General features: G+C 59.5%; 102 protein-coding genes and 1 tRNA gene (1 of these 103 cut by a window edge). 51 read left to right on the top strand and 52 right to left on the bottom strand.

Annotated features, from left to right (window positions below; all coding sequences use genetic code 11):
* Positions 1 to 220: 220 nt before the first annotated feature.
* The 6 genes from MPN23_RS09920 to MPN23_RS17215 all read right to left on the bottom strand — a co-directional run bounded on the left by MPN23_RS09920 (position 221) and on the right by MPN23_RS17215 (position 8,023).
* A complete protein-coding gene (locus tag MPN23_RS09920; protein ID WP_243544048.1) occupies positions 221 to 1,144 on the bottom strand; it encodes a flagellin N-terminal helical domain-containing protein in 924 nt (307 codons plus the stop codon).
* A gap of 411 nt (positions 1,145 to 1,555) precedes the next feature.
* Positions 1,556 to 3,244: a flagellar hook protein FlgE gene (locus tag MPN23_RS09915; RefSeq protein ID WP_243544047.1), complete on the bottom strand. Its 1,689-nt coding sequence runs from the start codon at positions 3,242 to 3,244 to the stop codon at positions 1,556 to 1,558.
* A gap of 78 nt (positions 3,245 to 3,322) precedes the next feature.
* On the bottom strand, positions 3,323 to 4,072 hold the full coding sequence (locus tag MPN23_RS09910) for a flagellar hook assembly protein FlgD (protein ID WP_243544046.1): 750 nt from the start codon (positions 4,070 to 4,072) through the stop codon (positions 3,323 to 3,325).
* An 11-nt stretch (positions 4,073 to 4,083) separates the two neighbouring features.
* Complete coding sequence (locus MPN23_RS09905; protein WP_243544045.1) at positions 4,084 to 5,781, bottom strand: flagellar hook-length control protein FliK; 1,698 nt, start codon at positions 5,779 to 5,781, stop codon at positions 4,084 to 4,086.
* Between the two features lie 114 nt (positions 5,782 to 5,895).
* Positions 5,896 to 7,314, bottom strand: coding sequence for a glycosyltransferase family 9 protein (locus MPN23_RS09900; RefSeq protein ID WP_341540069.1), 1,419 nt, complete (start codon positions 7,312 to 7,314; stop codon positions 5,896 to 5,898).
* Positions 7,315 to 7,333: 19 nt separating this feature from the next.
* On the bottom strand, positions 7,334 to 8,023 hold the full coding sequence (locus MPN23_RS17215; protein WP_481374253.1) for a glycosyltransferase family protein: 690 nt from the start codon (positions 8,021 to 8,023) through the stop codon (positions 7,334 to 7,336).
* 135 nt (positions 8,024 to 8,158) lie between these two features.
* Here MPN23_RS17215 and MPN23_RS09885 point away from each other — a divergent pair, with 135 nt between their 5' ends.
* Positions 8,159 to 8,563, top strand: coding sequence for a hypothetical protein (locus MPN23_RS09885; protein WP_243547425.1), 405 nt, complete (start codon positions 8,159 to 8,161; stop codon positions 8,561 to 8,563).
* A 441-nt stretch (positions 8,564 to 9,004) separates the two neighbouring features.
* Here MPN23_RS09885 and MPN23_RS09880 read toward each other — a convergent pair whose 3' ends face one another.
* From MPN23_RS09880 to MPN23_RS09865, 4 genes are all read right to left on the bottom strand, one after another.
* Positions 9,005 to 9,853 carry a glycine betaine ABC transporter substrate-binding protein gene (locus MPN23_RS09880; protein WP_243544044.1) on the bottom strand — a complete coding sequence of 283 codons (849 nt, stop codon included), beginning with the start codon at positions 9,851 to 9,853 and terminating at the stop codon, positions 9,005 to 9,007.
* A gap of 25 nt (positions 9,854 to 9,878) precedes the next feature.
* Complete coding sequence (locus MPN23_RS09875) at positions 9,879 to 10,715, bottom strand: ABC transporter permease (protein ID WP_243544043.1); 837 nt, start codon at positions 10,713 to 10,715, stop codon at positions 9,879 to 9,881.
* 1 nt (position 10,716) lies between these two features.
* Positions 10,717 to 11,907 carry a quaternary amine ABC transporter ATP-binding protein gene (locus MPN23_RS09870; RefSeq protein ID WP_243544042.1) on the bottom strand — a complete coding sequence of 397 codons (1,191 nt, stop codon included), beginning with the start codon at positions 11,905 to 11,907 and terminating at the stop codon, positions 10,717 to 10,719.
* Positions 11,908 to 12,243: 336 nt separating this feature from the next.
* A complete protein-coding gene (locus MPN23_RS09865; protein WP_243544041.1) occupies positions 12,244 to 12,762 on the bottom strand; it encodes a hypothetical protein in 519 nt (172 codons plus the stop codon).
* 29 nt (positions 12,763 to 12,791) lie between these two features.
* Here MPN23_RS09865 and MPN23_RS09860 point away from each other — a divergent pair, with 29 nt between their 5' ends.
* Complete coding sequence (locus MPN23_RS09860; protein ID WP_243544040.1) at positions 12,792 to 13,748, top strand: AEC family transporter; 957 nt, start codon at positions 12,792 to 12,794, stop codon at positions 13,746 to 13,748.
* A gap of 215 nt (positions 13,749 to 13,963) precedes the next feature.
* Here MPN23_RS09860 and dtd read toward each other — a convergent pair whose 3' ends face one another.
* The 10 genes from dtd to MPN23_RS09810 all read right to left on the bottom strand — a co-directional run bounded on the left by dtd (position 13,964) and on the right by MPN23_RS09810 (position 22,709).
* On the bottom strand, positions 13,964 to 14,428 hold the full coding sequence (gene dtd, locus MPN23_RS09855; protein WP_243544039.1) for a D-aminoacyl-tRNA deacylase: 465 nt from the start codon (positions 14,426 to 14,428) through the stop codon (positions 13,964 to 13,966).
* Positions 14,429 to 14,430: 2 nt separating this feature from the next.
* On the bottom strand, positions 14,431 to 14,814 hold the full coding sequence (queD, locus tag MPN23_RS09850) for a 6-carboxytetrahydropterin synthase QueD (RefSeq protein WP_243544038.1): 384 nt from the start codon (positions 14,812 to 14,814) through the stop codon (positions 14,431 to 14,433).
* Between the two features lie 10 nt (positions 14,815 to 14,824).
* Positions 14,825 to 15,172 (bottom strand): nucleotide pyrophosphohydrolase, encoded by a 348-nt coding sequence (locus MPN23_RS09845; RefSeq protein ID WP_243544037.1) that lies wholly within the window; start codon positions 15,170 to 15,172, stop codon positions 14,825 to 14,827.
* 124 nt (positions 15,173 to 15,296) lie between these two features.
* The gene (locus tag MPN23_RS09840) at positions 15,297 to 16,217 is read right to left on the bottom strand and encodes a formate dehydrogenase accessory protein FdhE (protein ID WP_243544036.1); all 921 of its coding nucleotides are present in this window, start codon (positions 16,215 to 16,217) and stop codon (positions 15,297 to 15,299) included.
* A gap of 104 nt (positions 16,218 to 16,321) precedes the next feature.
* The gene (locus MPN23_RS09835) at positions 16,322 to 17,014 is read right to left on the bottom strand and encodes a 4Fe-4S dicluster domain-containing protein (RefSeq protein ID WP_243544035.1); all 693 of its coding nucleotides are present in this window, start codon (positions 17,012 to 17,014) and stop codon (positions 16,322 to 16,324) included.
* A gap of 18 nt (positions 17,015 to 17,032) precedes the next feature.
* A complete protein-coding gene (fdnG, locus tag MPN23_RS09830; protein ID WP_243544034.1) occupies positions 17,033 to 20,071 on the bottom strand; it encodes a formate dehydrogenase-N subunit alpha in 3,039 nt (1,012 codons plus the stop codon).
* Between the two features lie 123 nt (positions 20,072 to 20,194).
* Complete coding sequence (locus MPN23_RS09825) at positions 20,195 to 20,623, bottom strand: winged helix-turn-helix domain-containing protein (RefSeq protein WP_243544033.1); 429 nt, start codon at positions 20,621 to 20,623, stop codon at positions 20,195 to 20,197.
* A 600-nt stretch (positions 20,624 to 21,223) separates the two neighbouring features.
* Positions 21,224 to 21,300, bottom strand: a tRNA-Pro gene (locus tag MPN23_RS09820).
* Positions 21,301 to 21,346: 46 nt separating this feature from the next.
* A complete protein-coding gene (amrS, locus tag MPN23_RS09815) occupies positions 21,347 to 22,363 on the bottom strand; it encodes an AmmeMemoRadiSam system radical SAM enzyme (RefSeq protein WP_243544032.1) in 1,017 nt (338 codons plus the stop codon).
* 19 nt (positions 22,364 to 22,382) lie between these two features.
* Positions 22,383 to 22,709: a hypothetical protein gene (locus MPN23_RS09810; RefSeq protein WP_243544031.1), complete on the bottom strand. Its 327-nt coding sequence runs from the start codon at positions 22,707 to 22,709 to the stop codon at positions 22,383 to 22,385.
* A 168-nt stretch (positions 22,710 to 22,877) separates the two neighbouring features.
* Between MPN23_RS09810 and purM the strand changes: the two genes are divergently transcribed.
* Both purM and MPN23_RS09800 read left to right on the top strand, forming a co-directional pair.
* Positions 22,878 to 23,936, top strand: a complete 1,059-nt coding sequence (gene purM, locus MPN23_RS09805; protein ID WP_243544030.1) for a phosphoribosylformylglycinamidine cyclo-ligase — start codon at positions 22,878 to 22,880, stop codon at positions 23,934 to 23,936.
* A 250-nt stretch (positions 23,937 to 24,186) separates the two neighbouring features.
* On the top strand, positions 24,187 to 24,405 hold the full coding sequence (locus MPN23_RS09800; RefSeq protein ID WP_243544029.1) for a hypothetical protein: 219 nt from the start codon (positions 24,187 to 24,189) through the stop codon (positions 24,403 to 24,405).
* Between the two features lie 121 nt (positions 24,406 to 24,526).
* Here MPN23_RS09800 and MPN23_RS09795 read toward each other — a convergent pair whose 3' ends face one another.
* The 5 genes from MPN23_RS09795 to recA form a co-directional block, all read right to left on the bottom strand.
* Complete coding sequence (locus MPN23_RS09795; protein ID WP_243544028.1) at positions 24,527 to 25,789, bottom strand: radical SAM family protein; 1,263 nt, start codon at positions 25,787 to 25,789, stop codon at positions 24,527 to 24,529.
* A 140-nt stretch (positions 25,790 to 25,929) separates the two neighbouring features.
* On the bottom strand, positions 25,930 to 26,319 hold the full coding sequence (rpsI, locus tag MPN23_RS09790) for a 30S ribosomal protein S9 (RefSeq protein ID WP_243544027.1): 390 nt from the start codon (positions 26,317 to 26,319) through the stop codon (positions 25,930 to 25,932).
* Positions 26,320 to 26,331: 12 nt separating this feature from the next.
* Positions 26,332 to 26,760: a 50S ribosomal protein L13 gene (gene rplM, locus MPN23_RS09785; RefSeq protein WP_243544026.1), complete on the bottom strand. Its 429-nt coding sequence runs from the start codon at positions 26,758 to 26,760 to the stop codon at positions 26,332 to 26,334.
* A gap of 182 nt (positions 26,761 to 26,942) precedes the next feature.
* Complete coding sequence (gene alaS, locus MPN23_RS09780; RefSeq protein ID WP_243544025.1) at positions 26,943 to 29,585, bottom strand: alanine--tRNA ligase; 2,643 nt, start codon at positions 29,583 to 29,585, stop codon at positions 26,943 to 26,945.
* 81 nt (positions 29,586 to 29,666) lie between these two features.
* The gene (gene recA, locus MPN23_RS09775) at positions 29,667 to 30,707 is read right to left on the bottom strand and encodes a recombinase RecA (RefSeq protein WP_243544024.1); all 1,041 of its coding nucleotides are present in this window, start codon (positions 30,705 to 30,707) and stop codon (positions 29,667 to 29,669) included.
* 217 nt (positions 30,708 to 30,924) lie between these two features.
* Here recA and MPN23_RS09770 point away from each other — a divergent pair, with 217 nt between their 5' ends.
* From MPN23_RS09770 to MPN23_RS09750, 5 genes are all read left to right on the top strand, one after another.
* Positions 30,925 to 32,982: an AsmA family protein gene (locus tag MPN23_RS09770; RefSeq protein ID WP_243544023.1), complete on the top strand. Its 2,058-nt coding sequence runs from the start codon at positions 30,925 to 30,927 to the stop codon at positions 32,980 to 32,982.
* A gap of 184 nt (positions 32,983 to 33,166) precedes the next feature.
* Positions 33,167 to 33,973: a glycosyltransferase family 2 protein gene (locus MPN23_RS09765; protein WP_243544022.1), complete on the top strand. Its 807-nt coding sequence runs from the start codon at positions 33,167 to 33,169 to the stop codon at positions 33,971 to 33,973.
* Positions 33,974 to 34,149: 176 nt separating this feature from the next.
* Positions 34,150 to 35,205, top strand: coding sequence for an adenine nucleotide alpha hydrolase family protein (locus MPN23_RS09760; protein WP_243544021.1), 1,056 nt, complete (start codon positions 34,150 to 34,152; stop codon positions 35,203 to 35,205).
* 243 nt (positions 35,206 to 35,448) lie between these two features.
* Positions 35,449 to 36,000 (top strand): DUF2179 domain-containing protein, encoded by a 552-nt coding sequence (locus MPN23_RS09755; protein ID WP_243544020.1) that lies wholly within the window; start codon positions 35,449 to 35,451, stop codon positions 35,998 to 36,000.
* Between the two features lie 61 nt (positions 36,001 to 36,061).
* On the top strand, positions 36,062 to 36,988 hold the full coding sequence (locus tag MPN23_RS09750; protein ID WP_243544019.1) for a calcium/sodium antiporter: 927 nt from the start codon (positions 36,062 to 36,064) through the stop codon (positions 36,986 to 36,988).
* Positions 36,989 to 37,069: 81 nt separating this feature from the next.
* Here MPN23_RS09750 and MPN23_RS09745 read toward each other — a convergent pair whose 3' ends face one another.
* On the bottom strand, positions 37,070 to 38,458 hold the full coding sequence (locus tag MPN23_RS09745) for a response regulator (protein ID WP_243544018.1): 1,389 nt from the start codon (positions 38,456 to 38,458) through the stop codon (positions 37,070 to 37,072).
* 251 nt (positions 38,459 to 38,709) lie between these two features.
* On the opposite strand from MPN23_RS09745, the gene MPN23_RS09740 reads away from it, so the two are divergent.
* The 8 genes from MPN23_RS09740 (at position 38,710) to MPN23_RS09705 (ending at position 51,367) form a co-directional block, all read left to right on the top strand.
* Positions 38,710 to 39,444: a Bax inhibitor-1/YccA family protein gene (locus tag MPN23_RS09740; protein WP_243544017.1), complete on the top strand. Its 735-nt coding sequence runs from the start codon at positions 38,710 to 38,712 to the stop codon at positions 39,442 to 39,444.
* Between the two features lie 42 nt (positions 39,445 to 39,486).
* On the top strand, positions 39,487 to 40,632 hold the full coding sequence (lpxK, locus tag MPN23_RS09735; RefSeq protein WP_243544016.1) for a tetraacyldisaccharide 4'-kinase: 1,146 nt from the start codon (positions 39,487 to 39,489) through the stop codon (positions 40,630 to 40,632).
* Positions 40,625 to 42,805, top strand: coding sequence for a ribonuclease R (gene rnr / locus MPN23_RS09730; RefSeq protein WP_243544015.1), 2,181 nt, complete (start codon positions 40,625 to 40,627; stop codon positions 42,803 to 42,805). Before lpxK ends, rnr begins: the two co-directional genes overlap by 8 nt.
* Positions 42,806 to 44,117: 1,312 nt before the next feature.
* Entirely contained in the window at positions 44,118 to 44,783 is a 666-nt protein-coding gene (locus MPN23_RS09725; RefSeq protein ID WP_243544014.1) for a LexA family transcriptional regulator, read from the top strand.
* Positions 44,784 to 45,009: 226 nt separating this feature from the next.
* Positions 45,010 to 45,171, top strand: a complete 162-nt coding sequence (locus tag MPN23_RS09720) for a hypothetical protein (protein ID WP_243544013.1) — start codon at positions 45,010 to 45,012, stop codon at positions 45,169 to 45,171.
* 283 nt (positions 45,172 to 45,454) lie between these two features.
* Positions 45,455 to 46,846, top strand: a complete 1,392-nt coding sequence (locus tag MPN23_RS09715; RefSeq protein WP_279388665.1) for a DUF4139 domain-containing protein — start codon at positions 45,455 to 45,457, stop codon at positions 46,844 to 46,846.
* Positions 46,847 to 46,890: 44 nt separating this feature from the next.
* Positions 46,891 to 48,090, top strand: coding sequence for a trehalose 6-phosphate synthase (locus MPN23_RS09710; RefSeq protein ID WP_243544011.1), 1,200 nt, complete (start codon positions 46,891 to 46,893; stop codon positions 48,088 to 48,090).
* A 46-nt stretch (positions 48,091 to 48,136) separates the two neighbouring features.
* Positions 48,137 to 51,367 carry a beta-phosphoglucomutase family hydrolase gene (locus tag MPN23_RS09705; protein WP_243544010.1) on the top strand — a complete coding sequence of 1,077 codons (3,231 nt, stop codon included), beginning with the start codon at positions 48,137 to 48,139 and terminating at the stop codon, positions 51,365 to 51,367.
* Here MPN23_RS09705 and infA read toward each other — a convergent pair.
* The 14 genes from infA to MPN23_RS09635 all read right to left on the bottom strand — a co-directional run bounded on the left by infA (position 51,364) and on the right by MPN23_RS09635 (position 66,071).
* Positions 51,364 to 51,582, bottom strand: a complete 219-nt coding sequence (infA, locus tag MPN23_RS09700) for a translation initiation factor IF-1 (RefSeq protein ID WP_243544009.1) — start codon at positions 51,580 to 51,582, stop codon at positions 51,364 to 51,366. The two genes, MPN23_RS09705 and infA, sit on opposite strands and share 4 nt — an antisense overlap.
* A gap of 624 nt (positions 51,583 to 52,206) precedes the next feature.
* Positions 52,207 to 53,472, bottom strand: a complete 1,266-nt coding sequence (locus MPN23_RS09695; RefSeq protein WP_243544008.1) for a class II fructose-bisphosphate aldolase — start codon at positions 53,470 to 53,472, stop codon at positions 52,207 to 52,209.
* Positions 53,473 to 53,631: 159 nt separating this feature from the next.
* Positions 53,632 to 53,946, bottom strand: a complete 315-nt coding sequence (locus tag MPN23_RS09690) for a phage regulatory CII family protein (protein ID WP_243544007.1) — start codon at positions 53,944 to 53,946, stop codon at positions 53,632 to 53,634.
* A gap of 157 nt (positions 53,947 to 54,103) precedes the next feature.
* Positions 54,104 to 54,550, bottom strand: a complete 447-nt coding sequence (locus tag MPN23_RS09685; RefSeq protein ID WP_243544006.1) for an ATP-binding protein — start codon at positions 54,548 to 54,550, stop codon at positions 54,104 to 54,106.
* Complete coding sequence (locus MPN23_RS09680; protein ID WP_243544005.1) at positions 54,540 to 54,866, bottom strand: STAS domain-containing protein; 327 nt, start codon at positions 54,864 to 54,866, stop codon at positions 54,540 to 54,542. The genes MPN23_RS09685 and MPN23_RS09680 overlap by 11 nt, the downstream gene beginning before the upstream one ends.
* A 5-nt stretch (positions 54,867 to 54,871) precedes the next feature.
* A complete protein-coding gene (locus MPN23_RS09675; protein ID WP_243544004.1) occupies positions 54,872 to 56,815 on the bottom strand; it encodes a SpoIIE family protein phosphatase in 1,944 nt (647 codons plus the stop codon).
* Entirely contained in the window at positions 56,808 to 57,797 is a 990-nt protein-coding gene (locus MPN23_RS09670) for an ABC transporter substrate-binding protein (protein ID WP_243544003.1), read from the bottom strand. Before MPN23_RS09670 ends, MPN23_RS09675 begins: the two co-directional genes overlap by 8 nt.
* A 2-nt stretch (positions 57,798 to 57,799) precedes the next feature.
* Positions 57,800 to 58,966 carry a rhodanese-like domain-containing protein gene (locus tag MPN23_RS09665; protein WP_243544002.1) on the bottom strand — a complete coding sequence of 389 codons (1,167 nt, stop codon included), beginning with the start codon at positions 58,964 to 58,966 and terminating at the stop codon, positions 57,800 to 57,802.
* A gap of 82 nt (positions 58,967 to 59,048) precedes the next feature.
* The gene (locus tag MPN23_RS09660) at positions 59,049 to 60,128 is read right to left on the bottom strand and encodes an ATP-binding protein (protein ID WP_243544001.1); all 1,080 of its coding nucleotides are present in this window, start codon (positions 60,126 to 60,128) and stop codon (positions 59,049 to 59,051) included.
* A gap of 26 nt (positions 60,129 to 60,154) precedes the next feature.
* The gene (locus MPN23_RS09655) at positions 60,155 to 61,339 is read right to left on the bottom strand and encodes a histidine kinase dimerization/phospho-acceptor domain-containing protein (RefSeq protein WP_243544000.1); all 1,185 of its coding nucleotides are present in this window, start codon (positions 61,337 to 61,339) and stop codon (positions 60,155 to 60,157) included.
* Between the two features lie 53 nt (positions 61,340 to 61,392).
* The gene (locus MPN23_RS09650) at positions 61,393 to 63,822 is read right to left on the bottom strand and encodes an acetate--CoA ligase family protein (RefSeq protein ID WP_243543999.1); all 2,430 of its coding nucleotides are present in this window, start codon (positions 63,820 to 63,822) and stop codon (positions 61,393 to 61,395) included.
* A gap of 141 nt (positions 63,823 to 63,963) precedes the next feature.
* Positions 63,964 to 64,443 carry a hypothetical protein gene (locus MPN23_RS09645; RefSeq protein ID WP_243543998.1) on the bottom strand — a complete coding sequence of 160 codons (480 nt, stop codon included), beginning with the start codon at positions 64,441 to 64,443 and terminating at the stop codon, positions 63,964 to 63,966.
* 232 nt (positions 64,444 to 64,675) lie between these two features.
* Complete coding sequence (locus MPN23_RS09640) at positions 64,676 to 64,936, bottom strand: phage regulatory CII family protein (RefSeq protein WP_243543997.1); 261 nt, start codon at positions 64,934 to 64,936, stop codon at positions 64,676 to 64,678.
* A 523-nt stretch (positions 64,937 to 65,459) separates the two neighbouring features.
* Positions 65,460 to 66,071 (bottom strand): TetR/AcrR family transcriptional regulator, encoded by a 612-nt coding sequence (locus tag MPN23_RS09635; RefSeq protein ID WP_243543996.1) that lies wholly within the window; start codon positions 66,069 to 66,071, stop codon positions 65,460 to 65,462.
* A gap of 229 nt (positions 66,072 to 66,300) precedes the next feature.
* On the opposite strand from MPN23_RS09635, the gene MPN23_RS09630 reads away from it, so the two are divergent.
* Positions 66,301 to 66,819 (top strand): amphi-Trp domain-containing protein, encoded by a 519-nt coding sequence (locus MPN23_RS09630; protein ID WP_243543995.1) that lies wholly within the window; start codon positions 66,301 to 66,303, stop codon positions 66,817 to 66,819.
* A gap of 79 nt (positions 66,820 to 66,898) precedes the next feature.
* On the opposite strand, the gene MPN23_RS09625 is transcribed toward MPN23_RS09630, so the two are convergent.
* Positions 66,899 to 67,528, bottom strand: a complete 630-nt coding sequence (locus MPN23_RS09625; protein WP_243543994.1) for a queuosine precursor transporter — start codon at positions 67,526 to 67,528, stop codon at positions 66,899 to 66,901.
* Positions 67,529 to 67,747: 219 nt separating this feature from the next.
* Here MPN23_RS09625 and queF point away from each other — a divergent pair, with 219 nt between their 5' ends.
* Entirely contained in the window at positions 67,748 to 68,248 is a 501-nt protein-coding gene (gene queF, locus MPN23_RS09620; protein ID WP_243543993.1) for a preQ(1) synthase, read from the top strand.
* Between the two features lie 55 nt (positions 68,249 to 68,303).
* Here queF and MPN23_RS09615 read toward each other — a convergent pair whose 3' ends face one another.
* The gene (locus tag MPN23_RS09615; protein ID WP_243543992.1) at positions 68,304 to 69,665 is read right to left on the bottom strand and encodes a sensor histidine kinase; all 1,362 of its coding nucleotides are present in this window, start codon (positions 69,663 to 69,665) and stop codon (positions 68,304 to 68,306) included.
* 92 nt (positions 69,666 to 69,757) lie between these two features.
* On the bottom strand, positions 69,758 to 71,524 hold the full coding sequence (locus MPN23_RS09610) for a glutamine--tRNA ligase/YqeY domain fusion protein (protein WP_243543991.1): 1,767 nt from the start codon (positions 71,522 to 71,524) through the stop codon (positions 69,758 to 69,760).
* Between the two features lie 180 nt (positions 71,525 to 71,704).
* Between MPN23_RS09610 and MPN23_RS09605 the strand changes: the two genes are divergently transcribed.
* Together MPN23_RS09605 and MPN23_RS09600 are read left to right on the top strand one after the other, a co-directional pair.
* Entirely contained in the window at positions 71,705 to 72,526 is an 822-nt protein-coding gene (locus MPN23_RS09605) for a nitroreductase family protein (protein WP_243543990.1), read from the top strand.
* Complete coding sequence (locus tag MPN23_RS09600) at positions 72,526 to 73,332, top strand: substrate-binding periplasmic protein (protein WP_243543989.1); 807 nt, start codon at positions 72,526 to 72,528, stop codon at positions 73,330 to 73,332. Before MPN23_RS09605 ends, MPN23_RS09600 begins: the two co-directional genes overlap by 1 nt.
* Positions 73,333 to 73,706: 374 nt before the next feature.
* On the opposite strand, the gene MPN23_RS09595 is transcribed toward MPN23_RS09600, so the two are convergent.
* The 4 genes from MPN23_RS09595 to MPN23_RS09580 all read right to left on the bottom strand — a co-directional run bounded on the left by MPN23_RS09595 (position 73,707) and on the right by MPN23_RS09580 (position 77,219).
* The gene (locus MPN23_RS09595; RefSeq protein ID WP_243543988.1) at positions 73,707 to 75,020 is read right to left on the bottom strand and encodes a TRAP transporter large permease; all 1,314 of its coding nucleotides are present in this window, start codon (positions 75,018 to 75,020) and stop codon (positions 73,707 to 73,709) included.
* Positions 75,020 to 75,505 carry a TRAP transporter small permease gene (locus tag MPN23_RS09590; protein WP_243543987.1) on the bottom strand — a complete coding sequence of 162 codons (486 nt, stop codon included), beginning with the start codon at positions 75,503 to 75,505 and terminating at the stop codon, positions 75,020 to 75,022. Before MPN23_RS09590 ends, MPN23_RS09595 begins: the two co-directional genes overlap by 1 nt.
* A gap of 63 nt (positions 75,506 to 75,568) precedes the next feature.
* Positions 75,569 to 76,570 carry a TRAP transporter substrate-binding protein gene (locus MPN23_RS09585; protein WP_243543986.1) on the bottom strand — a complete coding sequence of 334 codons (1,002 nt, stop codon included), beginning with the start codon at positions 76,568 to 76,570 and terminating at the stop codon, positions 75,569 to 75,571.
* Between the two features lie 52 nt (positions 76,571 to 76,622).
* Positions 76,623 to 77,219 (bottom strand): TetR/AcrR family transcriptional regulator, encoded by a 597-nt coding sequence (locus MPN23_RS09580; RefSeq protein ID WP_243543985.1) that lies wholly within the window; start codon positions 77,217 to 77,219, stop codon positions 76,623 to 76,625.
* Between the two features lie 191 nt (positions 77,220 to 77,410).
* On the opposite strand from MPN23_RS09580, the gene MPN23_RS09575 reads away from it, so the two are divergent.
* Positions 77,411 to 78,589, top strand: a complete 1,179-nt coding sequence (locus MPN23_RS09575) for an acyltransferase family protein (protein ID WP_243543984.1) — start codon at positions 77,411 to 77,413, stop codon at positions 78,587 to 78,589.
* Here MPN23_RS09575 and MPN23_RS09570 read toward each other — a convergent pair.
* From MPN23_RS09570 to MPN23_RS09560, 3 genes are all read right to left on the bottom strand, one after another.
* Positions 78,558 to 80,387, bottom strand: a complete 1,830-nt coding sequence (locus MPN23_RS09570; protein WP_243543983.1) for an FG-GAP-like repeat-containing protein — start codon at positions 80,385 to 80,387, stop codon at positions 78,558 to 78,560. The two genes, MPN23_RS09575 and MPN23_RS09570, sit on opposite strands and share 32 nt — an antisense overlap.
* A gap of 174 nt (positions 80,388 to 80,561) precedes the next feature.
* Entirely contained in the window at positions 80,562 to 82,235 is a 1,674-nt protein-coding gene (locus MPN23_RS09565) for an FAD-dependent oxidoreductase (RefSeq protein ID WP_243543982.1), read from the bottom strand.
* 61 nt (positions 82,236 to 82,296) lie between these two features.
* On the bottom strand, positions 82,297 to 83,070 hold the full coding sequence (locus MPN23_RS09560) for a substrate-binding periplasmic protein (protein ID WP_243543981.1): 774 nt from the start codon (positions 83,068 to 83,070) through the stop codon (positions 82,297 to 82,299).
* Between the two features lie 153 nt (positions 83,071 to 83,223).
* On the opposite strand from MPN23_RS09560, the gene MPN23_RS09555 reads away from it, so the two are divergent.
* From MPN23_RS09555 to MPN23_RS09415, 29 genes are all read left to right on the top strand, one after another.
* Positions 83,224 to 83,868, top strand: coding sequence for an RluA family pseudouridine synthase (locus MPN23_RS09555; RefSeq protein WP_243543980.1), 645 nt, complete (start codon positions 83,224 to 83,226; stop codon positions 83,866 to 83,868).
* A 290-nt stretch (positions 83,869 to 84,158) separates the two neighbouring features.
* Positions 84,159 to 84,881, top strand: a complete 723-nt coding sequence (locus MPN23_RS09550) for an A24 family peptidase (RefSeq protein WP_243543979.1) — start codon at positions 84,159 to 84,161, stop codon at positions 84,879 to 84,881.
* Between the two features lie 4 nt (positions 84,882 to 84,885).
* Positions 84,886 to 85,791: an alpha/beta fold hydrolase gene (locus MPN23_RS09545; protein ID WP_243543978.1), complete on the top strand. Its 906-nt coding sequence runs from the start codon at positions 84,886 to 84,888 to the stop codon at positions 85,789 to 85,791.
* Positions 85,781 to 86,134 carry a type IV pilus modification PilV family protein gene (locus tag MPN23_RS09540; protein ID WP_243543977.1) on the top strand — a complete coding sequence of 118 codons (354 nt, stop codon included), beginning with the start codon at positions 85,781 to 85,783 and terminating at the stop codon, positions 86,132 to 86,134. The genes MPN23_RS09545 and MPN23_RS09540 overlap by 11 nt, the downstream gene beginning before the upstream one ends.
* Positions 86,135 to 86,141: 7 nt before the next feature.
* Positions 86,142 to 86,780, top strand: coding sequence for a type II secretion system protein GspJ (locus MPN23_RS09535; RefSeq protein WP_243543976.1), 639 nt, complete (start codon positions 86,142 to 86,144; stop codon positions 86,778 to 86,780).
* A 3-nt stretch (positions 86,781 to 86,783) separates the two neighbouring features.
* Entirely contained in the window at positions 86,784 to 87,779 is a 996-nt protein-coding gene (locus MPN23_RS09530) for a type II secretion system minor pseudopilin (protein WP_243543975.1), read from the top strand.
* Between the two features lie 21 nt (positions 87,780 to 87,800).
* Positions 87,801 to 89,321 carry a type II secretion system protein GspL gene (gene gspL, locus MPN23_RS09525; RefSeq protein WP_243543974.1) on the top strand — a complete coding sequence of 507 codons (1,521 nt, stop codon included), beginning with the start codon at positions 87,801 to 87,803 and terminating at the stop codon, positions 89,319 to 89,321.
* Positions 89,318 to 89,824 (top strand): hypothetical protein, encoded by a 507-nt coding sequence (locus MPN23_RS09520; protein WP_243543973.1) that lies wholly within the window; start codon positions 89,318 to 89,320, stop codon positions 89,822 to 89,824. Before gspL ends, MPN23_RS09520 begins: the two co-directional genes overlap by 4 nt.
* Positions 89,825 to 89,836: 12 nt before the next feature.
* Entirely contained in the window at positions 89,837 to 91,762 is a 1,926-nt protein-coding gene (locus MPN23_RS09515) for an AAA family ATPase (protein WP_243543972.1), read from the top strand.
* A gap of 16 nt (positions 91,763 to 91,778) precedes the next feature.
* Positions 91,779 to 92,243: a type II secretion system major pseudopilin GspG gene (gene gspG / locus MPN23_RS09510; RefSeq protein WP_243543971.1), complete on the top strand. Its 465-nt coding sequence runs from the start codon at positions 91,779 to 91,781 to the stop codon at positions 92,241 to 92,243.
* The gene (locus tag MPN23_RS09505; RefSeq protein WP_243543970.1) at positions 92,209 to 92,703 is read left to right on the top strand and encodes a pilus assembly FimT family protein; all 495 of its coding nucleotides are present in this window, start codon (positions 92,209 to 92,211) and stop codon (positions 92,701 to 92,703) included. The genes gspG and MPN23_RS09505 overlap by 35 nt, the downstream gene beginning before the upstream one ends.
* A gap of 8 nt (positions 92,704 to 92,711) precedes the next feature.
* On the top strand, positions 92,712 to 93,677 hold the full coding sequence (locus MPN23_RS09500; protein WP_243543969.1) for a tetratricopeptide repeat protein: 966 nt from the start codon (positions 92,712 to 92,714) through the stop codon (positions 93,675 to 93,677).
* On the top strand, positions 93,665 to 94,510 hold the full coding sequence (locus MPN23_RS09495; RefSeq protein WP_243543968.1) for a type II secretion system protein N: 846 nt from the start codon (positions 93,665 to 93,667) through the stop codon (positions 94,508 to 94,510). Before MPN23_RS09500 ends, MPN23_RS09495 begins: the two co-directional genes overlap by 13 nt.
* 1 nt (position 94,511) lies before the next feature.
* The gene (gene gspD, locus MPN23_RS09490; RefSeq protein WP_243543967.1) at positions 94,512 to 96,506 is read left to right on the top strand and encodes a type II secretion system secretin GspD; all 1,995 of its coding nucleotides are present in this window, start codon (positions 94,512 to 94,514) and stop codon (positions 96,504 to 96,506) included.
* Complete coding sequence (gene gspE / locus MPN23_RS09485) at positions 96,506 to 98,209, top strand: type II secretion system ATPase GspE (RefSeq protein WP_243543966.1); 1,704 nt, start codon at positions 96,506 to 96,508, stop codon at positions 98,207 to 98,209. Before gspD ends, gspE begins: the two co-directional genes overlap by 1 nt.
* 3 nt (positions 98,210 to 98,212) lie before the next feature.
* Positions 98,213 to 99,163: a hypothetical protein gene (locus MPN23_RS09480; protein ID WP_243543965.1), complete on the top strand. Its 951-nt coding sequence runs from the start codon at positions 98,213 to 98,215 to the stop codon at positions 99,161 to 99,163.
* Positions 99,164 to 99,252: 89 nt separating this feature from the next.
* Positions 99,253 to 99,945: a glycosyltransferase family 2 protein gene (locus MPN23_RS09475; protein WP_243543964.1), complete on the top strand. Its 693-nt coding sequence runs from the start codon at positions 99,253 to 99,255 to the stop codon at positions 99,943 to 99,945.
* A complete protein-coding gene (locus MPN23_RS09470) occupies positions 99,942 to 100,307 on the top strand; it encodes a DUF2304 domain-containing protein (RefSeq protein ID WP_243543963.1) in 366 nt (121 codons plus the stop codon). Before MPN23_RS09475 ends, MPN23_RS09470 begins: the two co-directional genes overlap by 4 nt.
* Before the next feature lie 4 nt (positions 100,308 to 100,311).
* Positions 100,312 to 101,544, top strand: coding sequence for a type II secretion system F family protein (locus MPN23_RS09465; RefSeq protein WP_243543962.1), 1,233 nt, complete (start codon positions 100,312 to 100,314; stop codon positions 101,542 to 101,544).
* Positions 101,545 to 101,552: 8 nt separating this feature from the next.
* Positions 101,553 to 102,707 carry a glycosyltransferase gene (locus MPN23_RS09460; RefSeq protein ID WP_243543961.1) on the top strand — a complete coding sequence of 385 codons (1,155 nt, stop codon included), beginning with the start codon at positions 101,553 to 101,555 and terminating at the stop codon, positions 102,705 to 102,707.
* Entirely contained in the window at positions 102,704 to 103,456 is a 753-nt protein-coding gene (locus MPN23_RS09455; protein ID WP_243543960.1) for a glycosyltransferase, read from the top strand. The genes MPN23_RS09460 and MPN23_RS09455 overlap by 4 nt, the downstream gene beginning before the upstream one ends.
* Before the next feature lie 19 nt (positions 103,457 to 103,475).
* Entirely contained in the window at positions 103,476 to 103,877 is a 402-nt protein-coding gene (locus MPN23_RS09450) for a glycosyltransferase (RefSeq protein ID WP_243543959.1), read from the top strand.
* 495 nt (positions 103,878 to 104,372) lie between these two features.
* Positions 104,373 to 106,433 (top strand): sulfotransferase family 2 domain-containing protein, encoded by a 2,061-nt coding sequence (locus MPN23_RS09445; RefSeq protein ID WP_243543958.1) that lies wholly within the window; start codon positions 104,373 to 104,375, stop codon positions 106,431 to 106,433.
* Between the two features lie 21 nt (positions 106,434 to 106,454).
* Positions 106,455 to 107,747 (top strand): sulfotransferase family 2 domain-containing protein, encoded by a 1,293-nt coding sequence (locus tag MPN23_RS09440; protein WP_243543957.1) that lies wholly within the window; start codon positions 106,455 to 106,457, stop codon positions 107,745 to 107,747.
* Positions 107,748 to 107,757: 10 nt separating this feature from the next.
* Positions 107,758 to 108,528: an ABC transporter permease gene (locus MPN23_RS09435; RefSeq protein WP_243543956.1), complete on the top strand. Its 771-nt coding sequence runs from the start codon at positions 107,758 to 107,760 to the stop codon at positions 108,526 to 108,528.
* A gap of 47 nt (positions 108,529 to 108,575) precedes the next feature.
* Positions 108,576 to 109,226, top strand: coding sequence for an ABC transporter ATP-binding protein (locus tag MPN23_RS09430; protein WP_243543955.1), 651 nt, complete (start codon positions 108,576 to 108,578; stop codon positions 109,224 to 109,226).
* Positions 109,227 to 109,607: 381 nt separating this feature from the next.
* A complete protein-coding gene (locus tag MPN23_RS09425) occupies positions 109,608 to 110,495 on the top strand; it encodes a glycosyltransferase (RefSeq protein ID WP_243543954.1) in 888 nt (295 codons plus the stop codon).
* Positions 110,496 to 110,629: 134 nt separating this feature from the next.
* A complete protein-coding gene (gene cysC / locus MPN23_RS09420) occupies positions 110,630 to 112,333 on the top strand; it encodes an adenylyl-sulfate kinase (RefSeq protein WP_279388664.1) in 1,704 nt (567 codons plus the stop codon).
* Positions 112,330 to 113,772 (top strand): mannose-1-phosphate guanylyltransferase/mannose-6-phosphate isomerase, encoded by a 1,443-nt coding sequence (locus MPN23_RS09415; RefSeq protein WP_243543952.1) that lies wholly within the window; start codon positions 112,330 to 112,332, stop codon positions 113,770 to 113,772. The genes cysC and MPN23_RS09415 overlap by 4 nt, the downstream gene beginning before the upstream one ends.
* A gap of 90 nt (positions 113,773 to 113,862) precedes the next feature.
* Here MPN23_RS09415 and MPN23_RS09410 read toward each other — a convergent pair whose 3' ends face one another.
* Positions 113,863 to 114,726 (bottom strand): hypothetical protein, encoded by an 864-nt coding sequence (locus MPN23_RS09410; protein WP_243543951.1) that lies wholly within the window; start codon positions 114,724 to 114,726, stop codon positions 113,863 to 113,865.
* A 141-nt stretch (positions 114,727 to 114,867) separates the two neighbouring features.
* Positions 114,868 to 115,343, bottom strand: partial view of a glycosyltransferase gene (locus MPN23_RS09405; RefSeq protein WP_243543950.1) — the final stretch only. 766 nt of this gene lie beyond the right edge of the window; the window shows 476 of its 1,242 coding nt (coding positions 767-1,242); the start codon falls outside the window, past its right edge — the gene reads right to left on this strand; the stop codon is at positions 114,868 to 114,870.

Genomic DNA, 115,343 nt, shown 5'->3' with positions numbered 1-115,343 from the left:
TGTTTTCCATCAAGGCAAAAGCCCCCGGGAGCATTCGGCTCTCGGGGGCTTTTGCCTTGGGTCCCGGGGGTGGCAAGACGGAAGAATTCCGGGCGGCACAAGGGCAGGGGACATGTCCTGCCAAAAAGGGGAAGGAAAGGAAAAACAGCCGGAAACCGGAATCCGGCGAGTGGTTCGCCGGTCCGGTTCCTGGCTGTCTTCAGTCCTATCGGATTCGGGCTTAGCCGCCGATGAGCTGCATGGCCATTCTGGGCAGGGAATTGGCCTGCGCAAGCATTGCCACAGCGGACTGGGTAAGAATCTGGTTGCGGACGAACTCGGTCATTTCCGTGGCAACGTCCACATCCGAGATGCGGGATTCCGCGGCCTGCAGGTTCTCGGCCTGGATTTCCAGGTTGGTGATGGTGTTTTCCAGCCGGTTCTGCATGGCGCCGAGGTTTGCGCGAATCTTGTCCTTGGAAATGATCGCATCGTTGATCGCGTCCATGGCGGTCTGGGCCATGGCCTGAGTGGAGATGGACTTGCCCGCGTTCTGGAGCTCGGAGCTTCCGCCCGTCTTGATCGCAGCCGCCATGCCCAGTCCCAGAGAGGAAGCCGTGGCACCCTGCACCGCGATGTAGTAGTAGTCCTCGGACGAATCGTTGCTGGTGCCGAAGTGGACCTTGAGCGGGCCTGTGGAGTAGATGCCGCGTCCGTTGTGCGCAGCCGCCTGTCCGGACAGGTTGCCGTTCAGCAGATAGATGCCGTTGAAGTCCGTGGCATTGGCAATTCGGCTGATTTCCGAGGCCATGGCCTGATACTCGGAGTCGATGATCAGCCGCTGGTCCGAGTTGTAGGTGCCGGTGGACGCCTGCATGGCCAGCTCCTTCATGCGAATGAGCTTTTCATCGATGACCTGCAGCGCGCCGTCCGCGGTCTGGATCAGGGAAATCGCATCGGATGCGTTGCGAATGCCCTGATGCAGCGAGGAAATTTCCGAACGCATCAATTCGCGAATGGCCAAGCCTGCGGCATCGTCCGCAGCCACGCCCACGCGCAGTCCCGATGACAGTCGCCGGGTGGATTTGCTCAGCTGACCGTAGTGATCGGTCAGGTTTCGCGATGCGTTCATCGCCATGAGGTTGTGGTTAATGACTAAAGACATCAGAACCCTCCTTGTTCGATCTTCAAATCCATTTGTCGTTGTCTCAGCATCTTGCGTGCCAAAGTGTTTTTATCCAACCAAAACAAATTGTTAAGTGTTTAAATAAAGTCTAGACAGGACTTTTTTGCCAGTGGTTACCCCATGGGAAAACCATCTGACGTCAATGGTTTGGCCCATGGGGAGAGAAAAAAATTCCCACTTGCCCGACGAGGGAAGGCGCTGGAAAACGGGCGGCCCGGCAAGACTCGCTGCCGCAGCCGGACCGCATGTCGCCCGGGAAGGGAAAAATGGTGTTTCGTACAGAAAAAAGCGGCCCTTTGCCGGGTCTTGCAAAGGGCCGCTTCGGGATCGTGCCCCGCACGGCGGGGCGGCTTGGAGAAGGGGTCTATCTACAGGTCTTTGGGTCCGTTGTTAGCGCTTCATGGAGATGACTTCGCCGAGCATGGAATCCGTGGTCGTGATGACCTTGGTGTTTGCCTGGAATCCGCGTTGGGTCGTGATCATGCGCACGAATTCGTTGGCCATGTCCACGTTGGACATTTCCAGTGCGTTGCCGTCCACCGTGCCCTTGCCCGCCGTGCCAGCCTGACCTGTCAGGGCCGGGCCGGACTGCCGGGTTTCCGAGAACAGGTTGCCGCCTTCGCGCCGCAATCCGTGCTCGTTGGTGAAGGTGGCCAGTGTCACGGCATAGAGTTCCAGCACCTGTCCGTTGGAGTAGTGGCCGGTGAGCACGCCCTCCCGGGAGACGGAGATGTTCTGCAGGATGCCTGCGGAATAGCCGTCCTGGCTCTGGAACAGGGTCGAGGAACCGCCCGTGTCGAAGCTCTGGGTGGCCAGCGCGCTCAGGGATGGGTCCTTGAAGCCCGGGAGCCAGCCCGTGTTGTCGATGTAGGTCAACTGGGTGGCGTTGGCCCGCGTGGGCAGTGTGCCCAGCGACGAGGACCAGCCTCGGGTCAGGGGACCGGAACCGTTGCTGGACAGGTCCCTGTTGCGGATGCCGAAGTTCATTTCAATGGGCATGGCGTTTTCCGCATCGGCAAGGCTGGCATTGGATTTTGCCAGAAAGTTGGGAGCGAGCAGGGGGTATCCCTGGGTCGAGAAGTCGGCCAGAGACCAGCTTCCCAGATCCTTTGCTCCGCCGCCGGGATTGCCGCCGCCATTGGATTTCAGGGTGAAGGAACTCATGCTCACGAGCTGGCCGGTGCGGAAGGTCAGGGTGCCGGCCATGAGCAATCCGGCCGCGGACGTGGTGTCCATGCGGGTGAGGTTGCCCGAGCCGTCGGACAGGATGCGTCCGTCCTCGGACGGGTCCACGGTGACGATGTATTCCCATACCGTGTCGCCCCCCGCATTGCTCAGGGTGACCGGATCGAAGTACACGGTCATGTTGTGGGCCGTGCCGATCTCGTCGAACACCTTCATGGTGCTGCTGTAGGCATAGTTGGCCGAGGCCAGCGGGGTTTCCGCGGTGCCGTCCCAGTTGTTGAGCAGCGCGAAATAGGGGCTGCCCGTGCTCCAGGTCGAGTTGTCCGAGGAGCTGGGGTCCAGATTGGAAATGATGGAAATCTGGCTGGTCGCCTTGGGCGGGGACTGGAAGTTTTCCAGCCGGATGTCCGTGGGCACGCCCACTATTCGGGTGTTGGAGGATGCGGACAGGGTCGCCTGGGACGAAGTCGCGGTCGACGCGGAACTCTGCTCGATTTCCCAGCCCTGCACCACGTAGCCGTGCGGGTCCACCAGATACCCGTCCTTGTCGAACCGGAAGTTGCCAGCCCGGCTGTAGTACTTGTTTTCCGTACCCTTGGGCGAGACCGTGAAGAACCCTTCTCCGGAAATGGCCATGTCGGTCGCCTCGGTGGACGATTCCGACGCGCCTGCGCCGAAGTCCGAGTAGATGGCTGCCACGCGTACGCCTCGGCCGACCTGGCCGATGCCGTTGACCGTGGAGAAGTCCTGGCTCATCAGGTCTTCGAAATACATTCTCGCGCCTTTGAACCCGGTGGTGTTCACATTGGCGAGGTTGTTGCCGATGACGGTCATTCTTTCGGAATGCACCGAAAGGCCGGTTATCCCGGAATAGAGTGACGCTCCTAAACTCATGACAGACCTCCTGTGTATCTTCTCCAAGCCGAATGCGGTTCTCCGGCCGCATTCCGCTCGACCCTCTTGCAAAAAATGCTATGAAGTTTCCGTGTCGGAACCATCTTCCCCGGCATCCTCTCCCGAGTCTTCGCCCGTGTGTTCGGAGCCGGCATTCACCACTTCCTTGACGTTCAGGAAGTTCACGAAGCGGCCATCCTCCAGACGGAGGTAGTTGACGCCGTTTTCCGTGACCACGCCATCCACCTTGCCTTCGACCTCGGACTTGACCATGACGGGCTTGCCGTCCTTGTCCTCGCCCAGAATGCCCACGGAGTAGATGCCGTCCGGCAGGGGCTGACCCTTTTCGTTCTTGCCGTCCCACGTGAAGTTGTAGGTGCCGGGCTGCTTGCTGCCGATGTCGATGGTCCGGACGATGGCGCCTTCCTTGTCGTAGATGTTCATCTTGATCTTGGCCACGGCTTCGCCGAACCCGTAGTAGATCTTGCTCACGTCCTCGCCGGACTTGGTGACCTTGTAGCCTTCGGCGCGTACGGACTTGCCGATGAAGCTCACGGCCGAGAGCATGTCCGAGCGATCAAGGGAATTGCCCAGACTCTTGACCGAGGAGTTGATGCTGGTGAGCTGTTCCAGACTGGAAAATTCAGCCAGCTGGGACGTCATCTCCGTGTCCTCCATGGGATTCAACGGGTCCTGATGCGTAAGCTGCGCCACCAGAATGGTCAGGAAGGCTTCCTGATCCATGCTCTTTTTCTGATCCGGGGTGTTGGAAGCCGCGAGGCGCGCTTCCTGTCCCGAAAGAATGTGACCGGTATCGACGTAACCCATGACCTTTCTCCTTACGCTACAACGTGCAGTCCGTGTGCGGCATGAATTGCCTGCTCACGTATGGATTGCATATCCTGGGCCACGTCGCCCTGTTCTCCGCGCATGGTGCGGAGGTGGTTGCGCATGAAGGCCAGAGATTCCCGTTCGCGGGCCAGATTGTGCTGCATCTCGCCTTGCCACTGGCTGTTGTCCTGATTGTTGGCCAGCCCGGCCTGCACTTCGAGCTTGTCCACCTTGAGACCCTGTGATTCCAACGTATTGCGGATGGAATCAAGCTGATCGTTGATGAGCTTGGCCGCCTCGTGGTTCTCGGTCCGGATCACCGCGTTCACTTCCTTGTTCTGCACGGAGAGGACGATGCTGAGCTTGCCCAGATTTTCCGGGGTGAGCTGGAGATTGAGCTGCTTGGTGCCGTTGGAAAGATTCTTCAGGAATGCGGATTCCACCTGACGCGCCAGCTTGGGAGCGGTAATTTTTTCCCGTGTCTGAAGCTTGGCATCGGTCTGGGCTCTGGCTTCGGCCAGTTCGCCCTTGAGCACCTGTTCCAGGGATTCGCGGCTTCGGGGCTGTGCGGACTGCTTCGTTGTGTCGTCGGTCCGCAGCCTGTCGAAGAATTCCTTCCATGCCTGCTTCTGTTCGTCGGCCTCGGAATCCTGCTTCCCGGCTGCCGGATTGGGATCGACCTCTGCGGATCTGCGGGCCATCATGCCCGGAGCCTGCTGCTCGCGCTTGTCCGCGGCCTGATTGAAGTCCCGATGGGCGTCGGCCTTGGCTTCGCTGCCTTCGGTCCTCGGCCTGAGGTCCACGGCCTCGCCCAGATCCCTGGCTACCGAGGAACCCTGCGTGGTCTCGTCAACGGCCTTGGCCAGTTCCCTGCCCACGGAGCGGATCAGCTTCATGTCCTTCCGGTCGGCGCGGGCCATGTCCTTGCGCAGGGCCGTGAAGGCTTCCTTGATGTCCTTGGGCAGGGTCTGCTGTCCCAGAAGTTCCTTCATGCGCGCGGCCAGTTCCTTGGACGCGTTCAGGGAGGCCACGAATGCCTCGACTTCGCCCTTTGCCAGAAACAGGGGCTGATCCTGAGGCATGGCATCGAGTTTGGCCTGCATCGCGGCCATGACCTTGCCGGTTTCGCCGTTTTGCAGCTGGTTGATCAGCTTGGCGCTTTCCTGCTTGTTGAAGCCGAATCTGGAAAAAAAGGAATCGAGTTCCCTGACTTGATCGTCGGTCAGGGAAACCTTGCGCATGTCGGCCATCTTTTGAGCAAGCGTCTGGACGAATTCGCCCCACGTCATGCCCTTTTCGCCCGACACCCTGTTTTCCAGTTCCTTTATCTCCTCGTCGCTCAGGCCGTATTCCTTGAGATCGTCCTTGAGTTCGTCGAACTCCTCTTCGGTCATCTTCCGCTCGCGGCCGGGCATTTCCCTGTCCTCCTGCTCAACGGCTTCATGCGCCGGGCGCAGGACTGTGGAGTCCTCTTCATCTTCGCGTGTTGCGGCGGCGGAAGCCGAGGCCGAGGCCGGGGCCTTTTCCGCCATGCGTTCGGTATGGGACAGGGGGGCAAGGGACAATTCCTCATCCACGAGTTCGGAATGCCGTTCGAACAGGGCCGCAAACATGTCCCCGCTGTTTCCTTCGGAAATCCGGGAATTCGATTTGGCTGCCTTGAACTGTTCGACGACGTCTTCGGCTATGGCGGGAATATTCTGCATGCTTCACTCCTTCGGTCCCTTTTCAATCAAGGAACGTGCCAAAGTGAAACTGCTTTGAAATCAGTGAGTTGTTTTTTCGGAGGTGGGATTTTCTTGCCGGGACAGGGAAGAGGATCAGGATTGGCGAGCCAGTTCCGAGAGCACTTCCAGCAGGCTTGCGGCATGCGCCCATGCCTTTGGAGCATAGTCCTGATTGGGCAGAAACATCTGAATGAAGCCGGTGAAGGGAGCGAGCTCCCGGGGCGCGTTGGTTCGGAAATTCGCGCTCAGAGGGCTGCGCGACGCAAGGTGTCGGCTGAAAATCGATCCCAGTTCAGGCAGGTGTTCGGTCATGGTTTCCACGGCATCGGGAAAGGCCGTTCCCAGATCATGCCAGGCGCGGGCAACACTTTCCCTGTTCTCAAGGGAAAAGGCATGCCGAAAAAATGCGGCCCAGAAGTTTCCGGTCATGTCGCCGCGAGTGGGGGACTGGTCCCCGCACGGGTGCAGGCGGTAGAGCCCCTGATCCGTGCGGGCGGACTGGAACAGCCGCAGTCCCGGAATTCGCATTCTGCCGAGTTTGTCGGCCTCCGCGCCCAAGGCCGCGCGTGCGGCCAGAGCCGCTATCCGCCCGGGAACGAACGGGTCGTGGCAGTGCAGGCGATCTCTGGTGCAGCTCCAGCATCCCTCGGCGCATTCCATGTCCGGCCGGAGCACGAAGTGGCCGGGCTGGTACGGGCCGGTTTCCCACGGGCTGACATTGCCCATGCTCAGGTTCAGGCATTTGAGTCCGGTCCAGGCGGCAAGGTGCATGGGGCCGGTGTCCGGGGTGATGAACAGGCACAGTGTCTGGCCCACGATGGCGAATTCGTCCAGACCGAGTTTGCCGCAGAGATCGAGCACGGGCACGTTGGCCATGAGCGCCACTTCCCGGCCCAGTTCGATTTCGGCCGGGCCGCCGAAAAGCACGGGACGCAATCCCCGGTTCAGGAGCTCGCGTACCAGTTCGGCCCAGAATTGCGGGGTCGGACGTTTGGCCTGTTCGCTGGCTCCGAGAAAAAGTCCGATGCGGTTCTGGCCCGGAGGCAGGGTGCGCGGCGGATCGAATGCGGTTTTCGCCATGATTTCGGGCGGTACCGAATCCAGAGCATTGAGGTCGGCCCAGTGAAAGCGGTTGTAGCGGTTGTTGTCCACCAGTCCGGTGCGGTAGAGCTGCCAGTTGCCGAGCACGCGGCGCACGTTGTTCGGGCTCATGACAGGGCCGATTGCGGTTTCCGCGTCCACGTCGTGGGCCAGTCGTGCGGCCTGATCCCGGATGCTGAGATTGATGACGGTATGGAAATGCTTTCCCTTGAGAACGTGGACCCCGTCCCATGGTATGTAGGTGGCTTTCGGGGACAGGCGCATGAGCGGTTCGTAGAACATGCGCTCGGCCACCACCATGATCTCCCGGTCCGGATGGGTGCGGGCGAGCCAGAGGAGCAGCGGATAGGTGAGAATGAGATCGCCCATTCGCTGCATCTGGAGAACAAGGATGGGGCGGCTGTTCAGCACGGCGTTTCCCCCGGGCCGGTCAGGCAAAGGTTTCCCGCATGGCTTCCATGAGCGTCACCATGCGGTGGTCGTAGGTATGTTCGGCCAGAATGCGTTTGCGTGCGGCCCGGGTCACGCTTTCGCGGCGGTCGGGCGCATTCAGGTACATGTCCACCAGCGCCGGAATTTCGTCCTCGGTCCTGTAGAACACGATTTCCCTTTCCGGTTCGAACAGGTTTTCGACCTGAGCGCGGTGGTCCGTGATCAGGAATGCGCCGCAGCACGGCACGTCGAACACGCGCTGGTTCACGGCTCCCTTCATCTGTCGGCTGGTGCAGTTGAAGTTCACGGCGCTGGCCGGATAGAAGTCCGGCAGGTCGTCGTAATAGGAGAGTTCCGGGTGATAGCGCCAGCCCTCGCGTCCGGCGAGCAGGTCGTTCCAGCCCGGATCGCCCACTATCAGGGGATTGAAATCCAGAATGTGCAGCACGCAGTTCAGCCGGTACATGAGCGTGGACTGCCATGTGACGAATGTTTCGTAGGCGAGCTTGCGTTCCCGGGTGTCCAGTTCCTCGAAGTCCGCAAGCAGCTCGGGAAATTCCCTGCGGATGTAGCGGCTGACCGAACGCTCCCCGGATTCTCCGAATCCCCGGGCAAGGAGCGGTCCTGCCTGCGCCAGTCTGGGACCCGGGTCCGCGGCGCGCAGTCGGGCCACAGTCTTGGCCAGCATGGAGTTGCCGACAAAGGAGATGTCCGCATGCCACTCCCGGGGCGCGGTCCGTTTGCCGGGCGCGAGCCGGGTGGGATCCGAGGCAAGGGGAGGAGGTAGCGCACGTGGCGGAACCCGGCTTCCCGGAGCGGGGCAATGGCGTCCGAGTCCCACGTGAAGAGCATGGTCCGGCCATGGTCGTGTCCGGTGTACATGCCGAGGATCAGGTCGGGATTGTCCACGAACCAGGAGGCCAGAGGCACGTCGAACTGGTCCAGAAGCGTGGTGAGCACGCCTTCCCGGTCCACGCCCAGATGGTTGACGGTCAGCACGAAGTCGGGCCGGAAGGATGTGAGCACATCCAGCATTCTGGCCACGAACACATCCAGATTCATTTCCCTGGTGCCGAGGTCCAGAAGCATGTGCTCCACTTCCAGCCGTTCGCATGCGGCCTTGAGTTCGCCCATGAGAAAGTACTGGCTGGTCAGCAGCAGTATGCGCGGTCGTGATGCCCGGAATTTCGGCCAGTTGGCAGGAGAGTCAATCATGTCCATGATGTAGCGGCACCCTGCGACTTTGTCCATAGCAGGCTGCGCAAAACGGTGATCTCTCGGCATTGGGAATTTTCAATGGCCGGATGGACAGCCGGGCAATCCGGATGCGGCGCAAGGCCGAAAACGAGAAAGGCTCCCGAGGGTGTCCCCGGAAGCCTGATTTCTCGTTGCATCGCAAAAGAAGGTAAGGATGCTTTTTACTAAGCAGGGAGCGTGCCAATTCCTGAAAGTTCTGTTTAAATATTTTTATATCCTTGTGTTCCAGTGTGTTGACTACTCGACGGCGAGCCCGGGGAGGGTGGGGGAAATGGAGTGCACGGTTCAGGAATTTTGACGAGCCGGTTGCGGGCCGGAAGGACGGTACAAACTTTTCAACCGCGAAAAACAGGCGGCCCCCGGAAAACGATTTTCCGAGGGCCGTCACTTGAAGGGATGATAAGGGAAAGGGTTATTTCAGCCAGGAATCAACCTGTTCCTTGTTTTCCCGGATGAATTTTTTGGCGTTTTCATACGGATCGGCGCCTTCTTCCTGATTCCAGGCCATGACCATCTGAAGCTGGTTCACGTCCTTCCAATGGAATTTGTCGAGGAAGGAATAGACATCGGGGTGATCTTCCTTGAGGCCGAGACGCACCACGGTATTGATGGTTTCGGCCTTGCCCAGAGTGCCCTTGGGGTCATCAAGGTATTTCACGTTCCAGCGGCCGAACAGCCAATGCGGTGACCAGGCCGTGACAACAACCCATTCGTTGCGCTTGATGGCCATGCCGAGGCTGGCGGTCATGGTCGCGCCGGAGCCTTCCATGAGTTCCATGTCGTCAAGCTTGTAGTCCTCGAGGGCCTTTTCGGACAGGCGCATGATGCCTGCACCCGGATCGATGCCGATGACGCGGCCCTTGAATTTGTCGGCGTACCTGTTCAGGTCGGCAATGGAATCCACGGTCACGTAATCGGGGACAGCCCAGCCAAGACGAGCACCGGTCACGTTCGGGCCGAGGTCGATGACCTTGTCCTTCATGCGTTCCAGATAGTCGGCCTGCGTGTTGGGCAGCCATGCGGATGCCATGCCGTCGACATCGCCGGTGGCAGTGGCCTGCCACATCACGGCGGCGGCAACGGGCAGGATTTCCACGTCATAGCCCATGCGTTCCTGAAGCACGGCCTTGACCACGTTCGTGGTGGCCGTGGAGCAGGACCATTCCACGTAGGCGATCTTGATCTTGTCCTTGGCAAACGCGGGGACGGCAAGGGTGGCGATGAGTGCTGCCACCATGAGTCCGGTCAGAATCCGTTTCATGCTCTTCTCCTTGTGTCGTCTTTGGTTACTGCTTTCGGGGTGTGCCCATTTTCTGGAGCACGCGATCCATGATCATGGCCACGATGACAATGCCGATGCCCGCCTCGAAGCCATGGCCCATCTGGAGGCGCTGAATGGCTTTCCAGACTTCGCCGCCAAGGCCCTTTGCGCCGATCATGGCCGCGATCACGACCATGGACAGGGCAAGCATGATGGTCTGGTTCACGCCGGCCATGATGGTCGGGGTGGCCAGGGGCAGTTCCAGCTTGAAAAGTCGCTGCCAGCGAGTGGAGCCGAATGCGTCGGCGCATTCCACCAGTTCCTTGGGCACCTGCTTGATGCCCAGACAGGTCAGTCGGATGGCCGGGGGCATGGCGAAAATGACTGTGGAAAAGATGGCCGCCACCTTGCCCAGACCGAAGAACGGGATGGCCGGAATCAGATAGACGAAGGCGGGCATGGTCTGCATCACGTCCAGCACGGGCATCACGGTCCGGTTCGCGTAGCGGTTCATGGCCGCGAGTATGCCGGTGGGCACGCCGATGAGCAGGGCGACCAGAGTGGCGACGATGACCAATGCAATGGTGCTGACCGTGGCCTTCCACAGTCCCATGTTCCAGATGAGCAGAAGTCCGGCCACGGAAAAGATGCCGACCCTGCGGCTGCGGGCCAGTCTCCATGCCATGACACCCACGATGATCGTGAACAGCCACGGGGGCATGGCGAGCATGGTGGCTTCGACCATGTCCAGTCCGGCTTCAAGCACTGCGGCAAACGCCTTGGTGGCGAAGGAGCAGTGATCCACCAGAAAATTTATCAGACCCTCAATGGCGTCACCGACGGGTATGCGAGGTATGTCCATGCTAGTTGCCTCCCCTTTCGGCCAGGGCACCGATCAGTGATCCCCTGACAATGACGCCCTTGAATCGGTTGTCGTCGTCCACCACCCCGAGCGGATAGGTGATGTCCTGCATGATGACGAACAGGTCCTGAGCCGGAGTGTCCATGTGCACGGTCTTGCAGCCCGTGCATACGGCCTCCCTGAGGTCGCGTTTGCCCTGCTCGACGAGCCGGGCGCAATCCTGGGCGCTGACAACGCCCATGAGCCTGCGGTGTTCGTCCAGTACGAACAGGCTGGAAATGCTGTTCTTGCGCATCTTGCGCAGTGCGGCTCTGGGACCGTCCGTCTTGAGGTAGCCTACGGCCTCGGATTTTTTCATCACGGATTCCGCGGTCAGGACCTTGGTGATGTCCACGTCCTCCACGAAGCGGCTGACATAGTCGTCGGCAGGGGAGGTGAGAATGTCCTCCGGCGTGCCGACCTGCACGATTTCCCCGTCCTTCATCAGGATGATGCGGTCGCCGAGTTTCAGCGCCTCGTCCAGATCATGGCTGATGAACAGGATGGTCTTGTGCATGCGTTCCTGAAGATTGATGAGCTCGTCCTGCATGTCGCGGCGGATGAGCGGGTCAAGGGCGCTGAAGGCCTCGTCCATGAGCAGGATGTCCGGATCGAGCGCCAGGGCCCGGGCAAGGCCCACGCGCTGCTGCATGCCGCCGGAGAGCTGTCCGGGCATGGACTCCTCCCAGCCTGCAAGTCCGACGAGATCAAGGGCTTCGTAGGCCTTTTCGCGGCGAACGGACGGATCGACGCCCTGGATTTCCAGGCCGTATTCCGTGTTCTGACAAACCGTGCGATGCGGGAACAGGGCGAAATTCTGAAACACCATGCCCAGCTTTTCCTGCCTGAGCTTGCGCAGCCCTTCCCGGTCGAGTTTGGTGACGTCGGTTCCGTCGATGAACACGCTGCCGCGGGTGGGGTTGATGAGCCTGTTGATGCAGCGGACCAGCGTGGACTTTCCGCTGCCGGACAAGCCCATGACCACCACGATTTCCCCTTCCTCCACGGTAAAGGAGACGTTGTTCACGCCCACGCCGTGCCTTGTCTTTTCCTTGACCTCATCCTTTGCCATGCCCTTTTCGAGCATGGGGATGACTTTGGCCGGTTGAGGACCAAAGATTTTGTAAAGATTCTCTACTTTGATTTTATCCATGCGTACTCCGGTAAATGTGACGGGACTCCGCTCTCGCCCGGAGGGACGGGAGCGGTCGAAAAAACAGCTATCGCGCTGATGGGGTGTCAGAACAGGGGCACCCGTTCGCGCAACCCCCAGGGGATGCTCGGTCCGGATTGCCCCGAGGTGGGCGCATTTTCGGTATGTATAGTGAAAATACTAATAACAGCCGTTTTTCGATGCATTGACGAAAAGCAACAATAGTCAACAGATGTTGTTACAGTTGTCTTGTCTGTAGTAAGGCAAATCAACATGATGTAACGCCGTTTTTATGCGGCCAGAATATTATATACTGACGAAATCAGAAATTCGCATTCAGAATGAGCGAAAATGACGACCGCAGATTGATGAAATCGTTGCTGAGAGGAAAATATAATAGATGCAGAAAACAAATTTGTCAAATGCGTACTGTTTTGGCGTGAATACCATGTGAAAAACAGGTTGTTTGAAAATGAAGCATTGCCTAGAGCTCAAAGGGTTTGCCGGGATTTTTGCGGCGATAAAAAAGCGTGTTCGCGATAACGTTGAGTCGAGGGGCGCGGAAATTTTTTTTCGGGCAGCGAAACCGCCTTTTCGAAGCGCTGATTTTCGGCCCGATCCTGCACGAAGGATCGTATCTTTTTCGTTCTTCGCACGACTGTGTGAGGAAGAAATGTTGCATTGTGACGATGCAAAGGCTGGACATTCACAAGGGAGAGGCATATTCCGGTTTTCGCAGTGGTTGTTTGATTGATCAATCAATTCTTGAAAATTAATGAAAACAGCCTGATAAGAATCTGCTCCGGCTGAGACGGTTTGATGCCGGATATGTTTTTCCTTTTCAGATGGCGGCATGCTCGCCGCAGTATTCGAGGTTTGTTGCAATGTTGATGACGGTTGTTTCCACGCTTCTGCCGTTGTTTCTCATGGTGTTGGGTGGATGGTATGCACAGCGCAGGGGGATTCTTGCGGACGGCAGTGCGGCCGCCCTGAATGATTTCGTGTATTATTTCGCCTTGCCCGCGCTGATTTTCGTTTCCCTGGCCACTACGCCCATCAGCGAGATTTTCCAGTTCCGTTTCATCGCCGGATTCACGCTGGCCATGTTCGCTTCCTATATCCTCATGTTTCTGGTTTCCGCCATTTTCTTCAAGGCGCATCATACGGAAAGCTGCCTGCGCTCCACGTCGGCCAGCTATCCGAACTGCGCGTATCTCGGGTTCCCGATCATCCTGTCCCTGTTTCACGGCAGCCGGGAGGCGTATGTCGCGTCCACGCTGGCCGTGCTGGTGCCCACGCTCATCGTCATGCTGGTCGTGGCCGAGTTCGAGATGCATCGCAGCGAGAACAAGTCCCTGTTGCGCATCATGGGCAACGTGACCCTGACCATGCTGAAGACTCCGGTCATTTCGTGCGCCTTTCTGGGCATCGCGTTTTCCCTGTGCGGTCTGACCATGCCGGAATTTCTGGCCAACGGTCTGCGCAGTTTCGGCATGGCCTCGATCCCCTGTGCCCTGTTCGCGGTGGGCATGCTCATGTGCGGGCTGGAATCGGACCTGAAGATTCGCAACATCCTGTCCGTGAATCTGGTCAAGATCGTGATTCATCCGATTCTGGCCGCCGTGTTTCTGCTGCTGTTCGACGTGTCCGGCAAGATGCTGCTCATGGGCATCCTGCTGGCCGGAATGCCTACGGCCGCGCTGGCCTGCGTGTTTTCGCAGGTCTACAACACCTGCGAGTCCGAGACCTCGGCCACGGTGTTTCTGTCCATGCTTCTCTATGTTCCCACATTCTCGATCACGTTGATGGTGGCTGACGGGTTCGGGCTTGTGGTCGGATAGCGGACTGCCCCACGTGGCAATCTGCTGGCTGCCTTGAAAGTGCAAACCGGCGCGCACTGCATGTGCGCGCCGGTTTGCACTTTTTCATGGCTGGAACGGGCAGGCTGCGACTGTTCTTTCGCTGTGTCCGTGATGGCCGTTGAATCGCAAGGAAAAAGGCCGCGCGCAGTTCGACTGCGCGCGGCCTTGCTGTTGCATGCTGCGGGGGGAAACCGCTACATCTCGTCGGAATCCAGAAGAATGGTCACCGGGCCCCAGTTGGTGAAGTCCAGAAACATTTCCGCGCCGAATTCGCCGGTGGCGACACTGGCCGGAGCCTTGGCCCGGGCGTCCTCCACGAACCTGTCGAACAGGCCGCGCGCAAGGTCGGGGTGACAGGAATCGGTGAAGGAAGGGCGGCGGCCCTTTTTGCAGTCCGCATGCAGGGTGAACTGGGACACGAGCATGAGGTCGCCCTGCACGTCGTTCAGGCTCAGATTGAACTTGCCGTCCGGGTCCGTGAAGATGCGCAGATTCATGATCTTGTCCAGCATCTTTTCCCAGACCGGGGAGCCGGGCAGGTCTGCCGAGTCGCTTCCCCCGAAGCCCACCAGTGCGAGCAGGCCCGTGCCGATTTCGCCCACGCATTCGTCATTCACCGTGACCGTGGCGCGGGTCACGCGTTGCAGCACGATGCGCATGGCTAGTCCTCTTCCCAGTAGGTGGCCTTGGAGGATTCCTTTTCCGAGACCGACACCCACACCAGCCGGATGTTTTCCGGCATGGCGGGCTTGAGCTCGCGGTACACGAACATGGCGAGGTTTTCGGACGAGGGATTGATCTCGGTGAAGCACTCGACCTCGTTGAGGTGCTTGTGGTCCAGCCGTTCCAATACGCCCTTGGTCAGCCGCTTGAGTTCCTTGAAGTCCATGAGATAGTGCACGCGATCGTCCAGGCGGTCGCCTTCCACGCACACTTCGACTCCGAAGTTGTGGCCGTGCAGATGCTCGCATTTGCCCCCGTAGTTGCGGAGCTGGTGCGAGGCGGAAAAATCCTGGGTAATGGTGAGTCGCCATTTTCCGGGCATGTGTGTTCTCCTAGTATTCGTCTCGGCGTCTGAGCACGCCTTTCACTGTTTCCAGATCGTACTTGCGGGCATTGGCCTCGCATTTCTTCGTGGCCGCGGCAATCAGGTCGATGTCCAGCTCGTCCGCGATGCGGACCAGATAGAGCAGCACGTCGGACATTTCCTCGGCAATGCGCTGCCTGCGTTCAGCACCGGGATTCCGGCTTTCCTCCTGCGTCAGCCACTGGAACAGTTCCGACAGTTCCCCGACCTCTCCGGTCAGGGCCATGGTCAGGTTCTTGGGCGACTGAAAGGGCTGCCAGTCGCGCGCTTCCACAAAGTCGCGCATGGTTCTGGTGAGTTGTTCGAGCGAATCCATGTGTGGTGCCTCCGGCCCCGGAGTATGCCTGTTCCCTGATGCACGTCAACCTCGGGAAAGGCAAGTCCGGCGCGACCTGCGTGCAGGCCGTGCCGGACTCGGGAGAGGATGGAAAATTCGGAAATCAGCTCTTGAACGAGTTCCACGGAGTCCAGAGCAGTGGTTCATAATCCTCTTCCTGCGCCCGGACATCCAGATGCATCAGGGCTATGGGCGCGGCATCCGGGTGGAACGGCTCGATGAATTCCCGTTCGTCCAGACAGACCGAATAGTGCTTGCATTTGTCGCAGACGTAGAAGCGTTCGGTCTCGTCGCCCTCGGCTTCGTAATAGCGCAGGTCGTCCTTTTCCTCGTTGCCGCAGAATACGCACATGTTGCGCTTGTAGCGCCATTCGTGGCCGCAGGTGGAACAGTGCAGCCAGCATTGGCCGCCCTGCGACTTGAGGTACGCGGCCTCGTCCTCGGCAACGGGCGTGGGCCGGAGCATGGAAGCGTCCGGATAGGCGCCGCAGACCGGGCAATGGCCGAAATCCCAGCGGTGTTCCTCGATGGCCCGGGCATAGGGAGCCTGCATCTTTTCCAGAAGAATGCGGGTCACCTGCCCGAGCACGAAATCCAGATGCGGAGCCGGAGTGGAGACCGATTCCAGAATGGCGGAGCGGGCTTCCGCATCATGCAGGGCAAGATGCAGCCACTTGGCGTTTCCCGGCTGTCTGGCCATGTCCAGAGCTGCGAGCACGGAGTCTTCCAGCACCGGGAACGCCGTGGTCAGCGTTGGTCCGAGCTCGGCCAGCGTGGGCACGAAATGCGCTTCCATGTACGCTTTGGGCAGTTCCGTGAGCAGGGGAGCTCCTCCGGCAATCAGGTCCGGGTCGACCCGGATGTCCTGTTTCTCGAATTCGGGCAGGGCGGATCGGATTTCCGCCCGCTTCTGCGCCAGTGATTCAAAGGCGTTCGCAATGTCGGCCAGGTGTGGCCGCTTGTTGCGGATGCGGTCGAAGGAACGGGTGATGTACGCGGTGTTGTTGACGGACTTGGAACTCATGCATGCTCCGGGGGATGGCTGCTGTTTCGGGAAAATCCGCCCCGGACACGGTCCGGGGCGGATTGGTTGTCGGTTTGTCCTACCCTGTCATGGAGGCGTTGGTGTTACGCCAATCCCAGCTTGGGATTCAATCCCACTGGCGACCTGTCGGCCACGAAGACGCCGTATTTCTCCTGCTCCTCCACTACCAGATAGATGACGTTCACGTCACGGTAATCGATGAGCGAGGCCTTGGGCCACTTCTTTTTCACTTCGGCCAGCCGCTTGGTGGCCAGTTCCATCATGTCCTCGGCCTCGCCGAAGTTCATGGTGCCCGTGGGGCAGGTTTTCACGCACATGGGCAGCAGGCCGTTGACCACGCGGTCGTGGCACATATCGCACTTCATGACCTCGCCGGTTTCGTCGTCGCGGCGGGGGATGTTGTACGGACATGCCTCACGCATTTCCTCGAACTGTTCCTTGGTGAGCTGCCTGATCTTGTCCGTGTAGAGCACGGCATTGGTCTTTTCGTCCTGAATGACCGCGCCTTCCACATAGATGTCGGCAACGTCGAGGCAGGGCGGGGCCACGCAATGGCGGCACTGGTCCGGAAAGAAGAACCACTCCACCTTGCCGTCGATCATGTGTTCGCTGAAGCGTACCAGCTTGGGCGTGACCGCGTTCAGGTCCGGGGGATTCTGATGCGTCCCGGTCTGCTTGGTCATGCCGGGCTTCAGCCCCTTCCATTCCTTGCACGCGACCTGGCAACCCCGGCACGCCGTGCATCGAGTCGTATCCACGAAGAATGCTTTCGACATGGCTTTTCCTCCTTTGGGTTATGCCAGTTCCCTGCGCTTGTCGGCCTTGCGGACATTGACCAGCGAAGCCTTGAACTCGGGAATGGTCGTGTTCGGGTCGCCCACGGCCGGAGTCAGGCGGTTGGTTGCGTCGCCGCAGCCCGGGGTGGTCCAGCCGAAGCAGAAGGGCATGCCGATGAGATGCACGGTCTTGCCCTGAATCGTGAACGGGGTGATGCGGATGGTGACCATGGCCACGGCCTCCACCTTGCCCCGGATGCTTTCCACGATTACGGGATCGCCGTTCTCGATGCCCTTTTCCTTTGCCAGTTGCGGACTCATTTCAACATAGAGCTGAGGCTCGGCTTCCAGCAGCACCGGGGTGTTGCGGGTTTCGCCGCCGCCGCACCAGTGTTCCGTCATGCTGTAGGTGGTCAGGACAATGGGGAATCTCGGGTCCGCGTTCTTTGCCAGCTTGTCGGCCGCGCTCTTGGCGACCTTCATGCACGGGTTGTGCATCTGCTTGGAGAACGGATGCTTGGCAACCGGAGTTTCCGCAGGCTCGTAATGCTCGGGGAAGGGGCCTTCCTGACGGCCGGGACCGTACAGCTGGCCGTGGCCTTCCGTGTGCATGATGAACGGGTAGCGGCCCTTGCCAGTGGCAAGAGGCGGCCAGCCGCCGTCGGGCACGTCGCCCACCCACTTCTTGCCGGTCCATTCGATGACCGGTTTTTCCGGGGCATAGGGCTTGCCGGCAGTGTCCACGGATGCGCGGTTGTACAGGATGCGCCGGTTCACGGGCCAGCACCACGAGAAGTTCGGATACAGGCCGATCTTCTTCTGCATGGGCGTCTGGCTCAGATCCCTGCGCTTGGCCTTGCAGCCGTCTTCCTCGGTGTAGCCGCCGCAGTACAGCCAGTTCAGGCTGATGGTGGAGCCGTCCTCCCTGAGCGCGCCAAAGGTCGGCACCTGCTGACCCTTGCGGTACTTTTTGCCCTTGAATTCGGTATCCCTGGTGAACACGCCGTTGATGAGCCGGGCGCGTTCGTCCGCATCGTACTTTTTCGGGTACGTCATCTTGAGGAGAGGTTCCGGGAATGTCCCGCCTTCCTTGGCGTACAGGTCGCGGACGCGGTTGAATATCTGCACGTACATGTCGCCCATGGACCTGGAATCGCCCATGGGGTCCTGCGCCTTGTAATGCCAGAGCTGCCAGCGGCCCGAGTTGGTGATGCTTCCGTCCTTTTCCCCGCGTTGGCAGGAGGGCAGGAGGAAGACTTCGGTCTTGACCTTCTTGGGGTCGACGTCCGGGCGATGCCAGTTGTCCGAGGTCTCGGTGTGGTGCAGTTCGCCCACCACGAGCCAGTCCAGATTGTCGAAGGCCTTGCGTACCTTGTGGGTGTTGGGAACGCTCATGGCCGGGTTGGTGCCGAAGATGAAACCGCCCCGGATTTCGTTCTTGTACATCCTGTCGAACAGGAAGAGGTACGAGTAGTCCTCGCCCGCATCGGCCTTGGGCAGCCACTTGTAGCCGAAGCCGTTGGCTGCGGTGCCGTTGTCGCCGAACCAGCCCTTGAGCAGGCTGACCATGTACTTGGGCTTGTTCTGCCACCAGTTGGCGCTGAGCGGATCATTGCTCTTGGGCGTGGTCGCCTTGACATAGGCGTCCAGATCCTTCCAGTTGGCCTTGGGCATGGGCAGGTAGCCGGGCAGCAGATGGTACAGGATGCAATGGTCGGTGGACCCCTGCACGTTGGGTTCGCCGCGCAGGGCGTTGATGCCGCCGCCAGCCACGCCGATGTTGCCCAGCAGAAGCTGGATGATGGCGCTGGTGCGGATGTTCTGCACGCCCACGGTATGCTGGGTCCAGCCAAGGGCGTACATCACGGTTCCGGCCTTGTCCGGCGCGCCCGTGGCTGCAAAGGTCTTGTAGACCTTGAGCAGCTGTTCCTGCGGAACGCCGGTGATGTCGGAAACCTTGTCCAGCGTGTAGCGGGAATAGTGCTTCTTCATGAGCTGGAGCACGCACCGCTCATGCTTGAGGGACTTGTCCCGCTTGGGAACGCCGTTTTCGTCGGTCTCGAATTTCCAGGCCGACTTGTCGTAGGCCCGCTTGTCCGCATCGTAGCCAGCGAAAAGGCCGTCATTGAATTCGAAATCCTTGCCCACGATGAACGCGGCGTTGGTGTAATTGGCCACGTATTCGTGGAAGAATTTCCTGTTTTCCAGAATGTAGTGAATCATGCCGCCCATGAACGGAATGTCCGTGCCCGAGCGGAGGGGGACATGGAAATCGGATCGGGCGGAAGTGCGCGAGAACTTCGGGTCCACGTGCATGACCGTGGCGCCCTTGTCCTTGGCCCGCAGGACCCATTTGAAGGAGATGGGATGGTGCTCTGCGGCATTGCTGCCCATGATCAGAATGGAGTCGGCATTGCCGATGTCGCACCAGTGATTCGTCATAGCGCCGCGTCCGAACGACTCTGCCAGAGCCGCAACAGTAGCGCTGTGTCAGATACGTGCCTGATGATCGAAGTGCACGAGGCCAAGGCCCCGGACACCCTGATGCACCACTGTACACTCCTCGTTGTCCATCTGCGACGTGCCGAGGTGGAAAATGGATTCCACGCGGTTCACTTCCTCGTTGCGGTCGTTGAAGCGCTTGAAATCGGCGTCGCGGGTTTCCTTGATGCGCCTGGCCATGCGGTCGAGCGTCCAATCCCAGCTTTTTTCCTCCCACTTGTCGCTGTAGGGGGCCCGGTACAGGGGTTTTTGCAACCGATGCTCGCTGTTGTGCATGGAGAGCATGGCCGCGCCCTTGGCGCAGAGCGCGCCTTCGCTGACCGGATAGTCCGGGTCGCCTTCGGTGCTGACGATCTTGCCGTTCTTGACGTGCGCGATGAAGTGGCACGACACCGCACAGTACGGACAGATCGAAATGACTTCCTTGGCTCCGGCGATTTTCAGGCCCGCAGCATGTGCGCGGACCGGCTCGAGATCAAACCCGAGCTGCGCCAGGGGCACACTCGCCAGACTTGCGCCCGCGAGCTTCAGAAATCCCCTTCGTGACCATTCCATGAAAAAACCTCCTTGCTGTGGTTGCCCGGCCGGGGGACGGGCCGGGCCGCGTCTTCCGACAGCCGGGTCCCCCCATGGGAGACCCGGCGAAAAGAGTGTTGCGGTGCGCCAAGGCCGAGGCCCTCATTTTCGGGACTTCTCGAAACGTTCTATGGTTTCGTAGGAGAAGATTTCCCGGGCGTGGCGCACTGCGTCCCGCTCGACTTTTTCGAACCATTCCGAGTAGCTGGCAACGAGCTGCATGCCCGCATCCGAGAGCTGGTAGCCCCGGCGGTCGCTGCCGCGCTTTTCCAGCAGTTCCACGCCGAGGGCCTGTTCGCTCTGCTTGATCTTGCCCCAGGCCGCCCTGTAGGACATGCCGAGTTTTTCGGCTGCCTTTTTCAGGGACCCGTGGCGCGCCACGCCGTCCAGAAGCATCATTCGGCCCGCGCCGAACAACACCCCGTCATCGTTTTCCAGCCAGATGTGCAGCCGCACCGTGGGGGTGCGTTCCGGAAGCTCCACATTTTCCGGCGGAAGGGAATGGTCCGTGATCTTCCAATCCTTTTTCACGCCATCTCCGGTTGTTGTGTCCGGATTCATCCATGCCCTGCGCAGGAACGGACATTTGGATAATTATGTCTGTTCAGACATAATTCCGTACGCGACTCATTGCGCATTCCCGGCAGTCGCTCAATCTCGTTTTAATTGATCGAGGTTTGGCACCTTGAATGAAATGAAATCCTGCAATGACGAGTGGTTGCTGGCGTCATTTCAGGATGGTTCATGAGAGGCAGACAAACCCCCCTCGTCGTGGTAGGAAATCCCGACAGACCGCACGGGACAACGGTTTGTGACAAATTGGAAAGGACTGTGTGCTTAGTTTAACACAGATGCAGGAAGGGAAAAAAGTGGGGGCGTTTGGCGCGTGCCCCCGTTCCGGTAACGCAGTCCGCTGAATGTGCGGCCCGCAGGAGGCGAGAGTCCATCCTCGCCAGCAGCGTCTCCGGCGCTTGTTATGCTTCTGAGGTAGTGGGAAAGTGTCGTCCGAGTCAATTGGCAGAAGGAAAAAATAACGTGAGGGGGAAAACGAAGGGATTTTTCGAATGAGGTGAGAAATGGTCCATGAAAAAAGGCAACGGACGCATGGTGCATTCGTTGCCTTGATTTTTCTGGTCGGGGCGGAGAGATTTGAACTCCCGGCATCCTGCTCCCAAAGCAGGCGCGCTGCCAGACTGCGCCACGCCCCGTGGACGAGGTTATCTACGTCAATCCGTTGGCGAACGCAAGATGTTGTCAGCCCATGCCGATGCCGGCGATTTTTGCGCCGCAATGTGTGCAGGCGCCCTGCCGGATTTCCTTGCGGCCCGAGGAAAAACCGTGGCGTTCGATGAGCGCACGGCCGCAGCCCGGGCAGATCGTGGACGAGAAGTCCGAGCCCGGCACGTTGCCGATGTACACGTATTTCAGGCCGTGCTTCAGGCCGATGTCGCGGGCTGTTTCCAGACTCGTGACCGATGTGGGCGCGCGGTCCGTCATCCGGTAGTCCGGATGGAAGCGCGACAGATGCCACGGGGTTTCCGTGCCCAGTTCCCCGGCGATGAATCCGGCAATGCCCTCGATGCTCTTCGCGTCGTCGTTGCCCTCCGGGATGAGCAGGGTCGTGACCTCCAGCCACCAGCCAAGCCTGCGGATGTGGCGCAGGTTGTCCAGCACCGGCTTGAGCTTTGCGCCGCACGTCTCCCTGTAGAACTGTTCGGTGAATCCCTTGAGGTCCACGTTGATCGCGTCGATGTGCGGACCGAGCATGTCCAGACATTCCGGGCTCATGAACCCGTTGGAAACCATGATGTTCTTCAGCTTGTTCTCATGTGCGACCTTCGCGGTCTCCAGCATCATCTCGAAGAATATCGTGGGCTCGGAATAGGTGTAGGAAATGCTGGCCGAGCCGGACCGGAGCGCGCCCTGAACCAGTTCCTCGGGCGTGTACTGCTCGCCGCGCACGTCCATGCCCTGCCTTGGCGGCTGGGAAAGGCTGTAGTTCTGACAGAATCTGCAGGACAGGTTGCAGCCCATGGCCGCAAAGGAAAACGTCCGCGTGCCGGGCAGAAAATGATACAGGGGTTTCTTTTCCACCGGGTCCACGTTCAGGGCCGCCACCTTGCCGTAGGTCAGGGAATGCAGCGTGCCGTCGCGGTTCTCCCGGACCCCGCATTTGCCGCGTTTGCCCGCCATGATCACGCAGAAATGCGAACACAGATGACATTGCACCTTCCGTCCCTTCAGCGGTTTCCAAAGCATGGCTTCGCGCATGGCTGCTCCTCGGGGATCGTCATTCCCCCGGATTCTGGGTGTCGGTCTTGTCCTTCGGCCACTTGGTGTCCGGGTCCACGGTGATGATGATCTTGTCGTACCAGTCGGTTTCCGGCTCCCTGGGGCGCGACTTCAGAATCGTGGTGGAGTCCCCGGTCCCCTCGTCCTTGCCAAAGGTCGTGGTGGCCGTGTCCTCGCCCTGATCCGTGCCCCAGGTATAGGTGTTCCGCTGCTTGGCCGTGTCCTTGTTCTCGAACTTGGAACCGGCCTGCGTGGCCGGGACCGTCAGAAAAAGGGCCAGAGCCGCGAACAGGGCGACCGTGAAAAATCGTGAAGAGGTGTGCATGGTTGCCTCCGTGGACTGCGGAAGAGTATTCCGCGCCGTGCATGCAGTATAATCCATCCTCGCAAGGATGCAAACAGCGGACCGCGAACTCGTGATGTCCGGGCCTTGCGCTTCTGCTTCGGAGTGCCTATAACCCGGGCATTCCGACACCCAATCAGGAGAGAGATCATGAGCAACAGCGCCAAACGCAGTCAGGCATATACCGAAGCGGGCGTGAACATAGAGGAAGCAAACCGGTTCATCGGCAGGATCAGGAACATGGTTGCCAGCACCTTTACTCCGGGCGTGGCCACGGGCATTGGCGGCTTCGGCGGCTTGTTCCAGCCGGACATGGCCGGGGTCGAAACTCCCATGCTCGTTGCCGGAACCGACGGCGTGGGCACCAAGCTCAAGCTCGCGTTCCAGTTCGACAAGCACGATACCGTGGGCATCGATCTCGTAGCCATGAGCGTCAACGACGTGCTGGTTCAGGGCGCTGCCCCCATGTTTTTTCTCGACTATTTTGCCACGGGCAAGCTTGAATCAGGCGTGGCCGAACAGGTCGTGTCCGGCGTGTGCGAAGGCTGCCGCCAGTCTGCCTGTGCGCTGCTCGGGGGCGAGACTGCGGAAATGCCCGGTTTCTATCCTGATGGCGAATACGATCTTTCCGGGTTCGCCGTGGGCATGGTGGACAAGGCCAGACTCGTGACCGGCGAGAACATCAAGCCCGGCGACATCTGCATCGGCCTTGCCTCCACAGGGCCGCATTCCAACGGCTATTCCCTCATTCGCAAGATTTTCGACAAGTCCGGCCTCAAGCCCGGCGATCTGTTCCCCGGGACGCAGGACACGGTTGCGGACACCCTGATTCGGCCCACGAAAATTTATGTCCGGTCCGTGCTGGAACTGCTCAAGCAGATTGACGTTCGGGGCATGGTGCATGTCACGGGCGGCGGATTCTACGACAACGTGCCGCGCGTTCTGCCCGAGAACGTGACTGCCGCGTTCGAGTTCGGTTCCTGGTCCATGCCGCCGGTTTTCGACTGGCTGCGCGAGCAGGGTGATTTGTCCTGGCCGGAAATGCTCCAGATTTTCAACTGCGGCATCGGCTACATCTGCATCGTGGACCCGGCCGATCAGGCCAGTGCGTTGGAAACCCTCAAGGCGCAGGGCGTGGATGCGTTCACCATCGGCCGCATCAACGAGCGCAAGGGGGACGAGGAACAGGTTGTCGTGAACAATCTGTAGGAGTTTGCCTCCGGCGGCCCCTCCGGGGAGGGGGCAGGGCGCTGCCCTGCACCCGCCAAGGAGCAAGGCCCCTTGGATCCCCATATGTTTCGAGAATGAAAAAAGGCCTGATGCATGCCCTGCCGGGACATGCATCAGGCCTTTTTTCATTCTCGAAACGGAGTTGAATAAAACTTGTTGATTATAAGTTGGCAGATCGTTAGTCCTGAAGTGTTTACGGCAAGAATGGTCGTTTTAAAGAGGAGGCATAATGGCTGTTGTGAAAATTTTGGTTAAACAAGATTGGCCGGCAAGTCGTCATTCTGAAACGACTTGTAAATATTCGATTAGTCCAGATAATAAAATGCTTCAGATTGATACTTTTGGTTCACGAAATCGTGAGATTGTGGGAAAGAAAAGTCAGTCAATTCGGTTTACACAAGAAGCATTGCAAGAGTTGAAAAGTATTCTTAATAAGATGGATATATAAAAATTACGCCGCCATAAGGACTGGACAGGTTTCCCTGTATCCTCTGGCGGCGTAGAGCCAAAAAGCTTTGGAGAGTCCGGAGAACCTTTCTCGAAAGGTTCTCCGGCCGCCGGAGGCATTCCTACCCCAGATACGGATTGAAATAGCCGTAATTGATCCAGTCCAGTGCTTTCTTGAGTCGTTTCTTGAAGTTCATGAATCCCATGCTCGGTCCGAAGTCGAAGGGCGACATGATGTCGAGGTAGAGTTCCGGATCGAGATTGAGGTTCCGGAGCTGGATGAAGTCGTACTTGGCTTCCTGCCCGAGTTCGATGAGTGCGGCGAGTTCTTCCTCGGTATCGGTGATGCCCGGGAAATAGAGCAGGTTCAGGGACACGTGGATGCCGACCTCGTGGGCCTTGGCAATGGTTTCGCGTACGTCTTCGAAGGCGTAGCTCTTGGGCCGGTAGTAGGCTTCGTAGGGGCCCTTGCGTGCGGAATTCAGGCTGACGCGGATGGAATTGACTCCGGCCACCTTGAGTACGGGCATGGTCTGAGGCCGTGAACCGTTGGTATTGATGTTTACGGTGCCGGTGCCGCCTTCGCTGCGATATTGGCTGACAGCCTCGGCAATGAGCTCGGCTTCGAGCAGAGGCTCGCCTTCGCAGCCCTGACCGAAGGAGAAGATGGGGCGCCGTTCGCGGGATTCGTGACGGCGCATGACATCCACGATTTCCTTGGGCGTGGGCCGGAACGAGATGCGGCCCTGCGGAGAGGGGAACCCGGAATCCTCGGGCTGGTAGGAGATGCATCCCACGCAATTGGCGTTGCACGCCTGGGACGTGGGCAGGGGGCATTCGAAGCGGCCCAGAGCAAGGTTCTTGGCGGCCGGACAGCCGCTTTGCAGGGCGCAGCCTGCCAGATGGTTGACCAGCCGATTGCCTTCCAGTTCGCGCATGAGCTGATGCGCGCCCGATTCGACGCGATCCGGCGGGATGTTGCTGAAGACCTGTCGCTTGTCCTCGTCCACGCGTTTGGCACAGACCCAGAATCTGCCGTCTGCGTAGCCGATGGCGGAATAGGCCAGCAGCGGCAGCAGGGGCGAGCCCGGATCGGTTTCATAGGCGGCAAGTCCGGTATTGGTATGGCCCGGGCAGACGAATGCGGCCACGGCCAGCTCTTCCATGAGTTCGGCTTCGCCGGTTTCCGGGTCGAATCCCATGGCGTGCCTGCCGGGCAGCATGAAGAATTCGGATTCCGGGGGCATGGCGATGAGCTCGTCAGGCCGTGGCAGTCCGAACTCCGCGCCTCTGCGGCACATCATGAGCAGATCGGGGTGGTCGAAGATTTCGCCGTCCTGATTGGCGAACAACATCCGTGGCTGGGGTTTTTTCTTGGATGACATGCGCGGGATAATAAAGAGGTGTGCGAATCCGCGCAAGTGGGGAGATGAAAATATAATTTTGCGGAAGTGGTGAACGCAAAAAGGTCGGCATCCCGGAGAGGATGCCGACCTGATGTGTCGCAGTGTACCGAAACGCCGGTTTAGCGCTTGGAGTACTGGAACTTGGCGCGAGCGCCGCGCTGGCCGTACTTCTTGCGTTCCTTCTTGCGGGAATCGCGAGTCAGCAGGCCGGCCTTCTTGAGCACGCCGCGGAGCTCGGGATCGAACTCGCACAGGGCGCGGGCAATGCCGTGGCGCAGGGCTTCGGCCTGACCGGCAACACCGCCGCCAACGAGGTTGACCTTGATGTCGAACCTGTCGAGCAACTTGGTCAGCTTCAGGGGCTGCTGCACGATCATCTGCAGAGTCTTGCGCGGAAAGTACTCGTCAAAGGGACGATTGTTCACGGTGATCTGACCGGTACCCTTGTACAGGCGGGTACGGGCAACGGCGTTCTTGCGTTTGCCGGTGGCGTAAGTGAAATCGCTCATGGTTACCCCCGATTAAAATTCGATAGTTTTGGGCTGCTGGGCAGCATGGGGATGTTCGGGACCAGCGTACACCTTCAGCTTCGTGAGCAGCTGACGGGACAGACGGTTCTTGGGCAGCATGCCCTTGACCGCGGTGGTGATGACGTTCTCCGGCTTCAGAGCCAGCATCTCGCGCAGGCTCTTGGAGCGCAGCCCACCGGGACGACCGGTGTGCTTGTGGTACATCTTCTGGTCCAGCTTCTGGCCGGTGACCCGAATCTTCTCGGCGTTGATAACGACGATGAAGTCGCCCATGTCCATGTGGGGGGCGAATTCGGCCTTATGCTTGCCACGCAGGCGGCCTGCGATTTCGGTGGCGAGGCGACCCAGCACCTTGTCGGTGGCGTCCACCACAAACCATTCGCGATTGGCGTCTTCCGGCTTGGGGCTATATGTCTTCATAATAAATGCTCCTTGCGCAAACTAGGAAGGGGACATTTACGGATTTTGACTCCGCATGTCAACCTTGATCTGATAGTATATAGATTATGCCATCCCAACGGTCCGTCGTTGCTGGAGATAAATGTAACGGGTAAAATCTCCGGCCCCGACTTTTCACAGGACGGGCTTGGCTAATGCCACAATTACGCGTCCATTACAAGCTTTTTCAGCATGTCGAGCGCGGCCGGAATTCCCTTGGCGTCCGAGCCGCCGGCCCGGGCCAGGTCCGGACGGCCGCCGCCGCCACCACCGACTTCGCCCGCAACGGGCTTGATCAGGGTGCCCGCCTTGAATCTGTCGTGCAGGTCCTTTGTCACGGCCAGAGCCACGGACACCTTGCCGTCCTCGTGTCCGGAAATCAGGCAGATGATGCCGGATTCCATGCGGGAGCGCAGGTTGTCCATCTGGTCGAGCATGACCTTCATGTTCGGGGCTTCCAGCTCCACGGCCAGCACCTTGACCCCGTTGATCTCCTGGACCTCGCTCATGAGGTCGCGGCCTGCGCCGGAAGCCAGTTTGGCCTGAAGCTTTTCCATCTCCTTGGCCATTTCCTTGACCTGCCTGTGAAGCGCATCCACCTTGGCGGGCACGTCCTCGGGCCGGGCCTTGAGCATGTGCGCGGTCTCGTCCAGAGTGGCGCGCTTGTCCTGAAGCGTGTTCAGGGCGTTCCAGCCCGTGGCGGCCTCGATGCGGCGGATGCCCGAGGCAACGCCGGATTCGGAAAGGATCAGGAAGCTGCCCGCCTGTCCCGTGTTCTGAAGATGGGTGCCGCCGCACAGTTCCATGGACACGCCCGGAACCTGCACCACGGAAACTTCGTCCCCGTACTTCTCGCCGAACAGGGCGGTCGCGCCCATTTCGCGGGCCGCGTCAATGGACATGACCTCGCGGATCACGTCGTGGGCCTCCAGAATGGAGGTGTTGACCAGCCGTTCCACTTCGGAAATCTCTTCCGGGGTCATGGCCTTGATGTGCGTGAAGTCGAAGCGCAGGCGATCCGGACCCACAAGGGAACCCGCCTGATTGGCGTGGTCGCCCAGCACCTTTTTCAGGGCGGCGTGGAGCAGGTGGGTCACGGTGTGGTTGCGCGCGGAAGCGAGTCTGCCCGCGCGGTCCACCTCAAGATCGGCTTTCTGTCCCTTGCGGATTTCACCATCGGCCACCAGAATTCTGTGGCCGGTGAGTTTTTTGGACGGTTTGAGCGTGTCCGCAACCTCGGCCTTGCCGGACTCCGTGGCAATGATGCCTGTGTCACCGGTCTGGCCACCGGATTCGCCGTAGAACGGGGTTGCTTCGGCCACGAGCCAGCCGGACTGGCCAGCGGAAAGGGATTCGATCTCGTTGCCGTCCGCATCCAGAAGGTGCGCGATCCGGGATTTGCCGGTCAGGGTTTCGTAGCCGGTGAAGGTGCAGGACAGGTCCTGTTCAAGCAGGGTCTGGAACGTGGCGGCCACGTCCTTTTCGCCTGACCCCTTCCATGCCTTCTTGGAGCGTTCCTTCTGTTCGTCCATGAGGACGTTGAAGGCGGCCTCGTCAACGCCCATGCCGCGCTTTTCCGCGATGTCGTTGACGATGTCGATGGGAAATCCGAAGGTGTCGTACAGCTGGAACACCACGTCGCCAGGCACCATGACGGCCTTGTCCCCGGCCAGTCGGTCCAGTTCCTCTTCCAGCTTGTCCAGTCCCTTGTCCAGAGTCTTGGCGAAGCGCTCTTCCTCCTCGGTCACGACCTTGACCATGAAGTCGCGTGTGGCGTTGAGCTCGTTGAAGTGGGAGCCCATGTCGTCCACGACCTTGGACGCGGTCTTGAAGAGGAACGGTTCGTTGAAACCGAGCAGTCTGCCGAAGCGGTAGGCGCGGCGGATCAGGCGGCGCATGATGTAGCCCCGGCCCTCGTTGGAAGGCATGACCTGATCCGGGATCAGGAAGGCGATGGCGCGGCTGTGGTCCGCGATGACGCGCAGGGCCGTGTCGGTTTCCTCGTTCGCGCCATAGGTCACGCCCGCGAGCTGTGCCGTGTACTGGATGATGGACTGGAACAGGTCGGTGTCGTAGTTGGAGTTCACGCCCTGACATACCGCAGCGATGCGCTCCAGACCCATGCCCGTGTCGATGGACGGGCGGGGCAGGTCGGTGCGGGTGCCGTCCTCGGCCTGATCATACTGCATGAACACGAGATTCCAGATTTCGAGGAAGCGGTCGCAGTCGCACTTGCCGATGCCGCAGTTCGGGCCGCAGGTCATGTGCTCGCCCTGATCATAGTGGACCTCGGAGCACGGACCGCAGGGGCCGGTATCGCCCATGGACCAGAAATTGTCCTTTTCGCCCAGACGGTAGATGCGTTCCGCGGGAACGCCCGCCACCTTCTGCCACAGTTCGCCTGCCTCGTCGTCATCCTTGTATATGGTGATGTACAGGCGGCTTTTGTCCAGGCCGAGTTCTTCGGTCAGGAATTCCCAGCAGAACCGGATGGCGTCTTCCTTGAAGTAGTCGCCAAAGGAAAAGTTGCCGAGCATCTCGAAAAAGGTGTGATGGCGCGCGGTGCGGCCCACGTTTTCGAGGTCGTTGTGCTTGCCGCCCACGCGCAGGCATTTCTGCGAGGTGGTGGCGCGGGAATAGTCGCGCTTCTCCTGCCCCAGGAACAGCTTCTTGAACTGGACCATGCCTGCGTTGGTGAACAGCAGGGAGGGGTCGTCCTTGGGAATGAGCGGGGAGGACTCCACCACGGTGTGTCCCTTGCGCTCGAAATATTCGAGGAAGCGTTGACGGATTTCTTGAGCCTTCATCTGGTTGTTTCTCCAAAATGGTCTCCGGACGACGAAGCGCCCCGGAACCTGCCGGGGCGCCTTTCTCCGGGAAAAGTCAGATTATTCCCCGTCCTGTTCGGTCGGGGCCTCCTTTATTCCCAGGTGCACGAGGAGCTGGTCCTCGATGGCCTGGGCTATGTCCGGATTTTCCTGCAGCAGGCTGCGCACGTTTTCCTTGCCCTGGCCCAGCTTTTCCGAGCCGAACGCGTACCATGCGCCGGACTTGTCGACGATGCCGTTTTCCACGCCCATGTCGATGATTTCGCCCATGCGGCTGATGCCCTGACCGTAGAGCACGTCGAAGATGGCCTCCCGGAAAGGCGGGGCTACCTTGTTCTTCACGATCTTGACCCGGACCTTTGAGCCGAACACCTCGTCCTTGTCCTTGAGGGTCTGGATGCGGCGGATGTCCATGCGCACCGAGGCGTAGAACTTGAGGGCGTTGCCGCCGGACGTGGTCTCGGGGTTGCCGTATCCGGTCATGCCGATCTTCATGCGAATCTGGTTGATGAAGATGACCACGCAGTTGGACTTGTGGATGGTGCCGGTGAGCTTGCGCAGGGCATGGGACATGAGCCGGGCCTGTCCGCCCACCTGGGTTTCGCCCATCTGGCCTTCCAGTTCGACCTGCGGAATGAGTGCGGCCACCGAGTCGATGACCACCACGTCCACTGCGCCGGAGCGCACCAGCAGGTCCGCGATCTCCAGAGCCTGTTCACCATAGTCGGGCTGGGAAATGAGGAGTTCCTCGGTCTTGACCCCGAGACGTTTGGCATAGGACGGATCAAGGGCGTGTTCCGCGTCGATGAACGCGGCGTTGCCGCCGTTGGCCTGTGCCTGCGCCACGATGTGCAGGGCCAGTGTCGTCTTGCCCGAGGATTCCGGGCCGTAGATTTCAATGACGCGGCCGCGCGGCACACCACCGATGCCCAGAGCGAGGTCGAGCCCGATGGACCCGGTATGAATGACCGGGATGTTGTGCGATGCCTCGTCGTCGAGGCGCATGATTGATCCCTTGCCGAACTTGCGTTCGATGGAAGTCAGGGCCGTGCCCAGCGCTTCCTTGCGCAGCTCTTCGGGATTGGCGGCTTTCCTGGCCATGTGGTTTCTCCTTGCGTGGTTGCGGGCCGTGAACGAATGAGCAACGTCGTTAAGTATCAGATACGGGACGCGTGGGCAATAGTTCACGCCGGTCCCGGCCCGGAAGAACCGCTTCCGCATACGGAATTCCTGTTCCTTTTTTCCTTCGCGTGATACGCTGTGCCCAACGCAATGAATCGGGCCGGATCGGCCTGCTGATGAAACAAGGATGGAACGTATGAGCAAGGCACTGAAGTGGATATCGGGGACAATTCTCGGCGTGGTCGTGCTGCTGGTGGCCGCAGCCGTGGTGCTGGTGGCCGTGGTGGACCCCAACGACTACAAGGATGACATGGCGCGGCTGGTCCGGGAGCAGACCGGACGTGAACTTGTTTTCGAGGGGGACATCGGATTCACCTTTTTCCCGTGGCTCGGGCTGGAACTGGGCCCTGTGGCGCTGGGCAATGCCCCGGGATTCGCCCCCGACCAGATGGTGAGCATTGCCAGGGCCGGTGTTTCCATTCGCATCCTGCCGCTGCTGTCCGGCAACATCGAGGTGGGCGAAGTGTCGCTGGAAGGTTTTGCCCTGAATCTGTCCCGGGATGAAAAGGGCCGCTCCAACTGGGATGATCTCGCCAAGGGCGGCGCGTCCGAAAAGGCGGAGCCTGCATCCGAACCCGTGCAGGAAGCAGAGGGCGGCAAGCCCATGTCCATTTCGTCCCTGTCCGTGGGCGGTGTGCGCATTGCCAACGCCAGCGTGACGTGGGACGACCGGCAGGCCGGGCAGAAGGCGGCACTGACCGATCTGAATCTGAAGATCGGCGAAATGGCCGGGGCAAAGCCGTTCACCTTTACCCTGTCCTTTGGTCTCGCGGCCGGGGATGGCCTGACCGTGCGCCCAGAACTGTCCGGCATAGCAACGCTGGACCTCGAAGGCGGAAGCGCGTCCGTCCGGGACATGCTGCTGTCCGTGCTGGGCATGAAGATTTCCGGGACCATGTCCGTGCAGGGACTCAAGGATTCTCCGGCCTATGTCGGCGAGTTGTCCATTGCGGAATTCTCGCCGCGCAACGTTATGGAAAATTTGAAGATCGAGGCGCCGAAGACCTCTGATCCGGCCGTGCTGGGCAAGGCCTCCCTGTCCCTGAAGCTTTCCGGGACCACGAACTCCGCATCCCTGGAGAATCTGAACATCGTGCTGGATGACACGCGCATGGACGGCAATGCCTCGGTGCGCAACTTTGCCCGTCCCATCGTGACCGCGACCATGAACGTGGACGACATGGACGTGGACCGCTACCTGCCGCCTTCTTCCGGGGAAAAGGGTGCCACAGGGAGCCAGAAGTCCGAGTCCCCATCTGCCGAATCTGCCGGCGGTGCGCAACAGGAGCCTGATCTGAGCGCGCTCCGCGATCAGAACGTGACCGCCAAGCTGACCATCGGCAAGCTCAAGGTCGCGAACCTGCGCATCACGGACATTCTGGCCGAGCTGCGGATCAAGGACGGTGTGCTTCGCCTCGATCCGTTCAGCGCGCATCTGTACGACGGCCTTGCCAAGCTGGATTTCACCCTGAACGCGAATCCGGCCAGAGCGGATTGGCGCGCCGGAACCGATCTGGCCAATTTTCAGGCCGGACCGTTTCTCAAGGATCTGGTGGGCAAGGATCATGTGCTGGGCACGGTGGTGGCCAAGGCCGACGTGCGCGGCCTCGGGCTGACTCCGGATTCCGTGAAGCGGAACCTGAACGGAACCGCGTCGTTCGCATTCACGGATGGCGCGATCAACGGCGTGAACGTGGCCAAGATGCTGCGCGACGCATTCGCCCGGATCAAGGGACAGCCCGTGTCCGGAGATGAGCCGGAACGCACGGATTTCGCGGAGCTGCTGGGCAGCGCGAAGATCACGAACGGGCACGTGACCAACAATGATCTGCTCATGAAATCCCCGCTCCTGCGCGTCACGGGCAAGGGATGGGCCGATCTGCCCAAGGATGCGGTGGACTATCTTGCCACCGTGACCGTGGTGGGCACGCTCAAGGGACAGGAAGGCGAATCCATCGAGGAGCTTTCCGGCCTGCCGCTGCCCATCTACGTCAAGGGCAGCCTTGCGAATCCGTCCATCGGTCTGGATGCCAAGGCCATGGCCGAGGCACTGTTCAAGGACACGTTCAGGAAGGGAACAAAGGATCTGGAGGAGAACCTGCGAAAGAACATTCTCGGCACGCCGGAAAAATCCGGAGAAAAGTCGGGCGGGAAAATCGATCCGGGCAAACTCATCAAGGGACTGTTCAACTAGCCGGAAAAAAAGGAAAGCAGAAGGGCCGGGCAGGTGATTGCCCGGCCCTTGTTCTTGCCAGTCGGAGCCAAAGCCCGCATACTGCCGGGTGTTTCGGATGCATTGGGTAAGGATATTTCCGTTTCTGCCGAAAAGGTTTCCAGACCCGCACAATCGACAGCCAAATTCCAGTTCAGGACGAGCAATGAAGAAAGTTTCCATAGTCATCCCCTGCTACAATCAGGACAAGTATCTGGGAATCTGTCTGGATTCCGCATGGTTTCAGGAATATCCGAATCTGGAGATCGTGGTGGTGGACGACGGGTCCACGGACCGCACTCCCGAGGTCCTTGAGCAGTTTTGCGCGGCTCTGGATACGGAAAAGGTGTCGTACGCGGCCCGGCTCAACGATGAGATCGGCGAGGTGGAGCGCGTGGAGCATCTGCGGTACGCCCCGGAAGGCCGAGAACTGCGCGTGATCCGGCATGACGTGAACAAGGGGTTGAGCGAGGCCCTGAATACGGGGTTCCGTGCCTGCACCGGCGAACTGTGCACGTTCATTGCCTCGGATGACATGCTGCTGCCGGGCATGGTTTCCGGGCTGGTTCGTGCGCTTGAGGAGAACAACGCGGATTTTGCCTATGCCGACATGCACGTGGTGGATGACACGGGCCGCATTCTCCGGCGGTTCTCTTTGCCGGACTATACGTTCGAAGCCGCGTTCTGCCAATGGTATCTGGTGGGCGTGTGCAAGCTCTACAGGCGCGAGCTGCACGAAAGGTGCGGATATTTCGACCCGGCCATCTATCCGCAGGATCACGACATGTACCTGCGTTTCGCCATGAGCGGCGCCGAGTTCGTGCACGTGCCTCGCGTGCTGGCGAACGTCCGCCATCACGGCCCGGAACGCGAGGTTCACAACCACAGCAACGCCAACTGGAACAGGCTGTTCGAGCAGTCCTCGGACCTTGTGCGCACGGCTCGGAAATTCGCGCAGGGGGAGAAGGGATAGGAAAGGCGGGCTTGTTTCCCGATCCGTTTTCGGATCAGAAGGGAAATGTTTGTCGAGCCGGTTGCCGTTTCAGGGAACCGGCTCGTTTTTCCCTGCCGGTCGAGAGCCATTTCCTCTTTCGGTGCAGCGGTTGCACAGGCTTGCCCTGTGGCGAATCCTCGCGTAAAGGGCGCTCCATGACAAAGCGATATGACGCGCTCGCCCTGCTTTCGGGCGGGCTTGATTCCATACTGGCCATGCGTACCCTCATGGATCAGGGCTTGTCCGTGCTCGGGTTGCACTTCGTGTCCCCGTTCTTCGGCAAGCCGCATCTGCTCGGGGTCTGGAGGGAACAATACGGCATAGACGGCGTTGCCGGGGACATTTCACGCGAATACACGAACATGCTTCTGGACGGTCCGCCCAGCGGATTCGGCAAGTGGCTGAATCCGTGCATCGACTGCAAGGTCGCCATGCTGAGCCGGGCCAAAAAACTGCTGCCGGAGTACGGCGCATCCTTTCTTGTCACGGGCGAGGTCTCGGGCCAGCGTCCCATGTCCCAGCGCAAGGATGCACTGAACCGCATCAGCAAAAAGGCCGGGGTCAGGGATGTACTGCTTCGCCCCCTGTGCGCCAAGGGGCAGCCCATCACGCCCATGGAGGAATCCGGGCTGGTGGATCGGGAGCGGCTGCATGACTGGTATGGCCGGGGGCGCAAACCCCAGATGGCCGCTGCCCAGGCCTACGGATTTACCGAGGTTCCCACGCCCGCAGGCGGGTGCGTGCTCACCGAGGGACCGTCCTCGGCAAGGTTCGTGCGTCTGATTCGCATCAAGGGCCGTCCCGATCCGCAGGATTTCGTGCTGGCTCAGGTGGGCCGTCAGGTCTGGGCCGGGAATCACTGGCTGGTGACCACGCGTCGCGAGCGGGACAACGAGTTGCTCGACGGTCTGATTCGGCCAGCGGATTACGTGTTTCGGGTCAAGGATTTTCCCAGCCCCACGGGCGTGGGCCGTCCCCTTGTCGGGGACTGGTCGCCCGAGGCCGTGCTGGATGCCGCGGCGTGGGTCGCGTCCTATTCATCCAAGGCTGTCCGGCACAGCGAAATCTCCGGCGACCCCATTCAGGTCCGCGTGCGCCGGGGAACCGCGTCGGAAGTGGTTTCGGTGCTCCCCAACCGGGAAACTCCGTTGGGATGGACCGAGGCCAAGCCCGGCGAAGTGCGGGAATGGAAAGAGGAACATCACGGGTAGTTTGCGCTTTGACGATCCGTGAGGCATGCTGATGCGCAGCCCTGTCCGGCCGATTGCTTCGGAAGCATTCCGTTGCATGCCGCCGGAATTCCGGGTTGCGGAACCGGACGGAAGGGAAAAGCCGGTTGCGATCATGATTGAACGCCGCGACTGAAGGTCGAATTTTCCGATGGGCTGATCAGGTATTGGCTGTGGGCCGTGTTGTGCGAATGTCTGCTTTATCCATGCTGAGGGCTCAGGAACATGTTTGATTTTCTCGATGTGTATCCGTGGCTTTTGCCCGGTGTGATCTTTCTCGGACGTATTGCCGATGTCTCTCTGGGGACTTTGCGGATCATTTTCGTTTCCAAGGGCGAAAAGAACATCGCTCCGCTCATCGGTTTCGTGGAAATCTTCATCTGGGTGGTGATCATTGCCCAGGTGTTTTCCCGTGCGAACGACATGTTCAGCTACCTTTCCTATGCTGCCGGCTATGCCGTGGGCACGTACATCGGGCTGCATCTCGAAGCCAAGATCGGTTTCGGCTTCATCAAGTACCGGGTGTTCACGATCAAGAACGGCCTTGCATTGATCGCGGCCCTGAACAAGCACGGATTCGGCTCGACTCTGGTGCATGGAAAGGGCTCCACCGTGGAAATCGACATCGTGGAAGCCGTGGTCCGCAGAAAGGACATGAAGCCGGTGGAAGACATCGTGATGGATTTTGATTCAAAGGCCTTCTGCGTCGTGGAGGACGTGCGGGCGAAACAGCTCGGCATTTTCGCCAGAAGGCAGTCGCTTCTCAAATGCAAATAGCACGGGCCGGTCGACCCGGCCCGCATGCTGTTTCCGGATAAAACCCGTTTCAAGGAACCATATGCTCAACCTGTTGTATCTTGCCGCCGCCACGTTTCTGCTCTGGTACGGAGCCAACTGGATCGTGACCTCGGCGTCGCTCATCGCCCGAAAATGGGGCATTTCCGAACTGGTCATCGGCCTGACCGTGGTGGCCTTCGGCACGTCCGCCCCGGAATTTCTGGTTACGGTCAATGCCGCGTTCCGCGGGCACAACGACATTTCCCTGTCCAATGTGGTGGGGTCGAACATCTTCAACCTCGGCTTCATTCTCGGCCTCATGGCCATGATCAAGCCGCTCAAGTCGAACCGGACCATCGTGTATCGCGACGGCCTGCTTCTGCTGGCAACCACTTCCGGCATTCTGCTCATGGCTCAGACCGGGGAACTCGGCAGGGTGTTCGGTGGTGCACTTGTTGCGCTTCTGGTGGGCTATCTTGCCTATCTCGGCTTCAGGAAGCAGGCTCCGAACGAGGGCGAGCTGGACGAACTGCCCGACCGGCAGGCCCGCTGGTACGACGGCGTGATCCTGCTGGCCGGCTTTGCAGCCATTTCCGCAGGCGGGCACCTCATGGTCACGGCAGCCACGTCCATCGCCGAATCATTGGGCGTGAGCTCCTGGGTGATCGGCGTGACCATCGTGGCCGCGGGCACGTCCCTGCCCGAGCTTGTCACGTGTCTGGCCGCCTCGGTCAAAGGCAGGAACGAGATGCTGCTCGGCAATCTCATCGGCTCGGATTTCTTCAACTTCGCCGGAGTGCTTGGTCTGACATGCCTGCTCAAGCCGTTGGCTGTTTCGCATGAAGCGTCCGTGGACCTCATGGTTCTGGTGGGCATGGTGGCTCTGGTCCTGTTCCTGCTGCGCACGGGATGGAAGGTGCGCCGCTGGGAAGGCGCGCTTCTGGTGACCATCAACCTGTTTCGCTGGGCGCGGGATTTCGCTTTCTAGCGCCACGCGGATTCCGGGCAGCCTGCGGGTTGTTTTTTTGATGTCGGATGAAAGGCCGTTCTTCCGAAAGGAAGGGCGGGCTCATTTTCGGGAGAGGCACGGGCAGTCCGTAGCGCGCTGGCCCGCGTCCAGGTAGCGTTTGAAGGCGGCAACGCAGGTCGGGCAGAGGTGCGATCCGCACTGTTCGTCGATGATGCTCAGAGCCTTTTCCAGAGTCAGGGCCTTGCGGTAGGGGCGTTCGCTGGTCAGGGCATCGAACACGTCGGCCACGGCGATGATGCGCGCCCAGAGCGGGATTTCCTCTCCTTCGAGGTGATCCGGGTAGCCGCTGCCGTCCATTTTCTCATGGTGCGAACGAACGGCCTGAATAACGCGGCTCAGGCTGGGGATGGGGGCAAGGATTTCCGCGCCGTGGATGGTGTGGCTCTGGATGGTCATGAATTCCGAACTGGTGAGCTTGCCGGGCTTGAGCAGAATGTCGTCCCGCACCCCGATCTTGCCCACGTCGTGGAGTCGGGCCGCGATTTCCAGCCATTCCATCTCTTCCCGGTCGAACCCCATGACCAGACCAATGCCCGTGGCAATGCGGGCCACGTTGTCGGAATGGCCGCGTGTGTACCTGTCCCGGGCTTCGAGGGCCTGAACCAGACTGGCAATGGATGCGAGCATCAGGCTGCGTTCGGTCTCCAGCCGTTCCTTTTCCTGATGCAGGATGCGAAAATGGTCGGACAGGAGTTTTTCCAGCGTGATGACGAGCTGTTCGATGTTGAAGGGCTTGACCATGAATGCGGATGCGCCCGAGTGCACCATGCGTCGCATGGTCAGCCGGTCGCTTTCCGTGCTCATGACCACGAAGGGTACCGCGCCCATGGTATGGTCCGCGCGCACGGCCCGGCACAGGTCCATGCCGTCCATGCCCGGCATGTGGATGTCCGAAAGAATCAGGTCCGGCCTGTCCTTGCGCAGAATATCCAGAGCTGCGTCCCCGGAATCAGCGCACACCACATTGAATCCGGCACTGGTCAGCCCCTTTTGCACGGTGTTGCGGATGAACATGGAGTCGTCCACCACCAGAATGAGCCGTTTCCGGTTGAAACTGGTGCGGTCGAGCACTTCCTTGACCCGGGGAAGAAGCTGGGTGGTGGCGGCGGATTTCGCCACATAGGCGGCCGCACCGACCCGGAATCCGCGTTCGATGAAGTCCTCGCTCTCGTTGGTGCTGAGGATGATGACCGGCACGGCGCGCGTGGCCGGGCCGGACTTGAGCTTGCGGCACAGGGAAAACCCGTCCATCACGGGCATGTCGATGTCGGAAATGATCAGGTCGAAGGAATTCGAGCGTGCAAGATCGAACGCGAGAGCGCCGTTTTCCGCCTCGACCACTGTGGCCCCGATGTCCCGAAGCTGTCTGGTCAGCAGCCGCCGTACTGTCTTGCTGTCGTCGGCCACCAGCACTCTTGGTGCGGTCATCCCGCTCCTTTTTCGCCGTTGCCACCCCGTCCGCAAGGGACGGCCGAACCCCCATTCGATGGCAATTGTCGCAGATATCCTCACTGACGGGGTCGGGGTTGTCAACATGGAATCCGCGATACCGATTTCGCGTTTCAGGGGAAATTCGCCCGGTTTCCCTTGCCTCCCCAACCATTCCTGATTAGATTCATGGAAATACCCGGAACACTGCATCCGGTTTGTGTTCGGCAAGACAATACGGAGGAATATCCATGAACCAGTTCTACCAGGCTCGTCCAGCCGGGCGCGCCAGTGTCGAAACCCTCAACGCCTTCATGCGCGGCATCTACGGATGGATGAGCGCCGGTCTCGGCCTCACTGCGGCCGTTGCCTGGGCCACCATCAACGTGCCCGCCCTGCTGCAGCTGGCTTTCACCGTTGATCCGGCCACCAACACCGTGGCCCCGTCCATGCTGCCCATGATCGCCCTGTTTGCGGCGTTCGGCATCGTGTTCTTCATGAGCTTCAAGATCCAGACCATGAATCCGTCCACGGCCACCATGCTGTTCTTCGTGTTCAGCGGCCTGAACGGCTTTTCCCTGGCCCCGATCCTTCTGGCCTATACTGCTGCCTCTGTCGCGGCCACGTTTCTGGCCACGGCCGGCATGTTCGGTGCCATGTCCATCTACGGCATCGTGACCAAGAAGGACCTCACCAGCTGGGGGAGCTTCCTGTTCATGGGCCTGATCGGCATCATCATTGCCTCGCTGGTGAACATGTTTCTCCAGAGCTCGGGCATGGCCATGGCCATTACCTACATCGGCGTGTTCCTGTTCCTGGGCCTGACCGCGTATGACACGCAGCGGCTCAAGACCATGGGCGAAATGGTGCCGGACGGCGACAATGCCGCCATCCGCCGCGCCTCGATCATGGGCGCGCTGACCCTGTACCTTGATTTCTACAACCTGTTCCTGATGTTGCTCAGAATCATGGGCGACCGGAGATAGCCCGAAATCGGGAGGCCTTCGGGCCTCCCTTTTTATTTCATCATGTCACAGGCAGCCATAGAACTTCAGCGGACCTTTTCCCCGGTGCTGCGCCCGTTTTCGTGGGTGTATTCCGGGGTCATGCGCATGCGCGGCGCCCTGTACGGCCGCGGTCTGCTTCGTACCTGGGAACCTCCGGCGCTGACCGTGTCCGTGGGCAATGTGGGGTGGGGCGGTTCGGGCAAGACCCCGCTTTGCGGCTGGCTTCTGGGCTGGGCGCGCAGACAGGGCGTTCCGTCCCTGCTTCTGACTCGCGGATACCGGGCCAAGCCGGTTTCCTATCCCTATCTGGTCAAGCCCGGGGCTCTGGCCGAGGAGGCCGGGGACGAACCCCTGATGCTTGCGCAGGATCATCCGGACGCGCGCATCGTGGTGGACCCGGTGCGGAGCCGCGCGGGCAGGTGGGCGTTTTCCCAGTTCCGGCCCGGTCTGGTGGTTCTGGACGACGGGTTTCAGCACATGGCAGTGAAACGGCATGTGGACATTGTTCTGCTCACTCCGCATGATGTGACCGAAGGCTGGAACACGGTGATCCCGGCCGGATCGTGGCGGGAACCCGTATCTTCGCTCAGGCGGGCCGACGCATTTGTGCTCAAGGCATCGCCCAACACGTTCCGTTCGCTCATGCCCCTGATCGAAGAGCGGCTGACCCGGCTGAAAAAGCCCGTATTCAGCTACATGCTGCAACCCACGGGCGTGCGCAACCTGACAGACGGAACCCGGCAGAAGGATTTCGGCGCGGGCGGCTACGTGCTGGTTTCGGGCGTGGGCGCACCGGCTCAGGTGCGGGGCACGGCCAAGGCTTATTTCGGCTACGGCCCGGCCAAGCACATGGTTTATGACGATCATCACGCCTTTACCAAGAACGACGTGCTCGACATGCAGGTGACCGCACGCAGGCTCGGGTGCGAGGCCGTGCTGTGCACACCCAAGGATGCGGTCAAGCTCGGTCCCATGTGTTCCGAGGAATTCTGGAAATTCGACCTGCAACTGGCGTTCGGCCCGTCCGCGTTCGTGCGGGACACGCCTTTCGACACGTGGTGGAATCGTCGGTACAAGGCCTTTGAACTGCGCCGCGAGGACAATCTCGCCTGGGAGCGCGAACAGTCCGATTCGGAAAACGGTTCGGACGGAGACCTGAATGGCTAAGAATTGGAAACGGCCGGAGGATCGGCCTTTTGCCCTGAACGAGGCTGAACTGCTCAAGCTGTTCAAGAGCGTCAGGAAACCCCTGTCCCGGGCCGAGGTCATCCGCCAGTTGCGGTTGCCCAAGCGGGACAAGAAGGTGTTGCGCGGTCTGCTGGACGATCTGGTCCGGCGCGGCACCCTGATTCGCATTCGTCGCGCCTATGGTCTGGCCGGAGCCATGCGCTGCGTGACCGGACGGCTGGAAGTGCAGCGTGGCGGTTTCGGGTTCGTGGTTCCCGAAGACGCACGGCGCAAGGATATTTTCATCAGCCAGCGCGATCTTGGCGGGGCATGGCATGGCGACAAGGTTGTTGCCTCCATTGTTCGCGAAGGGCATGGAGCGCGAAATCACGAAGGCCGCATCGTCCGCATTCTGGAACGCGGACGCAAGACCCTGCCCGTGCGCGTGTACAAGCAGATCAGCGGCGGGGAGTGGGCCTGCCGTCCGTCCGACCCGCACCTCGGATTCGGCATCATCTGCACATTGGCCGACGAGTCCATCGAGTTGCAACGCGGAGACATCGCCCTGTGCGAGCCCGGGGATCAGCTTGATCCCGGCATGTGGGAGGGCCGCATCACCAGCCGACTTGGACGCGAGACCGATGTTCCGGTTCAGGAAGCATTGGTCAAGTCCAACCACGGCATTCGTACCCGGTTCCCGTCCGGCTCCCGCACGCAGGCCGAGGCTCTGCCCGAAGTCCCGATAAAAAAGGACATGGATTCGCGTAAGGACTTGCAATCCCTGCCATTCGTGACCATTGACGGTGCGAGCGCCCGCGATTTCGATGATGCGGTCATGGTGGAGCGGCACGGAAAGGGCTATCGCCTTTGGGTGGCCATTGCGGACGTGAGCCATTACGTGGGCGAGGGCACGCCGCTGGATCGGGAAGCCCTGGAGCGCGGAAATTCCTACTATTTCCCCCAGTCCGTGGAACCCATGTTTCCGGAGCGTCTGTCCAACGGGTTGTGCAGCCTGAATCCGGATGTGCCCCGGCTGGCCATGGTGGTGTGCATGAATACGCTCGCCAACGGCATTGTCGAGTCGGCCACCGTATTGCCGGCCGTGATCCGCAGCCATGCGCGGCTGACCTATGGTCAGGTCAAGCGCGCCGTGCTGGACCGGGAGCCGCAGGAACGGGAGAATGTGGCCCATGTCCTGCCCATGCTCGAACTGGCCGAGGAATTGGCCCGGAAGATGAATCGGTTGCGCCATGCTCGGGGCAGTCTGGATTTTGATATTCCCGAGCCGGAAATCCTGTTCAATGTTGATGGCGAGACCGTGGACATCCGGCCCAGAACCCGGCATTTCGGGCACCAGATGATCGAGGAGTTCATGATTGCGGCCAACGAGGCCGTTGCCCGGTTTCTCGGGGAAAAGGGGCTGCCCTGCATGTACCGCATTCATCCGGAGCCGGATGAGGAAAAACTGGCCCGGCTGTTTCGGCTGCTCTCGCTTTCCGACCCGACCATTGCCATGCCCAAGGAATTCACGCCCAAGGTGTTGCAGGAACTCAATGCGCAGGTTGCGGGTACGGACAAGGAATTCCTCGTGCATCGGCTCATGATCCGGTCCATGAAGCAGGCCAAGTATTCTCCTGAAAATGATGGACATTTCGGTCTGGCTTCCGAGGACTACTGCCATTTCACCTCGCCCATTCGCCGCTACGCCGACCTTGTGGTGCATCGGCTGGTCAAGGCCGCGCTGGACCCGGGAAGTCATCCGGTCCCGGGCCGCAAGAAGCTGTTCAACGTGGCCAATCACATCAGCGGCCGCGAGCGTGTGGCCATGGATGCGGAGCGCGAGACCATCAAGCGGCTCACGGCCCTGTTCATGCGCGACCGTCAGGGCGAGACCTTCAATGCCGTCGTTTCCCAACTCATGGATTTCGGTTTCCGCGTGGAGCTGACCGATGTGTTGGCCGAAGGCATGGTCCGCCTGTCCTCGCTGGAGGACGACTACTATGCCTACTGGCCGCATCGTGAAATGATCGTGGGCGAACGCACGGGCCGCGCCTTTCGATTGGGCCAGACCGTGGAGGTCGTGCTTGAGGAAGTCAACCTTGATAGGTTGGAACTCAATTTCACCCTGCGTTCGGTTGTGGCTGCTTCTCAGGATTACAAGGATTTGATGTAGCTGCCGGTGGTGAATTGTTGGGCATGGCCCCATCTCTTCAAGGCGCGTCGCCGCGCCGTCTTCGCCGTGCCATCCTGCAAGGTGAGGTTTTCGCCCTTTCCGGGCGAGTTCATTTTTTTGTTGGGGCAAAAAAATAAACGAAAAAAAGCCCCTTTGCACTGTGCTCCCGACTCTCTCGGGCAGGAACCAGTAGCGACCTCTCACCGGGCGATTGCGACGTTTCCTGCGGAAACCGCATCGCCCTGGCTTCGGTCGCTTCGACTGGTTCCAAGCCCTCGCGAGTCGAAATTCGGTCTAAGTAAGGAACACTGTTCCGGGCGAGAGAGGTCGCCTCGGCTCTACCAAGCTCCCCCGGCCCAACCAACCTCCCACCGTTTCCCTTTGATCAAGGCTTCCGGTTTTGCGGCGAACGCACGGCAGACCTGCCTTGATCAAGTAGGAAACGCGCACGGCTGGGGCGGCCCCAAAAGCGCGGCTTTTAGTTCCTTTTATCCGCCTTGATATAAAAGGAACTCGCCCGAGAAGGGCGAAATCTTCACTGAACAAGCTGGCGCGCAGTTTACGGCGAATTGCTTCGCCCGGCCCGGGTAACCGAGCTGGTACAACCCCATCTCTTCAAGGCGCGTAGCCGCGCCGTCTTCGCCGTGCCATCCTGCAAGGTAGGGATTTCGCCCTTCCCGGGCGAGTTCATTTTTTTGTTGGGGCAAAAAAATAAACGAAAAAAACCCCTTTGCACTGTGCTCCCGACTCTCTCGGGCAGGAACCAGTAGCGACCTCTCGCCGGGCGATTGCGACGTTTTCTGCGAAAACCGCATCGCCCCGGCTTCGGTCGCTTCGACTGGTTCCAAGCCCTTGCGAGCCGAAATCCGGTCTAAGTAAGGAACACTGTTCCGGGCGTGACGAGCTCCCTCGGCCTAGCCAACCTTCCACCGTTTCCCTTTGATCAAGGCTTCCGGTTTTGCGGCGAACGCACGGCAGACCTGCCTTGATCAAGTAGGAAACGCGCACGGCCGGGGCGGTCGATAAAAGGCGTTTTTTGCCTACTTTTGTTCGCCTTGAAACAAAAGTAGGTCGCCGGGGGGGGCGAAACATCCCCTTAAAAGCTCGTAAGGCGTGTACGGCGAATTGCTTCGCCCGGCACGGATAACCAAACTGGTACAGCCCCATCTCTTCAGGGCGCGTAGCCGCGCCGTTTTTCCCCTCCCCTTTCATTCCATTGATTCACCTTTTCAAACCATCTCTTGACTCTATTGTTTAATTGAAATAAACGATAGCAAGAACGAGCAACGAATTGTCAATCAGGGCGTGACGGATGAGCAAAACCGGATTCGAGCATTTTTTCAAGCGGCTCCAGCAGGAGACCGAGATTACCAACCAGTCGCAACTGGCCCGGGAACTGGACCTGGGGCGTGCAGCCGTGTCGCTGGCCAAACGCAAGGGCACGGTTCCGCCGCGGTGGATACTGGACCTTTCCGCACGCTTCGGGCTGAATCCGCTGTGGCTGGAGACCGGCGCGGGGTTTCCTCGGGCCGAGGCCGCCACTGCGGACATGGAAACCACGGGCGCGGAGTTCATGCGTGTGCCCAAGGTGCGCGCCCGGCTCAGCGCCGGGGGCGGGTCCTTTGAAACGCGCGGCCGGGTGGAAGGGTACTATTCCTTTCGTTCGGACTGGCTGAACATGCGCGGCAATCCCGCGAACATGGTGCTCATGGAAGTGGTGGGCAACAGCATGGAACCCGAGATCAAGGAAGGCGACATGGTCCTCATCGACCAGTCCCGGATCGAGGTGCTGTCCGGCGGCATCTATGCCGTGGGCGTGGAGGATACGGTCATGGTCAAGCGCGTGGAGCGGCTTCCCGGCACTCTGGTTCTGCGTAGCGACAACACCGACTATTCACCGATCCATCTTTCCGGTGATGAGCTCTGCAACGTGCGCGTCATCGGCAAGGTCCTCTGGGTGTCCCGGGAGTACCGCTAGAGGCTGTTTTCCTTTTTTCGAGCGAATCCGGCATGGGCCGGGGCGGATGTCCGCCCCGGCTTTTTTTGTTCATGATGTCAACTTCTCGTGTTGTCCGATGGTTAATTCTTGAAACAAAATGTAGATTTTTAGTTGACAAAAAGCGCGGAGAACGTTTAGAAAAGATTTCAACAAGACAAAACAAGGATCAACCCCTTGCGGGGCGATATTCGAGGAGGGTGAACACATGCAGGAACGGTTTTGCACATGCGGGCAGCGGCTTCAGGTTGTGTACGATCTGACCGGGTTCGTTCCCTGGGAAGCGTTGATCATGGCTCAGGGCCATGGGGACCCCATCAAGGTCTGCCCGTGCTGCGGCAGGCATCTGAGCATACATTTTCTGAGGTAGTCCTGTCCCTGACAAGCCTCTGATCGGCAGGCCCCGCAATCCCCGGGGGTCCAACCCTGCCTTCCCTGTTGAGCCGGACCGCTGTTCTCTCGCGAACAGCGGTCCGCTTCGTTTTTTGGAAAGGGGCGGAAATGCACTGCGGAGCAGGGTGTCCCTGCATCCTGTTTTTTCGTGTGATATTGTAGGTGAATCTTTTGCAAATCGATACGCGAAATTGTACTATGGTAAATAGTAGAAATCTTCCTCGCCCGGGCGAAGCCGGGCAATATGCTCTGGAGGCTCGATGAACTTCTTGAAATCTCATGTTCTTTTTCTTGTATTGATCCTGTGTGGCACATGTTTTCCCGCTTTTGCCTCGGATTCCGGGGCCTCTCTGACCGTCTACAACGGAGGCCGGGCTCTTGTGCACGAGGTCAGAACCCTGAAAATGGCCCGGGGTGTCGGCGAAGTCGTGATACCCGGAATGCCCCGGGGGATCGATCCGGATTCGGTGCTGATTTCCGGGCGCGACCTTTCGGTTCTGGACATGGAATACCGTTGGAATCCGATTTCCCCGGAAGCTCTGCTCAAGGCATATGTGGGGCGGGAGATTTCCGTGATTCTGCCTGATCCCGGGGATGCCGACGGCAGGGTGACGCGCAAGGCCACACTGCTTTCGGCCGGACCGGGAGGGCCGGTGTTCCGCATCAAGGACAGGATTTACGTGGGCAGGCACGAGGCCCTGATTTTTCCGGACCAGCCCGAAGAGCTGCAGGCCACCCCGGAGTTGGCCATGACCGTGGACAATCGGGGTGCCAAGGTGCGTCCCGTGGATGTGTCGTATTTTCTGGGCGGATTGGATTGGAATGCGGAATACGCTCTTCTGCTTGATGAAAAGGGCAACGGCGGACGGCTGGAATGCCGTGCGTCCGTGCGCAACGATTCCGGCTCTGCATTCAAGGGCGCGCATCTTCGCCTGATTGCCGGAGATGTGCAGCGGCAGGGCGGAGGGCAGCGCATGTTCAAGGCGGCCATGGCCATGAACGCCGAGGCTGCCCCGGCTCCGGACGTGGCGGAACAGGCCGTGTCCGGATATCACATGTATTCCGTGGACCGTCCGGTCTCCATCCCCGCGCGAGGCGTGAAGCAGATAAGCCTGTTTTCCGCATCCCTGCTGAATCCGGAGCGTGAATACGTGGCGGTCTGGAACGGCATGGGTCGGAATTCCGGGGAAATCCGCGAGCCGGTGCGCATGAATCTGGCTTTCGACAACATCAAGCGGAACGGGCTGGGCATTCCCCTGCCTGCCGGGATCGTCCGGGTGTACGATGCGACGGACGACGGGGTCCGCGTGTTGGCTGGTGAATCCCGCGTGCCCCATGTCGCGAGTCAGGCCAGGGTGAATCTTGCGCTGGGCGAGGCGTTCGATCTGGACGTGCGCCGGGTGCAGACCTCCTTTTCCAAGGTGGCGAAAAACGAGTACGCCGTGGCCTGGAAGATCGTGCTGCGCAACGGAAGTGATTCGGAAAAGACGGTTCTGCTGCGCGAACGGCTCGGAATGGACTGGGAAATCACGAAGTCCAGCATGGAGTTCCGCAAGATGGACGCGGCCACTGCGGAATTCGTGGTGAATGTTCCGCCCTCTGATCGGGGTGGGCAGGTTGAAGTTACGTATACCGCGACAATTCGTCATTAAGTGCGCGGCCGGCAAATCCGGCGGGTGCGCACCAAGGAGGCGTCATGGCTCAGGTGGAACGGGTCGAATTGAAAACGCTCAAGGATTTTTATGCGCTCATGGGCGCGACGCGCGAAGTGCGTCACGATGCCGTGAGTCGGATTCTGGACGGCCGTCAGGCCCGGGACGATGCCGCCCAATCCCTGAAGAATGCCCTTGCCAGTCTGGAGGATGTGCCCGAACTGGAGGGACGCAAGGAACTCGCCCTTGATCGGGAACGGAAGATAGCTCTGGATATGGCCTATGAAATCAACGAAATGAAAAAGGATCTCATCTACCTTGAACAGGGAGAGCAGGCCTTTCTCGATCATCTGGCAGACTTGCATCCCGGATTCCGGGATTACGTGGCTCAGGGGCAGGCGATGCTGGACGGTCTGGACCTCAACTGTCTTGTTTCGGATCGGGACGGCACCGTGAACAATTACTGCGCTCGGTATCTGACCTCGGTGCAGTCCATCTACAATGCGGTTTTTCTGGCCCGGTTCGCCCGGTCCGGAGCGACCAGCCCGGTGATTCTTACCTCCGCCCCCATGGACGGACTGCGCCAGATGAGTGTGGTACCCGAGGGTGAGTTCTATTACGCGGCATCCAAGGGGCGCGAGTGTCTGGATCTGGAGGGACGACTCAGGCGGCTGGCCATTCCGCCGGACAAGCAGGCGGCCATGGACCGCTTGAATCGGAGACTGGAAGAACTGGTGGCCAAACCCGAGAACGAGAAATTCACCCTGATCGGGTCGGGGCTGCAATTCAAGTTCGGCCAGTCCACCGTGGCCCGGCAGGACATCAACAAGTCCGTTGCCGAAGACGAGTCCGACGCGTTCATGGCCGAACTGGAACGGCTCGTGGCCGAACTCGACCCCGAACATGCCTGTTTTCGCATCGAGGATACAGGGCTGGACGTGGAGATCATCCTGACCGTGGAATCCTCGGGCGATGAACTCAAGGATTTCGACAAGGGTGATGGTGTGAAATATCTCAATCGCGAACTTGGTCTGGAAATGCATCGCGGACCGCATCTCATTTGCGGAGATACGAACAGCGACGTGCCCATGCTGGAGGCGGCGCTGGATTTGTCCCGCGATGCCAAGGCCATTTACGTGACGGACAAACAGGACCTGGCGCAACGGGTGCAAAGCCTCTGCCCGGACGCGGTCATCGTGCCGCAGCCGGACATGCTGGTCACCATTCTGGGCACCCTCGGGTAGCCCTCACGTCGACACCTCAACTCCCCGACAGGGAAAAGGAGCGAACGTGGCTGTCAAATTGAGTGGCGTAGTCTTTGATCTCGATGGAGTCATCACGCGGACCGCACGGGTGCATGCCCAGGCGTGGGAAACCGCGTTCAACGAGTTTCTCAAGAAAAGGGCCGACGAAAAGAGCGTGCCTTTCGAACCGTTCGACAGGACGCATGATTACCTCAACTACGTGGACGGCAAGCCCCGGTTCGAAGGCGTCCTGAGCTTTCTGAAATCCCGCAACATCCGCCTTGATCCGGGCACTCCGGAAGACGCTCCGGGATTGGAGACCATCTGCGGCATCGGCAACTACAAGAATGATCTGTATCAGGAAATCCTGCGGCGTGAAGGTCCGGAGGTCTTCGACACTTCCGTGGACCTGATCAAGCAGCTCAAGGACATGGGCGTGAAGGTTGGCGTTGCCACATCCAGCCGAAACTGCCTGCTCGTGCTTCAGCTCGCCGGGCTGGAAGACCTGTTCGATGCCCGGGTCGACGGCATGGTGTCCGCAGAGTTGAACCTCAAGGGCAAACCTGATCCGGACATTTTCGTGACCTGCGCAAAAGAGATGGGCCTGCATCCCGGTCAGTGCATCGTGGTGGAGGACGCCATATCCGGTGTTCAGGCCGGGCGCGCCGGAAATTTCGGCATGACGCTCGGCATTGCCAGAAACATTGCGGGCGAGCTGCTCAAGCGGTTCGGCGCGGATCTCGTGGTTTCCGATCTGGGCGAAATCACGGTGGACGATTTCGAGGAATGGTTCGATACGGGCATGGCCACGGACGAGTGGTACCATGTGTACAGCGGATTCGAGCCGGGCGATGAAAAGCTCCGTGAAACCCTGACCGCAGTGGGCAATGGCTATCTGGGTACGCGCGGCGCATACGAATGCGAATGCGCGTCCTACTACTTCTACCCGGGAACCTACATTTCCGGCATCTTCAACAAGGTGCCGAGCATGGTGCAGGGCCGGGAAATCTACAACAATGATTTCGTGAACTGCCCGAACTGGCTGCCCGTGGAATTCAAGATCGGAGCCGGCGAGTTCGTCAGTCCGCTTTCCATGGAAATCCTGAGCTATTCCCACCGGCTGAACATGCGTGAAGCCGTGATGGAACGCGATCTTGTGGTCAAGGACAAGGTCGGGCGCATCACGCGCATCTCCAGCCGCAGGTTGGTCAGCATGGCGGACGCCCATTTGTGCGCACTTCGGTTCGAGGTCATGCCCCTGAACTATTCCGGTAAGATCACGTTCCGATCCTCCATCGACGGCAATGTCACCAACGGCGGCGTGCCCCGGTATTCCAAGCTCACGTCGAATCATCTGTGCCGCGTGGCCGGAGGCAAGGCCGGGGATGGCATCTTCCTGCATGTGGAAACCAGCCACTCCCGATATCAGGTCGTCATGGCCGCCAAGACCATGCTGCTGGAAAACGGCAAGCCTCTGGACATGCGCAAGAGCGTGTTTCAGGAGAAGGCCAAGGTCACCGAGGAAATGCAGTTTCTGGCCTTGGAAAACACCAATTACTGCCTTGAAAAGTATGTGTACGTGCGCACTTCGCTGGACAAGACGCCCGGCAATCTCAAGGAGATGTGCGTGGACGCGCTGGGAGGCGTGAAGACCTTTCAGGGCGTTTTCGGACCGCATGCCAAGGCGTGGAAGGGCTTGTGGCAGAAGGCGGACATGCGGGTCACGGGCGACAGGTTCGTGCAGCGCGTGCTACGGTTGCACACCTATCATCTTCTGGTCACGGCCAGCCCGCACAATGCGGGACGCGACGCGGGCATGCCTGCGCGCGGTCTGCATGGCGAGGCCTATCGCGGCCACATCTTCTGGGATGAACTGTACATCCTGCCGTTCTTCGACGCCAATTTCCCGGAAATATCCAAGGGACTGCTGCTCTACCGGTACAACCGGTTGGACGCGGCCCGCAGATATGCGCGGGAGAACGGCTATGAAGGCGCCATGTATCCATGGCAGACTGCGGATGACGGGTCCGAGGAAACGCAGGAGGTGCACTACAATCCCGAGTCCAAGAAATGGGACCCGGACCTTTCCCGACGGCAGCGGCACGTGTCCATCGCCGTGTTCGTCAATGTCTGGCGCTATGTTTCCTGGACCGGAGATACGGCCTTTCTCAAGGAGTACGGCGCGGAAATGCTGCTGGATATCGCCAAGTTCTGGGGCTCCATCGCGGAATTCGACGAAAACGATGGTCGGTTCCACATCGCCGGGGTCATGGGGCCGGACGAGTTCCACGAAGCCCTGCCCGGGTCGGATGTCCCCGGGCTCAAGGACAATGCCTATACCAACATCATGGTCGCCTGGCTCATGGAAAAGGCGCTTGAGGTCATGAATGAGATTCCGGCCAAAATGCTTGAACGGCTCAAGGCCAAGATCGAATTGACCGATGACGACGTGGTCAAGTGGCGCGGCATGACCGAGAAGCTGAATGTCATCTTCACCAAGGACGGCATCATCAGCCAGTTCGATGGCTACATGGATTTGGATGAGCTGGATTGGGACGACTACCGCAAGCGGTATTATTCGATCCATCGCATGGATCGCATTCTCAAGGCCGAGAACGATTCGCCGGATCACTACAAGGTGGCCAAGCAGGCAGATACCCTCATGACCTGGTACGTGCTTGAACCCGAGGAGGTCTCCCGGATTCTGGGCAAGCTCGGCTATGCCGTCGATGATCCGCTCAAGCTGCTCAAGGCCAACTACGACTTCTACGAAAAGCGCACCAGTCACGGATCAACTTTATCCAAGGTGGTGCATTCGGTTATCGCGAAGTACATCTATCCAAGCGATATTGCATGGGATTGGTTCATGGAAGCCATGGAGAGCGATATTTTCGACTCGCAGGGCGGAACCACGCCGGAGGGCATTCATACCGGCGTGATGGCCGGAACTCTGGAAGTCCTGAAGCAGGATTTCGCGGGCCTGAATCTGTCGTCCGATCCCATCAGTGTGTATCCGGACCTGCCCGAGCACTGGGGCGAGCTGTCCTTCAGTTTCGTGCACCGCAAGGTCTGGTTCGACATCCACATGGATCACAGATCCGTGAAGATGACCGCCTACCACAAGGGCGACGTATCCATTCCGGTGGTCATCTATGACAGGAAAATGGAAGTTGCAGCCGGGCAAGACCATCGAGGTCGCCAAGCCGAAATAGGGAAGGATGAAGAAACAAGCAAAAAGGGAGGAGCCGGAAGGCTTCTCCCTTTTTACGTCTGCTAGCGGGGACGGAAGGTGATGCGTCCTCTCGTCAGATCGTAAGGGGACAGCTCAACGGTGACCGTGTCCCCGGGCATGACGCGAATGCGGAACTTGCGCATCTTGCCGGAGATGTGTGCGAGAATGGTGTGCCCGTTTTCCAGTTCCACGCGGAACATGGCGTTGGGCAGAGCTTCCTCAACGACGCCGTTGACCGTAATGCCTTCTTCTTTTGCCATTTTACCTCCTCTTTATGTCCAAGCCGAGGCTATCCGACAGTGTATTTTGCCGGATTTTGCCGAATACAGCCAGCAACCCGGCACCTCCACCCTCTGGGCAGAGTCCGGGCTGTTCAATGGTTATTTCTGATGCAGAACTTTTGCAGGAAAACGGCAACCCGTTGAAATCAAGATCTGTTTGCCGGTCCAAAGTTCCGATGCGATCGGATTTTTCCATCCAGAAGCATGGTGGACGGGCCAATCGCTCTAACCGCCTACGCCGAAGCATGCCCCCGAGTCAAGCAAAAACAGGAGAATGGGGCTGCCTTCCCCGGAATTGGGAGATGAATCGAAAATTGCTGGTTCTACGCCGCTTGCATGGGATGTGTGAACTTGAAAGGCTCGCATGGCGCCGTAGAAGATTGCTGAAATGCCGGGAGTAGCCCTGTCGGAAGAGAGTACTCAGGGGAAACAGACAAAAAAGTTGTCATCTCTTTTGGGCCACCCGAAACAGAATGGGGATCCAAGGGGCCTTGCTCCTTGGCGGGTTCGGGCAGCGCCCGGCCTCCCGGGAGGGGCGCCGAAGGCAAAAAAGGCGTCCCGGTTCACCGGGACGCCTTTTCCTATCGCAATACTGGCGGTGAACTAGTCGTCGAAATCGCCAGCCGGGCCCTTGTCCGTATCGATTTCCGCGGCACGGGCCTTGATTTTCTCTTCAGTCCACTCGGCCGGGTTCTCGAACCGCTCGACCTTGGGGCCGAGGTCATGGGAACCGGCCTTGAGAATGACGTCGTAGGCTATTTCCGCAGTGCCGTCGGCGTGGAACACGTTGACGAGCAGGTCGTAGACGAAGTCCTCGGTGATGGCGACCATGCGTTCGCGGATTTCCGCGGGCTGTCCCTGCATGCGGCGTTCAAAGGGCAGGTTGAGCTTCTTGTAGTTGCCGCCCTTGATGTCGTTTTCATCGGCATAGGCGACCATTTCGTTCCAGAGGGCTTCGGAAAGTCCCTTGCCCGCTTCCTTGACAAAGGCCTCGCCGTCCATGATGGCGTTGCCGAATTCATTGACCTTGACGCCCCAGCCTACCATCTGCAGGGCGGTGGCCACGTTGGCCTTGGTGGTTTTGGTCTGCTCGGCGATCTCGCGCAGCCGCTGGGAATCATTGCCCGAGGTGCCGTGCTGGGCGCCGGAGGTGCCGTAGGGCACGAGGGCCTCGTGAATTTCGGCGGTCAGGCCGACCTGGATGCCGGTGCCGGAGGCCTCGATGCCGTGGGTGGTGCCGTTGTTCAGGGCGATCCAGTCCGGGCACATGCCGTGGGCGTTGAGTCCCTGCACCAGGAACTTGGCCTCCACCGGGGTGGACAGGCCGAACTTGCCCTTGATCTCGCCGATTTCGGTTTCGTAACCGGCCCAGCCCGGGATGACCGGGGCGAGCGCGATGTTTGCGAGCAGGTTGAGATCATCGGTCATGTGCGAGGCGTCGATGGCGATGGAGGTGATGCCCGCGTCGAACAGCGTGGGAATCTCCACCAGCGCCTCGGCCACGTGATCCCACTTCTTGAGAAAGTAGTGGTCGGCGTGGATGGCCACGGGCACGGTGATGCCGAGCTTGTTGCAGAGGTAGTCCACCCTGCGGGAGATGTTCCACATGGTGGTGGGGCAGTAGGTGGACTCGGAGCGCGCGATTTCGATGATCAGGGCTGCATTGGCCTTTTGCGCGGCACGCAGTGCACCTTCGATCACGAAGATGTTGCGTCCGTTGGCAGCGATGGTCATTGCCTTGCCCTTGGCGAGCATGGCGCGGTCGATCACCTTGCCGCTGACGATGAGAGCCTTGGAATTGGGGAAATTTTTGACGACGTTCGGCGGGCGGCCGACAGCGAGAGCTTTATTGAATGTATCCTGGGTCATTGGCCCATCCTCCTTGCAATATTGTGTGCAACCCTAATTAAAACCAAAGACTGGCAAAAGTCAAAACGATTCCCCGGATGTCCGTGTTGGGCATGCCGAGAAAAGGGAGGGCGCCGCCATCGGCGCCCTCCCCGGTGCAGGCAAGATTCGGACGTCGTGTCAGACCGTTGCGGCCTGCCTGCGAATGCGCTTGGCCGCGACCTTGGCTGGTCTGGGTCTGCGCTCCATGGCTTCCAGCGGCGTCAGGGTGTACCCGAGCTCCCTGGCCATGAATTCCAGGACGGATACGTTGTGTGTCACCTTGACGATGTCGAACATGGTTTCCGCGCCCAGCTTGGCATGCGTGTCAAACGGGTTCAGTTCGCGGAGGAGGGTCGAATACGGCTTCTTGATCCGCGAGCAGATCTCTTTTGCCGGAATTCTTCCTTCCAGAACAACATCCTGCATCTTCTTGGTCAAATTCTTCTCAAACATGTTTATCCCCCCACATGTTGAAAATTTTGCCTTATATTCAGTATTACACTTTCTGGGGAAAAGTGGTCAACAAAAAAACGGCAAAAGTGGCAAGAAAATGCCAAAATAACACATGAACAACTCCTCATGTGGAATAAGTGAGGTTGGCTGTGGAATATTATCGGACAGAAAGGGAAAAACAGAGAATCATGCAGTTTGCGGTATCGGTTCGGAAATAGTCGGCTTGGTCAACCATGCGTTGCAACAGGACAATTCCCATGCCGCCGGGCGTACGCGAGTTCATGTCCGCAGGAGTGGGGCGGGGCGTATGCTCAAGAGGGTTGAAGGGCTCTCCATGGTCCGTGAGTCGGACGCAGAAAAGCGGAGCTCCGGTTTTTTCCCGTTTCGTGAAGCAGTCGACCGAGACCGTGCCCGTCTTCTCCGGGTAGGCATGGGTGCAGACATTCATCAGGGCTTCCTCGAACGCGAGTTCGATGCGCGTGAGCTGGGCGGCAGACGCCCCGGCCCTGGAAGCGCATTGCAGAACATGGGAACGGAATTCCGGAAGAATGCCGGGAACGGCCCGGGCCGTGATTTTCGAACTGTGATGCGCGTCAGACGGCAACGGCGGCTTCCTGATTCGGATGGATGGAGAACATGGCGGCAAAGCCAGAGACTTCGAAGACCTCCAGTACCATGCCTTGCAGACCGCAGAAGCGGATGTCTCCCTTGTTCGCCTTGAGGCGCTTGGCCGTGGCCAGTATGGACCGAAGCCCTGCGGAACTGATGTATTCCAGACCGGAGAGGTCGGCCACGAGTCGGGTGCCGGGCGTGCTCAGGGCCGAGCATTCGCGTTCGAATTCCGGGGCCGTGACCGCGTCCATGCGGCCGGATACGCTGACAACGAGAAAGCCGTTTCTGGTTTCGCTGGTGAGTTGCATGAGGATTATTCCTTGTCTGGGCATGCTCCGCAATACTGCATGGCGAGCATGGTTATGTCGTCGGACTGTTCCGCTCCCTCGGTGAATTCCTTGATGGCCGCGTCCACCTGACCGATCAGGCCGGACGCTTTCATGCCCTCGGCCGAGGAGGCCAAATCCATGAGCCGCTGCTCGGAAAAGAGTTCGCGCTTCGGATTCATGGCCTCTGTCACGCCGTCCGTGTATACGAACAGGATATCGCCCGGGCGCAGGGTCATGACGTTGGTGGTGTATTCCATGCCCTGCATGACCCCGGCAACAGGTTCACGCGAGGGTGGAATCCATTCCGGGTCGCCGTGGCAGGGCACGAGGAGCGGCGGATTGTGCCCGGCGCTGGCATAGCGTGTTTCGCCGGTCTCGATGTTCATGATCGCCAGAAACAGGGTCACGAACATGCAGGATTCGTTTTCCTCGGACAGGTCGCTGTTGACCTTGGACAGGATTTCGCCGGGATCAAGACCGCGTTCGGACACCACCTTGAGCAGGGTCTTGGTCACGGCCATGAAAAAGGCTGCGGGAACGCCCTTGCCGGAGACATCGCCAACCAGAAAGCAGAAGTGGCGTTCGTCCACGAAAAAGAAGTCGTACAGATCGCCGCCCACTTCCTTGGCCGGTTCGATGGACGCGAACACATCGAATTCCGGGCGGTCCGGAAAGGCCGGGAAGAGCTTGGGCAGGATGCCCATCTGGATTTCCCGGGCAATGCGGAGTTCGGATTCGATGCGTTCCTTGGCCGCCGTGGTGTTCGTGAGATTGTCGATGTAGGCCCTGAGGTCGCGCTTCATGATGTGGAACGAGTCCGCAAGATCGCCCACCTCGTCCCGGCTTTTGATTTCCGGCAGTTGCAGCTCCAGATTGCCGGACGCGATTTCCAGCGCCGCGCCGGACAGGTCGCGCAGGGGGCTGGTGATGGAGCGGGCTATCCAGATCACGGCAGCGGCCAGCAGCAGGAACCCGGCCAGCCCGATGAGCAGCATGTCCCGTGTGAGTTCCTGAACTCCCGCAAGCACGTCGTCCCGGGCGAACAGGATGCCGAGGGACCAGCCTCCGATGGGCAGGGGCGTGTAGTAGAGAAAGCTGTCCCTGTCGTCCTTGACGCTCTTGCGGGCCACGAATCCGGTTTCCCCGTTGATCATGGCCTTGCCGATCGCCCGGATCGAGGGATCGTTGCGCTCGACTGCGAGGGAGAAGATGGTGTGGCTCATGACCTGCCGTTCCATGGGATGATAGACATAGGTGCCGTGCTTGGAGAGCACCACGGCGTAGCCGTTCTCGTAGAGCCGGATGTCGGACACGTTTCTGCGCAGCCATTCCAGGGAAATGTCCGCCGTGCACACGCCCGCGAACACGCGCTTGCCGTTTTCCGTGCGATAGAAGGGTACGGAGTAGGTGGTCATGATGACCCCGCCGCCGCCCTCGTCGAAATAGGGTTCGGTCCATGCCGGGTGGTCCAGCTCCTTGGGCACCTGATACCAGTCCATGTAGAAGTACCGATAGTCCGGGCCGCCCAGCATGGTGAAGGCGGTGCGTCCCTGCGAGCGGTACCAGTAGGGCGAGAAGTAGAGGTGGTCCTTGCCCAGTGCGAACGGTTCGAACGCGATGGCCATGCCGAATATGTCCGGATTGTTTTCCAGAATGCGGCGGTTCATGGCGATGATGTCGTCACGGGTCAGATTCGCGTCCTCAAGGGCGATGGCCATGTTTTGCACGGTGCGCTCGATGGGCACCAGTACCTGACCGAACTGGTGCACGGTCTTCCGGCCGAGGTTGCGGACGTTGCGTTCGGCCTCGCGTACGATGATGTCCCTGGAAACCTGATAGTTGTATGCCAGAACTGCAGCCAGCACGAGCAGGGCGGTCCCCAGCACGAGCAGGGCGAGCTTGGCGGCGATGCCCGTGTTTCTAGTCATGGGGCACCCCTTTGTAGAAGGCTTCGTAGGCTGGCGCGGAGCGGATGAAGCCGGTTTCCAGCAGGGTTTCGGTCACGCGGCGGAAATCCCGGCGGGACAGTTCGCCAAGGGGAACGGTTCCGTTTTCCGGTTGGATGATGTCGCGCATCCGGTCCAGCATCCAGCGCTGGTGCACGTGGTTCAGGGGCAGTCTGGCCTCGGTCATGTTGCGGAGCACGATGTCCAGAGCCTCGTGCGGGTGGGCAAAGACGTATTCCCATCCTTTTGCCGTGCCCTGCACCAGTGCCTTGCACGCCTCGGGACGTTCCTGCCACGTGGATTCCATGCAGTACAGGCCGTCTTCCGGGAAATTCAAATCCATGTCGCTGAAAAAGAAGGGGACCAGCTCGTCCTCGTCCACGCCGTGCATGATCAGCTTGTGGTATTCGTTGTACCACATGGCCGAGGCCGCAGCCACGCCGCCTCTGAGGAACAGGTCAAGGGTGGATGTCTGGGGAATGAGCTGCGTGCGGATGTTCAGCCTGCGGAACAGGGCCCTTGGCTGGAGCTGGAACTCATTGGCCCAGATGCCGACCTTTCTGCCGTTCAGGTCGGTTGCTCCGGTAATGCCTGTTCCCTTTCTCGCCACCAGCATGAGCGCGGATTTCTGCACGAACTGGCCAAGGCAGATCACGGGCATGCCTGAAGCCCGGTGCTCGATGGCCGTGGCCAGAAACATGGAGCCGAAGTCGGCGCGGCCTGTTTCCAGACATTCCATGGCAATGCGGTCCGGTCCTCCCTGCATGATTTCCAGATCAAGACCGAGTTCCGCGTAGTACCCTTTCTCTCTGGCCACGTAATAGCCGGCGAACTGGGCCTGATGTGTCCATTGCAGGACCAGACGTGCCCTTTCCATGGCCGGGGCCGGGCCTGCGGTCAGCACGGAGAGGATAATGAGAACCGCGGCAAGCGGACGAAAGGGGACGAGCGGGCGTGCCTGCATGATCATCGTCTCCTCTGCACCGCGTTCAGGAACTGGGTGGCGCGCTCCTTCCAGATCGTGCCGCCCATTTCCCCGCGCCATGCCAGTCCGGGATTGATTTCGAAAATGTAGGTGTCGCCGATGGTGCTGTAGAGCAGCGCCTGTTCGCGGCGGAGTGATTCCGCTGCCGCGCGCAATGCCTCCGGGGAAATTTCCAGAGCGGCCAGCAGGGTCGAGGATTCCGCCACGGCGATGTTTTCCAGACGTATCCGGGACAGGACGCGCATGAGCAGCCGCAGGGCCGTGCGGTCCAGAAGCATGTTGCCTGCCAGCTCGGCCAGCGCATGCTGGTTCATGGTCAGTCGTGCTTCCTCGGCCTGAACCCGGCGGCGGAGGTCCTTGGGCCAGCCGTCCACGCCACTGTGCAGGAATGCGTAGTCCACGTAGCCGTTCGCTTCCAGAAAGTACTGGAGCCAGCGGACTTCCGTGGCGTTTTGATCCAGAAAGAGCAGCCGTTTTTCCATCCAGATGCGCGAGTCGATCATTTCCAGCAGGCTGCTCATGGGAATGTTTCTGAGCCCGGGAATCCTGGGTTCGAATTCCCGGTGATAGCGGGAGCGGATGTCGATGACCACGGCATCGGGCAGGGCCGCGCGTTCCGTGAACGCCTCACGGGAGAGGAGGCGGCGTTCGAACATGCGCGGCGGGATCATGCGTTCGGGGCGGGCCGGAGATTTGCCGAGAAGGTAGGAATGTTCCGGTTGTGTGGATATCCAGGCGAAGATGCCTGCATCATAGGCGAATACGTTGGCAAAGCCCATGTGCATGGCTTTGCGCACGGCTTCATATACTTTGCTGTCCGTGGGACCGTTGGCGTAGAAGACGAGGGGGGCGGCGCTGTTCAGGCCGCGTAGTCCCTTGAGGCCGAGTCGGAATTGGCCATCCGCAAGAGGGATGCGCTTTGCCCTGGCCATGTGGGCGACGTCGAATTCGAACCGGGTGCGGATGTCGATGATCACGGCCGAATCATAGACCTCGGCCAGTTCGCTGGTGGAAATGCTGGCCACGCCCGGATAGAAGGGCCGCAGCGGAAATTCGTCCTGCCCGAGCGCCGGGAATGCGGCAAGCAGCAGCACGGCCAGGGCCGGGAAGAGGATGCGCGGGGCCGGAAGTCGTTTGCGTGTCTGCATGTCCGTATTGCCTGATCTTTTTTTGATTCAAACGACGATAGACCCAAGACGGAAGGAATGTCCAGAGTTGGGCTGGGCCCGGTCAGAAGATGCCCATGCGGTCCACGTAGCCCGAGAGCGAGGCCAGTATTCTTGTCGTGGCTTCGTGGTTGCGGTCTTCCGAGGCATCCATCAGGGCCGTGCCGTAGCCGGACAGGGACGGCAGGCCCATGGTCTCGCCCATTTCCGCCAGAGCCTGCGCCGCCTGTGCCACATCGGCGAAATCCCCGGCATCGCTGGCCGAGAACGCCTTGTGCAGCCATGAGCGTATCCGGTCCATGTCCTCCGGCCTGTCCGCTGCCGAATGCGCGGACAGGGATGAATTGCCGCCCGTGAACGCGGTGATGATCTCGAACAGATCGCTTTTCTTCACGGGTTTGGGCAGGTGGTGGTCCGCTCCGGCCTCGCGGCAGCGGTGGGCGTCCTCGGGCTGGGCATAGGCGGTCATGGCCACGATGGGGGTCCGGTTCCTGTCCGTGCGTTCCTCCATGTCGCGGATGGCGCGCATGGCGTCGAAGCCGTCCATGACCGGCATCTGCACGTCCATGAACACGATGTCGAAGGCGTTCTGCTCAAAGGCGCGCAGTGCTTCCCTGCCGTTTTCCACCAGAGTGAGGGAGCAGGGCGTGTCCTTGAGATAGGTCTGGATGACAAAGGCGTTGTATTTGGAGTCCTCGGCCAGAAGTATGTTTCGTCTGGGCAGGGAGTGCTGGCCCGGGGGCTGGGGCGCGTCCTCGGACGCCATTTGCGAGGGCGGGGTGTCAAAGGTCAGGGTCACGTGAAACGTGCTTCCCTTGCCCGGGCGGCTCTCCGCCCATATCCTGCCGCCCATCATTTCCACGAGCTGGCGGCAGATGGCCAGCCCGAGCCCGGTTCCTCCATACTCCCGAGTGGTCGAACTGTCGGCCTGCGTAAAGGAGTTGAATACCGAGGACAGCTTGTCCGTGGGAATGCCCACCCCACTGTCCTCGATGGAAAAATGCAGGGTTGCCGGAGTCGAGCCCGGCTCCCGCTCCACCCTGAGGCGGATGCGGCCCTGATGCGTGAACTTGACCGCATTGCCCAGCAGGTTGCCGAGAATCTGGCCCACGCGCGTGGGGTCGCCCCGCAATGTGTCGGGCACGTCCCGAGCAATGACATACTCGAAAGTCAGCTGCTTTTTCTGGCTCTGGCTCTGGGTTCGACAACGGAACAGGTGCGATCCACGAGTTCGGACAGGCTGAACCGGGTATGCTCCAGATCCATTTTTCCGGCCTCGATCTTGGACAGGTCCAGAATGTCATTGAGAATGCCGAGCAGGCTTTCCCCGGCCGAGCGGAAAACCTGCACGTAGCGGGCCTGATCCTCGCTCAGACGGGTTTCCCAGAGAATGTCGGCCATGCCCAGAATCGCATTCATCGGCGTACGGATTTCATGGCTCATGCTGGCCAGAAAACGGCTCTTGGCCAGATTGGCCACCTCCGCGGCCTGCTTGGCCTGCCGGACTTCCTCAAGGGCGCGGTTCAGGGACACGTTCTTGCGCTTGAGTTCCTCGGTGCGTTCCTTGACCTTGCTTTCCAGCGCGCTGCGATGGGACTCCAGCTTGACGTTCGCGGCCTGAAGGTCCTCGATGAGGTGGCGAACGGATTCGCGCATGTCGTCAAAGGCCCGGGCAAGATTGCCGATTTCGTCCGGAGCCGAGGTGTCCACCGGGGCATCCAGATCGCCGTCCGCAATGGCCGTGGCGGACTTTTCCAGTTCGTGAAGCGGGCGGAACAGCCTTCGGCGTGCAAAGGAAAGCGTGGTCTGGGAAATGGCCAGAATCAGGGCCAGAGCCAGCACAAGGGACACGCCCGCGTTGAACAGGATGTCCTCCCGGATGTGGCGGGTGGAAACCGCGAGGTTGAAGGTGCCGATCCAGTCGCCGAATTTGCGGATTTCCACGGTATGGGTGATGAACCCGGCATCCTTGCGGAACTCCTGGAATGCCCGGCCGGCAAAGGCGGGACGCGAGCGCGAGGCCATGATCTCCCGGCCCGTGACCACCTGTGCATAGACAATGGTGTCGTCCTGAAACAGGGCGTTGATGAAGTCGCGGACCGAGGCGTGATCCACCTGCCAGACCGCCGAGGCCAGACTGGTCTCGGCCAGCCGGGATATGCCGTTGATCCGCTCCTCGGTCTGGCTGTACAGGCGGTAGCCGTTGAATGAAATGATGGCCGAGGCAAAGAGCATCACCACAAGAGCGATGATGGAGGTCTGGGCAAAGCGGAATCGACGCATGAGCGTTCTTCCCGACCCGGGACGGGAGAGCGCGTCGCGATCAGGCATGTCGCTGTCTGGCTTGATGGTCATGTCCTTCATTGCATATTGGTTTTCCCTGTCCAGCGCAACATTCCGGTCCGTTTTCAGGGTTTCTCCCGATTTCGGGCCAAGGCCCTGATGCGGTCCGCATGCAGCCGTGCGTCCATGTACTGGGCTATGGCGGCCACGGCCTGATCCGAGGTGCGGAACACGCAGACCTTTTCATCCTTGAGATGATTCACCAGCGGATCGTACTGATGTCCCGCATCCACCACGGCCACCACGGGCACGTCGAGTTCCGGGACCAGCCGGGTCATGCGTGCGGCAATGGAGCGTTCGTCGTCCAGACTGCGGGTCGCGTTTTCCGGGTTGATCAGGGTACGCATGACCGGGGACATGGGGTCCAGTCCCACCACGACCGCGTCCACGTCGGGATCGTTGGCCATGATGCGCACGGCCTCGGCATGCGCCTCGTCGTCCGCGCCCGGGGTGATGTCCAGAGGATTCTTGATGGTGACCAGCGAGTCGAGTCCCTTGGATCGTATCAGCTCGGCAAGGGCCGTGCAGGTTGCCGGGCTCGGTACGGCCAGCTCCATGCGATAGTCGTCGGACCGGATGGCGTCGGCCATGCCCACGGCCTCGAATCCCGCGCCGGAGACCGCTGCCAGCCTGTTGCCGCGTACGGCCTTGTGGTGCAGGCGCTCGGCCAGCAGAAACAGGTTCTCGAATTCCGTGAAGCTGCGCGCCACGACGGCTCCGGCCTGACGCACGCAGGATTCGCAGACCATGTAGTCCCCGGCAAGGGACGCGGTGTGCCCGGATGTGGCGGATTTGCCCTCGGGCGTTCGGCCCGCCTTGTACACGATGACCTGTTTGTCCGCGAGCACGGCTCGACGCACCGCACGGCAGAAGGCCAGTCCGTCCATGTCGTTGAAGCCCTCGGCATAGATTGCGATCACGTCCACTTCGTCGGAGTCCGCGAACCAGGCCATCATGTCTCCGAGCGTCAGATCGGTCTGGTTGCCCACGGACACCATGTAGGCCGGATTCAGGCGCGGGCATTGGGAAAGCCGGGTCAGCATGAATGCCCCGGACTGGCTCACGAATGCCGCGCGATGGTGCTTGCCCGGATTGAGCGGCGGCATTTTTTCCTTGGGAACGAACCATGTGTCGTAGCCGCCGGGTCGGGAGATCACGCCCATGCAGTTGCCGCCCAGAAAGACCGGGCCGCCGTCAGGCTCGGCATGCGCTTCGCCTATGCGGCGGATTACGGCCCTTGCGCGTTCCCGGCTCTCCTCGGTTTCGCCCATGCCGCCGGGGATGAGCATGACGCTGGCGGCCGCGTCCCTGCGGATGACCTCGTCCACGAGGTCGGGCACCTGCGTCGATTTCACGGCCACCACGAGCAGGTCCACGCGATTGCCGAGGGAGGCGATGTCGGGCACGCAGTGCACCGAGTCGATCTCATCCGTGCCGGGTTTGATCACGGTCACGTTTTTTTGGGGAAACCCCTGTGCCAGAATGTTGTTCAGGATGATGCGTCCGAAATTCATGCGCGAGCCGGATACGCCGATCACCGCGATGGTTTCCGGGTGCAGCAGGTTGCCGATTCTCGCCACGGGCCGTCCTGCACCGCACTGCGCAGGCAGGGAGAATCGGCACAGGCCGTCCAGAGGTACCATGAGATAGTCCGTGAATGCGAACGGGTTGATTTCCAGTTCGTCGATCACGAAGGGGGCGGCCGGGTTTTCCGGAGAATAGTGGTTGGCCATCTCGATGAACGAGGCAAAGCATTCGATGAGCTGCTCGTCCGTGACAATGCGGCGCTGGCCTCGCGTCAGTCCGGCGAGCTTGCGGTAGGATATGGTGGATTTGAACAGCTCGAAGAACGCGCAGCCGTCGGTCATGGCCGTGGACGCGGCGACCACGGCCTGTCCCTTGCGGAATCGGCTGGCGTAGAGTTCCGTGTCCGTGCCGCCCAGTCCCGCGCTGATGATCATGCCGAATTCCCGGGTGCGGCGGATGCCCACGATCAGTTCGTTGCCGAATGCCTCGGAGTCCGGGGGCATGTAGCGCACCAGAAGCACGCCGTGAACGTCCTCGGCAATGGCCGCGACAAGGGCATCGCCGGAAAGTCCCTGATATTCCGCCGGGGCATGGGCCGGGTCGCGTTCGATGACCGAAGCAGCGTTTTCCGGCACTTCGTAGAGCATGCGGCGCATTGCGGACCGGATTTTGTCCGGTTGGTTGTCCACGATGCGCACGCCTCCGGCCTCGGTCTTGTGCACGATGGTTCGGGACACGATCTTGAGCACGACTCGGTCGCCGGGCATGGAGGCCAGTGCCTGATCCGAGGGCTTGGCTCCCCGGGCCAGGAACTGCGTGCCGGGCGGAGTCTCCGCCCCGGAAAAGCGGAGCAGGTCGTACACTTCATATTCAAAGAGGGAGTCGCGTCCCTGTTCGCGGGCGTGTTGGAAAAGGCCGGTCACGGCCTTGTAGTCTATTGTCGCGTCAATGTCCTGAATCGGTTCCATGCCAGCCTCCGTGCAGGAAAGGGAATGGCATGAAGGGTACGCCACCGTGCGCGTCGCGGTCAACGGATTCGCGGTTGTCCGGCTGCAAAAAAAGGCTGCCGAGAGACTCGACAGCCCGTGGAAAACGAAATGAGAGGCGTGCTAGTAGGTGGCGGTTGCGGAAAAGGCGAGAAATCCCACCAGCCCCATGAACAGGGCGAGCACGAACAGGCCGCCGGAAACCAGAATGGCCACCCACGGAACCCAGGAGTTCACCCCGCCGATGGACCCGAGATAGTTGGGGTAGTCTGCGGGATGGTAGGTCTTGACCTCGATGATCTTGCGCGTGGCGAACTTGAAGTACAGGTCGTTGGCCAGAATGGGCCACGCGATCCATGTGATCATGTTCAGGTACGGGATGCAGAAGGAGATGAAGCACAGGAACGACCAGAAGTACATCTTGCGATACAGGAACCACCAGAAGCTGAAAAAGAAGCACGGCCAGTTCCAACCCGCATGGACGCCAACGGGCATGGCCGAGTAGATCATGAATTTGGGAAGGAACTTGTGCACATTGCGATTGACGAACGCGGCGTACTCTTCATTGGTGGGCAGGCCGGAACCCGAACCGTTCGTGTCCATGCTGTTTCTCCTGATGCGTGTGTGACGCCGGTACTTTCCGGTGAATGCAGCGCACTATAGTCAATGGTAAAATAAAGGTCGAGTCATTTCAGGGACAATGTGGCTACATCGGGGCCGGGCAAAAAGCAATGGGGCCGGATTGCTCCGGCCCCGAAAAGTGGCCGCCCGTCCTTCCCGGTTCCCCGGGATTCCCCTTGGGCGTGGCGGCAATATGCTGTCTGATCCCGACTGGCTAGACGGCTTCCGCCAATTCGTTGCTGTGCAGGGTGTAGCCCATTTCCTCGGCCATAAACAGCAGCGGACGGATGTCGTTGGTCACCTTCATGATGTCCAGCAGGGTTTCGGCTCCGAGCTTGGCGCTGGTGTCGAAGGGATTGATTTCACGCATCAGGGTCGAGTACGGCTTGTTGATCTGCTCGGCCACATGCTTGGCCTGAATGCCGCTGTCGAGGATGCAGTCCTGAACCACCTTGGTTACGCTCTTCTCAAACATGTCGCCCTCCCTGTTGGGATCATTGAAAATGTTCGAAACTTCTGCCAGACATTAAGCAACCCCTGTGCCAAAAAAAGTGTGAAAAGTGTATTTCTTGTAAAAACTAATGGTTATAAAAAGTCTAAACTTTTCAGGATGTTTTTTGTCTTTGAAAGGAAGTGTCGCATTGCTACAGATGCGACATGGTGTCGCATCTAAAAGATGTCGCATGCGACAGTTTTGCGACGGCAGTTCGGGAGAAAAAGGACAAAAGTAAAGGGAGCCGTGGTACGGCTCCCTTTTGATGCCCGGGTAGGTGGCCCGGGCAGACCGAACTGTGAACTAGGCTAAGGCAGGGATGGTTTGCGGTCCAATTCCTGCGGTCGGTTGGAGGTGACCGATCACGTTCGGTTAGTCGTCGCTGGCGGCCAGAGACCTCCAGGACGCAAACGAGGTGAGAGAGGAATGAGGATGCCTGTTGCGGCGTCCAAGTATGAAATCCATGCGTCTGCTCGCGTTTTTTGCAGAAGACATGGGAATTTCCTTATGCTTCGCCTTGGGCGGTTTCGGCCTGTTCGGCCGTGTCGGTTCGCAGGCTGCGGATCACGTGTTCCACGGTCTCGGCGTAAATCGTGCCGGAGTCGTAGGGCGACAGCAGGTTGGTGCGGACCGCGCCGACAATGTTGCCGTAGATGATCAACGCCGCCATTTCCGGGGTGTGCTTCCGAATGACGGTACCGTCGTCCATGCCGCGCTGCACGCACGACTGGAGCACATCGATGAAAACCCGGAACTGCTCGGCCACCTTGCTCGCGTCCACGCCCGGCTCGATATGGCTGAAGGGCGAGCAGCGCAGAAGGATCGGAAACCGTTCGCGCTCCTCCATGGTGAAGGCGAAATAGGTGGTCATGTACGTTTCCACGGCCCTGATGCCGGACTCGGAATTCGCAGTGGCGGTTTCCAGAGTGGCGATGAGCCGTTGGGCCATGTCGTATCCGGCGGCCAGAAACAGGTCCTGCTTGCTGCCGAAGTAGTGGGAAACCAGTCCGAAGGACACACCCGCGCGGTTGGCCACGCCCTTGACCGTGGTGGCTGAATACCCCAGTTGGCCGAAGGCCTCCTGAGCCGCGAGAAGTATGGCTTCCTTTTTCGTCATGGTCCTTCCTGTTTTTTGAACGGGTGATTGATTGTCCAATCAGTCCGACAAGGCCGAGTTAAGTTGATTGATCAATCAATGTCAAGGATAATCTGTCTCAAGGTGTGATTTTTTTCTCAATCCACACTGGCCGCGGACTGACGGACGGTTGAGCTGAAAAGGCAAATCATGATATGCGGAAGGCTATTCCGTGTGAAGCGACTACTGCATACCTGTTGGGAGGACGGAGATGGGAAGAAACAAAGTGCGGGACGCGCGTGAACTCGGCCGGGCCGAGGTCGCCGCTTTTCTCAGGGAGTTGGCCGCGAGTCTGGAAGGTGGCGAGGTGGTCCTTGCCGGGAAGGACAGGGAATTGCGTTTCGGCGTTAGCGAGACCGTGGAGCTGGAAGTCAAGGCCCGGACAAGGAAGGACAAGGCCCGTTACGCTGTTTCCCTGAGCTGGAAGCTGCCCGGGGATGCGCTGGTCGAACGCAGGGCGGCGACGCCGCCTGCCACCAGAAAAAAGGCGGCGCCCCCCGCAAGGAAGGTCAAGGCCGATCCTCCGGCGGAAAAGGTCGAGGCCGCGCCTCCGGCGAAAAAGGCTTCGGCAGAAAGGAAGCCCGCCGGGAAGGTTGCGGCCGAAAAGGCTTCGGCCGGCAAAGCCGACGGAAAAAGGACCGCGACCAAAAAAGGCTGCGCCAGCAAGATCGAAGCCCGCTGCGAAAAAGCCGGCTGCGAAAAAGACGGCATCCGCAGACAAGTGACATGATTGGAATCAGGAAAAAAGACAGCGGCTCGGAAACTCTTTTCCGGGCCGCTGTCGCATTGGTTCATTCAGGCTGGACGAATCAGGCTGTGGCCGTGCGCAGCCTGCCGCGAATTCCGCCGACAATGGCGTATACCACCGGGGTGTCGCAGGCCGCGATGAGCATTTTGACCAGCCATTGGCCGATGATGATGTCCACGACGGGCATGACTCCGTAAAAGGCCACGGTCACGAAGATCACGGAATCCAGAAACTGGGAGCACATGGTGGACAGGTTGTTGCGCAGCCACAGGTGGCGGCCCTGCATGCGGTCGCGCAGGAGATGGAACAGCCAGACATCGTGCTTCTGGCTGACCACGTAGGCGAGCAGGGATGCGGCCACGATGCGGGGCGTGGACCCGACGACCTTGGCAAAGGCTTCCTGTCCGTTCCAGAACACGGCTCCGGGCCAGTGCACGGACAGATAGGCCAGCCCTGTGGCCATGATCAGCACGGCGAATCCGCAGGCAACGGTTTCCTCGGCGCGTTCCCTGCCCCAGATTTCGCCGATGGCGTCGGACACCGCAAAGGTCAGGGAATAGGCAAGGACTCCGGCGGGCACGGCCAGCCCGAATACCGTGATGATCTTGCTGGAAATGAAGGCTGCCGCGGTCAGTCCGCCCATGAACAGGCTCACGAGCAGGGTGTAGGTCTTCCGTTCGAAACGGGTCATGCGTGTTTCTCCTTTGGATGAACAGTCCGAAAGCGTGGCCGAATCGGCCTGCCGCTGGCGGGAAGGAACAGTCCCGGGCGGCTTTCCTGGTCACAGGATTCAGGGCTTGCCATCCCGGACCGGAAAAGTCAAAATCGCGCCCCTGACAAATCACATCAAGGTCCGCTGCACGCACCCGGCTTTTCCGGGCGGGCGGCGTGGGCCCAAGGAGAAACCATCATGACCACCAAAAGCCAGGATCAGACTGTGCATCTGAAGACCCTGGGCAAGGGCGGCCAGACCGAGTACCGGCTTGAAGGGCCGGATGCCGCGATTCTGGAAACCTTTCCCAACAACCATCCGGGACGCCCCTATGTGGTGAGCATCGAATTTCCGGAATACACCTCGCTCTGCCCCATGACCGGGCAGCCGGATTTCGGCACCATCATCATGGAATACGTGCCCAACGAGCGCGTGGTGGAATCCAAGAGCTTCAAGCTCTACATGTTCGCCTATCGCAACCACAAATCCTTCATGGAGACACTGGCCAACAACATGCTGGACGATTTCGTGGAGGCGCTGGACCCGCTGTGGTGCCGGGTGAAGGGATTGTTTGCTCCGCGCGGGGCCACGCGGTTGCACGTGTTTGCCGAACATTTTCGCGATAGCGGGCCGGACATGGATCATGTCCGCGCCGTGGTGTCGGAATGGAAGCGGGAGAACGGTCGGCATCAATCCTGACCGTGGTCCGATGAATGAGGCAAAGGCTGTCCGGAAATTCCGGGCAGCCTTTTTTTCAAGCGGTTTTCGGCAGGGCCGTGGTTATCGTGGTCAGGCCGTTGTGCGAGTTCACGGCTATGGTCCCGTTGTGCGCCTCGGCCGTGAGCTTGGCCGAATACGTGCCCAGCCCCGTGCCTCCCGGCTTGCCGTGGCTGGCGTATTTTTCGAAGAATCTGGGCAGGAATTTTTCCGGAATCTCCCCCTGATTCGTGATGGTGAGCCTGATGACGTTGTCGTGCATGTCCAGATCAGCCGTGACGTCCGTTTCCTGTGGTGCGGCTTCCAGCGCATTGCGCAGCAGGTTGATGATCATGGTGTAGAGCAGCAGCCTGTCCCCGTTGACAAGCAGGGTGTCCACCTCGTGCATGGTTCTGCCCGCGAACAGCAGTTGCAGGTTCACGGCGTGACCCTGCGCCGTGTTTTCGAGGTCTGCGGCGCAGCTTCGGAGCAGGCGGGCGATGTCGGTTTCCTGAACGTCGAGTTCGTATTTGCCGTGCTCCAGCTTGTAGAGGTCAAGGGATCGGTTGACCATGTCCAGTGCCTTGATGCCGGATTGGCGGATGAGGTCCAGCCCCCTGGTCACGTTCGGCGGCAGGTCCGGTTCCTGTCCGAGAACCTCGGCCAGTGTCACCACGGGCGCGATGGGCGACTTGAGGTCGTGGCGGATTATGGCTTCCATCTCGTCGCGACATCGGATGTTTTCCTCCAGTTGCGCCGTCTTGAGCGCCAGCCGGTTTTGCAGCTTTTCGTTGATCATCAGGACCATGCCGAAGGACATGCCGACCACGAACAGTATGGAGACGAGGAGGTGCGCTTCATTGAACGGTCCGGCATGAAGATAATACTGGCTGCTGACGCTGGGGTGCAGGGCTCGGGCGGCCGAAAACAGGGCGTAGATCAGAAAGGACACGCTGGTGACGCGTATTGCGGGACTGCCGTTGTTGTGTGTCAGGAGCTCCCATGTCGTGGCCGAAGAAATGGCGCAGGCTGTCCAGGAGAACAGGCGCATGCGCATGGACAGTGACGGAGACATGGCGGAAAACCAGTACAATCCGGCTCCGACCAGAAGCAGAATCGCGCTGGAGACAAGCCATTCCAGAGGAGAAAGCCCCGGTCTTCCAACGTGACGGCGCATTCCGTTCAGGGTCGTGAGCCACCCCAGAAGAATCAGCACGTTGGCCACGACAATGGAGAGAAAGTTCGGAATGATGGCCCTGCTTCCCATGAGCAGAAGCCCTGTGGTCACCAGACCGAACGACAGGGCCCACCATCGAGGGCCTTCCTCGGGGAGCCGGTATCGGTGCAGGGCGTATATCAGCACTGCGGATACCGCGGTAAGCAGGGTCAGAACGAAACAGAGCGTACGTACGTCAAGCATTTTCGATCCCGGTCGGTTGCGGAAGGGGCGCAAGAGGAAACGCCGGGCAACATGTTCTGTCACCCGGCGTTTTCCATAGCATTTTATCGAATTTATTTCGACTGTTTTTGTATTTTTGCCCAGGTATCGCGCAGCGTGGCCGTGCGGTTGAAAACCGGAGTTCCGTCCGGCTTGTGGTCGCGGATGTCCGCGCAGAAGTAGCCCTTGCGTTCGAACTGGACGTGTGCGCCCGGCTCGACCTCGGCCAGCGCGGGTTCCAGATAGCACTCGGCGAGCACGGTTTCGGAATCGGGATTCAGATAGTCGAGGAAGGTTTTGCCTTCTTCCACTGCATTGGGATTTTCCGTGGTGAAGAGGCCGTCGTACAGCCGCACTTCGGCGCGCCTGCCGTACTTGGCCGAGACCCAGTGCAGGGTGCCCTTGACCTTGCGTCCGTCCTGCGACCATCCACCCTTGGTGGCCGGATCGTAGGTGGCGCGGATTTCCGTGATCCTGCCGTTCTCGTCCTTGTCGAAGCCGGTGCAGGTCACGTAGTAGGCGAACCTGAGCCGCACTTCCCGGCCCGGGCTGAGGCGGAAGAACTTTCTGGGCGCGTCCTCCATGAAATCCTCGCGTTCGATCCACAGCTCGCGGGTGAACGGAACCTTGCGCTTGCCCATGGATTCATCCTCGGGATGCAGCGGCATTTCGAACACGTCCTCCTGATCCTCGGGATAGTTCTCGATGACCAGCTTGACCGGATCGATGACGCCCAGATAGCGGGGCGAGCGGTTGTTGAGATCCTGACGTACGCAGTGTTCGAGCAGGGCGTATTCCACCATGGAGTTGGACTTGGCAATGCCGATGCGTTCGCAGAAGTCGCGGATGGATTCCGGGGTGAAACCCCGGCGGCGGAAACCGCTGATGGTGGGCATGCGCGGATCGTCCCAGCCCTTCACATGGCCTTCCTGCACCAGCTGGATCAGCTTGCGCTTGGACAGGACCGTGCCCGTGATGTTCAGGCGTGCGGCCTCGAACTGGTAGGGGCGCTGGGCCGGGGCCTTGCCGCCGCCCGTGGTCAGGGCGATCTGGTCCGCGTTCGCGTCGCCCTCGGCCTGAATGGCGATCAGGGTGTCCAGAACCCAGTCGTACAGGGGACGGTTGTTCTCGAATTCCAGCGTGCAGATGGAATGCGTGATGCCCTCGAAATGGTCGGACAGGCAATGCGCGAAGTCATACATCGGATAGATGCACCACGCGTCTCCGGTACGATGATGGTGTGCGTGCTTGATGCGGTACAGGGCCGGGTCGCGCAGCATCACGTTCGGGGCGCTCATGTCGATTCTGGCGCGCAGCACATGCTCGCCGTCCTTGAATTCCCCGGCGCGCATGGCACGGAACAGGGAGAGGTTTTCCTCCACGGACCTGTCGCGGTACGGGGAGTTCTTTCCCGGTTCCTTGAGCGTGCCGCGATATTCGCGGATTTCCTCGGCATTGAGGTCGTCCACGTACGCCTTGCCGTGCTTGATGAACAGCTCGGCGGCAGCATAGAATTTCTCGAAATAGTCCGAGGCGTAGCACTGATTCGTCCAGTCGAACCCGAGCCAGGATACGTCCTGCTTGATGGAGTCCACGTATTCCGTGTCCTCCTTGACCGGGTTGGTGTCGTCGAAACGCAGGTTGCAGTCGCCCTGATAGTCGCGCGCCACGCCGAAATTCAGGCAGATGGCCTTGGCATGGCCGATGTGCAGGTATCCGTTCGGCTCGGGCGGGAAGCGGGTGTGCACGCGGTTGCCGTACTTGCCGTCTTCCAGGTCCCTGTCGATGATCTGGCGGATGAAATCCTTGCCCTTTTCCGGGGCTTCGGAATTGGTGCTCATGGTCGGTCCTTGTGGTTGCTATTCCTGTAATGCAGGAGATGTATCGTCTTTCGGGGGTGGGTGTATCTGATTATTTCACCCGCACTGGCAATACGGGAAAACCCATTGAGGGTCAATCTCAGGGACTTGCCACACGGCGTGGAAAAGGCCACAGTATGTGGGCTCAGGAGGAGGTGTGTCATGACGCTGTTTACTGTTGATCCGGATTTGTGCCGCCACGAAGGGGACTGCGCCCGGGAATGTCCCTTGGGCTGCATTGTCATGGGGGCGAACGGATTGCCGATTCCCCACGAGAGGAAATACCGCTATTGCATGGGGTGCGGCCATTGCATGGCCGTGTGCAAGACCGGGGCGATTCAGCTCGAAGCGTTCGCCCGGGGTGGTGAACCGCTCAACTGGGATCAGGAGCCCGGTTCCGAGCAGGTTGTCCAGTTTCTCAAGTCCCGGCGCTCCGTTCGCGTGTTCAAGGACAAGCCCGTTGACAAGGACGTGATCGCCGATCTTCTGGATCTGACCCAGTATGCGCCTTCGGGCCACAATGCCCGGCCCGTGCAGTGGTCCATTGCCGGATCGGCCGAACGCGTGGCCGTGGTGGCCGAGGCCGTGGTGGAATGGATGCGGTCCGAGGTCGAGGAGGACACGCCCCTTTCCAAGCTGCTGCATTTTTCCGGCATTGTCCGGAAGTGGGACGAAGGCACGGACCTTGTCTGCCGCAATGCTCCGGTGCTGGCCGTGGCCCATGCGCCCAAGCAGGGCATCACTCCGGTGGAGGACTGCGTGATTGCCGTGACCTATCTGGACCTCGCTGCCAAGAGCAGGAAGCTGGGGTGTTGCTGGTGCGGATTCGCAGCCATTGCCGCGCGCTACAACGAGGCCGTTCGCGCCAGTCTCGGCGTTCCCGAGGACAATCGGGTGAGCGGTGCGCTGCTGCTCGGATACCCGGCCCGGAGATATTCCGCGATTCCGCCAAGACCTCCGGCGGACGCGACCTGGCTTTTCTGATGCGCATGGAACAGGCTGCACTCCGTGCGTTTTTCCTGTGGAGCCGCGTCGTTTTGCTCCTGCTCCTGCTTTTCCCTGCACCTGCCCGGGCGCAGGATGCGCATGTCGTCCGGATCGGCATAGCCGAGGACCTGCCGCCATATGCTCTTGCTGCCACGGATTCCGGGATGGAAGTGGAAATTCTCCGAGCCGCTGGCGAGGCCGGAGCGCATTGCCGCATTCGGATCGTCTATCTTCCCAAGAAAAGGCTGGCACTGGCCTTCGAGCATGGTCAGGTGGATGCTCTGGCCGTGAATGCGGAATACGACGTGACCCGGGAAACCGGGCGAACCTCCTTTGCCTCGGATATCACGCTGGTATACCACAATTATGCCATTACTCTGGCGGATCATGACATTCGATTGTCCTCGCTGGCCGATCTCGGTCTTTTCCGGGTGGTCGGCTTTCAGAATGCGACGCAGTATCTCGGGCCGAAGTATGCGACCGTGGTCGCTCTGAACAAGCACTATCGGGAAGTCGAGGATCAGGCCCGGCAAGTGAGGCTGCTCTATCTGGGCCGGGCCGACGTCGCAGTCGCTGACAAGAACATCTTTCTTTACTGGAGGGATGTGCTGCAGGACTCTCCGGAGAGCCGGGACATCGATTTTTCCCACGGCCTTGCCTTTCACGACATTTTCTCCCCCGCGCCCCGGACTTGTGTCTTTGCCCAGCCCGAATGTCGCGATGCCTTCAACAGGGGGCTCGACATCATCCGGGCCAATGGCGAATATGACCGTATTCTGAAAACATATTCGGGCTGGCAATAGGCGGCCTTCGGCGACCCTCCCGGGGGGCCGGGCTCTGCCCGGACCCGCCAAGGAGCAAGGCCCCTTGGATCCCCATTCTGTCTTGAGAATTCGAAGAGGCCGGATACATGCCCTGTCGGGACATGCATCCGGCCTCTCCAAATTCTCAAGACGGGGTGACTTCAAAAGAGAGACTTGCTTTTCTTCCTTTGCCTGTTTCCCCTGAGTTCTTTTCTTCAATAGCGCAATCGCCTGCTTTTTCGCATCGCCCTACGCCGCCATACGAGCCGGACAAGTTTCCTCATCCCTTGCAGGCGGCGTAGAACCAGAAAGTTTGGGAGAGTCCAGAGAACCCTTTTCAAAGGGGTCTCTGGTCGCCGAAGGCATTCCCGGGATCAATACATCAGTCCGGGCAGCCAGAGGATGATTTGGGGGAACACGAAGAGCAGGGCGATCCCCGCGATGATGGCGGCGAGAAAGGGCATGGTTCCCTTGAATATGGATTCCAGCGTGATGGATGGCGCGATTTTCTGGGCCATGCCGTAGACCACGTACACGTTGATGCCCACGGGCGGGGTGATCACGCCGATCTGGGTGATGAGCACGATGATGACGCCGAACCAGATGGGATCGTAGCCGAGATTCGCCACCACGGGATAGAAGACCGGAATGGTGAGCATGATCAGGGCCAGCGCGTCCATGAAGCAGCCGCCGATGAAATAGATGGACAGGATCAGGGCCATGATCGCCCAGGAGGGCAGGTCGAATCCGGCCACCCACGAGGCCATGTTGAAGGGGATGCGGGTCACGGCGAGGAACTTGCCGAACACCACGGCCCCGGCCACGAGAAACAGCACCATGCAGGAACTGCGAAGGGTTTCGTACAGGGAATTGACGAATCCCTTCCACGTGAGTTGGCGTTTGATCACGGACAGGATCAGCACGCCGAGCACGCCGATGGATGCGGCCTCGGTGGGGGTGAAATAGCCCAGAAACATGCCGCCGATCACGAGGATGAACACGAGCAGGGTGTCCATGAGCCCGAGCAGGGACTTGAGCTTTTCGGTCAGGGTGAAGGTGTCGCCTGCCGGACCGAGATCGGGCCGGATCAGGCATTGGAGAAAGACTGCGGCAACGAACAGGGCCGTGAGCAGGACCGCGGGCATGATGCCGGCCATGAAGAGCGCGCCGATGGACTGTTCGGTGAGCACCCCGTACACGATGAGCACCACGCTGGGCGGCATGATCATGCCCATGCCCCCGCCCGAGGCCACGGACCCGGCAGCGAGCGAGTCGGCATAGCCGTAGCGTTTCATTTCCGGGATGCCGACCGTGGCCATGGTGGCTGCCGTGGCCGGGCTGGACCCGCATACCGCGCCGAACGCGGTGCAGGCCGAAACCGTGGCCATGGCGAGTCCGCCCCGGATGTGGCCCAGAAAGCAGTATGCCGTGCGGTACAGTCGGCGGCTGATCCCGGAGTTGAAGGCGAGTTGGCCCATGAGGATGAACAGGGGAATGGTGGACAGGGAATAGGAGGCGAACGCGTCGTAGATGGAGCGCGAGAGCAGGTTCATGCCGCCCTTCCACGAGATGAGCAGGGAAAAGCCCACGAAGCCGACCATGGTCATGACGTAGGCCACGGGCATGCGGGTCATGAACAGGAGCAGCATCACGCCGATGCCGATGATTCCGGCGAGAGTCGGGTCCATTACCGGGATTCCTTTGTGAAGAAGATGAGCGTGTCCTTGAGCAGGCACAGGGAAAAGGCCAGAAAGCCGAAGGCAAGGGCATGGACCACCCAGTAGGTGGGCAGTTCCAGATTCATGGACACCTGTCCCGAACGTTCGAGACTGGCCGCGTACAGGGCCATGCGCCACGCAACGATGCCGAACAGGACGCAGGCGCACAGGTCGGTGAAGCATTTGACCCGTGCCCGGACCTTGCGGCTGAAGCGGCGCATGACCACCTCGACTCCGATGTGACTGCCCTGCGAATGGGCATAGGGCAGGGCCATGCCCATGACGAGCACGGCCAGAATGGTCACGATTTCCTCGGACCCGAACAGGGGCGTGTTCATGGCTCCCCGGCCGAGCACGTCCGCGCCCGTGACCAGCGCCATGCCCATGAGACAGCATGCTGCCACGATCTTCATGACGGTTTCCAGTCTGCCCAGTATGATGATGAGCGTCTGCATTGCGTTATCCTGATGAAAGGCCGGGAATGGTCGCATGAACCGCCCCCGGCCCGTGGTTCTCGGCTAGCGGGCCAGTTCGCCGGTGGTGAAGTCCACGACTTTCCGGCCGTTCACGCCCTTGGCCTCGGCATTCCTGACATAGTCTTCCAGAATCGGGGCAACCGCGTCCTTCCAGCGCGTGGTTTCCTCGGGCGAGAGGGATATCAGGGTGCCGCCCCTGGCCTTGAAGAATTCCCGGCCTTCCACGTCGGCCTGATCCCATGCCTGCCCGTGGCGTTCGGCCCATTCCCGATTCAGTTCGGCAATGGCCTTTTGCGCTTCCGGGGAAAGGGATTCCCAGCGGTCCCGGTTCATGACCACGAAAAACGTGGTGGTGTAGGCCACGGCAGTGGAGTCGGTGCAGTAGTCCACGACTTCGGCCATGCGCCAGCCCTTGTTGGTCTCTTCCGGGTACATGCCGCCGTTGACCACACCCTTCTGGATGGCCTGATACGAGTCGGGCATGGACATGGCCACCGGTGTGCCGCCGAGGGCCTTGACCACCTTGCCGGAATTGCCCGTGGCGCGGAGTTTCATGCCCTTGAGGTCTTCAAGCGTGCGCACCGGGGCCTTGGCCGAATGGAGCAGGCCCGGGCCGTGGGCGTGGAAATACATGACCTGCACGTCCTTGAACTCCGCAGGCGTGAATTCCGCGTATACGGCATTGGCAACGCGCGTGGCGTCCGTGCCCGAGGTGTAGCCCAAAGGCAGGTCCACGGCCTCCATGACCGGGAAGCGGCCGCGCGAATAGGCCGGGGCGGACATGCCGATGTCGGACATGCCTTCGACCACGCCGTCATAACATTGTCTTGCCTTGGTCAGGGTGCCGCCCGGGAAGTAGTCGATGACCACTTCGCCATTGGTGCGTTTTTCCACTTCGCGGCACCATTCCTCGGCCAGTTCGGACTGGACGTGGGTGGGCGGGAAGAAATTCGAGTAGGTCAGCCGGGTTCCGGCCTGGGAAGGACCGGGCAGGGCCGCGGAGAGGAGTGCGGCGACTGCGAGAACCAGCATCAGACGTTTCATGATACCCTCCAGGGTGATTATTCTTTTCGGGGTCGAGGCCCCGCCACTCTCGTCATTCGGGCTGCTTCACGCCGCGCGACAGGGCCAGTGTTATGGCGGCCTCGCGCACGTCTTCCAGTGTCAGCACCCCGGTCTCCAGCGCATTGTGCACCATGAAGCCTTCGAACAGGGCCGTGTTCATGGCGCCGATCTTTTCCGGCGGATAGTCGGTCTCCACGAAATCCCGGACCAGTCCTGCAAACACCTTGTTCGACAGGCGATATTTGCTCTGGTTCAGCTCGGTGCGCAGTTCCGGCTTGCGCGCGGCCTGCACCGTGAACTCCAGAAACACCTTGGCCCAGTTGTGATCCGCCACCATGTTTTCCAGAAAGTCCCAGATGAAGCGCAGGGCCTCTTCCAGATTCGTGGCGTCGGAGAACACGCGGTCGCGCGAGTTGCGATACCGCTGGAGCTTGTCTTCCACGATTTCCAGAAACAGGTCGTCCTTGCTGTCCCAGTGGCGGTAGAAATTGCCCTTGGCATACCCGGCCCGCTGGGTGATCTCGGCCACGGAGGTCTCCAGAAATCCCTTTTCGCGGAACAGGGCCATGCCCGCAGACTTGAGTTCCTGCTGCGTCTGTCTGGATTTTTCCTGTTGTTTCGTTGTCATGACCGCTCCGTCTCCCTGAGAGATGACCGCTGGTCAGAAAGTGACCGCTGGTCATTTTTTACGAGTCCTCGGCTATCATGCCGAGGGAAGGGGTGTCAACAATCGTGACGCTTTTCAGGGAAAGCGATGAGAACTCCAGTTGTTTGGCCCAACTGGTTGACCTGACAACTGTTTTAATGTATGTAGCCGATATGTCGGAAGAAAATGCCATAAAAAAACGAATTGCGTTTCTGGACGTGGCCCGGTTCTACGGAATCGTGCTCGTGTATTACGGCCACATCGTGGAACGGATCATGTACCTGAAGAATCCGGCGGCAACCGCCCAGTACAAGTTCATCTACTCGTTTCACATGCCGTTCTTCTTTCTGCTGGCCGGTTTTGCAGCCCCGCCGGACAAGGTCTTTCTGCCCGTGCGCGCGTTTCTGCGGCGGGAGGCCGCGTCCAGACTGGTGCCGTACGTGTTCTTCACGCTGGTGCTCGTGGTGCTCAGCCTGTTTTTTGCCGGGCATTTCGTAGTGGCTGACCTGAGCACGGCCAAGGGGTATCTGGTCGGGACGATTGCCACGCTCACGGGATTCCCGGCCTTCAACATTCCGCTCTGGTTTCTGGCCTGCCTCGTGTCCGTGGAAGTGCTGCATTTTCTGCTGGGCCGTTTCCTGACCACGGATGCGCGACTGCTCGCGGTGGCCGGGCTCATGTATCTGGGCGGGTACTGGCTGACCCTCAAGGTGCAGTTCATCCCGGGGCCGAATTTCTGGCTGCTGCACGAAGCCCCGGTGGTCTATGCCCTCTATCTGATCGGCGTGCTCATGCGGCGGCGCAATTTCCTGTCCGGCAAGGGCATGTCGTGGGGAATGGTTGGGGCTGTCGTGGTCTGCGGGTTGGCCGTGCTCCTGACCTGGAATCTGAATCAGGGGCCGTTCCGGCTGTTCGACGCCGTGGTGATCGTGCTGTCCGGGCATGGCAACGTGGTCTGGTTCCCGTTCACGGCCCTTGCCGGAAGCCTGCTGCTTCTGCTGCTGGCGCGACTGTCGCAGGACGTGACATGGACCGCGTTTCTGGGGCGCAACGCCCTGATCCTGTTCTGTCTGAACGGCGTGTTCTACCATTTCCTGAACGGTCCGTTCGCGGACTGGTTCGCGCGTACCCTGCCGGGGCACGCCATGTCCGTGACAGGCGCGTGCGTGGTCTTTTCCCGCGTTTTCCATTCTGGGATGCGTGCCATTCGTGTTTCTGCTGAACCGCTATGCTCCGCAACTGGTGGGCAGGCCTGCGGTGCATGGACCGTTCATCCCGGCACTGGTCCGGGCCTGATGGGCGGAGTGAAAGGAACGTTCGCTATGCGGACTGGGGGTCGAACATGTCCGTGAGCAATTCGCCGGGGTCGAAGTCCGCGTCCGTATCCGCAAGGTCGATTGCGGCGATGAGATGTTCGCCGCCGAGTTGGGAACCGTCTTCGTCGTAGATCAGGGAACCGGAATCACTGCCAGAGGATTCCCATATCAGACAGCTTCCCGCAGTTCCCGAAATGCCGGAATATTCGCCATTTGCCATGATCAGGGGGCCGTGGCTGAAGTCCAGCTCAACCGTATCCTCATTCGGATTGAAATCCAGAATGCGGTCGTTGCCGTGGTCCGCGCTCTTGTAGGCGAACACGTCGCTGCCTCTGCCGCCGAACAGGTAGTCCTGATCCGCGCCGCCGATGAGCAGATCATTGCCGTCTCCGCCGAACAGGTAGTCCTGCCCTGTGCCGCCGTCCAGAAGGTCGTTTCCCTGATTGCCGACGAGAATGTCCCGATCCGCATCGCCGGACAGGCGGTCCTGCCCGTTGCCGCCGAACAGGGCGTCGTCATCGGCTCCGCCGCGCAGGGTGTCGTTGCCGTCCCGTCCGAAGAGCTGGTCGCCTCCCTGATTGCCGGAAAGCGTGTTGTCGCCGGCGGTTCCTTCGACAATATCCCTGCCTGATCCGCTCGACGCATTGGTCGCATCCGTGTGTGCCATGGTCGATCCCGTGTTGCCGGGAGTTTCGCGGACAACGGTACCGGATTCCAGATCTATGCGAAGATTGCCGGTTTCCTCGGAAAAGTCTCCGGAATCGGGTTGCTTTCCCTGATCGTCCGGCGAATTTTCGATTTTCGCGATCGTGGCCGAGAAGTGTTTTGCCGCGATCTGCCGTTCCTGATCATCCGGAGGCGGCGGCCCGGAATCCGTTTCGGACGTTGCATTGTCGAGCGGCATTGCCTCGTCTTCCACATCTGCATGCGGAATCGTTTCGGGCCGAGGCTGTGCCGGCATCTCCGTCATGCGCGAGAATTCTCCGGCGCCGTCGTTTCTGAACCAGATGGCGTGTCCTGAGCAATCCGTGGCCGTGATGTCGCAATAGCCGTCGTGATTCACATCCGCAATGCGCGCATCGTTGTATTCATGGTCGGAGTCAAGGGCGTTGGCAGCGTGCCATTGGGTGCCGTCATGCCGGATGATCTGGAGTTCGTTGGTGTTGCCGTTGATGGTGGCGAATTCCAGCATGGCGTTTGTCCGGTCCAGCTCGCCCACGGCCAGCACCGAATGATCGCCCAGATCGGGCCAGGCCAGAATGCGCGAGCCGAACGGACCGTCCGAATTCTGGAGCAGAACGATCTGATCGCTGTCGCGGACAATGATGTCGTTTGCGCCGTCCCGGTCCACGTCCGCCACATGGATGGCGCGCGGGTTGTCCAGAATGACGCCGGGGCTGTGGATATCCCCGGTCTTGCTGAACACGATCTTCAGCCCCTTGGCAAAGCCGATGACCAGATCCGGCGAGCCGTTGCCGTTCAGGTCGCCGAACCCCACGGCCATGGGCGCGGCATTGGTCAGGCTTTCCAGATTCTTCGCACCCTGTCCCATGTTTTCGACCCAGAAGGGCGTTGTGCCGGGGGCATGGGGCGTGACCAGAATGTCCATGTCGCCGTCGTGGTCCATGTCCCGAAGTTCGATGTCGGCCTGCGGGGATGGCGTGATTTCCGTGGTGTCGTTCAGGGAGGAAAAATAGGAAACAAGCGACTCGCTCAACTCGGGGAGCCACCCGTTGGTGCCGAAGGGCGCGTCGTTCGCCCCGTCGCGAGGAGGTTCTGCCGTGTCGAAATGATCACGCACGTTCGTATCGGTTGCCAGTGATGTCGCAGACATGTTTCGGGCGGCATCCGTGGGATTCGGCATGGGGTATCAGTCGCTCGTAAAATTGTTAAGTCGCATTAACGAATCATCCATAGTCGCGACATTGTCCGTTGTCAAAGCGAAAACGGCAAAAAATGGATTCGTCCATGTCTTTTCAACAGCATGTGGATCAACCGTTGTGGAAAACTATTTCCGCCAGTAGGGCGAGGAGATGTCCTCGAACGCGGACATGGCGGCAACCGATCCTTCTCCGATGGCCGTGACGATCTGCTGCACGCCGCCGGTCACGTCTCCGGCCGCGTACACGCGTGGCACATTGGTGCGCATGGCTTCGTCCACCCTGATGAAGCCGTTTTCATCCAGCTCCACGCCCAGTTCCCGGGCAAGGTCCGTGTTGGCTGTCTGGCCGATGGCGATGAACAGGCCGTCCACGTCGAGTTCGGATTCCCGGCCGTCCAGAACATTGCGCAGGTCGAGCCCGGCAAGCTTGCCGTGGGTTTCCCTGATTCGCGTGACCACGGTGTTCCACCTGATCGGGATACCGGCATGTTCCACGGACTTGATCAGATGATCCTGTGCGCGGAATGCATCCCGGCGATGGATGATGGTCACGGCCACTCCGAGGTTGCGCAGATGCAGGGCGTCGGTCAGGGCCGTGTTGCCGCCTCCGGCAATGGCCACGCGTTTGCCCTTGTACAGGTACCCGTCACACGATGCGCAGTAGTTCACGCCCTTGCCGAAGCAGGTGTCCTCGCCTGGTACGCCGAGTTTTCTCCATGTCGAGCCCGTGGCCAGCAGGACGGCCCGGGCCGAATGGACGGCACGGTTGGTCGTGATTTCGATGCGTTCGCCGGTTTCGATGTGCTCCACGCCTTCTCCCTCGCGGATGGGCACATATTCGCGCGCGTGTTCGCTCATGATGTCCATGAGCTGCTTGCCGGGTACAGTGGCGAATCCGGGATAGTTTTCCACCACCGGGGTAAGGGCCACCTGACCGCCGATCAGCCCCTTTTCAAGGACAACGGCCTTGAGTCCGGCCCGGGCCGCGTAGATTCCGGCAGTGAGACCGGCCGGGCCCGCACCCACGATGACCAGATCCACTTCGCCTTTTTCCAGGGAACCGTAATGGTCCGGGGCCTTGCTGTTCTCGACTCCCGGCAGGGAGCCGTCCGCGAGCAGGTCTTCGGCGCTGCGCAGGGCCAGCAGTTCCACCACGAACCGCTCCTCGGGCATGAGCCCGAGTTGGGTGAAGGTGTTGTTGATGACCGTGTGCGGCACCGAGCCGACGTTGTGCCTTTCCGCGAGTTCCGGGTTTTCCGTGCTGTCCACGCACTCGGCCCTGACCCGTTTCGGGCTGTGGATGGCGCAGCGGACCGCGTTCAGGAACTGCCCGGGGCAGTATGGGCAGGACGGATTCACGAATACCTGCACGAACCGTTCTTCGTTCAGCTCGCGCAGCAGGTCGCTGGAGACTGGGGAAAGTCCGGCCGTACCCATGGACACGAGCAGGATCGTGGTGATGAAGGCCCGGCTTTCCTCGCCGATGGGAGCGCCGAGAAAACGGATGTGCATGCTGTCCGGATTGATGCAGAGCGTGGGAAAGGCCGTGATGTCCAGTTCCCTTGCCCGGGCGGAATCCGCTTCATGCGTGGTGAACGTGATCCTGTCCGAAAGTCTGTCCAGATCGGCGCAGAGTTTTGCCGTGTATTCCGAATGCTCCCGGTTTCGGCCCGTGTCCGGAAACAGTTCCAGCGCCACGTGATGCTTCAGGGACTGGAAATGCTTCTCCAGTTGCTGGCGGATGTCTTTGGGAAGGAACCAGTCGTTGCGTGTGCTGCCGGGGTCGGATTTCGGGTGCATGCGTCACCTTGTGGTCGGTTTGTGGAAGGTTGATGCTTCCTGTGGAAGCCCTGTTTTGCGATCAATAGTATCTCTGCCTGATATCGTGGACCACGCCCTGTTTGCGGGCCTCTGCCATTTCCAGATCGAAATGGGCGAGCACTGCCCGGGCATGGGGATACGACTTGCGGATGCCCAGATGATAGCGCGTGGGTGGCATGATGGAGACGGGTTTTCTGGCGATGGTGTCTTCCAGCCCCTGTTCGCGGATGATGCGCATGGCGTAGAGCGGATTGCCGATGTAGATGTCCCGCCTGCCTTCGGCCAGTGTGCGGATGATGTTTTCCGGGGAATTGGCCCAGAGTACGTCGTAACTCCGGGGATATATGCTGCGGGCCAGATTGTTGCCCTTGTAGTCCACGATGCTGAGGTTTCGGATGTCCTCCAGCGAATTGACCGATTCGATGATTTCCCGTTCGGGATTGTCCCTGTTGTAGAACAGCTCGAAATCAATGGTCAGCGCGGGAGTGGCCGAGAAAAAGGCGTATTCGCGCCGGGGGGCTGTCGGGTTGGTGCAGAAGCCGTCGCCAGCGCCTTCCCGCACGAGCTGCTGCGCCCTTGCCCACGGGAAACCTTGGTGCACCACATCGTATCCCATGCGATCCCTGAGAATCGCGTTCATCAGGTCCACGAGGAGGCCGTTCATCCGGTCTCCGGTCTCGAAGCTCAGCGGATTGAGGTTGTCTCCGTAATGCATGATCAGGCGCGGGGCCTCGGCAATCCCTGACAGCGGAATCGCAAGAGCGGCGGCCGTGGCCGAAAACATGGCGAGACATTGTCTTCGGGTGAAGGTCATGAATCTTCTCCTGATCATGGGAAAATACATATTTTGCGATGGAAAAACAAATCTGTTTGAATCGATGGTCCGAAGACTTGCCATTTGCCGCCTGTTGCTGGTAGGTCCGGTGCTCCCGGGCTGCCCGGGAAATCAGGCAGCAGAGGCGGAAAAATGAAGATACCTCCCGGATTGAACGTGATTTATGCGGACCGCAAGCTGGTGGTCGTGGACAAGCCCAGCGGGCTTTTGTCCGTGCCCGGCAGGGGACCGGAAAATCAGGACTGCGTGGTGACCCGCGTACAGGCCATGTTCCCGGAATGCCGCAAGTTTCCCACTGTACATCGACTGGACATGGACACGTCCGGCCTGCTTGTGCTCGGTCTGACGGCGCGTGCCCAGCGCGAACTGTCGCAGCAGTTTCACGACCGCGAGGTGAGCAAGCGCTACGTCGCGGTGCTGGATGGTCTGGTGACCCGACCCGAAGGCGTGATTGACCTGCCGTTGCGCATGGACAGGTTCAACCGTCCCTATCAGGTCTATGATCCGATTCACGGCAGGCGCGCTGTCACGGAATGGCGCAGACTGTCCGTGGAAAACGGCCGCACCCGCGTGGAATTCAGTCCGCACACGGGCCGCACGCATCAGCTCCGCATGCACTCGGCCCATCCTCTTGGTCTTGGCTGCCCCATTGTGGGCGACAGGCTCTACGGCTCGGGCACAGGACCCGGTCAACTCCTTTTGCATGCCGGATATCTGCGGTTCATGCATCCCAAGACAAAGGAAATGATGGAATTTTTCACCGAACCCAGTTTCTAGGCATCCTGCCGACGAATTTCCGGAAGGCCCGCGCATCATGCGCGGGCCTTTTTTTTGTTCGAAAGTTCATGCCGTTGCGGAAAAAGAGAAGATTATAATCCGGTTTTCGACTCACCTATGTATACTGATAGCAGTGATAATTCCCGGATGCCCTTTCGAATCCGTTTCAAAAGGGATGGAGGACCGGGAGAGATTCAGCGAAAACGACACGTTGACACTCCGACGACTCTTCGACGCGGGGAAAAGCCCCGCCGCAAGGAACGAATCATCGCAACGACGCTGGAGATCGCATGGAAACAGGATTGATGAGGGTGGTTGCTCTTTCCGCGGCCGGACTGGCTCTTGGCAGTTTCGCGGGATGCGTTACCTGCAGGCACGCAGCCGGGACATCCGTATTGTCTCCGGCCCGTTCCTTTTGTCCGAAATGCGGGACCACTCTTTCCTGGTTTGAAAACATTCCCATACTCGGGTTCTGCCTGCTCCGGGGACATTGCCGTCATTGCGGCAAGCCGATCGACGCGGCCTATCCCCTGATCGAGCTGGCGTTTTTCCTCAGCGCGATTCTGATCGCGGTCCGGGGGCTTCCGGTCATGGCATGGGCTGCCTGCATGGGCGCGCTCCTGCTGCTGGCCGTGGCATGGACCGAGGAGATGCGTCTGGGGCGCGTGGCGGGAATGGTTCCGGCTGCGCTTTGCGGCGCTGCGCTGATCATTGCGCTGACCGGGGATCGTCCCGTGTTGTCCGTCCTGATTCCCGGGGTGGCGCTGGCCTGGTGCGTCGGCCTTCTGATGGCCGTGCTTGGTGCGTGGAAGCACGCGGTCAGCCCGGGCCCGGCATGGCTGGCCATGGGCGCGGCTCTGGTTGCCGGAACCGTGACCACGAATCCGTGGTTTGCCGCCGCAGTCATGGTCGGGACGGTCTGCCTTGGCGTGGCTTCGGTCCGGCATGGCTGGCGCATTCCGTTCTCCGGATGTCTTGCGGCCGGGTGTCTTGTCTGCATGGCGGGGGTGTGACGCCATGAGGAAGCGCGTTGCCGCCATGGTCCTGCTTCTGGTCTGCGCTGGCGTGGCCGTGCAGGGGGAGGCCGTGTTCTCCATGGTCCTCCGGGCCTATTTCGGACTGCACGGCATTCACGGCAAACGCATTGTCCGGGGCGGGGATACGGTATTCCTTTTCGAGGGCGGCCCCCGGGACGGGCGCACCGTGCTGCTTCTGCACGGCGTGGGAGGCAACGCCCTGACCTCGTGGTTCCGGCTCATGCCCGATCTCGCCCGGCAGTATCGGGTGATCGCGCCGGACATGTTTTTCGCCAATCTGCCCGATCTTGTCGGCTCAGGGTACGGCATTGATCTGGAAAACAGGCTGGTGGACATGCTGTTTGACAATCTCGATGTGGAGCGCGCCTCGATCGTGGGGCTGTCCTTCGGGGCCTGGCCCGCCTTGCGCGCTGCAGCGGACCATCCCGAACGGGTGGACAGGGTCGTGCTGGTTTCGCCCCTGGGCGGAAAGGCGGATCAGGTGCTGGAAGGGCTGGACTTGGACCCGGATGACCCGGGCCGGGATTTCCATTACCGGATTTTTTCCAGTCCGCCTCCGGTTCCGTCCCTGTTCCTGCGCCCCCATTGGGACAGGACCACGCGGGTATTTCGCGCCCTGCCGCATTTTCTCGATCAGCTGGCTGTTGAAGGCGAGCGGCTGGAAGCGGCCATGCCCCGCGTGCAGTGCCCGGTGCTGATCGTCTGCGGGGAGCAGGATCGAATCATGGGCAGGGAACTGTTTCGGGACATGGCCGGGCAGTTGCCCCACGGCTCGCTGCTGGAACTGGAAGGAAGCGGTCATGCCGTGGTCTGGGATCGGGCCGATGCGCTTGCCGGGGTCGTGACGGATTTTCTCGGACAGGAGGCGGACGGACATGCGCAGTGAAGGCTTCACGCTCATCGAGGTGCTCGTCACTCTGGTCGTGCTCAGCATTGGCGCGCTGTCCGTGATGAAGTTCGCGTCCCAGACCCAGGAGGTGAGCGCGGAGATCAGCCATACTGACGCCATGTCCCGGTTGGCCGGAATCAGGATGCTGGAATTGGAAAAGGACGGTTTTTCGTCCTCGTTTTCCCGGAGCGGGGGCTTTGACGATGAACCCGGGTACGAGTGGAGCGCCGGATCGGTCGGCGTGAACGACGACGGATGGTACAGAATGGTGCTTGAGGTTCGGCGCAGGGACACCGGGCGGACCGTGATTCTGGAACGCGTCTTTCGCGAACTGTTGTGAGGTCGGCATGGGAATCGGGAAGCGGCATGGCGGCGAAAGGGCCGGATTCACGCTCATGGAGATGCTCGTGGCCGTGGCCTTGTCCGCCGTGATCATGATGGCCCTGTTCGGCATGTTCGGCGCGGTGGTGGAAGTGGTGGCCGGTGTCGAGCAGCATGAGGAAGCCGCCAACAGTCAGCGGGTCTTCGAGGGACTGCTCTTCGACGATCTGGGATCGGTGTATGCCGACAAGGAGGCGGAGTTCCGCTTCAAGGGAAGCAGCGGTTCGTTTCTCGGTCTGGACGGACAGTTTCTGGAATTCTGCACCTCGGTCGGACTGGGGCGGGCGAACATCGGGCCGTCGTTTGCCCTGCAACGGGTCGAATATCTGCTGAAGGGTCGCGGCGATCTGCACGACGTGTACCGCAGGGAGCGGCCGAACTGCGGAGTGCCCGGGGAATGGGAATGGGTCGAGGTCCCGGTGCTTCGGGGCGTGCGCGAGATGGAGGTCGAATATCTGGACCCGTTCGACTGGAGCTATGTCACGTCCTGGGAAGGGGATGGCGGAAGGTGCCCCAGAGCCGTTCGGTTCAAGGTGGTGTACCGGAACGGTCGGGAAGAGTCGTTCGTGACGCAATTGTCCGTGGACGCGGTCGGTACGGAGTGATCGATGCGTCAGCCACGGAAGGAGGGATCGGTGCTCATCGTGGTTCTGCTCATACTCGCTGCTGCGGCCTATCTGGTCATGGAGAGCGGCAAGGTCGTTCGCATCGACTATGGTGGGGCCGCGTATCAGCGCTGCATGGCCTCGGGCGGAAGTCTGCTGCGTTCCGGGGTGGATGTCGCCCGCGAGCTGCTCATGCAGGACCTGCGCAAGCACGGCGATGTCGGGGATCACAAGTTCGACCAATGGGCCAGAGCGGACCGTTTCTTCGAGACCCTTTCCTCGGGATTGGAGTCCGGGGAGCTTGCCGGGACCATCGTGCCCGAGAATTCCCGGATAAATCTGAATCACCTGCGTCAGCAGGACGAACTGGGCAAGGCACTGGCCGGGATTTTTCTCAGACTGATGCGGGGCTTGTGCGCGACCCATGGTGTGGAGGGAAATCCGAACGTGCTGCTCCAGTCGATCAGGGTCTGGCTCGGCGCCAAGGACCTGAGCGGTGATGCGGCATGGTACGGGGATCAGGACCCGAGCTATGCGGCTCCCCGCAGGCCGTTCAACTGCGCGGAAGAACTGCTGCTCGTGCGTTGGGAAGACGTGTCCCGCGAGGATTTCCAGCGGCTGTATTTCGGCAGGCCCGGCGCGCCCGGACTCGAAGCGTTCGTCACGGTGTGGGGAGAAGGGCGCCTCAACGTGAACACGGCCCGTTCCGAAATGCTGGGCGCCATGGCCCCGGAAGGACGGTATCGGGCCGAGTTCGTCAAGGCCGTGCTGGGATTTCGCAACAACGGAGCCAACAATCTTTCCGAGCCCTGGTATCTGGACCTTGCCGAGCGGATCGGGTTCGACATGGACGCGTTTCCCTCCAAGGCCCTGATCTTCAGGAGCCGATATTTTCGCGTGACCCTGAGCGCAACGATCGGAGCCGGGAAGCTCGGTTCCACAACCATCATCAAGCGGGAGGACAAGCTGTGCAGGGTGCTTTTCAACAATGTGCACTAACCCATTGATCCGGAAGGACAGATGAGGAATCGCATCGCCCACATTGCCCTGACCGACGGGAAACTGCATTTTCTGCTGCGGTCCGACAGGCAGGCCCCGCTGCTTCAGCTCGCCATGTCCGTGTCATCGGATGCGGAGGGGCTGGCCGCGGCGCTGGCTCATGCCCGGGACAACGGTGCAGATTTCGATCGGGCCGTTGTGGCCGTGGACGGACGGGACTGCATCCTGCGCAACTATCGCATGCCCATCCGGGGGCGCAGGCAGCTTGAACAGGCCGTGGATTTCGAATTGGACGAAGATCTTCCCCTGGATGCCGAGGACCTTGTTCGGGACCATTTCTGCGGATTGCATCAGGACGGAATTTCCCATGTCGTGGCCGCTGCCGTGAAAAGGGAGCGGATTGCGGAACTGGTCGCCATGTTCGATGCGCAGGATGTGGAGATCGAGAGAATGGACGTGGATGCGGCGGCGTTTGCCCGGGCGTGTCTGGCCGTGGCCGATGGCAGGGCCAGATTGGGCGGACTGGAAATCGGCCGGGATCGGACCCTGTTCTGCCTGCTGGATCAGGGGCGTGTGGCCTGCCTGTCGGTGCTGCCATGGGGCGAGTCCCTGCTTGCCCGCGACGTGGCCCGGGATCACGGCATGGCCGAGGAAGAGGCGGACAGGCTTCTGGTGTTCGGGGAAGACGCATCCAACGGTTCCACGGCTGCGGAACAGGAGGATCGGGTTGCCGCGCGGGTGACCGGATTCGTGCAGCGTCTTCTTCGCGAAACGTATCGGATTCTCGGGGATCGGGAATGGCCGTCCAGCTTCATGCTGAGCGGAGACGTGGTACGTGTGCAGGGTTTTCGTCGGATTTTCGAGGCCGAGGCGGAAACCGGAGTCGAGGTCTGGGAGGAAACGGTTCTGGCTCTGGGCGAGGAAACCGATGAAGGGCAGCGGGGCAGCGGGTTGGCTGTCGGATACGGAGTTGCCGAGGAGAGCGGGCCGGGGTTCGATTTCCGCAAGGGCGAGTTCGCTCTGGCACATGCAGCCGGAATCTGGGGACGCGAAGCCGCGCATCTTGCCGTGCTCGGCATTGTCGTGGCGCTGGCATGGGCCGGATACGCCTATGCTTCGCTGGTGAGCGGACAGCGGGAGATCGTCTATCTGCGCGAGGCCATGACCGAAGTCTACCGCGAGGCACTGCCCAATGTGAGCGCGGACCTGTCGTCCGTGCAGTATCAGAGCATTCTTTCCTCGAAGGTGAATCTGCTGGCAGGCGAGGGGCAGGTGGGAAGGGACGGGGTCGGCACCCCGGTCATCGAGACGCTTCGCATCGTCAGTTCGGTTCTGGACAGGAAGATAGACGTGGAATTTCTGAGTCTCAGTCTGGATGGCAAGAGCATTGCGTTGCAGGGGGAAACCCGATCCATGAACGAGGTGGATGCGATCCGCGCCGCGCTGGTCCGTACCGGGGCGTTCAGCGAGGTCAAGGTCAAGAATGCCGTGGCAGACAAGAAATCCCGGAAAATCCGGTTCGAGATCGGGGTGCTGCGATGATGAATCTTTCTCTGGGCATGCAGGTCAGCCGTCCGATCAGGATGCTTGCGGGAGCCGGGTTGGTGCTGGCCCTTGTTCTGATCGTGTATCTGCCGGTTTCCGGAAAGCAGGATGAATACAGGGCAATGGTGAGCCGCGTCAGGAGCCAGTATCTGGAGGCGGTTTCCCTGGCACAGCGTTACGCAGTCCTGAAAAAAGGCAAGGACGGCAAGCAGAGCGTCGTGTTGCAGGAGCCGCTTTTCTCCTATGTGGAAAAGGTGACGCGTACGCTGAAGCTCAACAACAGGATAGATTACGTTCGCCCGGAGAACAGGACACGGGATGACGGCAGCACGGTTGAAGTGGTGCATGTGGCTTTCAAGGGAATATCATTGAATGAGTTCGTCAGATTCCTTTACCATATTGAAGTGGAGAAGCGTGAAATATACGTGCGGGCGATTTCCATAAAGAAGGATGGCAGGAAGAACCTCGACACGCAGATGACGCTTCAGAAATTCGGCTAGGAGGGTGGCAGCATGGTCGCAAGAAGTCGCCTCAATCCCTTTGGGGATTCATCCAAGAACTTCGTGTTCTTTCCTTCCCTCAGTCACAAGAAGGGCGTGCACCGGATCGTGCGGGGGCTGGAGTCCAACTGCGGCCTGATTCTGCTGACCGGGGAGATCGGCATCGGCAAGACCTCCCTGGCCCGGTACATCCAGAGCTACCTTGCCGACCGTTTCATGTTCGTGGAACTGGGCAACCCCTACCAGACTCCTTTGGAGCAGATATTTTCCTGCTGCGCCAAGTTCGGGCTGGACACGGCGGGCATGAGTTCCATTCACGATTGCGTGGGCAGGCTGGAGCAGCATTTCCACGCCCTGCTGGAGCAGGGCAAGCGCCCGGTCATCGTGTTTGATGAAAGCCATCTGCTGACCAAGCGCCATCTCAGCCTGATTCACATCCTGTCCAACCTGCGCGCCAAGGACGGGCCGCTTGTGCAGATTCTGCTGGTGGGCCAGCTCGAGATTCTCGATCTGCTGACCACGGAAGGCATGGAAGCCCTGAACCAGCGGATCGGCGTGCGCTGCGAATTGTCGCCTCTGGTGCTGGAGGACACGGACAAATACATCCATTTCAAGCTGGACAAGGGCGGCCGGACCGGCATGGAGAGTTTTTCGCAGGACGCTGTCAGGCGCATATGGGAACAGTGCGGCGGATTGCCGAGGCTGATCAATCATGTCTGCGCTCATGCGCTGGACGCCCTTGCCTTCAAGGATTCCAACGTGGTCACCCCGGGCATGGTCGATGAAGTCTGCCGGGATTCCGTCTATACCGGCCTGTTTCAGACCCGTACCCGCCCGAAGCGGAATGCAGGTCGTCCCCGGCTGCGGCTGGCATGGGCGTCGGCTGCGGCTTTCGGTGTGCTGGTCGCGGCGTTTGGCACGCTGTGGGCCACGGGGCTGCTCGCCCCGGAAAGACTGTTTGCCCGCTGGGAGCCTGTCCCGGCTGTTTCCCGCGTTTCGCAGGCTTCGGCTTCGGTACCGATTCCGACCCCGGTGAAAGCTCGGCCTGCGGCGGTCCCGGTTGCGCAGACGCCTGCGCCCGCAACTGGTGCCCCCGTAGCCGTTGAACTTGCTCCGGTGGCGGCGGAAAAGCAGATGAATGCGCCGGAATCGCCGATGGTTGCCGAATTTCAGCAGCCAGCGATCGAGTCCGGCACGCAGGAAAATGCGGTGCCGGTTTCGGTCTCGGCGCAGATCGATTCCGGTGCGAAAGACCTCGTGGCCATGGTGCAGGAGAAAAACGGTTTTCAGCCGTCCGCGTCGGCAAACGAATCGGAACCGGGAGCCCGGACTGCGGAGCAGGAGGCGGAGCTGGCAACAGCCGAGTCTGTGTCTGAATCCGCTGAATCTTTTGCAGACGAAGCCGCCGGAGACACTGTCGAGGGTGGAAGCGGGGAGCCGGCTTCGGAGGCGGTTGCGGCCGACGCGGTTCCCTCGGATTCCGTCGTGGAAGCCGAGCCCGTGCCCGAGGTGGTCATTGTTCTCGATGGTCCCGTGATCGAGGAACCGGACGAGGCCTCCCAAGGCAATGTCCCGGAAGCTGCGGAGCCGACCCCGTCCGTTGCGGATGCGGAAGACGTTGATGCCGGGAAAAAGGCCGCAGCAACGCCTCGGGCCGAGCCCGAAGCCTTGCCTTCGGAGCCGGCAAGGGCGGTTGGGGCGCGATCCCTGCCCGCTGACGGGACTTTCGAGGACGGAACCGTGCATCCCGTGGTGGGCGGGCTGCTCATCGGCGCCATTGCCTGGAATTCGGACCCCACGGTCAGCATAGCGGTGATCAACTCGCGGCTGGTGCACGAAGGCGACGACATCGAGGGGGTCAAGGTGGTGAGCATCGGCAGGGAGGACATCGTGTTCGAATACGAGGATCAGGTCTATCAACGGGCCATTTCCCGCTAACAACGGAGAAACGCACATGGATTTTCGAAATCGCATCGCACGCAGATTGGAAACGCGTCGCCGCAGGGGCGGCTTCACGCTCATCGAACTCATGGTGGTCATCGTCATTCTGGGCGTTCTCGCCGGACTGATCGTGCCGCAGTTCATGGACGAACCCCAGAAGGCACGGGTGGTCAAGGCCAAGATGCAGATCGAGGCCATTTCCACGGCCCTGAAGAAATTCTACATCGACAACGGGTTCTATCCGTCCACGGAGCAGGGCCTGAATGCGCTGGTGCGCAAGCCGTCCGTGGGGCGGACGCCGAAGAACTATTCGCCGTCCGGCTATCTGCCCAAGGTTCCCAATGACCCGTGGGGGTCGCCCTATGTGTACATCTGCCCGGGCAAGCATGCTCCGTTCGATCTGATTTCCTACGGTGCGGACGGCGCGTCCGGCGGGAGCGGCAATGATGCGGATGTCAACAGCTGGCAGATCGACTAGGCCCGGAACGGGTGGATTCACCCTGTTCGAACTGCTGGTCGTGATCGCGATTCTGGCCGTGGTGGCCGGACTGGTGATTCCCCGGGTGGACATGCAGATCGGGGGCGACGGCATCGAGGCCGTGGTCAGGACCATGAAGACCGCGCTGGATCGGGGCCGTTCCCATGCCCGGCTCACCCGGAGCCCGGTGGAGGTGCGGTTTTGGGAATCCTCCCTCCGGGTTGCGGGCGATGGCCGGAGTGTGGACCTGCCGGACTCGGCGAAATTCGAGGAAATCGTGTTTCCGGGCCGGGACCGGGAAGGCGTGGACAGACTGGTGATCGACAGGCGCGGGCTGGCCCGCTCCGCCGTGATCCGGGTGAGGGTGGATGATCGAATGTACAGCGTGCTGGTCAGTCCTGTGGTGCGGGAGCTGGAATACAGGGAAGGGTTTGCGACTGCTTCGGATTTTGTCGACTAGGAGGAAGAATGCTCAGATCGGGATTGTGCCTCGCATTGGCTCTGGCGCTGCTGGCGGGCGGATGCTCGTCCAGACGTTTTGCGCCGTCGCCCGCTGCATCCGTGGCGGACCGTCCGCTGGTTCTGGATGCGGCGCAGGCCTACGAGGCCGGGGACGACCTGCGGAGTCTGGAAATCTACAAGGAACTGCTGGCCGCGGACCCCGACAATCCCGTGTATCTGAACAACATGGGCGTTGTCCTGCTGCGCAACGGCCGGGTCAATGCCGCGCTGGACGCCTTCGAGGATGCCTCGCTCAAGGATCGGACCAACCCGGACTATCTGGTGAACGTGGGATTTGCCCAGGTTCGGCTCGGGGAACAGGACGAGGCTCTCGCCTTTTTCGACCATGCCCTGCAAGTCGCTCCGGGAAATGCCCGGGCCGTGTACGGCAAGGGCGTCGTCTATCTGTTCATGGACGAACCGGAGATCGCGCTTGGCTATTTCCGGCAATCCGCCCGGCTGGACCCGGATCATCTGGAAAGCGTGTTCATGAAGGGATACGCCCTGCAACGGAATTCCCTCTGGGCCGACGCCATCGTGGAATACACTCGATACATCGGCTCGGCAACGGACCCGGTGCAGACGGCAAATGCCTATTCGAACAGGGGATTGTGCCGGTTTCAGCTTCAGGATTTCCGGGGCGGCATGGCTGATCTGGAAGACGCGATTCGGCTGAACGACAATGAGGCGATCTATTTCTACAACCGTGCACAGGGGTTCCAGATGCGTCAGGAATTCGAAAAGGCGCTGGATGACTATACCCGGGCCATTTCGCGCAAGGCCTCGTTCCCCGAGGCCTACATCAACAGGGCCGAACTGAACTATCTGCTGGGCAAGGAAGCCAGGGGATGCGCGGACCTGAAGCGGGCTTGCGATCTCGGGGTCTGCGAACCACTGGAAAAATACGAAGCGGCGGGCAAATGCGGCAAGTGATCGGCAACTTTCTCGACGGGCGTGTGCCCCGGTTTCTGCTGACGCTGTCGGCAGTGACGCTTGCGGCCTCCTTTCTGGCCGGGGCGGCCGTCGCTCTGCTGATTCCGCCGAAATTGCCCCGTCTGCCCGGGGATTCCGCACTGGTCGCGGACGTGGCGGCCAAGGTGGAAATACCGCCGCTCAAGGCGTTTTCCCCGATTCTGGATCGGAATCCCTTCAAGGCGGCCATGCCCAAGCCGCCTCTGCCGCCCAAGCCCAGGAAGGTCACTCTGGACAAGTTGCCCGTGGTCAACCTGAATGTGCGCCTGCTCGGGACCATGGCCGCTGAAAATGTCGAGTTCTCCCGGGCCGTCGTTCTTGAGGGGGACAAGCAGCAACTGATTCGGATCGGGCAGAAGCTCGCCGGATACACGGTGTCCGAAATACAGCGGCGGGCCATCGTGCTGACCAAGGGGAAAAAGCGGCAGCTTCTGCTCATCGACGCGGAGGACAGGAAGATTGCGGCCGGGGCCGGGAATGCGCGCAAGATGCTCTCGCGCAAGGCGGTCAAGGCGCGGTTTCAGAATCTGGACAGTCTGGCTCAGGACATCCAGCTGGTTCCGGCGACCCGGGGCAAACAGGAAGGGCTTTGGGTCCGGCATTTGCGACCCGCGAGCCTGTTCGGCAGGGCGGGATTGCGGCGGGACGACGTGCTGCTGACCGTGCAGGGCGAGCCTGTGGCGACAGCGAATCCCCTTTCCCTGTTCCGGCTGCTGGATGAGCCCCAGATTCGGGTGGAACTGCTGCGGGAAGGACAACCCATGCAACTGGTGCTGATACTCACGGGAAGTTGATATGCGAAAGACACGATTGTATTTGCTGGCGTTTCTCTGCGTATGGCTCGTGGCCGCGCCCCTTGGGGCCGCGCCTGCGGATCAGCCCGAATCCGAGCGCACCATCAGCATGGACTTCAAGAACGTGGACATTCACATTCTGATCAAGTTCATCAGCGAACTCACGGGCAGGAATTTCATCGTGGACAAGCGGGTGGCCGGACGTGTGACCGCGTATTCCCCGTCCAAGCTGTCCATCGAGGAGGCGTACAAGGCCTTCGAGTCCATCCTGCTGGTGCATGATTTCGCGGTGGTGGGCACGGCCGTGGAGAACGAGTACAAGATCGTTCCGGTGGTGGATGCCCGGCGTCTCGGGGTGCCGGTCCAGACCGGGCGGACCGTGCGCCCGGATTCGGGCGAGGAACTCATCACCCAGATCATTCCCTTGAAGAACTCCAGTGCTCCGGAGCTGGCCAAGCTCGTTACAAGCATGGTGGACAAGAACGGTCTGGTCACGGTGTATTCACCCACGAATACCCTGATCGTGACTGCACCGGCCAAGAATCTGAAATCCATCCTGACCATTGTCCGCGAGGTGGACAAGAGCTCCTATGCTCCGCAGATGGAGAGTTTTCCTCTGGTGCACGGGGACGCCAACACCATTGCGTCCAGCATTTCCAAGATCATGACCACCAAGATTCAGGAGCTGGAAAAGATCGGGAAAAAGGCCATGGCTCTGGTGGAGGCGGACATGCGCACCAATTCCGTGGTCGCACTGGGCGACCCGTCCAGTCTGGATACCATTGCGGACATGGTGGTTGCTCTGGACATCCCCACGCCCAAGGGCAAGGACGACATCCATTACCTGAATCTGGAGAACGCGGACGCCGAGGACGTGGCCAAGCTCCTGAACGATCTGATCGCCCGGCAGGTGGACAAGGAAGGCAAGACCACCAAGCTGTCCAAGGACATCAAGGTGGTGGCGGACAAGGCCACGAACAGCCTGATCGTCACGGCCCGTCCCGATGAATTCGCCGCGCTCAAGCCCACCATCCGCAAGCTCGATGTGCTGCGCAAACAGGTCTACATCGAGGCCCTGATCATGGAAGTGTCCTCGGATGCGGAATTCACCTTTGGCGTGAACTGGGCCGTGGGTGGCTCGGGGTCGGATACCTCGGTCTTCGGTTCGAGCAACAACGGAGGCGGGGTCATTTCCATTCCGAAGAACGAAGGCGAATTCCTTTCCTTTCCGTCGGGCGGCACCGTGGGCGCGGTGCTGAGCAATGCCGTGAACATCGGCGGAAGCATGTACAGCATTCAGGCGCTCATCAACCTTGCGCAGAGTGACAGCGACTACAGGATTCTGTCCACGCCGCAACTGCTGACTCTGGACAATGAAAAGGCCAGCGTGAACGTGGTGGACAATATTCCGTTCTCGACTCAGACCCAGACCTCCAACGTGAACAGCGACTACAATTCCCAGAGCCTGAGCTACAAGGACGTGGGCGTGAAGCTGGAGATTACCCCGCACATCGGGGAACAGGGCACGCTGCGTCTGGAGATCAAGCAGGAGGTCAGCCGGGTGCTCAACGATCTGGTCGAGGTCGAGGAAGGGGTCAAGGTCATCGCGCCCACCACCAAGAAGCGCGAGGTGGAGACCGTGATCCAGATGCAGGACAACCAGACCGCGGTCATTGCCGGATTGATCAACGACGACGAGACCAGCAACAAGTCCAAGGTGCCCGGTCTCGGGGACATTCCCCTGTTCGGCTGGCTTTTCAAGCAGGAGAAGGAGAAGAGCACCACTACCAACCTGTTCATTTTCATCACGCCGCGGATCATCGATTCCTATGACGAATCTACGGCTCTGGCCCGACTCAAGAAGCGGATGATCCATGAAGTCACCTTGGGACTGGACGGCAAGGGACTGCCCAAGATGGTCATGGCCGATCCGTCCGCCCCCATCTTCATTCGTCCGCAGGCTGCCAGCGGCGTAACCGAAAAGGAACTGCCCTGATGATGCTCGGATTCACCGTGGAAAGCGCATTGGTCGATGCGGGGCACGTGTCGGCCGAGGAAGTTCCCGAGCTGGTTGCCAAGGCCCGGGAACAGGATCTGGATGTCACCGAATACCTGCACAGGAAGGGCAGGCTGTCGGAATCCGATCTGGCGCGCTTTCACGCCCGGTTCCATGATCTGAAGTTTCTGGACGCGCCCGACCCGGACTGGGTGCTGCCTGAACTGGTTCGCAGATTTTCCATCCATTACCTGAAACGGTTCATGGCCGTGCCGTTGCAGGATGCGGACGGCCGGATTCTGGTCGGGGTGAGCCGTCCGGAATCCCTGGATGTGATCAATGACTTCCGGTTGGCGCTGCAAGTCGATGACGTGACCCCGGTGTTCATGCCGTCGGACGCGGTGCTGGGTGCGATCAACAAGGTGTTCGGGGAAGTGGAGGAGGATCTGGAGGCCCTTGAAGTGCTGGAAGGCGCGGAGGTGGACTCCTTTGCCGGTCTGGATGACGACAAGATCGAGGACCTGCTGGACGACACCAGCGACGCGCCGTTCATCAAGCTGGTGAACATGATCCTGTCGCAGGCCGTGCGCGCCAATGCCAGCGACATTCACATCGAGCCGTACAAGGAAATCCTGCGCGTGCGGTTCCGGCTGGACGGCGTGCTCTATGACAAGCACTCCGTGTCCAAGCGGTTCCACGCGGCCCTTGTCTCGCGCATCAAGATCATGGCCAAGCTGAACATTGCGGAAAAGCGGCTGCCGCAGGACGGACGCATCGCCCTGTCGCTGGGCGGTCGGCAGGTTGACCTGCGCGTTTCCTGTCTGCCCACGGCGTTTGGCGAGCGTGTGGTCATGCGTCTTCTGGAAAAGAGCACCAAGATTCTGAGCATGCCCGAGCTGGGCCTGACGCATGAGAATCTGAAGCTCATGCAGCGGATGGTCACCATTTCCCATGGCATCATTCTGGTCACCGGCCCCACGGGAAGCGGCAAGACCACGTCCCTGTACGCGGTGCTCAACCACATCAATTCTCCGGACAAGAACATCCTGACCATCGAGGACCCTGTGGAATATCAGCTCGACGGCATCGGCCAGATTCAGGTCAATGCCAAGATCGGCCTGACCTTTGCCTCGGGATTGCGGTCCATCGTGCGTCAGGACCCGGACGTGGTGCTCATCGGTGAAATCCGCGACCACGAAACAGCGGAAATCGCGATTCAGGCCGCCCTGACAGGGCACCTCGTGTTTTCCACCCTGCACACCAATGACGCGCCCAGCGCCGTGACACGGCTCATCGACATGGGCGTGGAACCGTTTCTGCTTTCCTCGGTGCTGCGGGCCGTTGTGGCCCAGCGGCTGGTGCGTCGCCTGTGCCCGGACTGCCGGGAAGCGTATGTGCCGACAGAGGCGCAGCTTGCTGCTGATTTCGGTGCGTTTGCAGACGATTTCCGGGGCTGGGAGGTCTATCGGCCCGTGGGATGCGACGCGTGCATGAACACGGGCTATCGGGGGCGCATGGCCATTTACGAGATCATGGAACTGACCGACGCGACCAAGGCGCTGGTCCTGAACACGGCGGATTCCAACCAGATACGGGAACAGGCCGTGCGGGACGGCATGGAAACATTGACGCAAAACGGGTGCTCCAAGGCTCGGGAAGGGTTGACCACGCTTTCCGAAGTTCTGCGAGTGACCAATCTGTAGCCTATGAACATGCTGCAAGTCATGCGGGAACGGATTTCGCCGGACGCGGTTCTGGACTGGGTGCGGGATTTCGCCACTCCCATGAACCTGCTCAAGGCCGGAGCGTGGCTGGTCTACGGCTGCCTTGTCTTTGCCGTGGTGTTCACGGCCCGGTACTTTCTGCTTCAGGCCGACGAACTGGCCCGGAAGGCGGTTGCCGGACTGCCGGGCGTGCGCGTGGAATTTCCCCTGCTGGAGCCGGAACTGGTGCCGCCCCGGGCGTTTCTGGATTATCTGCGCGTGGTCGACGCCAGGACCGGGCGTACCATTGCGGAGATGAAGGATGCGGAAATCCGTGTGGCCGTGCTGCCGCTTCTGGTGGGCAAGGCAAGGGTTTCCATGGCCGGGCGCATGTTCGGAGGCATTGTCCGGGCGGATGTGGCTTCGGGCGCGCTGTTCGACACCGACTGGCTCGATGCGGACATTCGGGCCGAGATGGTGGAGTTGCAGTCGTTTCCACAGGTCAGGGCGTACGACAGAAGCATGACGGGATTTCTGGATGCGGACGCGTCCCTGTCCGGTCCATGGGCCGACCCCGTGTCCATGAATCTGCGCATTGCGGCGCGGCTGTCGGCTCTGGACATGGAGAATCGGTATCCCGTGATCAAGGGGCCGCGCATCAAGGGTTTCACCATTGATCTGGAAGGCGGAAAGCAGGACAACGAGCTGCAATTCGCGCGGCTGGATATTGCGGACGGCGAGGACGTTTCCCTGAAGCTCGAAGGCGTGGTGACGCTGGTTCCCGAAAACGTGGGCCAGAGCAGACTGGACATGAGGGGGCGGTTTCTTGGCACCCCGGAGCGGCTGGCGGTCAGCGTGCTGGACCCGGAGGCCGTGAACATGCTCAAGCGCAGGCAGGCCGTGCCCGTGAGCGTGCAGGGCGTACTGGAGCGCCCGGACGTGCGCATGAAGTAGGAGGCGGTTTTTCGTTCGGCTGCATTGCACGAAAAATTTCGGTCTGGTATGTCTCGAAATGCGGACCTTCAACCTCGGAGCACCGGAACATGGCGAACAACGCGGATATTCTGGTCGTGATCCCGGCCCACAATGAAGAGCAGATGGTGGGCGAGACCGTGCGGGACGTGATGCGCGTCACGGGGTTGCCCGTGCTCGTGATCGACGACGCCAGCACCGACGCCACTGCGGACAGGGCCAGAGAGGCCGGGGCGCGCGTCATGCCGCTGGCAGCGCAGCTCGGGGCATGGGGCGCGACGCAGGCCGGAATGCGTTACGCCAAGCGACACGGATTCCGCAGGGTCGTCACTTTCGATGCGGACGGCCAGCATGATCCGCAGGGCATTCACCTGCTTGTCGACTGTCTGGATCGAAACGGGACGCAGGTGGCTGTTGGGGCGTGCACCGGGCGCGGCTCCCGGCTGAGGCGGGTTGCCTGGGCCCTGTTTCGGCTGCTTTCCGGGCTTTCGGTTGCGGATCTGACTTCCGGATTTCGAGGGTATGAAGCCAACGCGATAACCGTGCTGGCCGGACGCAACGCCACGGTGCTCGACTATCAGGACGTGGGCGTGCTCTGCCTGCTGCGCGCTTCCGGCTTCCGCATCGCGGAAGTGGATGTGTGCATGTTTCCGAGAACGAACGGCAAATCCAGAATATTCAATTCGTGGCTCTCCGTGTTCCAGTACATGCTCTACAGCATGGTGCTCTCGGTCTGCCACTTCAGACCTTCGGGCGGAAAATGATAGATTATACCATTACCACCGCGATTCTGGGCGTTTCCACAGTGGTCGTCATCCTGTTTCTCATCAAGAAGCACGCATTCTACGTGCGATACACGTTCTGGTGGTTTGCCGTGTGCGCCGCCATCCTCGTGTTCAGCCTGTTTCCGCGTCTGTCCGATGTTCTCGTGGGCCATCTCGGGATCAGCTATCCTCCGGCACTGCTGTTTTTCGGCGCCATCCTCATGCTCTTCATCAAGACCCTGTTCATCGACATCGACCGCTCCCGGCAGGAAGTGCGCATCCGGAGGCTCATTCAGCGTCTGGCCATGCTCGAGGCGGAAATGGCCGGGGAGCGGAAAACCACGGTCCGGGAAGACCGGTAGCGTCATGCCCGTGTTCAGGTACAGAGCCGCGGACAGCCGGGGCAGGAAGAAAAGCGGTATCGTGGATGCCGCGAGCCGGGCTCAGGCCGTGCGCAATCTTCGGGAACAGGGATTGTTTCCGGTGGACGTTTCCCGCGAACGTTCCCGCAGGGAAGGGGGGACGGCCAATCCGGTCTCCCGCCTCAGGATGCTGCGCCGCGTGCCCAGAGAGGCTCTGGCCGCCACCATTCGTCAGCTTGCCACCCTGCTCAATGCGGATTTGCCTCTGGACAAGGCCCTGGATGCCGTGATCGTCGGAGGAGGAAAGCAGTCCGAATTGCAGCGCATCATGACCGAGGTCCGGGAGGCCGTGCGCGAGGGGGGCGACCTTGCTTCGGCCTTTGCCCGCTATCCGCACGTGTTCACCACCACATTCGTGACCATGGTTCGGGCCGGGGAGAATTCCGGCACTCTGGACATCGTGATGGAACGGCTGGCGGATCACATCAACCAGCAGCTCGCCCTGCGGCGCAAGGTGCAGGCCACTCTGGCCTATCCCGTGCTCATGCTCGTGGTCGGGGTGTGCGTGGTGATCTTTCTCCTGTCGTTCGTGGTGCCCAAGGTCACGGAAATCTTTTTCGACATGGAGCGCGCGCTTCCGCTGCCCACGCGCATTCTCATCACGGCCAGCGATCTGGTGCGCAAAAGCTGGGGTATCCTTCTGCTGGTGACGCTTTCCTGCGGATACGGCCTGTTCCGTTTCTGCAAGACCGAGCGGGGCCGGGTGGCGTGGCACCGTTTTCTGCTCAGGGTGCCGGTACTGGGTGACATCATCCGCCAGCTTGCGGTGGGGAGGTTCGCCCGGACTCTGGGCATGCTGCTCAAGAACGGGGTTTCCCTTGTCAGCGCATTGGACATCGTGATCAGCGTGGCAGGCAACGAAGTGGTCAGGGACGTGATCCGGGTCATGCATCACGACGTGCAGGAGGGCAAACCCCTGACCGGACCCATGGCCGGTTCCTCCATTTTCGATCATGCCACGGTGCAGATGATCGCGGCGGGCGAACAGAGCGGCAGGCTGGCCGAAATGCTGCTCATCGTGTCCGAGGATTGCGAAAGCCGGGTCGAGACCAAGCTTCAGGTGCTCACGTCCCTGATGGAGCCGATCATGATTCTGCTGCTCGGCGGCATGGTCGGATTCGTGGTCATGGCCATCATGCTGCCCATTTTCGAGATGAGCAATCTGGTGGGAGGCTGACCCGCGCCATGCGGATTCTCCAGCTCGCCAAATATTACCCTCCGGTACCGGGCGGCATTGAATCCGTGGTTCGCGATCTGTCCCTTGCCCTGCAACGGGCCGGGCATGAGAATCTGGTGCTGGCCCATCATGCGGACAGGGCCCGGAGCGAGCCTTCGGAAATGACCGGGCCGGAAGGCCGGGTGGTGCGCGTGTCGAGCTTCGGCGAAATCATGTACGCCCCGGTTTCGCCGGGGTATCCCCTGCATCTTCGTCGATTGCTCTGGGACTTTCGGCCGGATGCGGTGCTGGCGCACATGCCCAACGTGTCCGCGTTCTGGCCGCTGTTCGTGCGTCTGTCCTGTCCGCTTGTGGCATTCTGGCATGCGGACGTGCTTTTTCCGGTGGACAAGCCGCTGCACAGGTTGGCCTATCGTGTCTATGCCGCGTTCGAGCGTGCATTGCTGGCGCGGGCCGCGTCCATTGTGACCACATCGGAACCCTATCTGGATGGCAGCGTGCCACTTCACGATTTTTGTGCCAAGTGCCGGATCGTGCCGCTGGGCATGGACCCCGGACGGATCCCGGACCAGACTGCGGCCGAGGTGGCCGAGGTCCGGCGCAGGATTCTGGGTGATGCCGACGCCCGCTATGTCTACGCGGCAGGGCGATTCTCCCATTACAAGGGGTTCGATGTGCTGGTGCGGGCCGCGGAACTGGCCCGGCAGCAACTGCCTGACCTTCGTTTCTGCATTGCCGGGGACGGGGAAACAAGGTCCGAAGTGGTCCGACTTGTCCGGGAAAAGGGACTGGAAGGCATGGTCGCACTCCCGGGACGTGTTTCGGATCGGGAGTTCTGGGCCCTGATGCGCGGGTGCGACTGTTTCTGCCTGCCTTCCACGCATCGTACCGAGGCCTTTGGCGTGGTGCTGCTCGAAGCCATGAGCATGAACAGACCATGCGTGGCCACGGACATTCCCGGCTCGGGCACGGCATGGGTAAACCGCTGGAACCCGCAGGGGCAGATCGTTCCTCCGGAAGATGCGCAGGCTCTGGCCGATGCCCTGTGCCGCGTGCTCAAACGGGGAACAGGACCCGCCGTTCGCACGGAATTGCCCGAACCGTTTCGCATGGAAACCGCTGCCGCACGCATTGCGGACATCTGCGCCGGAGGTGGGGCGTGATTCGACTGCTGGTCAACGCAATCCCCCTGACCAACGTTGCTACCGGGATCAGCCGCTATTTGCGATGCCTGTATTCCGTGTTGGAGCGCGAACATTCCTGCGAGCTGGATATCTGGTACTTCGACGGTGTCGGCATACGCCGGGATATGCCCTTTGGACCGGAGAACCTTGCGCGGTGGGCCTTCATGGCGGACGTGTTCTGGAAGTTGCCGCCCCGGGTTGCCTATGTCGTGCGGCTTTGGGTGCATCGCAGACGGGAACGGCTTTTTCAACAAGTCGCGTCCGGTTTCGATGTGTACCACGAGGCCGGTTTCTTTCCGTTCATCACACCAACTGGCGTGAAAACCGTGTTTACCCTGCATGACATGTCCATATCTCGATTTCCCGAACATCATCCCCGGGAACGCGTTTTGTTCATGAGCCGTTTTCTCAGGGAACGCACGGCCCTCGCGGACCGTATTCTCACTGTTTCCGAGTTCTCCAGAAACGAGATCGTCAGCGTGCTGGGAGCGAGCCCGGAACGGATCGATGTGACTCCGCTTGCCCCGGCCTCCGTGTTCCGGCCCGTGCCCGAAGTCGAAATGTCGCGCCTTAAATCCAGGCTGGGGCTGCCGGAGCGCTATTTTCTGTTCGTGGGCAGTGGTGATCCTCGGAAGAATGCGGATACCATTCCTCGTGCATTGGAGGTCGCCGGACTGGACATTCCGCTTGTTTCTGTCGGGTGGAGCGGTTGGGGGGGGGAATGCTGACAGGGAACGTATATTTCCTTTGGGATACCTGTCGGATGCGGAGCTGGTCGGGGTGTATTCCGGGGCTCTGGCTCTGGTTTTTCCCAGCAAGTACGAAGGATTCGGCCTACCTGTGGCCGAAGCTCAGGCCTGTGGATGTCCCGTGATTGCAACCCGATGTGCCAGTCTGCCCGAAGTGGGTGGGGACGCAGCCCTGTATCAGGAGAATCCCGGAGAAATCGAAGAACTGGCCAGCCTGCTTCGGCGGGTGGCTGAAGACCCCGGCCTGCGGGCGAGCATGGTGGAAAAAGGGCATGCGCGTGCTTCGCTGTTCTCATGGGAAAAGACAGCACGCCTCACTTTGGCTGCATTCGTTCGGACCTTGGGGGAAAATTCCCGGGAAAACGGTTTTTTTTCGCAAAGTTCTTCAGGAGATCAGTGAGTTGCGATTTTTCGAGGAGCTTCCCTTCTGCTTGCGACGTTCCGGAAAATTCTCAAACAACTTGCCGATTGCTGTCAAAAAATGTAACTATATTAACAATGGACTTTAGTAGGTTGATGTCGGTTTGATCCATTTCCTGCCGGACGCTTTCCGTTGTAGCAAACGGCATTTTCGGATGGCTTTTTTTGTGTACTCATTGCATCGAAGTGCTTTGGTGGATTTGATTCCCTGTTTTTGCAGTGCCGGAAAGAATCCTGTTGCGATGATCGGATGGCATGAAGAAAATGTGTTGCGTCTGGAAAGGTGAAGACGATCATGTTTCTGCCGCAGCTATCAGTTTTCATTGGTTTATAATTGGTGTGCCTTGCGTGCTGCTGTATGAAGAATGCAATTGTGCTCATTCGGCATGAAGAACGCGTATGAATACTCATGAGGTCAAGAATCGTCGAGTGACGTCCCATTTCCTTAACTCATTAGATAATACGGATAATTGCCATGGAACTCTGCATGATTAGGCCTTTTTGGCAAGCCGGTGCATCTCCTGTATCCTTTCACGGTTTCGCGTTGAGCTCTTCCGCCATGTCGGGCGGAGAGAAAATTGCGGGATTGCTCCGCAGCGTCGGGTTGTCCGAAACAGCAGGGAACGATTCCTCTGGCACGGACATTCTGCGAGTGCTTGCATGCAGAAATCCGGTAAGTCGAATCGTGTCCTTGTATGGTGCCCTTTCTTCCGATTCCCTGAAAGCTTCTCTGGATGAACCATTGGCTGCGGCTGCTCAGGCCGCAAGGAGCCTCCCTCTGGAAGAGTTCGTGGCATGCGATGACGAGTGGGCTGAAAACCTGATCGAGAACGTGCAATGGAAAAATTTCAGTTCCCGTTTAGGTAAAACTGACGTTTCAACTATTTCCGATTCGTCCGGGGTTCGCGATCTGCTGACGGACTCGTGCGATATCGTTTCACTGTACGAATTCCTTCCGATTTCGCTTCAGTTGATGGCATATCTTGCCGGCAGTTCGGTTCCGGCCGGGCTTGTCGGCTCCGAATCCTTCTGGCGGGCACCAGCAGCCTCCCAGAATGTGGTTTCCGTCATTGAAGAGAGAAACGGGTTGGACTCCATGCTTTGGGAAGGGGCGCGAAACGCTTTCATGGATGCGTTGGACAAGCATCAGAAGGCGATGATTGAACGTTCGTTTCTCGTGCGTCGCGAAAACGAGATTCTGGCTGGAATGCCAGCCAGAAAATTCAGCTTTCCTCAATATGTAAGAACTCTTGCATCCCCGGAAGGCCGATCTTTAAACGAATCGGAACAACGGCTTACATTCTATCACATTCAGAAAACCGCCGGTTCCACGTTCAGGAACATGCTTCAGGCCAATTTTGCGGAATCGGAAGTTTGTCAATCCGAAATATTCTGGGAAATTGAACGGGAAAATCCGGAGGACCTGAAAAAGTACCGTTTCTTTGGTGGGCATTTCCGCATGGAAACGTTTGATCGCCATCTTGCGGACACGATAAAGATCGTGTTTCTGCGGAATCCGATCAATCGATTCCTTTCCGAATTCAGCATGGATTCGAATCCCGAGAGAAGAACGGATCACTGGACGGCCCGTGCTCGTGAATTGAGCAAAACCGATCCTTCCATTCTTGAGTATCTCGATGGAGTGATCGGCATGCCTCTGGAGAAGTTTCTGGACTGGGACAACCACAGGGCGAAAAACAAGTATCGGAATCATCAGACGCGCCGGCTTGCGCGGATCACGGAAACAGCGCGAGCCATGCCGGATTGGGATGAGGCCATTCTGAATGAAGCAAAGAAGAACCTTCGTGAGGAGTTCGTCTTCTGCGGCCTGATGGAATATTTCGATCTTTCAATCAAGTTGTTCTGCCTCACTTTCGGGGAACTTCCGTATGCCTCCACAGCCAGTTACATTCAGAACGTCAATCCCTTGAAAGCCTTTGAAAACAAGTACAGCGTCTCGGACGCGGCTCTTGAGAGACTGATGCAGCACAACCAGATGGACATCAAGCTCTGGGAGTATGGCAAGGACCTTCTGCTCGAACGGATTGAATCCTTTCAGGATGCGGCGTTTCGGGAAACCTATTCCGAAACATCGGACAACCATGTTTCCGGCGACCGGTTCAGGCTGAAGCTTGAAGCCAGGGAAATGAACAATGTGCGGGGGCTTCATTTCCTTGAAAAGGACAAGCTCGGAAGAAATTTCCGCTGGACCGGAAGTCAGGATGAGGTGCAGATGGTTGTCACCTTTCCGGTGCCGGCTCGGGCCGTCAGGATAACTGTCGAGGCATTGGCAGCCATCAATTCCGAGTGCGCCGAGAACGTCGGGTTCTCCATGGCCGGAAATGTGCCTGAACACATCGATCGCTCCAGAACGTTGACCGGAAACCTGCGCTGGACCGGAATTGTCGAGTTGCCGGAATCCGAAGCCGGGCTGCATGTGCATCTGCTGAACGTGCATGCTCCTCAGGTGTCCATAGAAGGTGATGATCGTCTGTTGGGGATCGCGTTGAAACACGTCGTGCTCGAATCCGTGTAATCCGCTTCAAATGAGCCATACATGAGCAGCTTGTCGGCTTCATCATCAGATATGCAGTTTGTCTATCATCACCTGCCGAAAACGGCAGGCTCCACATTCAGGACCATCTTGCACAGCCTTTTTTCCGAGGACAAGGTGTGTCCTCACGAGGTTGAGTATCTCTTTGAAGACATGAGTGATGATGAAAGGGGGCAGTATCAGCTTTTTGCCGGGCATTTCTCCTATTCCTTTGTTGTCGAGCAGTTTCCTGATGCCGCAAAGCTGGTTTTCCTGCGGCATCCCGTGGCAAGAGTTGTGTCGCAATACTACAATTTTCATGACTCCTACAGAATTCCGGAGCACTGGATGGTGCACCACCGGGCTGCCCCTCCGGAATTTCAGGAATTCATGAAGTGGGCCGAGAACGCTTCCCTTGACGAGTTCGTCAGGTCGGACAATCCTTATGCTGTTCAAATCTATCAGAACTACCAGACTGTTTTTCTAACGGATCAGTCCATTCCGCCGTTTTTTGACCCTCCCGAATTTTCCAGCGAATTTGATCAGGCCCTCCTGGACAAGGCCAAGGGAAATCTGGAAACCGTCTTCGATTTCGTCGGGATTCAGGAAGATTTCCGGTTTTCGCTGAATCTGTTTTGCGCGACATTCGGATATCGGCCGATAGGTGATTTTCGTCCCATGATTCGCAATCTGAATCCCCGGAAGGACGCCAGAAAGGCATATGACGTGAAGCCGGAAACCATGCGTCGGATTCTGGATTGCAACCGGATGGATGTCGAACTCTGGGAGTATGGCCGCGATCTGCTGCATGCACGTGTCGGGAACATTTTCTCCTCCAGACTTGAGTTGGACGCTTCCGTGCGGGAAATGCCGATTGTGCCGGATTCCCAATATTTCCCCCTGCGGGAGTGCCGTGATCGCAAAGGGTTTTATTGGACTGAGCAAAATCCTCAGGGTGTGGAGTACGCATGGACTGGGTACGAGTCTCCTGCACTGATCGAGTTTGATTCGCCATTTCCGGAAGGGAGCCGTGTGCGGATCGAACTCCATGTTCTGGATTTCATATCTCCCGGGATCATTCAGACCTTGCGGTTGGAAATTGACGGCGACCCTGTCGATTTCAAGTTGGTTCAAAGGGAGGAAGAACATGCTCTGGTAGCGGATACGCGTATCGGTTTTTTCCCCCGTTGCGTTCATACGATCAAGATTTTCAGCGCGACCAGAAAGGAGGGAGAGTCCGGGAATTCCAGAGAGCTGGGGTGCGCCGTGGCAGGAGTGACGGTTTCCGTCCTGAGTCCTAGTGAGCCAGACAGGTAATGGGAGAGGTATGAACCGGAAAAGATTCTTCGATTTGCTCGCGTTCAGTGCCCGTGCCAATCTTCGCACCGAAGTGTCGAAGTACTATCTGAACTACCTTTGGTGGATTGTTGATCCAATCCTGACCATGATGGTTTTCTATCTGGTCTTTTCGGTTCTTCTGCATCGTGGAAAGGAATATTTCACGGCCTTTCTGTTGTGCGGCGTCGTGAATTACGCTTGGTTTTCACGGACTGTGAACAATGCCTCGAACAGCATTGTTGCAGGAAGAAACCTGATGCTTCAAATAGATATCCCGAAGATATTCTTTCCGCTTGAAGTCATCATACGCGACAGCTTCAAGCATTCACTTGTTGTTGTACTCTTGCTGCTGTTTCTGGTCTTCTATCCTTCTCCTGTCAGTATAACATGGATATCCCTTCCGATAATAATATTTGTTCAATTTGTCGTTAATTGCGGCGTGGCGCTTGTTTGCGCATCTTTCGTTCCATTCGTTCCGGATCTGAAATTTGTCGTTGGCACCTTGCTGCATCTTGGAATGTTTGCATCCGGCGTTTTTTACAGCATAGACGATGTGGTGCTTCCGGAACATCGTTCCCTGCTGTATGCGAATCCTCTTGCGGGGTTGCTCAAGAACTACCGCCGGGTCCTGATCTATGACTCATGGCCGGAATGGGAATATCTGTCCTACGTGTTTTTTTCTGCGCTTCTCCTTTGCCTGATCGGCTTTGTTCTGATTCGCAGGTTCAATCACGTCTATCCGAGGATATGTCAGCAATGAGCCCGAATCCTCTGATTTCCTTGCAAGGCGTCGGATATGCGTATGCCGTGAGAAGAAGCCTTTTCCGGTATGGGAGCTATCAGGCGCTGCATGACATCTCCTTTGACATCTACCCCGGGGAAACCCTGGGGCTGCTTGGACGCAACGGGGCAGGCAAATCCACACTGCTTCGGCTCATAGCGAACATCTATCAGCCGAGCCGTGGTCGGATCGTCTGCGGTGAGCCTGTTTCCACTGCGTTGCTGACCTTGCAGACCGGGTTTCTGCCCGACCTGAGCGGAAGGGACAACGCCATCATGGGGGCCATGCTCTACGGATACAGCAAGGAGGAAGCCCGGCAACGTCTTGATGACATAATCCGTTTCTCCGGGCTTGAGGAATGGATTGACGAGCCCATAAAAATGTACTCCTCGGGCATGCGGGCCAGACTGGGATTCACCGTGGCAATGGAGATGTCGACGGATGTCCTTCTCGTGGATGAGATTCTGGGAGTCGGCGATTATGAGTTTCGTCAGAAATCAACGGCTCGCATCAAGGCGAAGATCAAATCCGGGCAGACCGTCGTGCTGGTGTCGCACGCCATTCCGGTCGTACGTGAATTGTGTACGAGAGTGGCCTGGATCGAGAATGGGGAGATTACCAGAGTCGGGGATGTCGATGATGTCGTGGAAGAGTATATTTCCGCGCAGAAGAAATGAGCATGGTTCCTGAGGCAAATGGAAGGGGGCTCCATGAAGAATTTGCTCAGATGGGGATGGAATGCTTTGCCGATTCCCGCTTTCCTCAGGAGTGTGGTGGAGCGCAGATATCTCTACCCTCATCTGCGGCATTTGCGCCGGGCTTCCCGGTATCCGTCCGGCCCCATTTTGGTGGCGGGTTTTCTGCGGTCGGGACTCGGGATCGGTGAGGCTGGTCGTCTGGATGTCCTTGCCTTGCGGGCGAGCGGAAAATTTCCGGAACTGCTGGACGTGAGCCGAATCCATGACATTCATGATTTCGACAGCACCGAGTTTGCCGATACCGCCATTCCCTCGGAACACGGTGTGCTGATTCTGCATGTCAACGCGCCTGAAGTCGGATTGGCTCTGCGTTTCATGGGGGAGAAGCTCACCCGCAACCGGCCCGTCATCGGGTATTGGGCGTGGGAACTTCCGGTTTCTCCTCCGGATTGGCTTTTGGCGTGCCGATATCTCGATGAATTGTGGGTGCCCAGTCGATATGTGGCGAATTCCTTCAGGGATTGTCCTGTACCGGTCAGGGTGGTTCCCCACCCGGTCTTTGCCCCTTTGGTTCGGCGCGGAAGAACCCGTTCGGATTTTGGACTTCCGTTGCATGCATGCCTTTTCCTGTGTCTGGGGGATGGCCGTTCCGATCTGGCAAGAAAGAATCTGATCGGTGCGGTGGAGGCGTTCGAGGCGGCCTTTGCCGGTGATCGATCCGTGCATCTCGTGGTCAAGCTGCACCACGCCGCCCCGGGGGGAGCCGCGGTCGAAGCCCTTTTGCGAAAAGTGCAGGCAATGCCCAATTGCAGCCTTTTTTCGGAGCTGCTTGATCGCAATGACATGGGCGACTTCATGGATTGTGCGGATGTTCTCGTGTCTCTCCATAGAGCGGAGGGATTCGGCCTTGTCATGGCAGAGGCCATGATGCTGGGAAAACCCGTGATAGCGACAGGGTATTCGGGAAACATGGATTTCATGGATGCATCATGTGCCGCTCTGGTGGGGTACGATTTGATTCCGGCAAAAGGACATAATCGAAGTTACAGAGGACTTGAAAATGCGAAATGGGCGGAGCCGCATCTTGAGGAAGCGGCTCATTGGATGAAAAGGATCGCCGCAGATGATTCGTTGCGTGAGAAAATCGGAAGAAACGGGAGGAAGTACGTCGAAAAGAAAACGGATCCCGGGCTTTTTGTGGCTGCTGTTGACGATGTTCGTTCGCGATATTTGTCCGGCAACGGATGAATTCCCTTGTTACGATCCATATTCCATCTGATTTGTTTCTCCTGACCTCCTTTTCTACCGATATTTGATAATGTTGGGCGAGAAGTCGTTGGCTGGTAAATGAAATATTCTATGATGCAAGCAAGGAATATTGAATGCTTTACCCCGACTCCTGGTATGACCCCAATGTGGAAAGTCTGCTGGTTCATGCGCGGCGGAATGAATGCTTGAAAAAGGAAGCTTTGCATTTCAAGTCCGTCAGTTTGAACGCCAGACAGTTGTGTGATTTGGAGATGCTTCTCAATCGGGCGTATTATCCTCTTGACGGGTATATGTGCCGTACCGATTACGACTCCGTTCTGAAAGCATGCAGATTGTCCGATGGTTCGCTGTGGCCGCTCCCCATCTGCCTTGGGGTGGATGCGGAGACCGCTTCCGGTGTGTCGCTCGGCGAAAGGGTGGCAATCCGTGATGCGGAAGGATTCATGCTTGCCGTTCTGACCGTCGAGGACGTCTGGAAAGCGGATTTGGAAGCGGAACGGATTGCGCTTTGGGGAGATCGGCCGCGTACCGGCGGCATAGACGTCAGCGGCATCGAGGGAGACAGGTTGTGGTACCTGGGAGGGAAGCTCGAAGGGCTATCCTATCCTCAGCATTATGATTTTGTCGATATGCGGCTCTCTCCTCCGGACATGCAACGCCTTTTTTCCAGGGAAAAATGGGGAAAGGTCATTGGTGTTCAGGCCGGGCGTCCGCTCCATAGAGCCGATCGCGCCATGCTGGAGGAGATTGCCTCGGCGCACGATGCGCGTCTGCTGCTTTCTCCGTTGATGATCCCGTCCGTGTATTTCAGCGTTGATCATTTCTGTCTGGTTCGTTGTCTTCGGGCTTTCGCAGGGCTGATGCCGGAGCATGCCGTCAAGCTGAACCTCATTCCCTGGTTTCAGAGGAGGATGGGGCGCCGCGGTTCCCTGCTTCGGGCCATCGTCAACAGAAACTACGGTTGCAGCCACATGCTCTTGTGGGATTCCGGCAAGATGCAGTCGCAAAATCTGCAGCATTCGGAATCCTTTCATGCACATATGGAGTGGATGGCGGAAATGGCCCGATTGTCCGGGATCACGCCGCTCAGGGAAAAGTGCATGACTTTGGACGAGGCGTCCGGGAAACATACCTGTTCCGCGAAAGGCTGCCTTTGCGTCAACGATCATCTCGCCATTGTCGAATGTCTGAGGGCAGGGGAAGCTGTTCCGGACAATCTGTCCTATCCTGAAGTCCTCAAAGAGCTCGGGCGCGTACACAAGCCCTTGTCAAAACAGGGATTTTCCCTGTTCTTTACCGGGTTGTCCGGGGCGGGAAAGTCGACACTGGCCAAGATTCTGTACGTCAAGCTGCTTGAACTGAATGGGCGTCCTGTTACTTTGCTGGATGGTGACATTGTACGCACCAACCTTTCGAGCGAGTTGAACTTTTCCAAGGAGCACAGGGAGCTCAACGTCACGCGAATCGGTTTTGTTGCAAGTGAAATCGTCAAGAATGGCGGAATCGCCATTTGCGCTCCCATTGCACCATATCCGAAATCACGCGAGGAGGTGCGCAAGATGATAGAACAATACGGCGGATTCATTGAGATCCATGTCAATACCCCCCTTTCGGTGTGCGAGCAGCGAGATTGCAAGGGGATTTATGCAAAGGCGAGAGCAGGCATCATCAAGGGCATGACCGGTGTGGACGATCCGTATGCCGAACCGGAAAATCCGGAGTTGAGGATCAATACTTCGGAAATGACGCCCGACGAAGCGGCGCGTGAAGTGATGTTTTTTCTGGCAACGAAAAATTACATCAGGGGGAACGCATGATTATTCCCGTTATTCTGGCTGGTGGTTCCGGTACCCGACTTTGGCCCTTGTCACGTCAGCTTTATCCAAAACAGTTCCTGCCACTGGTCAATGGCCGTACGCTTCTTCAGGAAACTGCGCTGCGGCTGAACCGGGACGAGGACATCAGTGCGCCCATTCTGGTTTGCAATGAGGACCATCGTTTCACCGTGGCCGAGCAGATGAGGGAAATAGCGCTTCAACCTTCCAGAATCATTCTTGAACCGGAAGGGAGAAATACGGCCCCAGCGGCATACATTGCCGCAGAGGTGGCGCGACAGATGGATGAATCCGCCATGATCCTCGTACTGCCGTCCGACCATCACATTCAGGATTTGGACAGTCTCCTGAAGGCGATCGAGGCCAGCAAATCCATTGCCGGTCAAGGGGCGTTGGTCACTTTCGGGATCGTTCCGAAATATGCCGAGACCGGATACGGCTACATTCGTCAGGGGGAAAGGCTTGACGATGCGAATCCGCATTCTGCGTTCAGGATCAACCGTTTTGTCGAAAAGCCGGATTTGGCAACGGCTGAAGAATATGTCGCTTCCGGCGAGTATTACTGGAACAGCGGCATGTTCCTGTTTCAGGCCTCGCGGTACATGAGCGAAGTGGAGAAGGTCAATGAAACGATCGCCGTTTCATGCAGGGCCGCTGTCGAGAAAGGGGAAAGCGACCTTGATTTCTACCGGCTGGATCGGGAAAGCTTTTGCGCCAGTCCGAACGATTCCATTGATTACGCCGTAATGGAACATACCCGGGAGGCCGTTGTCGTGCCTCTGGATGCCGGATGGAATGATGTCGGGTCCTGGGGAGCGCTTTGGAGCATAAAGGAGAAGGACGAGTTCGGGAATGTGGCCTTGGGTGATGTGATTACCCATGATGTTCATGGTTCCTATCTTCAGTCCACCGGTCGTCTTCTGGCTGTTGTCGGACTGAAGGATCACGTGGTGGTCGAAACGGCAGATGCCGTGATGGTTTCGCCAAAGGACAGGGTGCAGGAAGTCAAGAAACTGGTGGACACGCTCAAACGGCAGAAGCGGAGCGAGGCCTTTTCGCACAAAAAGGTCTATCGTCCATGGGGGAGCTATGAAACCATTGATCTGGAAGATCGTTTTCAGGTCAAGCGAATCACTGTCAAACCCGGTGCGATCCTGTCTCTTCAGAAGCATTTTCATCGAGCGGAGCACTGGATTGTGGTCAAAGGTACGGCAATCGTGATTCGCGGGGAAGAGGAGCTGGTGCTCAAGGAAGATCAGTCCTCCTACATCCCTCTCGGCTTTGTGCATCGTCTGGAGAATCCCGGCAGGATCGACCTTGAGCTGATCGAGGTGCAGACAGGCAGCTATCTTGGAGAAGATGATATCGTCCGTCTGGACGATGCCTATGGTCGCAAGGGGAAGAAGGAAAAGATCAACTAGTGCTGGTGCCCGGCTTCTTTCGGGGGAGGGAACAGGGATTTTCCCCGTTCTTCTCCCTTCGGAAGGGCAATGGAGGCGAGAGGCGGCGGGTTACTCGAACCAGCCGATGAGAGGTGTCCCCTTCAGCATCGATCGGGCTTTTCGCATGAGCTTGTGAAAGGATAGATTCTGTGCCTTGGATGCCTTTTCAAGCAGCTTGATGTCATCGCGCATTCTGGAAAAATCGGGAGAAAATGCTCCTGCTCTTTCGCCCCTGCGGGGAACGAGAAGTATCCCGAAATCCTTTTTCAGGCATTCCCGGTCCATTCTGTTGAGAAAGGCTATGCGTTCCACCGTGGCTTCGTCTATGTGCATTGCGCCTGAAAAGGTGTCATCCACGGTGGAAAGGCGAACGAGGTCGTTCGCAATGGTCGAGGCCCGGGGGATGTCTGTCAGCATGTTGAGGACGCGTTTGACGAACAGAAGATTGCCGGAGATGCTCGGATTCTTTTCCCGTTCCTGATATTCGTCGTTTTTCTTGAAATCCCGGAATTCGGGGAACTGGCTGAAGATGTCCTTGACTATGTCGCCATCAACTAGCTCGGAGCGGTTGTAGACCGATATGTGGACTCTTTCCCTCCCGTAGATTTCGATCCACTTCCGGAGCAGGGCGCTGAACCGGACATCCCGCATGTCGATGAAGTCCTGAAATGAGCAGGTCATGGGCAAAGCCACGATCTGCTGCTTGTACCAGCTTTCGAGGTATGCGCTGTGGTCCCGGATGTAGATGACTATCCGGGTATCCTCGGGAGGAAGGATTCTGGCCACGTCGGCAACGTTGTCGTGAACGTGAAAATGTTCGCTGCTGATGAGGATGGTATGTGCGCCCGCGTTGCGGGCTTCCTCCAGCAGGGCGTCTCTGGTCGATTGGATGAAATCCTCGTCCGGTTGCGCCAGTTGAATCGCCTTTGACAAGGGGTGGTGCTGAAACCCCTCCCTCTCGCCCGAATGCAGGATAGCAGATTCCGATGTCGGTCAGTTCCTTGTAGTGACTGGCGCAATAATGCTGGAAAAATGAAGTTCCGGTCTTGTTGACGCCAATGTGCAAGATGTATTTCATCTTTCAGCCTTGATGGATGTCGTAGCCGTTTTGCAACGTTCCTTTCTGCCACTGTCCTGTGCCATGTGGTCGGCGAGCTCCAGGAGAGCCTTGAAATATGTTTTTGCCTTGAATGCCGTGTCGCACAGGCTGTTCATCTTGCAGAGGTTGGCCTTGATAGTGGCCAGTTCTTCAGGAACCCGGAAGACTGTTTCGAGGTAGTCGCTCAAGGTCGTGTGAATGTTTTCAATGGGGAGCCTTTTGACGAACGGCAGTTCCCTGTAGGAGCCCGTATCGTTGACGACTACAGGAATGTTCAGCGAGAGCGCATCGGTCACGACCCCGGAGGTTTCTCCCATCGTCGGGTGGCGCAATGAAATTATCAAATCCATGCTGCCGAGCAGTTCCATCCAGCGATTGTTGTCCACGCGGCCATAGAACTGGACAACATCGACAAGGTCGTTTTTTTCGACCCACTTCATCAAATGCACGC

This window comes from Pseudodesulfovibrio tunisiensis (genome assembly GCF_022809775.1).
Lineage (GTDB): Bacteria > Desulfobacterota > Desulfovibrionia > Desulfovibrionales > Desulfovibrionaceae > Pseudodesulfovibrio > Pseudodesulfovibrio tunisiensis.
The sequence above is the reverse complement of the archived record's forward strand: the minus strand, read 5'-3'. Positions and strand labels throughout refer to the sequence as shown.

Coding starts and splice junctions, on each gene's coding strand:
- MPN23_RS09920 (WP_243544048.1), bottom strand. CDS start 1,144: ATGTCTTTAGTCATTAACCACAACCTCATGGCGATGAACGCATCGCGA.
- MPN23_RS09915 (WP_243544047.1), bottom strand. CDS start 3,244: ATGAGTTTAGGAGCGTCACTCTATTCCGGGATAACCGGCCTTTCGGTG.
- MPN23_RS09910 (WP_243544046.1), bottom strand. CDS start 4,072: ATGGGTTACGTCGATACCGGTCACATTCTTTCGGGACAGGAAGCGCGC.
- MPN23_RS09905 (WP_243544045.1), bottom strand. CDS start 5,781: ATGCAGAATATTCCCGCCATAGCCGAAGACGTCGTCGAACAGTTCAAG.
- MPN23_RS17215 (WP_481374253.1), bottom strand. CDS start 8,023: ATGCTGGCCAAGACTGTGGCCCGACTGCGCGCCGCGGACCCGGGTCCC.
- MPN23_RS09885 (WP_243547425.1), top strand. CDS start 8,159: ATGGCGTCCGAGTCCCACGTGAAGAGCATGGTCCGGCCATGGTCGTGT.
- MPN23_RS09880 (WP_243544044.1), bottom strand. CDS start 9,853: ATGAAACGGATTCTGACCGGACTCATGGTGGCAGCACTCATCGCCACC.
- MPN23_RS09875 (WP_243544043.1), bottom strand. CDS start 10,715: ATGGACATACCTCGCATACCCGTCGGTGACGCCATTGAGGGTCTGATA.
- MPN23_RS09870 (WP_243544042.1), bottom strand. CDS start 11,907: ATGGATAAAATCAAAGTAGAGAATCTTTACAAAATCTTTGGTCCTCAA.
- MPN23_RS09865 (WP_243544041.1), bottom strand. CDS start 12,762: ATGCCGCCATCTGAAAAGGAAAAACATATCCGGCATCAAACCGTCTCA.
- MPN23_RS09860 (WP_243544040.1), top strand. CDS start 12,792: ATGTTGATGACGGTTGTTTCCACGCTTCTGCCGTTGTTTCTCATGGTG.
- dtd (WP_243544039.1), bottom strand. CDS start 14,428: ATGCGCATCGTGCTGCAACGCGTGACCCGCGCCACGGTCACGGTGAAT.
- queD (WP_243544038.1), bottom strand. CDS start 14,814: ATGCCCGGAAAATGGCGACTCACCATTACCCAGGATTTTTCCGCCTCG.
- MPN23_RS09845 (WP_243544037.1), bottom strand. CDS start 15,172: ATGGATTCGCTCGAACAACTCACCAGAACCATGCGCGACTTTGTGGAA.
- MPN23_RS09840 (WP_243544036.1), bottom strand. CDS start 16,217: ATGAGTTCCAAGTCCGTCAACAACACCGCGTACATCACCCGTTCCTTC.
- MPN23_RS09835 (WP_243544035.1), bottom strand. CDS start 17,014: ATGTCGAAAGCATTCTTCGTGGATACGACTCGATGCACGGCGTGCCGG.
- amrS (WP_243544032.1), bottom strand. CDS start 22,363: ATGCGCGAAGCCATGCTTTGGAAACCGCTGAAGGGACGGAAGGTGCAA.
- MPN23_RS09810 (WP_243544031.1), bottom strand. CDS start 22,709: ATGCACACCTCTTCACGATTTTTCACGGTCGCCCTGTTCGCGGCTCTG.
- purM (WP_243544030.1), top strand. CDS start 22,878: ATGAGCAACAGCGCCAAACGCAGTCAGGCATATACCGAAGCGGGCGTG.
- MPN23_RS09800 (WP_243544029.1), top strand. CDS start 24,187: ATGGCTGTTGTGAAAATTTTGGTTAAACAAGATTGGCCGGCAAGTCGT.
- MPN23_RS09795 (WP_243544028.1), bottom strand. CDS start 25,789: ATGTCATCCAAGAAAAAACCCCAGCCACGGATGTTGTTCGCCAATCAG.
- rpsI (WP_243544027.1), bottom strand. CDS start 26,319: ATGAGCGATTTCACTTACGCCACCGGCAAACGCAAGAACGCCGTTGCC.
- rplM (WP_243544026.1), bottom strand. CDS start 26,760: ATGAAGACATATAGCCCCAAGCCGGAAGACGCCAATCGCGAATGGTTT.
- alaS (WP_243544025.1), bottom strand. CDS start 29,585: ATGAAGGCTCAAGAAATCCGTCAACGCTTCCTCGAATATTTCGAGCGC.
- recA (WP_243544024.1), bottom strand. CDS start 30,707: ATGGCCAGGAAAGCCGCCAATCCCGAAGAGCTGCGCAAGGAAGCGCTG.
- MPN23_RS09770 (WP_243544023.1), top strand. CDS start 30,925: ATGAGCAAGGCACTGAAGTGGATATCGGGGACAATTCTCGGCGTGGTC.
- MPN23_RS09765 (WP_243544022.1), top strand. CDS start 33,167: ATGAAGAAAGTTTCCATAGTCATCCCCTGCTACAATCAGGACAAGTAT.
- MPN23_RS09760 (WP_243544021.1), top strand. CDS start 34,150: ATGACAAAGCGATATGACGCGCTCGCCCTGCTTTCGGGCGGGCTTGAT.
- MPN23_RS09755 (WP_243544020.1), top strand. CDS start 35,449: ATGTTTGATTTTCTCGATGTGTATCCGTGGCTTTTGCCCGGTGTGATC.
- MPN23_RS09750 (WP_243544019.1), top strand. CDS start 36,062: ATGCTCAACCTGTTGTATCTTGCCGCCGCCACGTTTCTGCTCTGGTAC.
- MPN23_RS09745 (WP_243544018.1), bottom strand. CDS start 38,458: ATGACCGCACCAAGAGTGCTGGTGGCCGACGACAGCAAGACAGTACGG.
- MPN23_RS09740 (WP_243544017.1), top strand. CDS start 38,710: ATGAACCAGTTCTACCAGGCTCGTCCAGCCGGGCGCGCCAGTGTCGAA.
- lpxK (WP_243544016.1), top strand. CDS start 39,487: ATGTCACAGGCAGCCATAGAACTTCAGCGGACCTTTTCCCCGGTGCTG.
- rnr (WP_243544015.1), top strand. CDS start 40,625: ATGGCTAAGAATTGGAAACGGCCGGAGGATCGGCCTTTTGCCCTGAAC.
- MPN23_RS09725 (WP_243544014.1), top strand. CDS start 44,118: ATGAGCAAAACCGGATTCGAGCATTTTTTCAAGCGGCTCCAGCAGGAG.
- MPN23_RS09720 (WP_243544013.1), top strand. CDS start 45,010: ATGCAGGAACGGTTTTGCACATGCGGGCAGCGGCTTCAGGTTGTGTAC.
- MPN23_RS09715 (WP_279388665.1), top strand. CDS start 45,455: ATGAACTTCTTGAAATCTCATGTTCTTTTTCTTGTATTGATCCTGTGT.
- MPN23_RS09710 (WP_243544011.1), top strand. CDS start 46,891: ATGGCTCAGGTGGAACGGGTCGAATTGAAAACGCTCAAGGATTTTTAT.
- infA (WP_243544009.1), bottom strand. CDS start 51,582: ATGGCAAAAGAAGAAGGCATTACGGTCAACGGCGTCGTTGAGGAAGCT.
- MPN23_RS09695 (WP_243544008.1), bottom strand. CDS start 53,472: ATGACCCAGGATACATTCAATAAAGCTCTCGCTGTCGGCCGCCCGCCG.
- MPN23_RS09690 (WP_243544007.1), bottom strand. CDS start 53,946: ATGTTTGAGAAGAATTTGACCAAGAAGATGCAGGATGTTGTTCTGGAA.
- MPN23_RS09680 (WP_243544005.1), bottom strand. CDS start 54,866: ATGCAACTCACCAGCGAAACCAGAAACGGCTTTCTCGTTGTCAGCGTA.
- MPN23_RS09675 (WP_243544004.1), bottom strand. CDS start 56,815: ATGACTAGAAACACGGGCATCGCCGCCAAGCTCGCCCTGCTCGTGCTG.
- MPN23_RS09670 (WP_243544003.1), bottom strand. CDS start 57,797: ATGCAGGCACGCCCGCTCGTCCCCTTTCGTCCGCTTGCCGCGGTTCTC.
- MPN23_RS09665 (WP_243544002.1), bottom strand. CDS start 58,966: ATGCAGACACGCAAACGACTTCCGGCCCCGCGCATCCTCTTCCCGGCC.
- MPN23_RS09655 (WP_243544000.1), bottom strand. CDS start 61,339: ATGACCATCAAGCCAGACAGCGACATGCCTGATCGCGACGCGCTCTCC.
- MPN23_RS09650 (WP_243543999.1), bottom strand. CDS start 63,822: ATGGAACCGATTCAGGACATTGACGCGACAATAGACTACAAGGCCGTG.
- MPN23_RS09645 (WP_243543998.1), bottom strand. CDS start 64,443: ATGGACACGAACGGTTCGGGTTCCGGCCTGCCCACCAATGAAGAGTAC.
- MPN23_RS09640 (WP_243543997.1), bottom strand. CDS start 64,936: ATGTTTGAGAAGAGCGTAACCAAGGTGGTTCAGGACTGCATCCTCGAC.
- MPN23_RS09635 (WP_243543996.1), bottom strand. CDS start 66,071: ATGACGAAAAAGGAAGCCATACTTCTCGCGGCTCAGGAGGCCTTCGGC.
- MPN23_RS09630 (WP_243543995.1), top strand. CDS start 66,301: ATGGGAAGAAACAAAGTGCGGGACGCGCGTGAACTCGGCCGGGCCGAG.
- MPN23_RS09625 (WP_243543994.1), bottom strand. CDS start 67,528: ATGACCCGTTTCGAACGGAAGACCTACACCCTGCTCGTGAGCCTGTTC.
- queF (WP_243543993.1), top strand. CDS start 67,748: ATGACCACCAAAAGCCAGGATCAGACTGTGCATCTGAAGACCCTGGGC.
- MPN23_RS09615 (WP_243543992.1), bottom strand. CDS start 69,665: ATGCTTGACGTACGTACGCTCTGTTTCGTTCTGACCCTGCTTACCGCG.
- MPN23_RS09610 (WP_243543991.1), bottom strand. CDS start 71,524: ATGAGCACCAATTCCGAAGCCCCGGAAAAGGGCAAGGATTTCATCCGC.
- MPN23_RS09605 (WP_243543990.1), top strand. CDS start 71,705: ATGACGCTGTTTACTGTTGATCCGGATTTGTGCCGCCACGAAGGGGAC.
- MPN23_RS09600 (WP_243543989.1), top strand. CDS start 72,526: ATGCGCATGGAACAGGCTGCACTCCGTGCGTTTTTCCTGTGGAGCCGC.
- MPN23_RS09595 (WP_243543988.1), bottom strand. CDS start 75,020: ATGGACCCGACTCTCGCCGGAATCATCGGCATCGGCGTGATGCTGCTC.
- MPN23_RS09590 (WP_243543987.1), bottom strand. CDS start 75,505: ATGCAGACGCTCATCATCATACTGGGCAGACTGGAAACCGTCATGAAG.
- MPN23_RS09585 (WP_243543986.1), bottom strand. CDS start 76,570: ATGAAACGTCTGATGCTGGTTCTCGCAGTCGCCGCACTCCTCTCCGCG.
- MPN23_RS09580 (WP_243543985.1), bottom strand. CDS start 77,219: ATGACAACGAAACAACAGGAAAAATCCAGACAGACGCAGCAGGAACTC.
- MPN23_RS09575 (WP_243543984.1), top strand. CDS start 77,411: ATGTCGGAAGAAAATGCCATAAAAAAACGAATTGCGTTTCTGGACGTG.
- MPN23_RS09570 (WP_243543983.1), bottom strand. CDS start 80,387: ATGTCTGCGACATCACTGGCAACCGATACGAACGTGCGTGATCATTTC.
- MPN23_RS09565 (WP_243543982.1), bottom strand. CDS start 82,235: ATGCACCCGAAATCCGACCCCGGCAGCACACGCAACGACTGGTTCCTT.
- MPN23_RS09560 (WP_243543981.1), bottom strand. CDS start 83,070: ATGACCTTCACCCGAAGACAATGTCTCGCCATGTTTTCGGCCACGGCC.
- MPN23_RS09555 (WP_243543980.1), top strand. CDS start 83,224: ATGAAGATACCTCCCGGATTGAACGTGATTTATGCGGACCGCAAGCTG.
- MPN23_RS09550 (WP_243543979.1), top strand. CDS start 84,159: ATGGAAACAGGATTGATGAGGGTGGTTGCTCTTTCCGCGGCCGGACTG.
- MPN23_RS09545 (WP_243543978.1), top strand. CDS start 84,886: ATGAGGAAGCGCGTTGCCGCCATGGTCCTGCTTCTGGTCTGCGCTGGC.
- MPN23_RS09540 (WP_243543977.1), top strand. CDS start 85,781: ATGCGCAGTGAAGGCTTCACGCTCATCGAGGTGCTCGTCACTCTGGTC.
- MPN23_RS09535 (WP_243543976.1), top strand. CDS start 86,142: ATGGGAATCGGGAAGCGGCATGGCGGCGAAAGGGCCGGATTCACGCTC.
- MPN23_RS09530 (WP_243543975.1), top strand. CDS start 86,784: ATGCGTCAGCCACGGAAGGAGGGATCGGTGCTCATCGTGGTTCTGCTC.
- gspL (WP_243543974.1), top strand. CDS start 87,801: ATGAGGAATCGCATCGCCCACATTGCCCTGACCGACGGGAAACTGCAT.
- MPN23_RS09520 (WP_243543973.1), top strand. CDS start 89,318: ATGATGAATCTTTCTCTGGGCATGCAGGTCAGCCGTCCGATCAGGATG.
- MPN23_RS09515 (WP_243543972.1), top strand. CDS start 89,837: ATGGTCGCAAGAAGTCGCCTCAATCCCTTTGGGGATTCATCCAAGAAC.
- gspG (WP_243543971.1), top strand. CDS start 91,779: ATGGATTTTCGAAATCGCATCGCACGCAGATTGGAAACGCGTCGCCGC.
- MPN23_RS09505 (WP_243543970.1), top strand. CDS start 92,209: ATGATGCGGATGTCAACAGCTGGCAGATCGACTAGGCCCGGAACGGGT.
- MPN23_RS09500 (WP_243543969.1), top strand. CDS start 92,712: ATGCTCAGATCGGGATTGTGCCTCGCATTGGCTCTGGCGCTGCTGGCG.
- MPN23_RS09495 (WP_243543968.1), top strand. CDS start 93,665: ATGCGGCAAGTGATCGGCAACTTTCTCGACGGGCGTGTGCCCCGGTTT.
- gspD (WP_243543967.1), top strand. CDS start 94,512: ATGCGAAAGACACGATTGTATTTGCTGGCGTTTCTCTGCGTATGGCTC.
- gspE (WP_243543966.1), top strand. CDS start 96,506: ATGATGCTCGGATTCACCGTGGAAAGCGCATTGGTCGATGCGGGGCAC.
- MPN23_RS09480 (WP_243543965.1), top strand. CDS start 98,213: ATGAACATGCTGCAAGTCATGCGGGAACGGATTTCGCCGGACGCGGTT.
- MPN23_RS09475 (WP_243543964.1), top strand. CDS start 99,253: ATGGCGAACAACGCGGATATTCTGGTCGTGATCCCGGCCCACAATGAA.
- MPN23_RS09470 (WP_243543963.1), top strand. CDS start 99,942: ATGATAGATTATACCATTACCACCGCGATTCTGGGCGTTTCCACAGTG.
- MPN23_RS09465 (WP_243543962.1), top strand. CDS start 100,312: ATGCCCGTGTTCAGGTACAGAGCCGCGGACAGCCGGGGCAGGAAGAAA.
- MPN23_RS09460 (WP_243543961.1), top strand. CDS start 101,553: ATGCGGATTCTCCAGCTCGCCAAATATTACCCTCCGGTACCGGGCGGC.
- MPN23_RS09445 (WP_243543958.1), top strand. CDS start 104,373: ATGGAACTCTGCATGATTAGGCCTTTTTGGCAAGCCGGTGCATCTCCT.
- MPN23_RS09440 (WP_243543957.1), top strand. CDS start 106,455: ATGAGCAGCTTGTCGGCTTCATCATCAGATATGCAGTTTGTCTATCAT.
- MPN23_RS09435 (WP_243543956.1), top strand. CDS start 107,758: ATGAACCGGAAAAGATTCTTCGATTTGCTCGCGTTCAGTGCCCGTGCC.
- cysC (WP_279388664.1), top strand. CDS start 110,630: ATGCTTTACCCCGACTCCTGGTATGACCCCAATGTGGAAAGTCTGCTG.
- MPN23_RS09415 (WP_243543952.1), top strand. CDS start 112,330: ATGATTATTCCCGTTATTCTGGCTGGTGGTTCCGGTACCCGACTTTGG.